At 69.1% G+C, this 112285-nt stretch carries 113 protein-coding genes, 4 tRNA genes and 1 riboswitch (2 of these 118 only partly in view); of the genes, 63 read left to right on the top strand and 54 right to left on the bottom strand.

Annotated features, from left to right (window positions below):
• Positions 1 to 603, bottom strand: partial view of a bifunctional NAD(P)/FAD-dependent oxidoreductase/class I SAM-dependent methyltransferase gene (locus HQ306_RS04845; RefSeq protein ID WP_056446684.1) — the 5' portion only. Its footprint begins 960 nt before the window's first position; the window shows 603 of its 1563 coding nt (coding positions 1-603); its start codon is at positions 601 to 603; its stop codon lies beyond the left edge, outside the window.
• A gap of 65 nt (positions 604 to 668) precedes the next feature.
• Here HQ306_RS04845 and HQ306_RS04840 point away from each other — a divergent pair, with 65 nt between their 5' ends.
• Positions 669 to 1250 (top strand): helix-turn-helix domain-containing protein, encoded by a 582-nt coding sequence (locus tag HQ306_RS04840; protein ID WP_222627893.1) that lies wholly within the window; start codon positions 669 to 671, stop codon positions 1248 to 1250.
• Positions 1251 to 1262: 12 nt separating this feature from the next.
• On the opposite strand, the gene HQ306_RS04835 is transcribed toward HQ306_RS04840, so the two are convergent.
• A complete protein-coding gene (locus HQ306_RS04835) occupies positions 1263 to 1883 on the bottom strand; it encodes a TetR/AcrR family transcriptional regulator (RefSeq protein WP_222627891.1) in 621 nt (206 codons plus the stop codon).
• Here HQ306_RS04835 and HQ306_RS04830 point away from each other — a divergent pair.
• A complete protein-coding gene (locus tag HQ306_RS04830) occupies positions 1810 to 3606 on the top strand; it encodes an FAD-binding dehydrogenase (protein WP_308116138.1) in 1797 nt (598 codons plus the stop codon). The two genes, HQ306_RS04835 and HQ306_RS04830, sit on opposite strands and share 74 nt — an antisense overlap.
• Positions 3607 to 3625: 19 nt before the next feature.
• On the opposite strand, the gene HQ306_RS04825 is transcribed toward HQ306_RS04830, so the two are convergent.
• Both HQ306_RS04825 and HQ306_RS04820 read right to left on the bottom strand, forming a co-directional pair.
• Positions 3626 to 4360, bottom strand: a complete 735-nt coding sequence (locus tag HQ306_RS04825) for an SIMPL domain-containing protein (RefSeq protein ID WP_222627889.1) — start codon at positions 4358 to 4360, stop codon at positions 3626 to 3628.
• Between the two features lie 31 nt (positions 4361 to 4391).
• Positions 4392 to 5036, bottom strand: a complete 645-nt coding sequence (locus HQ306_RS04820) for an MBL fold metallo-hydrolase (RefSeq protein WP_222627887.1) — start codon at positions 5034 to 5036, stop codon at positions 4392 to 4394.
• A gap of 89 nt (positions 5037 to 5125) precedes the next feature.
• Here HQ306_RS04820 and purS point away from each other — a divergent pair, with 89 nt between their 5' ends.
• Both purS and purQ read left to right on the top strand, forming a co-directional pair.
• Positions 5126 to 5359, top strand: coding sequence for a phosphoribosylformylglycinamidine synthase subunit PurS (gene purS, locus HQ306_RS04815; RefSeq protein WP_027504302.1), 234 nt, complete (start codon positions 5126 to 5128; stop codon positions 5357 to 5359).
• A complete protein-coding gene (gene purQ, locus HQ306_RS04810; RefSeq protein ID WP_308115569.1) occupies positions 5356 to 6066 on the top strand; it encodes a phosphoribosylformylglycinamidine synthase subunit PurQ in 711 nt (236 codons plus the stop codon). Before purS ends, purQ begins: the two co-directional genes overlap by 4 nt.
• Here the strand turns inward: purQ and HQ306_RS04805 are convergent.
• Positions 6056 to 7318, bottom strand: coding sequence for an alpha-amylase family protein (locus HQ306_RS04805; protein WP_222627882.1), 1263 nt, complete (start codon positions 7316 to 7318; stop codon positions 6056 to 6058). The genes purQ and HQ306_RS04805 overlap by 11 nt on opposite strands.
• Before the next feature lie 691 nt (positions 7319 to 8009).
• On the opposite strand from HQ306_RS04805, the gene HQ306_RS04800 reads away from it, so the two are divergent.
• From HQ306_RS04800 to HQ306_RS04775, 6 genes are all read left to right on the top strand, one after another.
• Positions 8010 to 9284 carry a M18 family aminopeptidase gene (locus tag HQ306_RS04800; protein ID WP_222627881.1) on the top strand — a complete coding sequence of 425 codons (1275 nt, stop codon included), beginning with the start codon at positions 8010 to 8012 and terminating at the stop codon, positions 9282 to 9284.
• Positions 9285 to 9500: 216 nt separating this feature from the next.
• Positions 9501 to 9722, top strand: coding sequence for a hypothetical protein (locus HQ306_RS04795; RefSeq protein ID WP_056446702.1), 222 nt, complete (start codon positions 9501 to 9503; stop codon positions 9720 to 9722).
• Between the two features lie 85 nt (positions 9723 to 9807).
• A complete protein-coding gene (locus tag HQ306_RS04790) occupies positions 9808 to 10350 on the top strand; it encodes a dihydrofolate reductase family protein (RefSeq protein ID WP_197027713.1) in 543 nt (180 codons plus the stop codon).
• An 86-nt stretch (positions 10351 to 10436) separates the two neighbouring features.
• The gene (gene purL, locus HQ306_RS04785; protein WP_222627879.1) at positions 10437 to 12746 is read left to right on the top strand and encodes a phosphoribosylformylglycinamidine synthase subunit PurL; all 2310 of its coding nucleotides are present in this window, start codon (positions 10437 to 10439) and stop codon (positions 12744 to 12746) included.
• A 28-nt stretch (positions 12747 to 12774) separates the two neighbouring features.
• Positions 12775 to 14568 carry an alpha/beta-hydrolase family protein gene (locus HQ306_RS04780; RefSeq protein ID WP_222627877.1) on the top strand — a complete coding sequence of 598 codons (1794 nt, stop codon included), beginning with the start codon at positions 12775 to 12777 and terminating at the stop codon, positions 14566 to 14568.
• Positions 14565 to 14915 carry a CPBP family intramembrane glutamic endopeptidase gene (locus tag HQ306_RS04775; protein WP_222627875.1) on the top strand — a complete coding sequence of 117 codons (351 nt, stop codon included), beginning with the start codon at positions 14565 to 14567 and terminating at the stop codon, positions 14913 to 14915. The genes HQ306_RS04780 and HQ306_RS04775 overlap by 4 nt, the downstream gene beginning before the upstream one ends.
• On the opposite strand, the gene HQ306_RS04770 is transcribed toward HQ306_RS04775, so the two are convergent.
• Entirely contained in the window at positions 14884 to 15297 is a 414-nt protein-coding gene (locus HQ306_RS04770) for a VOC family protein (protein ID WP_222627873.1), read from the bottom strand. The genes HQ306_RS04775 and HQ306_RS04770 overlap by 32 nt on opposite strands.
• Before the next feature lie 165 nt (positions 15298 to 15462).
• Here HQ306_RS04770 and HQ306_RS04765 point away from each other — a divergent pair, with 165 nt between their 5' ends.
• Positions 15463 to 15849 carry a sterol carrier family protein gene (locus HQ306_RS04765; RefSeq protein ID WP_222627871.1) on the top strand — a complete coding sequence of 129 codons (387 nt, stop codon included), beginning with the start codon at positions 15463 to 15465 and terminating at the stop codon, positions 15847 to 15849.
• Between the two features lie 3 nt (positions 15850 to 15852).
• Here the strand turns inward: HQ306_RS04765 and HQ306_RS04760 are convergent, their stop codons facing one another.
• Positions 15853 to 16173 carry a hypothetical protein gene (locus HQ306_RS04760; RefSeq protein WP_374197724.1) on the bottom strand — a complete coding sequence of 107 codons (321 nt, stop codon included), beginning with the start codon at positions 16171 to 16173 and terminating at the stop codon, positions 15853 to 15855.
• Positions 16173 to 16688, bottom strand: a complete 516-nt coding sequence (locus HQ306_RS04755; RefSeq protein WP_056446720.1) for a DUF427 domain-containing protein — start codon at positions 16686 to 16688, stop codon at positions 16173 to 16175. Before HQ306_RS04755 ends, HQ306_RS04760 begins: the two co-directional genes overlap by 1 nt.
• A 160-nt stretch (positions 16689 to 16848) precedes the next feature.
• On the opposite strand from HQ306_RS04755, the gene purF reads away from it, so the two are divergent.
• The 8 genes from purF (at position 16849) to HQ306_RS04715 (ending at position 27181) form a co-directional block, all read left to right on the top strand.
• Positions 16849 to 18420, top strand: a complete 1572-nt coding sequence (gene purF, locus HQ306_RS04750) for an amidophosphoribosyltransferase (protein ID WP_222627869.1) — start codon at positions 16849 to 16851, stop codon at positions 18418 to 18420.
• Positions 18421 to 18427: 7 nt separating this feature from the next.
• On the top strand, positions 18428 to 19042 hold the full coding sequence (locus HQ306_RS04745) for an ASCH domain-containing protein (protein ID WP_222627867.1): 615 nt from the start codon (positions 18428 to 18430) through the stop codon (positions 19040 to 19042).
• A gap of 158 nt (positions 19043 to 19200) precedes the next feature.
• Entirely contained in the window at positions 19201 to 20829 is a 1629-nt protein-coding gene (locus HQ306_RS04740) for an ABC transporter substrate-binding protein (RefSeq protein ID WP_222627865.1), read from the top strand.
• A 3-nt stretch (positions 20830 to 20832) separates the two neighbouring features.
• On the top strand, positions 20833 to 21921 hold the full coding sequence (locus HQ306_RS04735; RefSeq protein WP_222627864.1) for an ABC transporter permease: 1089 nt from the start codon (positions 20833 to 20835) through the stop codon (positions 21919 to 21921).
• Positions 21921 to 22880, top strand: coding sequence for an ABC transporter permease (locus HQ306_RS04730; protein ID WP_222627862.1), 960 nt, complete (start codon positions 21921 to 21923; stop codon positions 22878 to 22880). The genes HQ306_RS04735 and HQ306_RS04730 overlap by 1 nt, the downstream gene beginning before the upstream one ends.
• Positions 22877 to 24520, top strand: a complete 1644-nt coding sequence (locus HQ306_RS04725; RefSeq protein WP_222627860.1) for an ABC transporter ATP-binding protein — start codon at positions 22877 to 22879, stop codon at positions 24518 to 24520. Before HQ306_RS04730 ends, HQ306_RS04725 begins: the two co-directional genes overlap by 4 nt.
• 74 nt (positions 24521 to 24594) lie before the next feature.
• On the top strand, positions 24595 to 25680 hold the full coding sequence (gene purM / locus HQ306_RS04720; protein ID WP_027504286.1) for a phosphoribosylformylglycinamidine cyclo-ligase: 1086 nt from the start codon (positions 24595 to 24597) through the stop codon (positions 25678 to 25680).
• Between the two features lie 40 nt (positions 25681 to 25720).
• Complete coding sequence (locus tag HQ306_RS04715) at positions 25721 to 27181, top strand: aldehyde dehydrogenase family protein (protein WP_222627858.1); 1461 nt, start codon at positions 25721 to 25723, stop codon at positions 27179 to 27181.
• Positions 27182 to 27292: 111 nt separating this feature from the next.
• Here the strand turns inward: HQ306_RS04715 and HQ306_RS04710 are convergent, their stop codons facing one another.
• The 3 genes from HQ306_RS04710 to HQ306_RS04700 all read right to left on the bottom strand — a co-directional run bounded on the left by HQ306_RS04710 (position 27293) and on the right by HQ306_RS04700 (position 29405).
• Positions 27293 to 27481: a DUF3073 domain-containing protein gene (locus tag HQ306_RS04710; RefSeq protein WP_081821107.1), complete on the bottom strand. Its 189-nt coding sequence runs from the start codon at positions 27479 to 27481 to the stop codon at positions 27293 to 27295.
• Between the two features lie 122 nt (positions 27482 to 27603).
• Positions 27604 to 28269 (bottom strand): MOSC domain-containing protein, encoded by a 666-nt coding sequence (locus HQ306_RS04705; RefSeq protein ID WP_056446733.1) that lies wholly within the window; start codon positions 28267 to 28269, stop codon positions 27604 to 27606.
• Complete coding sequence (locus tag HQ306_RS04700; RefSeq protein ID WP_308115570.1) at positions 28266 to 29405, bottom strand: folate-binding protein; 1140 nt, start codon at positions 29403 to 29405, stop codon at positions 28266 to 28268. Before HQ306_RS04700 ends, HQ306_RS04705 begins: the two co-directional genes overlap by 4 nt.
• 52 nt (positions 29406 to 29457) lie before the next feature.
• On the opposite strand from HQ306_RS04700, the gene HQ306_RS04695 reads away from it, so the two are divergent.
• From HQ306_RS04695 to HQ306_RS04670, 6 genes are all read left to right on the top strand, one after another.
• Positions 29458 to 30315 carry an aminodeoxychorismate lyase gene (locus tag HQ306_RS04695; protein ID WP_222627854.1) on the top strand — a complete coding sequence of 286 codons (858 nt, stop codon included), beginning with the start codon at positions 29458 to 29460 and terminating at the stop codon, positions 30313 to 30315.
• Between the two features lie 112 nt (positions 30316 to 30427).
• Entirely contained in the window at positions 30428 to 31894 is a 1467-nt protein-coding gene (locus HQ306_RS04690; protein WP_222627852.1) for a cytochrome ubiquinol oxidase subunit I, read from the top strand.
• A gap of 18 nt (positions 31895 to 31912) precedes the next feature.
• The gene (cydB, locus tag HQ306_RS04685) at positions 31913 to 32947 is read left to right on the top strand and encodes a cytochrome d ubiquinol oxidase subunit II (RefSeq protein ID WP_222627850.1); all 1035 of its coding nucleotides are present in this window, start codon (positions 31913 to 31915) and stop codon (positions 32945 to 32947) included.
• Positions 32944 to 34626 (top strand): thiol reductant ABC exporter subunit CydD, encoded by a 1683-nt coding sequence (gene cydD / locus HQ306_RS04680; RefSeq protein ID WP_222627848.1) that lies wholly within the window; start codon positions 32944 to 32946, stop codon positions 34624 to 34626. Before cydB ends, cydD begins: the two co-directional genes overlap by 4 nt.
• Positions 34623 to 36413: a thiol reductant ABC exporter subunit CydC gene (cydC, locus tag HQ306_RS04675; RefSeq protein WP_222627846.1), complete on the top strand. Its 1791-nt coding sequence runs from the start codon at positions 34623 to 34625 to the stop codon at positions 36411 to 36413. Before cydD ends, cydC begins: the two co-directional genes overlap by 4 nt.
• 220 nt (positions 36414 to 36633) lie before the next feature.
• Positions 36634 to 36972, top strand: a complete 339-nt coding sequence (locus HQ306_RS04670; RefSeq protein ID WP_222627844.1) for a hypothetical protein — start codon at positions 36634 to 36636, stop codon at positions 36970 to 36972.
• On the opposite strand, the gene HQ306_RS04665 is transcribed toward HQ306_RS04670, so the two are convergent.
• On the bottom strand, positions 36960 to 37622 hold the full coding sequence (locus HQ306_RS04665) for an FABP family protein (protein ID WP_027504278.1): 663 nt from the start codon (positions 37620 to 37622) through the stop codon (positions 36960 to 36962). The two genes, HQ306_RS04670 and HQ306_RS04665, sit on opposite strands and share 13 nt — an antisense overlap.
• Positions 37623 to 37891: 269 nt before the next feature.
• Here HQ306_RS04665 and HQ306_RS04660 point away from each other — a divergent pair, with 269 nt between their 5' ends.
• On the top strand, positions 37892 to 39394 hold the full coding sequence (locus tag HQ306_RS04660; protein ID WP_222627842.1) for a cutinase family protein: 1503 nt from the start codon (positions 37892 to 37894) through the stop codon (positions 39392 to 39394).
• A gap of 90 nt (positions 39395 to 39484) precedes the next feature.
• Here HQ306_RS04660 and HQ306_RS04655 read toward each other — a convergent pair whose 3' ends face one another.
• The 5 genes from HQ306_RS04655 to HQ306_RS04635 form a co-directional block, all read right to left on the bottom strand.
• Positions 39485 to 39793 (bottom strand): DUF1416 domain-containing protein, encoded by a 309-nt coding sequence (locus HQ306_RS04655; protein ID WP_027504276.1) that lies wholly within the window; start codon positions 39791 to 39793, stop codon positions 39485 to 39487.
• Between the two features lie 2 nt (positions 39794 to 39795).
• Positions 39796 to 40629 (bottom strand): sulfurtransferase, encoded by an 834-nt coding sequence (locus HQ306_RS04650; RefSeq protein ID WP_222627840.1) that lies wholly within the window; start codon positions 40627 to 40629, stop codon positions 39796 to 39798.
• A 40-nt stretch (positions 40630 to 40669) separates the two neighbouring features.
• Positions 40670 to 41128 carry a DUF4395 domain-containing protein gene (locus tag HQ306_RS04645; RefSeq protein ID WP_222627838.1) on the bottom strand — a complete coding sequence of 153 codons (459 nt, stop codon included), beginning with the start codon at positions 41126 to 41128 and terminating at the stop codon, positions 40670 to 40672.
• A 270-nt stretch (positions 41129 to 41398) separates the two neighbouring features.
• Positions 41399 to 41848, bottom strand: a complete 450-nt coding sequence (locus HQ306_RS04640) for a thioredoxin family protein (protein ID WP_222627836.1) — start codon at positions 41846 to 41848, stop codon at positions 41399 to 41401.
• A complete protein-coding gene (locus HQ306_RS04635; RefSeq protein WP_027504272.1) occupies positions 41845 to 42624 on the bottom strand; it encodes an LmeA family phospholipid-binding protein in 780 nt (259 codons plus the stop codon). Before HQ306_RS04635 ends, HQ306_RS04640 begins: the two co-directional genes overlap by 4 nt.
• Before the next feature lie 180 nt (positions 42625 to 42804).
• Between HQ306_RS04635 and HQ306_RS04630 the strand changes: the two genes are divergently transcribed.
• From HQ306_RS04630 to pstB, 6 genes are all read left to right on the top strand, one after another.
• Complete coding sequence (locus tag HQ306_RS04630; protein WP_222627833.1) at positions 42805 to 43593, top strand: response regulator transcription factor; 789 nt, start codon at positions 42805 to 42807, stop codon at positions 43591 to 43593.
• A gap of 1 nt (position 43594) precedes the next feature.
• The gene (gene mshD, locus HQ306_RS04625; RefSeq protein WP_374197699.1) at positions 43595 to 44506 is read left to right on the top strand and encodes a mycothiol synthase; all 912 of its coding nucleotides are present in this window, start codon (positions 43595 to 43597) and stop codon (positions 44504 to 44506) included.
• 220 nt (positions 44507 to 44726) lie between these two features.
• Positions 44727 to 45824 (top strand): phosphate ABC transporter substrate-binding protein PstS, encoded by a 1098-nt coding sequence (gene pstS / locus HQ306_RS04620; RefSeq protein WP_027504269.1) that lies wholly within the window; start codon positions 44727 to 44729, stop codon positions 45822 to 45824.
• 90 nt (positions 45825 to 45914) lie between these two features.
• Complete coding sequence (pstC, locus tag HQ306_RS04615) at positions 45915 to 46952, top strand: phosphate ABC transporter permease subunit PstC (protein ID WP_027504268.1); 1038 nt, start codon at positions 45915 to 45917, stop codon at positions 46950 to 46952.
• Positions 46953 to 46955: 3 nt separating this feature from the next.
• Positions 46956 to 47885 (top strand): phosphate ABC transporter permease PstA, encoded by a 930-nt coding sequence (gene pstA / locus HQ306_RS04610; protein WP_027504267.1) that lies wholly within the window; start codon positions 46956 to 46958, stop codon positions 47883 to 47885.
• A 15-nt stretch (positions 47886 to 47900) separates the two neighbouring features.
• Entirely contained in the window at positions 47901 to 48677 is a 777-nt protein-coding gene (pstB, locus tag HQ306_RS04605) for a phosphate ABC transporter ATP-binding protein PstB (protein ID WP_027504266.1), read from the top strand.
• Positions 48678 to 48764: 87 nt separating this feature from the next.
• Here the strand turns inward: pstB and phoU are convergent, their stop codons facing one another.
• The 4 genes from phoU to HQ306_RS04585 all read right to left on the bottom strand — a co-directional run bounded on the left by phoU (position 48765) and on the right by HQ306_RS04585 (position 53799).
• Positions 48765 to 49442 carry a phosphate signaling complex protein PhoU gene (gene phoU, locus HQ306_RS04600; protein ID WP_027504265.1) on the bottom strand — a complete coding sequence of 226 codons (678 nt, stop codon included), beginning with the start codon at positions 49440 to 49442 and terminating at the stop codon, positions 48765 to 48767.
• 75 nt (positions 49443 to 49517) lie between these two features.
• Complete coding sequence (locus tag HQ306_RS04595; RefSeq protein ID WP_056446775.1) at positions 49518 to 51500, bottom strand: LCP family protein; 1983 nt, start codon at positions 51498 to 51500, stop codon at positions 49518 to 49520.
• Between the two features lie 63 nt (positions 51501 to 51563).
• Positions 51564 to 52703 carry a tRNA dihydrouridine synthase DusB gene (gene dusB / locus HQ306_RS04590; RefSeq protein WP_222627832.1) on the bottom strand — a complete coding sequence of 380 codons (1140 nt, stop codon included), beginning with the start codon at positions 52701 to 52703 and terminating at the stop codon, positions 51564 to 51566.
• A 127-nt stretch (positions 52704 to 52830) separates the two neighbouring features.
• Entirely contained in the window at positions 52831 to 53799 is a 969-nt protein-coding gene (locus HQ306_RS04585) for an acyl-ACP desaturase (protein WP_027504262.1), read from the bottom strand.
• A 353-nt stretch (positions 53800 to 54152) separates the two neighbouring features.
• Between HQ306_RS04585 and HQ306_RS04580 the strand changes: the two genes are divergently transcribed.
• The 3 genes from HQ306_RS04580 to HQ306_RS04570 are packed head-to-tail and all read left to right on the top strand — an operon-like array spanning position 54153 to position 56208.
• Positions 54153 to 54767: an AIM24 family protein gene (locus HQ306_RS04580; RefSeq protein ID WP_373428398.1), complete on the top strand. Its 615-nt coding sequence runs from the start codon at positions 54153 to 54155 to the stop codon at positions 54765 to 54767.
• A gap of 1 nt (position 54768) precedes the next feature.
• Positions 54769 to 55440 carry an AIM24 family protein gene (locus HQ306_RS04575; protein ID WP_222627828.1) on the top strand — a complete coding sequence of 224 codons (672 nt, stop codon included), beginning with the start codon at positions 54769 to 54771 and terminating at the stop codon, positions 55438 to 55440.
• Positions 55441 to 55455: 15 nt separating this feature from the next.
• Positions 55456 to 56208, top strand: coding sequence for an AIM24 family protein (locus HQ306_RS04570; RefSeq protein ID WP_027504259.1), 753 nt, complete (start codon positions 55456 to 55458; stop codon positions 56206 to 56208).
• A gap of 28 nt (positions 56209 to 56236) precedes the next feature.
• Here the strand turns inward: HQ306_RS04570 and HQ306_RS04565 are convergent.
• A tRNA-Lys gene (locus HQ306_RS04565) sits at positions 56237 to 56309 on the bottom strand.
• A gap of 320 nt (positions 56310 to 56629) precedes the next feature.
• Here HQ306_RS04565 and HQ306_RS04560 point away from each other — a divergent pair.
• The 8 genes from HQ306_RS04560 (at position 56630) to HQ306_RS04525 (ending at position 62411) form a co-directional block, all read left to right on the top strand.
• On the top strand, positions 56630 to 57280 hold the full coding sequence (locus tag HQ306_RS04560; protein WP_222627826.1) for a ScbR family autoregulator-binding transcription factor: 651 nt from the start codon (positions 56630 to 56632) through the stop codon (positions 57278 to 57280).
• A gap of 96 nt (positions 57281 to 57376) precedes the next feature.
• Positions 57377 to 57449 (top strand) — tRNA-Glu (locus HQ306_RS04555).
• A 92-nt stretch (positions 57450 to 57541) separates the two neighbouring features.
• Positions 57542 to 57615 (top strand) — tRNA-Asp (locus tag HQ306_RS04550).
• Positions 57616 to 57704: 89 nt separating this feature from the next.
• A tRNA-Phe gene (locus HQ306_RS04545) sits at positions 57705 to 57778 on the top strand.
• A 104-nt stretch (positions 57779 to 57882) separates the two neighbouring features.
• Positions 57883 to 59133: an FAD-dependent oxidoreductase gene (locus tag HQ306_RS04540; RefSeq protein ID WP_222627824.1), complete on the top strand. Its 1251-nt coding sequence runs from the start codon at positions 57883 to 57885 to the stop codon at positions 59131 to 59133.
• A 92-nt stretch (positions 59134 to 59225) separates the two neighbouring features.
• The gene (locus HQ306_RS04535) at positions 59226 to 59927 is read left to right on the top strand and encodes a response regulator transcription factor (protein WP_222627822.1); all 702 of its coding nucleotides are present in this window, start codon (positions 59226 to 59228) and stop codon (positions 59925 to 59927) included.
• Positions 59924 to 60886, top strand: coding sequence for a HAMP domain-containing sensor histidine kinase (locus HQ306_RS04530; protein WP_027504255.1), 963 nt, complete (start codon positions 59924 to 59926; stop codon positions 60884 to 60886). Before HQ306_RS04535 ends, HQ306_RS04530 begins: the two co-directional genes overlap by 4 nt.
• 76 nt (positions 60887 to 60962) lie before the next feature.
• Positions 60963 to 62411, top strand: coding sequence for a DUF4153 domain-containing protein (locus HQ306_RS04525; RefSeq protein WP_222627820.1), 1449 nt, complete (start codon positions 60963 to 60965; stop codon positions 62409 to 62411).
• On the opposite strand, the gene HQ306_RS04520 is transcribed toward HQ306_RS04525, so the two are convergent.
• The 3 genes from HQ306_RS04520 to HQ306_RS04510 all read right to left on the bottom strand — a co-directional run bounded on the left by HQ306_RS04520 (position 62350) and on the right by HQ306_RS04510 (position 64318).
• Positions 62350 to 62634 (bottom strand): protealysin inhibitor emfourin, encoded by a 285-nt coding sequence (locus HQ306_RS04520; RefSeq protein WP_027504254.1) that lies wholly within the window; start codon positions 62632 to 62634, stop codon positions 62350 to 62352. The two genes, HQ306_RS04525 and HQ306_RS04520, sit on opposite strands and share 62 nt — an antisense overlap.
• 1 nt (position 62635) lies before the next feature.
• Positions 62636 to 63775 carry a M4 family metallopeptidase gene (locus HQ306_RS04515; protein WP_307109246.1) on the bottom strand — a complete coding sequence of 380 codons (1140 nt, stop codon included), beginning with the start codon at positions 63773 to 63775 and terminating at the stop codon, positions 62636 to 62638.
• Between the two features lie 81 nt (positions 63776 to 63856).
• Entirely contained in the window at positions 63857 to 64318 is a 462-nt protein-coding gene (locus HQ306_RS04510; RefSeq protein WP_222627818.1) for a hypothetical protein, read from the bottom strand.
• Between the two features lie 79 nt (positions 64319 to 64397).
• Between HQ306_RS04510 and HQ306_RS04505 the strand changes: the two genes are divergently transcribed.
• Positions 64398 to 65483 (top strand): hypothetical protein, encoded by a 1086-nt coding sequence (locus HQ306_RS04505; RefSeq protein ID WP_222627817.1) that lies wholly within the window; start codon positions 64398 to 64400, stop codon positions 65481 to 65483.
• Here HQ306_RS04505 and HQ306_RS04500 read toward each other — a convergent pair.
• The gene (locus HQ306_RS04500) at positions 65425 to 66273 is read right to left on the bottom strand and encodes a pseudouridine synthase (RefSeq protein ID WP_222629169.1); all 849 of its coding nucleotides are present in this window, start codon (positions 66271 to 66273) and stop codon (positions 65425 to 65427) included. The two genes, HQ306_RS04505 and HQ306_RS04500, sit on opposite strands and share 59 nt — an antisense overlap.
• A gap of 132 nt (positions 66274 to 66405) precedes the next feature.
• On the opposite strand from HQ306_RS04500, the gene HQ306_RS04495 reads away from it, so the two are divergent.
• Complete coding sequence (locus HQ306_RS04495) at positions 66406 to 67293, top strand: oxidoreductase (protein WP_222627815.1); 888 nt, start codon at positions 66406 to 66408, stop codon at positions 67291 to 67293.
• Positions 67294 to 67297: 4 nt separating this feature from the next.
• On the opposite strand, the gene HQ306_RS04490 is transcribed toward HQ306_RS04495, so the two are convergent.
• The 3 genes from HQ306_RS04490 to HQ306_RS04480 all read right to left on the bottom strand — a co-directional run bounded on the left by HQ306_RS04490 (position 67298) and on the right by HQ306_RS04480 (position 69303).
• Entirely contained in the window at positions 67298 to 67720 is a 423-nt protein-coding gene (locus HQ306_RS04490; RefSeq protein ID WP_027504250.1) for an organic hydroperoxide resistance protein, read from the bottom strand.
• Between the two features lie 31 nt (positions 67721 to 67751).
• Positions 67752 to 68195 (bottom strand): MarR family winged helix-turn-helix transcriptional regulator, encoded by a 444-nt coding sequence (locus HQ306_RS04485; protein WP_222627813.1) that lies wholly within the window; start codon positions 68193 to 68195, stop codon positions 67752 to 67754.
• 313 nt (positions 68196 to 68508) lie between these two features.
• Positions 68509 to 69303, bottom strand: coding sequence for a DUF1206 domain-containing protein (locus HQ306_RS04480; protein ID WP_222627811.1), 795 nt, complete (start codon positions 69301 to 69303; stop codon positions 68509 to 68511).
• A 244-nt stretch (positions 69304 to 69547) separates the two neighbouring features.
• Between HQ306_RS04480 and HQ306_RS04475 the strand changes: the two genes are divergently transcribed.
• Complete coding sequence (locus HQ306_RS04475) at positions 69548 to 70621, top strand: 3-deoxy-7-phosphoheptulonate synthase (protein WP_308115548.1); 1074 nt, start codon at positions 69548 to 69550, stop codon at positions 70619 to 70621.
• On the opposite strand, the gene HQ306_RS04470 is transcribed toward HQ306_RS04475, so the two are convergent.
• Positions 70587 to 71216, bottom strand: a complete 630-nt coding sequence (locus tag HQ306_RS04470; protein WP_222627809.1) for an alpha-ketoglutarate-dependent dioxygenase AlkB — start codon at positions 71214 to 71216, stop codon at positions 70587 to 70589. The two genes, HQ306_RS04475 and HQ306_RS04470, sit on opposite strands and share 35 nt — an antisense overlap.
• Positions 71217 to 71266: 50 nt before the next feature.
• Positions 71267 to 72484 carry a CdaR family transcriptional regulator gene (locus HQ306_RS04465; RefSeq protein ID WP_027504245.1) on the bottom strand — a complete coding sequence of 406 codons (1218 nt, stop codon included), beginning with the start codon at positions 72482 to 72484 and terminating at the stop codon, positions 71267 to 71269.
• A gap of 126 nt (positions 72485 to 72610) precedes the next feature.
• On the opposite strand from HQ306_RS04465, the gene HQ306_RS04460 reads away from it, so the two are divergent.
• Positions 72611 to 74347 carry an aldehyde dehydrogenase family protein gene (locus tag HQ306_RS04460; RefSeq protein WP_222627806.1) on the top strand — a complete coding sequence of 579 codons (1737 nt, stop codon included), beginning with the start codon at positions 72611 to 72613 and terminating at the stop codon, positions 74345 to 74347.
• Between the two features lies 1 nt (position 74348).
• Positions 74349 to 75938 carry a GMC family oxidoreductase gene (locus HQ306_RS04455; protein ID WP_222627804.1) on the top strand — a complete coding sequence of 530 codons (1590 nt, stop codon included), beginning with the start codon at positions 74349 to 74351 and terminating at the stop codon, positions 75936 to 75938.
• Here HQ306_RS04455 and HQ306_RS04450 read toward each other — a convergent pair.
• The 5 genes from HQ306_RS04450 to HQ306_RS04430 all read right to left on the bottom strand — a co-directional run bounded on the left by HQ306_RS04450 (position 75927) and on the right by HQ306_RS04430 (position 82934).
• Complete coding sequence (locus HQ306_RS04450) at positions 75927 to 76976, bottom strand: AraC family transcriptional regulator (RefSeq protein WP_056446817.1); 1050 nt, start codon at positions 76974 to 76976, stop codon at positions 75927 to 75929. The two genes, HQ306_RS04455 and HQ306_RS04450, sit on opposite strands and share 12 nt — an antisense overlap.
• Positions 76973 to 78190 (bottom strand): pyridoxal phosphate-dependent aminotransferase, encoded by a 1218-nt coding sequence (locus HQ306_RS04445; RefSeq protein WP_222627802.1) that lies wholly within the window; start codon positions 78188 to 78190, stop codon positions 76973 to 76975. Before HQ306_RS04445 ends, HQ306_RS04450 begins: the two co-directional genes overlap by 4 nt.
• Positions 78191 to 78231: 41 nt before the next feature.
• Positions 78232 to 78915 carry a DUF3239 domain-containing protein gene (locus tag HQ306_RS04440; RefSeq protein ID WP_222627800.1) on the bottom strand — a complete coding sequence of 228 codons (684 nt, stop codon included), beginning with the start codon at positions 78913 to 78915 and terminating at the stop codon, positions 78232 to 78234.
• Between the two features lies 1 nt (position 78916).
• Positions 78917 to 80572, bottom strand: coding sequence for a DNA repair helicase XPB (locus HQ306_RS04435; RefSeq protein ID WP_222627798.1), 1656 nt, complete (start codon positions 80570 to 80572; stop codon positions 78917 to 78919).
• 76 nt (positions 80573 to 80648) lie between these two features.
• Positions 80649 to 82934, bottom strand: a complete 2286-nt coding sequence (locus HQ306_RS04430) for a helicase-associated domain-containing protein (protein ID WP_222627796.1) — start codon at positions 82932 to 82934, stop codon at positions 80649 to 80651.
• Between the two features lie 72 nt (positions 82935 to 83006).
• On the opposite strand from HQ306_RS04430, the gene HQ306_RS04425 reads away from it, so the two are divergent.
• Positions 83007 to 83198, top strand: a complete 192-nt coding sequence (locus tag HQ306_RS04425; protein ID WP_027504238.1) for a hypothetical protein — start codon at positions 83007 to 83009, stop codon at positions 83196 to 83198.
• Between the two features lie 58 nt (positions 83199 to 83256).
• On the opposite strand, the gene HQ306_RS04420 is transcribed toward HQ306_RS04425, so the two are convergent.
• From HQ306_RS04420 to HQ306_RS04405, 4 genes are all read right to left on the bottom strand, one after another.
• The gene (locus HQ306_RS04420) at positions 83257 to 83844 is read right to left on the bottom strand and encodes a transglycosylase family protein (RefSeq protein WP_222627794.1); all 588 of its coding nucleotides are present in this window, start codon (positions 83842 to 83844) and stop codon (positions 83257 to 83259) included.
• A gap of 8 nt (positions 83845 to 83852) precedes the next feature.
• Positions 83853 to 84059, bottom strand: a riboswitch (cyclic di-AMP (ydaO/yuaA leader).
• A 166-nt stretch (positions 84060 to 84225) separates the two neighbouring features.
• Positions 84226 to 85512, bottom strand: coding sequence for a glycosyltransferase 87 family protein (locus HQ306_RS04415; protein ID WP_222627792.1), 1287 nt, complete (start codon positions 85510 to 85512; stop codon positions 84226 to 84228).
• Between the two features lie 89 nt (positions 85513 to 85601).
• Positions 85602 to 86000: a YccF domain-containing protein gene (locus tag HQ306_RS04410; protein ID WP_056446832.1), complete on the bottom strand. Its 399-nt coding sequence runs from the start codon at positions 85998 to 86000 to the stop codon at positions 85602 to 85604.
• A gap of 27 nt (positions 86001 to 86027) precedes the next feature.
• Entirely contained in the window at positions 86028 to 86246 is a 219-nt protein-coding gene (locus HQ306_RS04405; protein ID WP_027504235.1) for a hypothetical protein, read from the bottom strand.
• A gap of 205 nt (positions 86247 to 86451) precedes the next feature.
• Here HQ306_RS04405 and HQ306_RS04400 point away from each other — a divergent pair, with 205 nt between their 5' ends.
• Positions 86452 to 86871 (top strand): cold-shock protein, encoded by a 420-nt coding sequence (locus HQ306_RS04400; RefSeq protein WP_027504234.1) that lies wholly within the window; start codon positions 86452 to 86454, stop codon positions 86869 to 86871.
• Positions 86872 to 86880: 9 nt separating this feature from the next.
• Here HQ306_RS04400 and HQ306_RS04395 read toward each other — a convergent pair whose 3' ends face one another.
• The 4 genes from HQ306_RS04395 to HQ306_RS04380 form a co-directional block, all read right to left on the bottom strand.
• Positions 86881 to 87363 (bottom strand): hypothetical protein, encoded by a 483-nt coding sequence (locus HQ306_RS04395; protein ID WP_222627790.1) that lies wholly within the window; start codon positions 87361 to 87363, stop codon positions 86881 to 86883.
• Between the two features lie 41 nt (positions 87364 to 87404).
• Positions 87405 to 87914 (bottom strand): DUF2771 domain-containing protein, encoded by a 510-nt coding sequence (locus HQ306_RS04390; RefSeq protein ID WP_222627788.1) that lies wholly within the window; start codon positions 87912 to 87914, stop codon positions 87405 to 87407.
• Positions 87911 to 89590, bottom strand: a complete 1680-nt coding sequence (locus HQ306_RS04385; RefSeq protein ID WP_308115547.1) for an MFS transporter — start codon at positions 89588 to 89590, stop codon at positions 87911 to 87913. The genes HQ306_RS04390 and HQ306_RS04385 overlap by 4 nt, the downstream gene beginning before the upstream one ends.
• A gap of 69 nt (positions 89591 to 89659) precedes the next feature.
• On the bottom strand, positions 89660 to 90493 hold the full coding sequence (locus tag HQ306_RS04380; protein ID WP_056446841.1) for a glutaminyl-peptide cyclotransferase: 834 nt from the start codon (positions 90491 to 90493) through the stop codon (positions 89660 to 89662).
• Between the two features lie 76 nt (positions 90494 to 90569).
• Here HQ306_RS04380 and HQ306_RS04375 point away from each other — a divergent pair, with 76 nt between their 5' ends.
• The 3 genes from HQ306_RS04375 to HQ306_RS04365 are packed head-to-tail and all read left to right on the top strand — an operon-like array spanning position 90570 to position 94638.
• A complete protein-coding gene (locus tag HQ306_RS04375) occupies positions 90570 to 91373 on the top strand; it encodes a DUF3027 domain-containing protein (protein WP_374197700.1) in 804 nt (267 codons plus the stop codon).
• A complete protein-coding gene (locus HQ306_RS04370) occupies positions 91370 to 94090 on the top strand; it encodes a sacsin N-terminal ATP-binding-like domain-containing protein (RefSeq protein ID WP_222629161.1) in 2721 nt (906 codons plus the stop codon). The genes HQ306_RS04375 and HQ306_RS04370 overlap by 4 nt, the downstream gene beginning before the upstream one ends.
• Positions 94087 to 94638 carry a phosphatase PAP2 family protein gene (locus tag HQ306_RS04365; RefSeq protein ID WP_222627785.1) on the top strand — a complete coding sequence of 184 codons (552 nt, stop codon included), beginning with the start codon at positions 94087 to 94089 and terminating at the stop codon, positions 94636 to 94638. The genes HQ306_RS04370 and HQ306_RS04365 overlap by 4 nt, the downstream gene beginning before the upstream one ends.
• Here the strand turns inward: HQ306_RS04365 and HQ306_RS22040 are convergent.
• Together HQ306_RS22040 and HQ306_RS04360 are read right to left on the bottom strand one after the other, a co-directional pair.
• A complete protein-coding gene (locus HQ306_RS22040; protein WP_261769702.1) occupies positions 94616 to 94750 on the bottom strand; it encodes a hypothetical protein in 135 nt (44 codons plus the stop codon). The two genes, HQ306_RS04365 and HQ306_RS22040, sit on opposite strands and share 23 nt — an antisense overlap.
• A 139-nt stretch (positions 94751 to 94889) precedes the next feature.
• Positions 94890 to 95153 (bottom strand): DUF2530 domain-containing protein, encoded by a 264-nt coding sequence (locus tag HQ306_RS04360; protein ID WP_051612979.1) that lies wholly within the window; start codon positions 95151 to 95153, stop codon positions 94890 to 94892.
• A 52-nt stretch (positions 95154 to 95205) separates the two neighbouring features.
• Here HQ306_RS04360 and HQ306_RS04355 point away from each other — a divergent pair, with 52 nt between their 5' ends.
• The 3 genes from HQ306_RS04355 (at position 95206) to HQ306_RS04345 (ending at position 98497) form a co-directional block, all read left to right on the top strand.
• Entirely contained in the window at positions 95206 to 96660 is a 1455-nt protein-coding gene (locus tag HQ306_RS04355; protein ID WP_027504226.1) for an NCS2 family permease, read from the top strand.
• 62 nt (positions 96661 to 96722) lie between these two features.
• Positions 96723 to 97151 (top strand): MarR family winged helix-turn-helix transcriptional regulator, encoded by a 429-nt coding sequence (locus tag HQ306_RS04350; protein WP_056447507.1) that lies wholly within the window; start codon positions 96723 to 96725, stop codon positions 97149 to 97151.
• A 104-nt stretch (positions 97152 to 97255) separates the two neighbouring features.
• On the top strand, positions 97256 to 98497 hold the full coding sequence (locus tag HQ306_RS04345) for an MFS transporter (protein ID WP_222629158.1): 1242 nt from the start codon (positions 97256 to 97258) through the stop codon (positions 98495 to 98497).
• On the opposite strand, the gene HQ306_RS04340 is transcribed toward HQ306_RS04345, so the two are convergent.
• Positions 98494 to 99708 carry a GNAT family N-acetyltransferase gene (locus HQ306_RS04340; protein ID WP_222627783.1) on the bottom strand — a complete coding sequence of 405 codons (1215 nt, stop codon included), beginning with the start codon at positions 99706 to 99708 and terminating at the stop codon, positions 98494 to 98496. The genes HQ306_RS04345 and HQ306_RS04340 overlap by 4 nt on opposite strands.
• A gap of 62 nt (positions 99709 to 99770) precedes the next feature.
• On the opposite strand from HQ306_RS04340, the gene HQ306_RS04335 reads away from it, so the two are divergent.
• Both HQ306_RS04335 and HQ306_RS04330 read left to right on the top strand, forming a co-directional pair.
• Positions 99771 to 100574, top strand: coding sequence for an RNA methyltransferase (locus HQ306_RS04335; RefSeq protein WP_222627781.1), 804 nt, complete (start codon positions 99771 to 99773; stop codon positions 100572 to 100574).
• Entirely contained in the window at positions 100571 to 100846 is a 276-nt protein-coding gene (locus HQ306_RS04330; RefSeq protein WP_222627779.1) for a DUF2537 domain-containing protein, read from the top strand. The genes HQ306_RS04335 and HQ306_RS04330 overlap by 4 nt, the downstream gene beginning before the upstream one ends.
• Here the strand turns inward: HQ306_RS04330 and HQ306_RS04325 are convergent.
• From HQ306_RS04325 to HQ306_RS04305, 5 genes are all read right to left on the bottom strand, one after another.
• On the bottom strand, positions 100843 to 101559 hold the full coding sequence (locus HQ306_RS04325) for a hypothetical protein (protein WP_222627777.1): 717 nt from the start codon (positions 101557 to 101559) through the stop codon (positions 100843 to 100845). The two genes, HQ306_RS04330 and HQ306_RS04325, sit on opposite strands and share 4 nt — an antisense overlap.
• Positions 101560 to 101641: 82 nt before the next feature.
• Positions 101642 to 102496 carry a septation protein SepH gene (gene sepH / locus HQ306_RS04320; RefSeq protein ID WP_222627775.1) on the bottom strand — a complete coding sequence of 285 codons (855 nt, stop codon included), beginning with the start codon at positions 102494 to 102496 and terminating at the stop codon, positions 101642 to 101644.
• A 127-nt stretch (positions 102497 to 102623) separates the two neighbouring features.
• On the bottom strand, positions 102624 to 103745 hold the full coding sequence (gene serC, locus HQ306_RS04315; RefSeq protein WP_222627773.1) for a phosphoserine transaminase: 1122 nt from the start codon (positions 103743 to 103745) through the stop codon (positions 102624 to 102626).
• Positions 103746 to 103943: 198 nt separating this feature from the next.
• Positions 103944 to 104894, bottom strand: a complete 951-nt coding sequence (locus HQ306_RS04310) for a hypothetical protein (protein ID WP_222627771.1) — start codon at positions 104892 to 104894, stop codon at positions 103944 to 103946.
• Between the two features lie 194 nt (positions 104895 to 105088).
• The gene (locus HQ306_RS04305; RefSeq protein ID WP_027504219.1) at positions 105089 to 106210 is read right to left on the bottom strand and encodes a citrate synthase 2; all 1122 of its coding nucleotides are present in this window, start codon (positions 106208 to 106210) and stop codon (positions 105089 to 105091) included.
• A gap of 143 nt (positions 106211 to 106353) precedes the next feature.
• On the opposite strand from HQ306_RS04305, the gene pdxH reads away from it, so the two are divergent.
• Together pdxH and HQ306_RS04295 are read left to right on the top strand one after the other, a co-directional pair.
• Entirely contained in the window at positions 106354 to 106965 is a 612-nt protein-coding gene (pdxH, locus tag HQ306_RS04300; protein ID WP_222629155.1) for a pyridoxamine 5'-phosphate oxidase, read from the top strand.
• Positions 106962 to 108224 (top strand): MFS transporter, encoded by a 1263-nt coding sequence (locus HQ306_RS04295; RefSeq protein WP_222627769.1) that lies wholly within the window; start codon positions 106962 to 106964, stop codon positions 108222 to 108224. The genes pdxH and HQ306_RS04295 overlap by 4 nt, the downstream gene beginning before the upstream one ends.
• On the opposite strand, the gene HQ306_RS04290 is transcribed toward HQ306_RS04295, so the two are convergent.
• The gene (locus HQ306_RS04290) at positions 108215 to 109132 is read right to left on the bottom strand and encodes an NAD-dependent epimerase/dehydratase family protein (protein WP_222627767.1); all 918 of its coding nucleotides are present in this window, start codon (positions 109130 to 109132) and stop codon (positions 108215 to 108217) included. The two genes, HQ306_RS04295 and HQ306_RS04290, sit on opposite strands and share 10 nt — an antisense overlap.
• Positions 109133 to 109230: 98 nt before the next feature.
• Between HQ306_RS04290 and HQ306_RS04285 the strand changes: the two genes are divergently transcribed.
• Positions 109231 to 109929 (top strand): TetR/AcrR family transcriptional regulator, encoded by a 699-nt coding sequence (locus HQ306_RS04285; protein WP_222627765.1) that lies wholly within the window; start codon positions 109231 to 109233, stop codon positions 109927 to 109929.
• Here the strand turns inward: HQ306_RS04285 and HQ306_RS04280 are convergent.
• The gene (locus HQ306_RS04280; RefSeq protein ID WP_308115544.1) at positions 109916 to 110662 is read right to left on the bottom strand and encodes a CPBP family intramembrane glutamic endopeptidase; all 747 of its coding nucleotides are present in this window, start codon (positions 110660 to 110662) and stop codon (positions 109916 to 109918) included. The two genes, HQ306_RS04285 and HQ306_RS04280, sit on opposite strands and share 14 nt — an antisense overlap.
• Positions 110663 to 110715: 53 nt before the next feature.
• Here HQ306_RS04280 and HQ306_RS04275 point away from each other — a divergent pair, with 53 nt between their 5' ends.
• Together HQ306_RS04275 and HQ306_RS04270 are read left to right on the top strand one after the other, a co-directional pair.
• Entirely contained in the window at positions 110716 to 111690 is a 975-nt protein-coding gene (locus tag HQ306_RS04275) for an aldose 1-epimerase family protein (RefSeq protein WP_222627763.1), read from the top strand.
• Positions 111687 to 112285, top strand: partial view of a carbohydrate kinase gene (locus tag HQ306_RS04270; RefSeq protein ID WP_222627761.1) — the 5' portion only. 328 nt of this gene lie beyond the right edge of the window; only the first 599 of its 927 coding nucleotides appear in the window; it begins with the start codon at positions 111687 to 111689; its stop codon lies off the right edge, out of view. Before HQ306_RS04275 ends, HQ306_RS04270 begins: the two co-directional genes overlap by 4 nt.

Genomic DNA, 112285 nt, shown 5'->3' with positions numbered 1-112285 from the left:
GACCTTCTGCTCGACGATCTCGATGCCGCGCGCGGTGAATTTCTCGCGATCCTCGTCCGCCAGAGGTCCGCCGTCGGTGAAGAAGGTCAGGTTCTCTGTCCACTGCCGCCACATCGAGGCGTGATGGATGCTGAACGGCCCGGTGCTCAGGACGCCGATGCGGTGATCCTGGATCTCCCACCCGTCGCAGTAGGGGCACTGCACGACGTCCCGACCCCAGCGTTCCGCCAGACCGTCGACGGGCGGGAGCAGATCGGTGAGTCCGGTCGTCACCACGATGCGCCGCGCCGAGAAGGCGCGTCCGTCGTCCGTGGTCGCGGAGAAGTGCCCGACGTGACCGCCGAGTGCGGTGACCGTGGCGTCGACGATCGTGACGTCGTATCGCTCGAGGTCGGCTCGGCCGTTCTTCAGGTAGTCGAGCGGCGAGGTGTGGTCCCGACCCAGCACGCCGTGCATGTGTGACGCGGGTGCGTTGCGAGGAGTTCCGTTGTCCAGAACCAGGACTCGCCTACGGGCACGGCCGAGCATGAGTGCGGCGGACAGTCCGGCGGACCCGCCGCCGAGGACGATGACGTCGGCGTCGACGTGGTGGTGTGAGGTCATGCGGACACTGTGCGCCCGAGTCTGCGGATTTGACAAACATATTTGCCGAAACTGCAATATGAGGTATGGACGACTTCGACGGTGTGATCAGTGCGATCGGTCCGCGCCTGCGCGCTCTCCGCGTCGCGGCGGACGTGACCCTGGCCGCGGTGTCCGAACGCACGGGCATCCCGGTGAGCACGCTCTCCCGGCTCGAATCGGGGCAACGCAAGCCCAGCCTCGAGCTGTTGCTGCCGTTGGCCAAGGTGTACGACGTTCCCCTGGACGACATCGTCGACGCTCCCGAGACCGGAGATCCGCGGGTGCAGTTCACGCCGGTCACGACGAACGGCGTCACCGTCGTCCCGCTGACGCGCCGGGCGGGCGGGTTGCAGGCGTTCAAGCAGATCGTCCCCGGAGATCGCTACGAGGAGAACCCGCGGTTGGGGTCTCACGAGGGTTATCACTGGATCTACGTGCTGAACGGGAAGCTACGACTCATTCTGGGCGACAAGGACCTGGTGCTGGGTCCGGGTGAGGTGGCCGAATTCGACACTCACCTTCCGCACTGGTTCGGCAGCGCCGACCGCCGGCCCGTCGAGTACCTGGGAATCTTCGGACCGCAGGGCGAACGGATGCACGTGAAGGCGACGTATTCGGGGCGCTGAGGACCTTCGTGGTCAGGGGATGTGCAGGAGGCGCCCGACGACCTCGCCCATCAGTTGCGGGGGCACGATGCCCGGCTGGGCGAGTTCCTCGACGGCCAGACCGTTGCTGAGCGCCAGGATGACGAACGTGACCCACTCCGCGGGAACGTGCAACGTCGCTCCGGCGCTCTCGGTGACGCTGACGACGGCGTCGGTGACCGCCGCCCGAAGCTGCGCCCTGTGCTCGGCGAAGCGGGCACCCACCTCGGGATCGCGAAGGGCCCTCGACCAGTAGTCCATGAACAGCAGATGCCAGTCGCGATTGTTCGAGATCGCCTCCGTCAGACGGGTACTCAGCACCCGCTGGGCTTCCCGCAGGTCGGAGGGGAGCTCGGCGAGCAGGTCGACCGACATCCGCGCCCGACCGAGCACCTGCCGGTCCATCAGCTCGTAGAACAGCCCCTCCTTGGAGCCGAAGTTCGAGTAGACCGCGCCCTTGGTGAACCCGGCCTGCTCGGCGATGGCGTCGAGCGTGGCGTCGGCGTACCCGCGTCGACCGAACTCCGTCATCGCGGACGCGATGATCCGCTCGCGAACCTCGCTGCGAGGGGGGCGCGTGGTCGGCTCGGTAATGTTCGGGTCGGGGGTGCTCACTCGGGAAGAGTACCGCTCGATACCGACGGTATCGAAAACGAGGTTCGCCGTATACGGTGAGGTCATGGGGATACGAGAGTGCGATGTCGTCGTGGTCGGTGCAGGTCTCGCGGGTCTGGTCGCGACTGCGGAACTGGTCGAGGCGGGCAAGCGCGTGATCCTGCTCGATCAGGAGAACGAGGCGAACCTCGGCGGCCAGGCGTTCTGGTCGTTCGGCGGGCTGTTCCTGGTGGACAGCCCGGAGCAGCGTCGTCTCGGCGTCAAGGACTCCTACGAACTCGCGCTGCAGGACTGGATGGGATCAGCCGGCTTCGACCGTCCCGAGGACGAGTGGCCTCGCCAGTGGGCCGAGGCCTACGTCGCGTTCGCGGCGGGGGAGAAGCGCTCCTGGTTGCGCGAGCGCGGCTGGAAGATCTTCCCGGTCGTCGGGTGGGCCGAACGCGGCGGCTACGGCCCCACCGGCCACGGCAACTCCGTGCCGCGATTCCATCTCACCTGGGGTACCGGGCCGGGACTGGTGGAGATCTTCGAACGCATCGTGCGAGACGGTATCGACCGCGGCAGCGTGATCCCCGCCTTCCGGCACCGGGTCGACGAGGTGGTGGTGACCGACGGTGTCGCGACCGGTGTACGCGGCGCCGTCCTGGAGCCGACCGACGTCGCCCGCGGCGTGACGTCGTCCCGCACCGTGGTGGGGGACTTCGAGATCCGGGCCGGCGCGGTGCTGGTGACCTCCGGCGGCATCGGCGGCAACTGGGATCTGGTGCAGAAGAACTGGCCGAAGCGCATGGGCCGCACCCCTTCTCACATGCTCTCGGGCGTACCGGCGCACGTCGACGGTCGGATGCTGGAGATCTCGCGTGCCGCGGGCGGGAACATCATCAACGAGGACCGCATGTGGCACTACACGGAGGGCATCACCAACTGGGACTCCGTGTGGCCGAACCACGGCATCCGCATCCTGCCGGGTCCGTCGTCGCTGTGGCTCGACGCGTCGGGTCAGCAGCTACCGGCGCCGCTGTTCCCCGGCTTCGACACGCTCGGCACTCTCGAACACATCGTGTCGACGGGACACGACTATACGTGGTTCCTCCTCGATCAGAAGATCATCGAGAAGGAGTTCGGACTCTCCGGTCAGGAGCAGAATCCGGATCTGACCGGCCGCGATCTGCGCAAGCTTCTCGAGCGAGTCCGTCCCGGCGCACCCGGCCCCGTCGAGGCTTTCAAGCAGAAGGGCGTCGACTTCGTCGTCGCCGACACGGTGGCAGAACTGGTCGCCGGAATGAACAAGATCGGTGACGTCACGCTCGACGCCGCCGACGTGGAGAGATTGGTCGTCGCGCGAGATCGCGAGATGGACAACGACTTCAGCAAGGACCTCTCGGTCTCGGCGATCCACGCGGCGCGCAACTATCGAGGCGATCGCCTGGCGCGCATCGCCACACCGCACAAGCTGCTCGACGAGACCGGGCGTGCCGCAGCGGGTCCGCTGATCGCCGTCAAGTTGCACCTTCTGACGCGAAAGTCGCTGGGCGGGTTGCAGACCGACCTGAACTCCCGGGTGCTCCGAGCCGACGGCACGCCGTTCCCCGGGCTGTACGCAGCGGGTGAGGTCGCCGGTTTCGGAGGCGGCGGTGTCCACGGGTACCGCTCGCTCGAAGGCACGTTCCTCGGGGGGTGCATCTTCTCCGGACGTGCCGCGGGACGCGCCCTGCGGCGCTAGGTGTACTGCAGCCGGGGAGTCATCCCAGCGCCCACTGCACGTTCACCGAGACGCTGACGGTCTGCTGCCCCGGCTCGATCGGCACCGCGGACGAGGCGGAGCTTCTGTCGAAGCTGGGCGCCGACTCCTGGCCGGTGATGTTCTCGGTGATCGACAGGACTTTGCCTAGATCGCTTCCCGCCAGGGACGCGTACTGCTCGGCTCGGTCGCGAGCGTCCGCGAATGCCCGTGACCGAGCGTCGGCGATGAGGTCGGAATCGTCGTCGATGCGGAAGGACACGCCGGACACTCGGGTCGCGTTCCCACCTGCGCGGGTGGCGTCGCCCAGCACCGCCGACGCTCGCGACAGGTCGCGCACGGTCACACCGAGGATGTTCGACGCCCGGTAGCCGGAGATCGTGGAGGTTCCGCCCCCGAACCCGTCGGCATACTGCGGGTCGATGGACACCTGGCGGGTCTGGATGTCCGCGCGGTCCACTCCGGCAGCGGCGATCGCCTCGGTCACCGCAGTCACCGCGGTGTTCGCCTCGTCGATCGCCGTCGTCACGTCGTCCGCCGTCGTCTCGACACCGATCTGAGCGGTGAGAGTGTCCGGGGTGCCCTGGATCTCGCCGACCCCGGACACGGAGATCCCCGGCGGTGTGTCGGTGGCCGACGCACCGGACTCCCCGGTCCCGCATGCCGCGGTCGCCGCCACGACGGCCAGCAGGGCGGCAGATCCGATGACCTTCGAGGTACTCCTGGTCCACGTCATCGGGTCAGTGTCCACGACGGTCCGGGAATGTCTAGAGCGACGTGCCCGTCTCCTCCTCCAGGGCGCGGAACTCCGTCCCTTCGCCCGCGAGGCCCGACAGCATGCCGTAGTAGATGCCGCGCGCGTCCGGCGCGACGATGGCCTGGTGGATGGGAACGGCCAGTCGCGGAGAGACGGCGCGGAGGAAGTCGATGCCCTCGCCGATCTTCATCCACGGGGCCGCTGCGGGAAGTGCCAGCACGTCGATCTCCACGTCGGGAACGAACAGCGAGTCGCCGGGATGCATCAGTTGCCCGGGCTGTTCCGGCGTGCCGAGGAGATACGCGATGTTGTCGATCAGCGGGATGTCCGGGTGGATCGTCGCGTGCGTGCCGCCCGCACCCGTCACCTGCACGCCCCCGATGGAAAAGACGTCTCCCGCGTTCACGGCGGTCCACTGATTCCCGAGCTGGTCGGCCGTCTGCGGGTCCGCGTACAGCGCCGCGTCGGGGTTGGCTTCGAGGAGCGCCGGCAACCGATCGGTGTCGACGTGGTCCGCATGCTGGTGCGTGATCAGGATGGCGTCGAGGCCGGTGATGCCCTCGAACCCGTGAGAGAAGGCGCCGGGGTCGAACAGCACCGTCGATCCCGCCATCGACACCTGAATGCACGAATGTCCGAAGTGAGTCAGCTCCATGGTTCCCCAGTATGCGCCGGATTCGTGGAGCGGTTCGGGACTGGGTAAAGTGCCTGCTGGATCTGCCCTCTTAGCTCAGGAGCTCTCACGTGGCCCGTGTGGTTGTCGACGTCATGCCCAAAGCGGAAATTCTCGACCCTCAGGGGCAGGCCATCGTCGGGGCGCTGCCGCGACTCGGTTTCGCCGGTGTCTCCGACGTCCGTCAGGGCAAGCGGTTCGAGCTCGAGGTCGGCGACGACGTCGACGATGCGACTCTCGACCAGATCGCCGAGACCTTTCTGGCCAACACCGTCATCGAGGAATGGAAAGTGACCCGGCTGTGACTCGCCTCGAAGATCGACCGGCCTCCGGCCTTCCCGCCCGGATCGGTGTGATCACCTTCCCCGGCACGCTGGACGACATCGACGCCTCGCGCGCGGTCACGCTCGCAGGTGGTGAGGCCGTCAGCCTCTGGCACGGCGACGCAGATCTGAAGAACGTCGACGCCATCGTCGTCCCCGGCGGTTTCTCCTACGGCGACTACCTGCGCGCCGGCGCCATCGCGCGCTTTGCCCCCGTCATGGATGCGGTCATCGACGCAGCGAAGGGCGGCATGCCCGTCCTCGGTATCTGCAACGGCTTCCAGGTGCTGTGCGAGGCCGGACTCCTGCCCGGTGCCCTCACCCGGAACACCAACCTGCACTTCACATGTCGCGATCAGTGGCTCACAGTCGAGAGCACGTCCTCGGCATGGTCCTCGCGGTACGAGGCGGGCGCCGAGATCCTCGTTCCGCTCAAGTCCGGTGAGGGTCGCTTCCAGGCGTCCGAGGCGGTCCTGGACGAGCTCGAGGGCGAGGGGCGCGTCGTGTTCCGCTACTCGGGTGACAACCCCAACGGTTCGCAGCGGTCCATCGCGGGCATCTCGTCCGCCGACGGGCGCATCGTGGGACTCATGCCGCACCCCGAGCACGCCACCGAGGCCCTCACGGGCCCCAGCGACGACGGCCTCGGCATCTTCTACTCTGCGCTGGACGCGATCGTCACGGCCTGACGGTCACCGCCCAGGAGTGCGGCCGCAGGTCGTTCTCCACTCCGTCGGCTGCTGCCACGATGTCGCCGGCCGGTCGAGGCACGGGTGCGTCGCCGATGTTCGCCGACAGCACCAGCGTCGTCGTGCCGTCCGTCGCGGTGAGGGTGACCGCGGTGTTCTCCAGTCCGGACACCTCGGCGTGCGCACGGTGCAGCCACGGGAACCGTCGCCGCATCGCGATCAGGGCCTGGTGGCGCCGGTAGTGCGGCCATCCGTACGGCGCCAGATCGTCGGGTGTCGCCGGGAACTCGGGTCGGATGGCATCGTCGCCACCCACCCGCTCCTCCTTGATCCCGCGGAATCCCTGCTCGTCGCCGTAGTACACCGTCGGCGTTCCCGCCACGAAGAACAGCAGCGCGGCGGCGATGTCGGCATCGTCGTCGTCGAGGGTGGACGCGATCCGGGTGACGTCGTGGTTGCCGACGAACGTCGCCGGAACGAACGTGGGCAGCAACTCGTCGTGGCGCCCCAGCGCGTGGGCGAACTCGAAGAAGTTCGCGTCCTTCAGGGCGCTCCACGTCGCCTTCCACAGCTCGTACTGCGTGATCGAGTCGAGTCCGGACTCCCGCACGTACGACGCGTAGTCCCCGTGGATCATCTCGCCGACGATCCAGGCGTCGGGATGTGCCTCTCGCACACGGGGGAGCACCGCCGCCCAGAAGGCCGGTGAGACCGCGTACGCCGCGTCGAGCCGCCATCCGTCGACACCGCGGTCGAGCCAGTGCGTCATGACCTGTGCGACGTGCTCCTGCACCGCCTGCTCGTCGTGGTTCAACTCGACCAGCAGATCGTGGCCCTCGAACGTGCGCGGCCGACCGTCCTTCCAGCGGAACCACCGCCCCGCGTCCGAGTCGGGCCCGTCCTGCTCCGCACGAACGAACTGCGGGTGGCTCCTGCCGACGTGGTTGAAGACGCCGTCGAGCAGAACTCGGATGCCCTTGGCGCGTGCCGCACCGATGAGCGCGTCCATGTCGCTGTCGGTTCCCAGACGGGAATCGATGCGGAGATGGTCGACGGTGTCGTAGCCGTGGGTCTCCGACGCGAACACCGGGCCGAGTGCGAGGCCGTTGCACCCGAGCTCGAGGAGGTAGTCGAACCAGCCCTCGATCCGGTCGAGTCGGTGTTCGGTGCGGTCCACTGCCTCGGCCTCGGCGCCGACGAACCCGAGGGGGTACACCTGCCACCAGATGACGTGATCGACCCAGTCCTGCATCGCATTTCCCCCTTTTTCCCGGTCTCGGCGAGGGTTCGCCGAGCGACGGTCTGCTTGTCGGATCGCACAATTCGATTCCGGTTGTGTAGTGACTGTCACTATGAGTAACTGACGTCGGCGGACGACCGTTCGTCACCATCGTGCCAAAGGAGCCCCCGTGTCCTCTGATCTGACCGACCTGTTCCAGAACCTCGCCGGCATCGTCGGCGCACTCGGATCCATTGTCGACGGCTTGTCCTTCTTCAGCTGATCCGAGGTACCTGTGGGGCGGACTCCCGACGAGTGTGCCCCACGGGTATGTCCGGATCGGGACGGGTGGCGCCGTTCCGTCGATCCTGGTGACAATGGTCGTTCCGGACGTCAATGTTGCAGATGATGCAACGATCGGCTCGTGAGTCGGTTCCTGTCACCGAATCGCGATAATTTCTGGGTTGCGAGCCATTCTTTTGTGTGGATTACTTAACACCGCGGGCACACAGCCCACCAACCTCACAAAGGGAGAACACCATGGACCTCACTCAGATCATCGAGACCCTCGGCGCGATCGCCAAGATTTTCGGCGGCTCGGGCGACTTCCTCGACGGCTTGAGCTTCTTCAGCTGAGCTCCACTCGACTCGTGATGCCGGGTCCACCCTCGTGGTGGGCCCGGCATCGCTGTCTCCGCACCTCCTCTCTCTACGATCGGTGACCATGGCGTCTCTCACTTCCGCGACCGCGGCCGGACTCTGCTCCTTCGTCGACGCGTCACCGTCGCCGTTCCACGTCGTCGAGACGGTGGCCTCCGAACTGGCGGCACACGGGTTCACCACCGTTGCGGAGACGGACGCGTGGCCCTCCGAGCCCGGCCGGTACCTCGTCGTCCGCGGTGGTTCGATCATCGCTTGGTCCACCGAACGCGCGCCCGACGCGGCGTTCCGCATCGTGGGCGGGCACACCGACAGTCCGAACCTCCGCGTCAAGCAGAACCCCGATCTCGACGTCGCCGGGTGGCAGATGGTCGCCCTGGAGCCGTACGGCGGCGCGTGGCTCAACTCCTGGCTCGACCGCGATCTCGGCATCTCCGGCCGTCTCGGTGTGCGTGACGGCGGCTCGGTGCGAGACGTCCTCGTGCGCGTCGACCGTCCCATCCTGCGGGTGCCCCAGCTGGCGATCCACCTGTCGGAGGATCGCAAGGGAGTGCACCTCGATCCGCAGAACAACGTGAACGCGATCTGGGGCGTCGGGCGATCACCCCACTCGTTCATCGGGTTCCTCGCCGACGAGGTCGGGGTGGATCCCGGCGATGTGCTCGGGTGGGAACTGATGACCCACGACCTCAATCCTGCTGCAGTGGTGGGACTCTCGGACGACCTCGTCAGTTCGCCGCGACTGGACAACCAGGGCACCTGCTACGCCGGAACCGAGGCGCTGGTCGTCGCGGCCGCGCAAGCCGACGACTGCATCCCCGTCCTCGCACTCTTCGATCACGAGGAAGTGGGCAGCATGTCGGACCGTGGCGCGTTCTCGGATCTGATGAACACCGTCCTCGAGCGCATCGTGCTCTCGCGTGGCGGCGGCCGCGAGGAATTCCTGCGCGCGATGGCCGGGTCGATCCACGCCTCGGGCGACATGGCGCACGCGACCCATCCCAATTACGTCTCGCGGCACGAGCCCGCGCACCGCATCGAGGTCAACGGTGGCCCGGTGCTCAAGGTCAACCAGAATCTGCGCTACGCCACCGACGCCGCCGGTGCCGCGGCCTTCGCCTTGGCGTGCGAGCGAGCCGACGTCCCACTGCAGCGGTACGTCCACCGGGCCGACCTTCCGTGCGGATCCACCATCGGCCCCATCACCGCCTCGCGCACCGGCCTGTCCACCGTCGACGTGGGTGCCGCGCAGCTCGCCATGCACTCCGCGCGCGAGGTGATGGGCGCACACGACGTCGACATGTACGCCGACGCCTTGGCTGCGTTCCTGGGGGCGTAGCGCTGGGTCGGGCTGCGCTGTGTGCCGGTTGCTTCCTGCTGTTGGGCCGCCTGGCGATCCGATGCCGCCGGGCGGTGCGCGCCGTGGTCAGCGCACGCTACGGGATGCTTGCTGCGCCGGGCGGTGCGCACGGGCCGCGCGGTGGGTACGGGAACCCTGACGACGCGGCCGACGAATCCTGCCGCCGTACAGGGCCCGGCGGGAGAGACTGGCGGGATGGAGATCGCGCAGTGGTGGCCGGCCGTCACGGCGGAGACTCGGGACTGGCTGGTCGAGCACAACGGTGAGCCGCTCCCGTCCGCCGTGAGGGACGACGTGCTGCGCGTGAACGGCGATCTCACCGACCCGTCGTGGTGGGCCGGTGAGTCCGTCGACGGGTCGTCCGAGCTGACGGACGCAGCGACGGACTGGATCGAGTCCGCGGCGAACGAGGGGTGATGAGTTCCGGCGTCTGGCATGGTCTGTCCCGCAGTGATCGGCGATCGGCGCCGGTTCTTCACGAGGGCGGTACACGATGCGTGCGGTGACGGCAGGGCTCTTCCACTCGGTGGACGGTGTGGTCGAGGCTCCCGACCAGTGGCAGTTCGACAGTTTCGACGACGAACTCGGCCAGTCCATGGGCGGGTTCATGAGCAGGACGACCACCGCCGTCATGGGTCGGGTCGCCTACGAGTCGTGGTCGGATCACTTCGGCAACGCGGGGGCGGACGACCCCTTCGCCGGCTTCATCAATCCGGTGGAGAAGTTCGTCGCCTCACGCACGCTCACCGGAGATCTCGCGTGGCAGAACTCGACGCTCATCGACGGCGATCCGGTGGAGTTCGTGCGTCGACTCAAGCAGACCGACGGTGGCGACATCGCGCTGGTGGGCGGCGTCTCTCTGGTCCGCCAGCTCTTCCTGGCCGGTGTGCTCGACACCCTGACCCTGATGACGCACCCCGTCGTCGTGGGCAAGGGCCAGCACCTGTTCGAGCCGGGGGATCCGCTCACTCGTCTCGTCCTGACGAACTCCCTCGTCACGAGCAAGGGCAACGTGGTCGTCGACTACGCCGTCAAGGGGGACTAGCGGCAGGCCGGAGGCCGGTCGGACGGTGTCGTGTCCTGCACATAGAATGACCTCGACATTCTGCCGAGGGAAGGACCCCATCCACCGTGTCTGTCGAGTCCACTCCTCAGGTCGACGCGCTCCCCACCCCTCCGGTCGACACCGTCTCCGCTGCGGCCGGGTCGCCCGACGTCGCTCAGCCGTGGGCGGAGTTGGGTCTGAAGGAGGACGAGTACGCCCGCATCCGGGAGATCCTCGGCCGCCGTCCGACGGACGCCGAGTTGGCGATGTACTCGGTGATGTGGAGCGAGCACTGCTCGTACAAGTCGTCGAAGGTGCACCTCAAGTACTTCGGCGAGACGACGACGGACGAGATGCGGTCGGGAATGCTCGCCGGAATCGGTGAGAACGCGGGCGTGGTCGACGTCGGCGACGGGTGGGCTGTCACCTTCAAGGTGGAGAGCCACAATCATCCGTCGTACATCGAGCCGTACCAGGGTGCGGCCACCGGCGTCGGCGGCATCGTGCGCGACATCATGGCCATGGGTGCTCGTCCGATCGCGGTGATGGATCAGTTGCGTTTCGGTGCGGCTGATGCTCCGGACACGCGCCGGGTGCTCGAGGGCATCGTGCGGGGCGTCGGCGGTTACGGAAACTCACTCGGCCTCCCGAACGTGGGCGGCGAGACGGTGTTCGACGCGTCCTACGCCGGCAACCCGTTGCTCAACGCGCTGTGCGCCGGAGTGATGCGTACCGAGGATCTGCACCTGGCGTTCGCGTCGGGCTCGGGCAACAAGATCATCCTGTTCGGTGCCCGTACGGGCCTCGACGGGATCGGCGGCGTGTCGGTGCTGGCGTCCGAGACGTTCGACGAGAAGCAGGGCCGACGCAAGCTACCCGCGGTGCAGGTGGGCGACCCGTTCACCGAGAAGGTGCTCATCGAGTGCTGCCTCGAGCTCTACCAGCAGAAGCTCGTGGTCGGTATCCAGGACCTCGGCGGTGCCGGATTGTCCTGTGCCACCTCCGAGCTCGCTTCGGCGGGTGACGGCGGTATGCACATCGCCCTGGATCGGGTTCCGCTGCGTGCGACCGGGATGACGCCGGCGGAGGTGCTGTCCAGCGAGTCGCAGGAACGCATGTGCGCCGTGGTGGCACCGGAGAACGTCGACGCTTTCATGGCGGTGTGCGCCAAGTGGGACGTGCTGGCGACCGACATCGGCGAGGTCACGGACGGTGAGCATCTCGAGATCACCTGGCACGGCGACGTCGTCGTCGACGTGCCGCCCAAGACGGTGGCCCACGACGGTCCCGTCTACGAGCGTCCCGTGCAGCGGCCCGCGAGCCAGGATGCCCTGGTGGCGAACACCACCGAGGGTCTGCCCCGTCCGGCCACAGGTGTGGAACTGCGCGAGACCCTGCTGCAGATGATCTCCTCCCCCCAGCTCTGCAGTCGGCGGCTCATCACCGAGCAGTACGACCGGTACGTCCGCGGCAACACCGTGCTCGCCGAGCACGCCGATGCCGGTGTGGTGCGCATCGACGAGAAGACCGGCCGCGGAATCGCTCTCGCGACCGATGCGTCCGGCCGGTACACCGCGCTGGATCCGTACCGCGGTGCGCAGCTGGCGCTGGCCGAGGCGTTCCGCAACGTCGCGACGACGGGCGCCACGCCGAAGGCCGTCACCAACTGCCTGAACTTCGGGTCGCCCGAGGATCCGGGTGTCATGTGGCAGTTCCAGCAGGCGGTACGCGGCCTGGCGGACGGCTGTGTGCAACTGGGCATTCCGGTCACCGGCGGTAACGTCAGTTTCTACAACCAGACCGGGTCGACGCCGATCCTGCCGACCCCGGTGGTGGGTGTGCTGGGCGTCCTCGACGACGTCCACCGCCGCATCCCCACGGGCATCGGCCTGGAGCCGGGCGAGACCCTGATCCTGTTGGGTGACACGCACGACGAACTGGACGGCTCGATCTGGGCCCAGGTCGTCCACGACCATCTCGGTGGTGTTCCGCCGCAGGTGGATCTGGCTCGCGAGCAGTTGCTGGCCGACATCCTCACGGCGTCGAGCCGCGACGGTCTGGTCACCGCGGCGCACGACCTCTCCGAGGGCGGGCTCGCGCAGACCGTCGTCGAGGTCGCGCTCGCCGGCGAGACCGGGTGCCGCATTCTGCCGCCCGAAGGAACAGATCCTTTCGTCACCTTGTTCTCGGAATCGTCCGGGCGGGTACTCGTTGCTGTCCCTCGGACCGAGGAGACCAGGTTCACGGGGATGTGCAGCGCGAGGGGGATGCCATGGACGCGTATCGGGGTGGCCGACGAAGGGTCGGACGAGGTGGAGTTCCAGGGACTGTTCAGTGTCCCGTTGACCGAACTCCGCGAGGCGTACGAGGGGACGCTCCCGGCGCTCTTCGGCTGACCGACCTTCCCGGCACCGGCACCGTCCGATGACCGACACCGATACTCGGTCGTCGGACGAACTGCAGCGCCCCCACAGTTTCGAGGAACTGCCGGCGTACGTCCTGAGCTCGGCGACCCGCACGGTGCGCAAGCACCCCGCGTGGATCTGGGCGTGGGGTCTGCTGCGGCTCGACGTCACCGGCATCGCGTTCGGCGCCCTGTTCTTCTGCTGGTCGCTGACGCCGTCACTGCTGCCACGCGGCTGGCTGTTCCAGGGCATCGTCAGCGGCATCACCGCGGCCATCGGGTACGGGGTGGGCGTCGCTGTCGGCTGGATTCTCCTGCGCACGGTGCTTCGTCAGCAGCCGTGGTGGCCGCTGCCGATCCGCGTGGAGCGCGCACTCCTGGTCGCTGTCCCGGTGATCGCGACCGTCGCCGGAGCGGTCATGCTCTACGCCTCTGCGGACTGGCAGCGTCAGCTCGCCGCGCTCATGGGCGCCGAGGGGCTCACGTCCACGGGGTTCATCCGCACCGGCATCATCAGTTTCGCGGTGTGCGCCGCGCTCATCGGCCTGTGGCGGGTCATCCGGGACATCCGCCGCTTCGTCGTGCGCTCGATCCTGCGTCTGATCCGACTCCCGCAGTGGGTTGCCAACCTCGTGGGGTTCCTCCTCGTCGTGACGGTGCTCGTCACACTGGTGCAGGGTGTGCTGTTGCGCGGCACCATGACCGTCGCCAACTCGGTCTTCAGCACTCAGAACAGCAACACGCGTGAGGGTGCCGAACAGCCGACGGTGCCCGAGCGTTCCGGTGGTACCGGTTCGCTCGTCGACTGGGACACACTGGGATTCGAGGGCCGAAACTTCGTCTCGGGTGGGTTGTCGGCCGACGAAATGACCCGAGCGACCGGCCGCACGGGCATGGAGGCGATCCGCGCGTACGTGGGACTCGAGAGCGCGGAGACGGACGAGGAGCGCATGGATCTCCTGGTACGCGAACTCGATCGAACCGATGCGTTCTCCCGCAAGGCCATCGTCGTCATCCCGACCACGGGAACCGGGTGGGTCAATCCCACCGCAGCTCGGGCCGTGGAACTGATGTACGACGGGGACGTCGCGCTCGTGGCGTCCCAGTACTCGTACCTTCCGAGTTGGATCTCCTTCCTCGCCGATCGCGAGAAGGCGGCGGCCGCGGGGAAGTTGCTCATCGACACCGTGCACCAGCGATGGGAGCAGGAGCCCGAGGCGACCAGGCCCAAGTTCTACGTCTACGGAGAGAGTCTCGGAACCCAGGCCGGCGAAGGCGCGTTCGCGGACATCGCCGACATCCGGGACACCGTCGACGGAGTGCTGTGGGTGGGCCCGCCGAACTCCAATCGCATCTGGGACACCTACGTCAGCCGACGCGATCCGGGAACCACCGAGGTGGAACCCGTCTACGCCGGCGGACTGCTGATGCGGTTCGCCGACAGCACCCGTGACGTCGAGGCACTGAGCGGGGACTGGCCCTACCCGCGCGTGCTGTACATCCAGCACCCGTCCGACCCCATCGTGTGGTGGACGCCGGATCTGATCTTCCAGCGTCCGGATTGGCTCGCCGAGCCGCCCGGGTACGACCGACTGCCCAGCATGCGGTGGTTCCCGTTCGTCACCTTCTGGCAGGTGAGTGCCGACCTCACGAACGCGGCCGGCGTGCCCGACGGACACGGCCACAACTACGGCACCACGGTGCTCGACGGCTTCGCAGCGGTGGCGGCACCCGAGGGCTGGACTCAGGCGGACACCGAGCGCATCCGCGTCGTCATGAACGAGTATGCCGACGCCGACGGTCCCGAGAAGTGACCGGACTGGCCCGATGGGTGCTGTTCGACATCCCCATCGGGACAGTCCTACCCGAGGAGTTCCTGTTCCGCGGCGTCGTCGACACCGTGGCCACCGCCGTGGTGGGTCCGCGCGCCGCACTCGTGGTCGGCTCCACGGCATTCGGGGTCTGGCACTGGTACGACTCGGGCAGGTCGGCGCCCGTCGTCCTGTTCACCGGGGCGGCCGGTGCGCTGTTCGTCGAGTCGAAGCGGCGAACCGGCACCATTCTCACGCCCATGGCACTGCACTGGGCCGCCAACTCGGTCGGTGCGATCGCATCGACGTGGTGGCGCTCTACTCGAGGTGACAGACCGCCTCGAGGTTGAGGCCGTCGGGGTCGTACACGAAGCCGCCGAAGTAGTTCTCGTGGTACTCGGGGCAGACGCGCGGAGACAGCTTGTCCCGTGCGCCCGCCGCGAGGGCCGCGGCGTGGAACTCCCGGACGACGTCACGGGTGGGTGCCGAGAACGCCACGTGCAGTGCGGGATCGACGGTGCTTCCCTGGACCAGCCAGAGGAACGGCTTGCGGCCACTGCCGAATCCGACCATGCGGACGTAGTCGTCGTCCGGCCCGCCGGTGAAGTCGAGCAGCTTCTCGATCCCGAGCACGCCGAGAGCCGGCACGTAGATCGCGAGTGAGCGGTCGACATCCGTGACCGTCACGTTGAGGTGGTCGATGGTCGATCCTTGATAGGGGTTCGGTGTCATGGAGACAGTGAAGCGCCCATCGCGGACAGTGGCGGTCCTCGTTGATCAGACCGTGCCTCAGCATCCGCAACTCTCACGAATCGACGGGATCCCGTCGATCCGGGCGACTTCTGGACCGTGAGGCACGGCTCGGGGCCCGCCGCGCTCGGTGGGACACTGAACGGCGTGGCACCCTCGAAACCCGTCGACCCGGCCGAGCTCCGGAGCGCACTGCAGACCGTGTCTCCGTGGCTCGACGACCCCGACCTCCCGAAGCCGCCGCGCGCCGATCTCGCCGCCGCGGTGCGGCTCAGTGCGCGCACCATCGAGCAGACGGCGCCGGGCTCGAGTGTCGAGGTGCGCGTGCCGCCGTTCGTCGCGGTGCAGTGCATCGTCGGGCCGCGTCACACCCGAGGGACGCCGCCGAACGTCGTCGAATGTGACCCGCGGACATGGCTGTTGTTGGTGACGGGGCGCGTGGCGTTCGACGACGCCGTGCGCGGAGCGGGCGTCACGGCATCGGGTGGCCGCGCCGGCGAGGTGGCGCACTGGCTTCCGCTCGTGCGTATCTGACTGTCACCGCCAGGGCTGCACCGGCGGCTTCACCCACAGAATCTTCTCGTCGGAATGCGCCCGGCGGGCCGCGTCGTGATCGGGGTGATCGCGCGCCCACTCGGCCTTCTCGCGCAACAGCGTCGAGACCACCGTCCACGTCTCGTCGGAGCTGGGCGGGTTGATGTCCGCGGCCCGGGCCACCTTGCGTCGGACGTCCGCGGCCATCGCCGCGAGATCGTCCGCGGAGATGTCGCGGTCCCACAGATACCGAGCGAGAGCGACGGCCTTGTCGCGTCGGGACTTCTCGGCCGCGTCGGAGTGGCTGTAGTTCTTCTCGGCCACTACCAGCCCCAACTCCCGGCGATGCCCTTGAACGGTCCGACGACGTCCCGGGTGATCCACCCCGCGTAGAAGCCGCCCTCCTGCGGGCGTGCCACCTCGCCGTCGAGCTCGCACGTCAGGGACACGGGAGAGAAGGAGAGCGCGCCGGCGATCGGTGCGAAGGACGGGGTGGGGTTCTCGTAGCTCCAGCCGCCGGCCTCGAGCACGGCGCCGTCGTCGCCCACGATGTCCCAGTAGGTGGCGGATCCCTTCCATTCGCACATCGTCGATCGCGCACTCGAGCGCCGCAGTCGGCTCTCGTCGACGTCGGCCCGCGGGATGTACCAGGTGGGCGGATGGCTGGTCTCCAGGACGCGGTGGGCCGCGTGACTGTCGGCGACGATCACGTCGCCGAAGCGCACCACGAGATGCTTCGTGGACGCCTCGAGGGCCGGCGGACGCGGGTAGTCCCACACCGATTCCTGCCCCTCGCCGGGCTGTTCGGGGGTGACGCCGTACGGAAGTCTGCTGACCATGTCTCCATCATGGCACCGCGCCGCGAGTCGTGGATCACAGCTCACCGCGGTATCGGTGCCTGCCGACGGCTTGTTGATCGCGGGGTTGCCCGTAGACTCCCCGAGTGTGCGTGCAGCGTGGCCTGCACCCCACCCCTCCCGGCTTCTAGGAGAGCGCGTCGTGACTCGTGACCCCTCGGTCCACAGCCCGAATCTGCTCGATGACACATCCGGTCCGGAACTGGACATCAACGAGAACGAGCCGCGGGAGGAATGCGGCGTCTTCGGTGTGTGGGCCCCCGGCGAGGACGTCGCGAAGATGACGTACTACGGCCTCTACGCGCTGCAGCACCGCGGTCAGGAGGCCGCCGGCATCGCCGTGGCCGACGGGTCCCAGGTGCTGGTGTTCAAGGATCTCGGCCTGGTCAGCCAGGTGTTCGACGAGCAGACGTTGGGCGCGATGAGCGGCCACATCGCCATCGGGCACTGCCGGTACTCCACCACCGGATCGACGACGTGGGAGAACGCGCAGCCCATCTTCCGCACCACCGCGGCCGGCAGCGGCATCGCTCTGGGCCACAACGGCAACCTCGTGAACACCGCCGAGTTGTCGGAGCGCGCCCGCGATGCGGGAATCATGGGCCGTCCCCGTGGGACCGGTGCCACGTCGGACTCCGACATCGTCGGCGCCCTTCTCGCGCACGGCGCAGCGGACAGCACCATCGAGCAGGCCGCGATGGAACTGCTGCCGACGCTGAAGGGCGCGTTCTGCCTGACCTTCATGGACGAGCACACCCTCTACGCGGCACGTGATCCTCACGGCGTGCGCCCGTTGTCGCTCGGTCGCCTCGACCGAGGCTGGGTCGTCGCCTCCGAGACCGCCGCCCTGGACATCGTCGGCGCCTCGTTCGTCCGCGACATCGAGCCCGGTGAACTGCTCGCCATCGACGCGGACGGCGTGCGGTCGTCGCGGTTCGCGGCTCCCGAGCCCAAGGGCTGCATCTTCGAGTACGTCTACCTCGCTCGTCCCGACAGTGTCATCGGTGGCCGCTCGGTCCACTCGACACGCGTCGAGATCGGCCGTCGCCTCGCGGAGGAACACCCCGCGGTGGGCGACTTGGTCATCCCCGTTCCGGAATCCGGTACCCCCGCCGCCGTGGGGTACGCGCAGGGTTCGGGCATCCCGTACGGCCAGGGCCTGATGAAGAACGCGTACGTCGGACGCACGTTCATCCAGCCGTCGCAGACCATCCGTCAGCTCGGTATCCGGCTGAAGCTCAACCCTCTCCGCGAGGTCATCCGGGGCAAGCGCCTCATCGTGGTGGACGACTCGATCGTCCGCGGCAACACCCAGCGGGCCCTGGTACGCATGCTGCGCGAGGCGGGCGCGCTCGAGATCCACGTGCGCATCGCGTCGCCGCCGGTCCGCTGGCCCTGCTTCTACGGCATCGACTTCGCCTCGCCCGCGGAACTGATCGCCAACGGCATGGACTCCGAGGACGGCATGCTCGAGGGTGTGCGGCAGGCCATCGGCGCCGATTCGCTGGGCTACATCTCGATCGAGGGCATGATCGCCGCCTCCGAGCAGCCCGCGACGCGGCTGTGCTCCGCGTGCTTCGACGGCAAGTACCCCATCGAGCTCCCCAAGGAGACCGCCATGGGCAAGAACGTCCTCGAGGGCATGTTGGCGACCGCAGCGGGCATCGCGATGCCCGCTGCCGTCGACAACGTGAGCGCTCTCTCGCGCCCCTGACACCCAGATGCTGATCCGGCTCGCGATCGCCGAGGCGATCGCGACGGGAACGATCCGGGTGCAGTACCGGCGCTGGGCGAAGCGGCGCGTCAAGGCGGGTACGTGGATCCACACGCCGGCCGGTGTCGTCGTCGTGGACTCGATCACCGAGTGCGACCCCGAGTCGCTCACGGACGACGATGCCCGCGCGGCGGGGGAGCCCTCGATCTCGGCCATGCGCAAGGGGTTTCGGGGCGCCGACGGTGATCCCGTCTGGCGGGTCGAGGTGTCGTTCGGTGGCGGGGAGGCCGGAGGCCGGCCGGATCGGGGCGAGGACCCGCGAGTGGGGCTGCGTGCGGACGACGATCTGTCCGACGACGACGTCGCCATGGTGACCACGAAGCTCGATCGCATGGACGAGCGTGCCGACGCGCCGTGGGCCTGGCGCACCCTCGAGCTGATCCGGGAGCGCCCGGCGGTGCTGGCGGCGGACCTCGGCGCCGTGCTGGGACTCGAACGCGACGTGTTCAAGCCGAGGGTGCGCCGGCTGAAGGCGCTGGGTCTGACCGAGAGTCTGAAGGTGGGATATCGGCTGTCTCCGCGAGGCGAAAAGCTGTTGGACATCAGGCGGTCGGACAGGTAAGTACCGGTCATGTTAAAAATTTCGTGTGGTTCGACACATGAACGACATGCGCACTCGGTAACGTGCCGTTCACCGAACCACCGGAACGACCCGGCCGGACGGGACGCGACGCGCGCTTCCGACACCGCGGGCCCAGACTCACGAAGGACATCCACACCATGAGCGTGCCCTCCCGAGGACGCACGGCGCGGCGCACCGCAGCCGTGTCCATCCTGTCCGTCGCGGCTCTCACCGCGGCAGCGTGCGGCTCCGGCCGCACCGACGACGGCGGCGGCGCAGGCGGTGAGGGCGGCGGCGTGGCGCTCGTCGTCGGCACCACCGACCAGGTCTACTCGCTCGATCCTGCCGCCTCGTACGACAACGGCTCGTTCACGATCATGAACCAGGTCTATCCGTTCCTGATGAACTACGCCCCCGGCAGCGACGAACTGCAGCCCGACGCCGCCGAGAGCTGCGAGTTCAGTCAGCCGACGGTCTACACCTGCACGCTGAAGGACGACCTGACCTTCGCCAACGGCCACGCGCTGACCAGCGAGGACGTCAAGTTCTCGTTCGATCGCATCGTGTCCATCAACGATCCCAACGGCCCGTCCTCGCTGCTGGCCAACCTGGACTCGGTGGCCGCGCCGGACGACAAGACCGTCGAGTTCACGCTGAAGGCCGCGAACGACCAGACCTTCCCCCAGGTTCTCGCCACCAACACCGGGCCCATCATCGACTCCGAGGTCTTCCCGGCCGACTCGATCATGGACGACAACGCGGTCGTGGCGGCCAAGCCCTTCGCCGGCCCCTACTCGATCGACAGCTACGAGAAGAACTCCCTCGTCAGCTTCTCCGCCGCGGCGGACTACAAGGGCGTGCTGGGCGAGCCCAAGACCGGATCGGTCACCCTGCGCACCTACACCAGCGCGGACAACCTCAAGCTCGACATGCAGAACAAGTCCATCGATGTCGCGTGGCGTTCGCTGACCCCGACCGACATCGAGTCGCTCGACCAGGTGGACGGCCTCACCGTCCACGAGGGCCCCGGCGGCGAGCTCCGCTACATCGTCTTCAACCAGAACACGATGCCCGGCGGCACACCCGAGCAGAAGCTCGCGATCCGCAAGGCCATGGCCGCCTCGGTGGACCGTGACGCACTGTCGGAGAACGTCTACAAGGGCACGTTCACGCCGGCGTGGTCCGTGGTGCCCAGTGGCCTCGAGGGCGCGAACACCGCGTTCAAGGACGTCTACGGCGAGGCCCCGAACAAGGACGAGGCAGCGAAGTTCCTGTCCGACGCCGGTGTGCAGACCCCGGTCGCGGTCAATCTGCAGTACAACCCCGATCACTACGGTTCCTCGTCGTCGGAGGAGTACGCGGCGGTCAAGGCGCAGCTCGAGAGCTCGGGCCTGTTCACGGTGAACCTGCAGTCCACCGAGTGGAACACCTACAACAAGGAACGCGTCGCGGACACGTACCCCGTCTACCAGCTCGGCTGGTTCCCGGACTTCCCGGATGCGGACAACTACCTGACGCCGTTCTTCGCACCGGACAACTTCCTGCAGAACCACTTCGAGAACCCCGAGATCACGGCGCTGATCGACTCCGAGCGGACCGAGACCGACCCGGCTCGCCGCTCCGAGATCATCGGTGAGATCCAGACGCGGATGGCGCAGGACTTCGTGTCCACGCTGCCGCTCCTCGAGGGCAAGCAGATCGCGATCTCGACGGACGAGGTCCAGGGTGTCGACGAGACTCTCGACGCCTCGTTCAAGTTCCGCTTCACCCCGCTCACGAAGGGCTGATCCATGGTCACCACCACGCCCGACGAGGCGTCGGTGGGGAAGCAGTCACGGGCGAGCGCGTCGTCACGCTACGGCGCGCTCGCCCGTTATCTCGTGATCCGGTTCCTGCTGATCATTCCCACGGCATGGATCCTGGTCACGGTCGTCTTCTTCCTCATGCGCGTTCTCGGCGATCCCATCAGTGCTGCCCTCGGTGGACGACTGCCCGCCGACCAGATCGCCGAACGACGCGCCGCAGCCGGCTACGACCGGCCGATCCTGGTGCAGTACTGGGAGTACCTGTCCGGTCTGCTGCGGGGAGACTTCGGTCGCTCCGCGACCAGCAACCAGGAGATCAGCGATGTGCTGATCACCAACGGCGCGGCGACGCTGGAACTCGCGTTCTGGGCGTTGCTCGTCGCGTTCGCCGTCGGCATCCCCCTCGGCTTCTACGCCGCGACCCGCCGCGACTCGATCTCCGACGGCACCCTGCGCATCCTGGCGATCCTGTTCTACGCGGCGCCGGTGTTCTTCGTCGGCATGCTGCTCAAGCTGGTCTTCGCCGTGAAGCTCGGGTGGCTGCCGGTGGCGGGCCGGGCGAGCACCAACGTCGAACTGGCACTGCAGAACGTGTCACCGAAGACCAACATCCTGCTGATCGACTCGATTCTCTACGGGGAGCCGAGCTACACCGTCGACGTGCTGAAGCACGCCGTGCTCCCCGCGGTCGCGCTCGGACTTCTCACCGCCGGCGTGTTCCTGCGCCTGGTGCGGGTGAACCTTCTGCAGACCCTGCAGTCCGGCTACGTGGAAGCTGCGCGCGCACGGGGACTCTCGGCGCGCGTCGTCGCCCGGCGGCACGCCTTCCGCAACGCGCTCATCCCGGTCGTCACCGTGATGGGGCTGCAGATCGCCATGCTGCTGGGCGGCGCGGTGCTCACCGAGACGACGTTCGAGTGGCAAGGACTGGGCTATCAGCTCGCTCGCTACCTGCAGGCGCGCGACTTCATCGCCGTCCAGGGCATCGTCACGTTCCTGGCCATCGTCGTCGCGGTCGTCAGCTTCCTCACCGACGCCATCGTGGCGATCGTCGATCCACGAGTGAGGTTCTGATGAGTATCGAGGTGAGCGTCGGCTCGATCGAGGCGCCGAAGCGACGTCGGGGTGTACCCGGCCTGTCGATCATCCGCTCGAGTGCCGGACTGCAGAAGGCCACCATCGTCATCGGGCTCGTGCTGGTGGTGCTGTTCGTGATCATGGCGGTCTTCGCTCCGCTCATCGCGCCGTACACCTTCTCCCAGACGTCCGCCGACGGCGTGGAGTTCGCGCGCCAGGCGGCGCCGAGTGCGGACCACATCTTCGGGACGTCGGTGCGCGGAGAGGACGTGTTCTCCCGCGTCGTCTACGGCGCACGGACCGCCCTGCTCGTCATCGTCACGTCGCTGGTGCTGTCGATCGTGGTGGGCGTTCCCCTCGGACTGCTCTCCGGCTACGTCGGCCGGTGGGTGGACCGGGTGTTGGTCCTCTTCATGGACGCGATGTACGCGTTCCCGAGTCTGCTTCTCGCCGTGGTGGTCTCGATCGTCGTGGCCGGAGGCCAGTCCAGCAGTTTCGGTGGTGTCCTCTCGGCCGCGATCGCCATCACCGCCGTCTTCGTGCCGCAGTACTTCCGCGTGGTGCGCAACGCGACGGTCTCGGTGAAGACCGAGCCCTACGTGGACGCGGCGCGGGTCACCGGCGCCGGCCCGGTGCGGATCATGTTCCGCCACATCCTCGCCAACGTCACGCAGACACTGCCGGTGATCCTCACGCTCAACGGCGCCGAGGCCATCCTGACTCTGGCGGGTCTCGGCTTCCTCGGGTTCGGCATCGAGCCGACGTCCGCGTCCGAGTGGGGATACGACCTCAACAAGGCGCTGCCGGACATCTCCAACGGCATCTGGTGGACGTCGATCTTCCCCGGCACGGCCATCGTCCTGGTCGTGCTCGGTATGACCATGGTGGGCGAATCCGTCAGCGAGACACTCAATCCCGTTCTGAGAACCAGACGCAAGCAGAAAGATCCCTCATGACGGCCTCAGCGTCCACCCCGCAGGCGGCTCTGACCCTCGAGGCACTGTCGGTCAGCTTCGCCACCGACGCGGGGCCCGTCGACGCCGTCAAGGGAGTGAGTTTCGAGGTCTTCCCGGGCGAGGTCCTGGCCGTCGTCGGCGAATCGGGCTCCGGGAAGTCGGTCAGCGTCCGCTCCGCCATCGGGCTGCTCCCGGACACCGCCCGCGTACGCGGAACCGTCACCGTGGGGTCCCGCGAGGTGACGTCGCTGTCGGACAAGCAGTGGGCCGATCTCCGCGGCAACGCCGTGGCGATGGTGTTCCAAGAACCCGGCAGCGCCCTCGACCCGCTGTTCACCGTCGGCTTCCAGATCGTCGAGGCCCTGCGAGCTCACGCCGGACCGGACGGGAAGGTGCTGGACAAGAAGGCCGCCCGCGTCCGGGCGATCGAGTTGCTCACCATGGTGGGTCTGCCCGACCCGGAGCGGCGATTCGGCTACTTCCCGCACGAGTTGTCCGGTGGCCAGAAGCAGCGTGTGATGATCGCGATCGCCATCTCCTGCGAGGCGAAGGTGATCATCGCGGACGAGCCGACGACGGCACTCGACGTGACCGTGCAGGCCGAGATCCTCGACCTGCTGCGCGACCTCAAGGACCGTCTGGGCTGCGCGATCGTGCTGATCACGCACAGCATGGGCGTGGTGGCGGACATCGCCGACCGGGTCGTCGTCATGAAGGACGGCGAGGTGGTCGAGGAGGCACTCGTGCACGATCTCTTCGCTGCGCCGAAGGCCGACTACACGAAGACGTTGCTGGCGGCGGTCCCGACGCTCGATCCCGTGGTCACCGATCGCACCGTCTCGGACGAGGTGGTGCTGTCGGTGCGCGATCTCGTCGTGCAGTTCCCCGGCGGCATCGGTCAGCCCGTCTTCCGGGCCGTCGACTCGGTGACCTTCGATCTGCACCGCGGCGAGACCCTCGGTCTGGTGGGGGAGTCCGGTTCGGGCAAGTCCACCATCGGCCGTTGCGTGGCCGCACTGCAGAAGCCGACGTCCGGCTCGGTGGACGTCCTCGGTCAGGACGTGGGCAGGCTGCGGGGGTCCGCGCTGAAGAGTCTGCGCAAGCGTTTCGGATTCGTGTTCCAGGATCCGTCCACGTCGCTCAACCCCCGACTGACCGTCGGCCAGTGCATCGCCGAGCCGATGATCGTGCACAAGGCCGGGTCGAAGGCGGACATCGCACGCACGGTCGTCGAGTGGCTCGATGCGGTCCAGCTCCCGAAGGGCACGGAGAAGCGGTACCCGCACGAGCTGTCGGGTGGTCAGCGTCAGCGGGCATCGCTGGCGCGGGCGCTCGTCCTGAAGCCGGATCTGCTGGTCGCCGACGAACCGACCAGCGCGCTGGACGTCTCGGTGCAGGCCGCGGTTCTCGACCTCTTCGAGGAACTGCAGACCGAACTGCACTTCGCGTGCCTGTTCATCAGTCACGACCTCGCCGTGGTCGACCGCCTCGCGCATCGGGTGGCGGTGCTGCGGGGCGGCGCCGTCGTCGAGCTCGGGACGCCCGGACGGATCCTCCGGGATCCGGCGGAGGAGTACACCAAGCGCCTGATCGCGGCCATTCCCAGGCCCGAGGTGACACGAGACCGGAAGGACCGATAGGCCTCCGGTACCGTTAGGGCCGCATCCGACCCTCCCGGGTACTCACACACAGATCAGGCTGGAGCAGTACACCCATGACCGATGACACCCACCAGCCCGGCGCAGGAGCCTCGTACGCAGCGGCAGGAGTGGACATCGAAGCCGGTGATCGTGCCGTCGAGCTGTTCGCGCCCCTCGCCAAGCGGGCGTCGCGACCGGAGGTCATGGGCGGTCTCGGTGGGTTCGCCGGCCTGTTCGCGCTGAAGGGCGGATACCGCGAGCCGCTGCTCGCCGCGTCCACCGACGGTGTGGGCACCAAGATCGCGGTCGCGCAGGCTCTGGACAAGCACGACACGGTGGGACTCGACCTGGTCGCGATGGTCGTGGACGACCTCGTCGTCTGCGGCGCCGAGCCGTTGTTCCTGCAGGACTACATCGCGGTGGGGCGCGTGGTGCCCGAGCACGTCGCGCAGTTGGTCAAGGGCATCGCCGACGGTTGCATCCTGGCCGGATGCGCACTGCTGGGCGGCGAGACCGCCGAGCACCCCGGCATGATGGCGGACGGCGAGTACGACCTGTCCGCGACGGGTGTCGGCGTCGTCGAGGCCGACCAGGTGCTGGGTCCGGACCGGGTGCGTCCCGGCGACGTGGTCCTCGCGATGGGGTCCTCGGGACTGCACTCCAACGGCTACTCCCTCGCTCGCAAGGTTCTGCTCGACATCAGCCGCATGTCGCTCACCGGTCATGTCGAGGAATTCGGCCGCACGCTCGGCGAGGAGATGCTCGAACCCACCCGCATCTACGCCAAGGACTGCCTCGCCCTCGCGGCGGAGACGGACGTGCGGACGTTCTGCCACGTCACCGGTGGTGGCCTGGCTGCCAACCTCGCTCGCGTCATGCCGAAGGGCCTCGTCGCCGAGCTCGATCGCGGAACGTGGAGCCCGGCTCCGATCTTCGCGATGATCGCGCAGCGCGGACGCGTGGAGCGCGAGGAGATGGACCGCACGTTCAACATGGGCGTCGGCATGGTCGCGATCGTGGCACCCGAGGACGTCGACCGCGCCCTCGCCGTGCTCACTGCTCGCCACATCGACTGCTGGACGCTGGGGACGGTCAAGAAGTCCGCCGACAGCGGAACCGACGAGCGCGCCGTGCTGACGGGTAATCACCCGCGTTTCTAGGTTCTCGTTTGTCGCAGGACTGGTCGGGCACCCGACCGGCATGACGACGTACGACGGATTCGACACCCTCCCGATCGCCGGTCAGTGGCGAGTGGGCCGAGACGGCAACACCGCCGACGACGTGAACCCGTACTCGGGCGACGTCCTGACCACCCTCCCGCTGGCCGATGCGGCCGACGTCGACGCAGCGTTCACGGCGGCGAGCATCGCGCAGCGGGACTGGGAGTCCACGCTCCCGACCGAGCGTGCGGACGTGTTCCACCGCGCAGCGCGCATCATGGAGGAGCGCAAGGACGAGATCGTGGACTGGCTCGTCGCGGAGGTCGGCGCCATCCGCCCCCGCGCCGAGTGGGAATGGCTGGCCGTCCGCGCGGTGATGCTCGAATCGGCGAGCTACCCCACTCGATCGGCCGGGCGCATCCTCCCTGCCGCCCTGATCGACGGCAAGGAGAACCGCGTGTACCGGCGGCCCCTCGGCGTGGTCACGGTGATCAGTCCGTGGAACTTCCCGATGCAACTGTCCGCCCGCTCGGTGGCGCCCGCGCTGGCGCTCGGCAACGCAGTGGTGCTGAAGCCCGCGAGCGACACCCCCGTCACCGGCGGACTCCTGCTGACCAGAATCCTCGAGGATGCCGGGTTGCCCGCCGGCCTGCTGTCCGTCGTCGTCGGCAAGAGCAGCGAGATCGGTGACGCCGTGACCTCGCATCCCCTCACACGGCTCGTGTCGTTCACGGGTTCGACGCCCGTGGGGTCGGGCATCGCGGCGTCGGCGCCGCTCACCAGGATGTCCCTCGAACTCGGGGGCAACGGGCCTCTGGTCGTGCTGGAGGACGCGGACGTCGAGGCAGCCGTGAACGCGGCGGTCTTCGGGTCGTTCTTCCACCAGGGTCAGGTGTGTATGGCGACCAACCGGGTGATCGCGGCCGATGCGGTGCACGACGAGGTGGTGGACCGGCTCACCGAGCGGGTCCGGTCACTGCGCACCGGCGACCCCGCCGATCCCGACACACAGATCGGCCCGATCATCAACGACGCACAGGTGGAGTCGATTCTCGACCGGATCTCTCGCGCGGAGTCGGACGGCGCGGAGATCCGCGTGCGTGGAGAGCGTTCGGGACCGGCCGGGCGGGTGCTGGGCCCACATCTCGTGCTGGGAACGAACGGCGTCGCGACCGCCGCCGAGGAGGTGTTCGGACCCGTCGCCACGGTGATCCGGGCAGACAAGGAGGACGACGCCGTCCGGATCGCGAACGACACCGAGTACGGGCTCTCCAGCGCGGTGTTCTCGCGAGACGTCGAGCGTGCGGTCCGGGTGGCGACGAGACTCGACGCCGGAATGACACACGTGAACGACACCACGATCAACGACGAGCCCAACACCGCGTTCGGCGGCGAGAAGAACTCGGGCATCGGTCGTTTCGGCGGCGAGTGGGCCATCGACGAGTTCACCACCGACCACTGGATCAGCGTCCAGCACACGCCGCGACAGTATGCGATCTGACCTGCGCGTGAAGAACCTCGCACACACGACCGTGCGGGGCGTCCCTGAGTCGGAACGCCCCGCACGGTCGTGTGTGCGATGTGAGGATTCCCCCCGTGTCAGGGGATGCGGTCAGCGCCGCCAGTCGTCGTAGTCGTCATCGTCGTGTCGGGACGGCTCCCGATCGGCGATGCCGTTGCGGTGCGAGTCGGGGGAACCTGTGAGCTCTCGTTGGAGACTCTCGAAGTCCGTGGACGGTGAGCTGTACTTGAGCTCACGTGCAACTTTGGTCTGCTTTGCCTTAGCCCGGCCGCGGCCCATGGCTAACCCCCTCGCGAGTAGCGGGGCGGCCTGGGATTTTTTGGCGGCCCCGTCTGATTGTGTGTTCTTCCTGCCCACACTCTAGCGTGCGAATCGGGTCTGCGCTTCCACCGGCGCCGGTGTCACACCGACGGTGCGCGCCGCGCCGCCCGGGCCGCCATGTCGCGGGCCTCGCGGTAGACCTTGGGCGCCAGATCGGGGGTGTTCAGAAGGATCTGCATCGCCTCCGCCGACACCCCGGTGAAGAGGTCCCGCACGGTGACTCCGTGGTCGGGAACGGACACGATCTCGATGTCGTCGCCCGCCGAGAGCGCGCCGACTCGCACGACGCGCAGGTATGCCCCGACATCGCCCCGCGCGGTGAAACGCTTGACCCAGGTCTTCTCGCCCGTCCACCGCGCGAAGGCGGCACACGGGCGCCGCGGAATGGTCACCTCGAGCTCGGCGGTGCCCACCGACCAGCGCGTTCCGACGACCGCATCGGTGACGGGCAGTCCGCTCACGCGCAGGTTCTCACCGAACCACCCCGCGGGAACCTCCCGGCCGAGTTCCTCGGCCCACCTGTCGGCCTCGGCCTCGTCGTACGCGTAGACCGCCTGGTCCGCGCCGCCGTGGAAGGTGACGTCGCAGGAGCGATCACCGTGCAGACCGAGCTCGGTGACGTCGACCGGTCCGGACACCGCTCGCTTGTCGATGGCGGAGTCGACCACCGCCGGCCGAGAGATGGGGTGGATGGTGTGCACGACGCACACCGACAGCACGCGTCCCGACGGGGCCGGCTGCGTCACCGGCCGCGCAGCCGATCCACCGCGGCGCGGCCCGCCTGGACCGCGGTGTCCAGGACGTAGGAGTCGGGATCGATCGAGGCGGCACACGGCCCGGCGTCGAGCGTGGTCTCCACCGGCACCGCGCGCTTGATCTGTGCGAGCGCGATCGGTCCGAGCTCGAAGTGATCGACGACGGTGCCGATGCGGCCCACGGATCGGCCGCCGACGGTGACGTCGTCGCCCGTCTCCGGTCGACCGTCCGCGGAGCCGTCGAGGTGCAGCAGGACCAGTCGGCGCGGAGGCTTGCCCAGATTGTGGACGCGCGCCACCGTCTCCTGTCCGCGGTAGCACCCCTTCTCGAGGTGGACGGCCCCGAACTCGGTGACCCCGCCGATCCAGCCGACCTCGTGGGGAATCGTGCGGTCGTCGGTGTCGAGACCGAGGCGTGGTCGACCGGACTCGACGCGCAGCGCCTCGAACGCCCAGCTGCCCGCCTCACGCGCACCCGCGACGACGAACTTCGCCCACCACTCGTCGAGACGGTCGGCGGGGACCAGGACGTCGAAGGAATCGGTGCGGGTCGGCCACGGCATCCGGCGGACGAGACCGGCGTCGGGGTTCGCGGCGTCGAGCGGAAGGGCGTCGTACGGCATCGCGGGCACCTCGGCGCCCACCGCTCGCAGGATGGAGCCTGCCTTCGGGCCGAGCAACGACACGACGACCCGTTCGCTGCCGCGACGCGGCGCGGCCTTCGACCAGAACACCATCTTCGACAGGAAGGCGAGAAGGTCCGGTCCGCGGTCCGCCTCGGTGTCGATCCAGGTGGTGCCGTCGAGGTCTGTCATGACCATGTGGTGTTCGACGCGCCCGTTGACGTCCAGGCTCAGGTTCTCCGCGGAGGCTCCGTCGGCAAGCGTCGCGACGTGCTGGCTGGAGATGGTGTGCAACCAGGTCAGTCGCTCCTCGCCGGTGATCGCGATGACGAACCGGTTCGACCGATCGACGACCGCGGCGGTCGTGACGGCGGCGCGCTGCTCACCCAACGGATCCCCGTAGTGCCAGGCGGTTCCACGATCGGGACCGTCCTGGGGTGCGGCCACCGCGCCGGGGCGGGCCAGAACGGGGGAGGAGTACAGGCCAGGGGTCTCGGACACCACACCAGTCTAGGAGCGGACTGCCCGGTCCGGCCACGGCACTACCCTCGGGGCCATGACTTCACGCGTGGTGGTGACCCTGGACGGTGCCGTGCTCGATCCGACCGAGCCTGTTCTGCATGCCGACGACCTGGCGGCGGTGCGCGGGGACGGCATCTTCGAGACCGTGCTGATCCGCGAGGGTCGGGCGTGCCGACTCGACGCCCACCTCGCCCGCCTCACCCGGTCGGCGGCCATGCTCGACCTCGCGGAACCGGATGTCGACGCATGGCGGCGCGCGGTGGACGTGGCACTCGCGCAGTGGGAGAGGACCGGTGGCGGCGAGGGTGCGATGCGGCTGCTGCTGAGCCGGGGGCGCGAGGGCGCGGACGGTGCCGAGACGGCGCTCGTCATGGTCTCCGCCGTCGCCGATCGCGTCACACAATCGCGCGCGGAGGGCGTGTCGGCCCTGACCCTGAACCGGGGTTTCTCCATCGACGCGACACAGCAGTCGCCCTGGGCCCTGCTCGGTGCGAAGACTCTGTCCTACGCCACCAACATGGCGGCCCTGCGCCACGCGGCACGAGAGGGCTTCGACGAGGTCGTGTTCCGCAGTATCGAGGGGCAGGTGCTCGAGGGTCCACGGTCGAGCGTGCTGGCCGTGGTGGACCGCCGCATGGTCACGCCTCCGGTGGAGCACGGGGTGCTGCGCGGCACCACGGTGGACGCTCTCTTCGAGGTCGCGGGCGACGCCGGCTTCGACTGTGCGCACGAGCCGTTGCGGGTGGCCGATCTGATCCTGGCCGACAGTGTCTGGCTGATCTCCTCCGTCACGCTGGCCGCGCGCGTGCACACGCTCGACACCACGCACCTCAAGGAGATGCCGTCGGACCGCGTCGTGCGCGAACTGGTGGACACCGCCGTCGCGCGTTGACGCGCGCCACAGGTAACGGTGGACACAGTCCATCGCCTACTACTACGCGTAGTAGTAGCGTCGGCCCCGTAGGCAGGATCCCCGCCTCGCAGCCGACGACAAGAAGCTGGTCATGGACGCACTCGATGTCTCACGATGGCAGTTCGGAGTCACCACCGTCTATCACTTCCTGCTCGTCCCGCTGACCGTCGGACTCGCTCCGATCGTCGCCGCGATGCAGACCATGTGGGTGATCACCGGCAAGGACTCCTGGTACCGGCTCACCAAGTTCTTCGGCAAGCTCTTCCTCGTCAATTTCGCACTCGGCGTCGCCACCGGCATCGTCCAGGAGTTCCAGTTCGGCATGAACTGGTCCGAGTACTCACGGTTCGTGGGCGACGTCTTCGGTGCGCCGCTCGCGCTCGAGGGCCTCGTCGCGTTCTTCCTCGAGTCCACGTTCCTCGGGCTGTGGATCTTCGGGTGGCAACGGCTGCCGAAAGTCGTTCACCTGGCGACGATCTGGCTGGTGGCCATCGGGGTCAACGCCTCCGCCTACTTCATCATCGCCGCGAACTCGTGGATGCAGCACCCGGTGGGGGCCGTCTACGACCCGGACACGGGGCGTGCCGAGCTCGTCGACTTCTGGGCCATGCTCACCAACAACACGGCGCTCGCGGCGTTCCCGCACGCGGTGGCCGGATCCTTCCTCACCGCAGCGACATTCGTCGCCGGCATCGCCGGGTGGTGGATGGTGCGCAGCGCACGTCGCGGCGACGTCGGCCCCTCGTCGGAGGCCCGCTCCATGTTCCGCCCCGCGGCCCGGCTGGCATTCGTCGTCATGATCGCCTCCGGCGCTGCACTCGCGATCACCGGAGACGTGCAGGGCAAGCTGATGTTCGAGCAGCAGCCCATGAAGATGGCATCGGCAGAGTCGCTGTGTCACACCGAGACCGGCGCCCCGTTCTCGATCCTCACCATCGGCACCCACAACAACTGCGACAGCGTCCAGCACATCGTCGCGATCCCCGGCCTGACGTCGTTCCTCGCGAAGAGCGACCTCGACGCGACCGTCCAGGGGGTCACCGAGCTGCAGCAGCAGTACGAGGAGCAGTACGGACCGGGTAACTATCGGCCCAACCTCTTCGTGACCTACTGGGCCTTCCGGATGATGATCGGCCTCGCCGCCGGGTCAGCCGTGCTCGCGCTCGCCGGCCTGTGGGTCACTCGAGGTGGCCGAGTTCCGGACCAGCGCTGGTTCTCCCGGCTCTCACTGCTCGCGATCCCGACACCCTTCCTGGCGAACAGTGCGGGCTGGATCTTCACCGAGATGGGCCGCCAACCCTGGATCGTCGCGCCCAACCCCAGCGGAGTCGACATGATCCGCCTGACGGTCGACCAGGGCGTGTCCGACCACCCCGTCGCTCTGGTGGCGGCGTCCCTCGCGACGTTCACCGTCCTCTACGCCGGGCTCGGTGCCGTCTGGTTCCTGCTCATGCGTCGCTACGTGCAGGCAGGTCCGCTCGAGCACGACAGGCACCCCCACGACGACGACGGTGACGACACCGACGCCGACGCCCGCCCGCTCTCGTTCGCCTACTGACCCGCCGGAGACATGATCATGGGAACGCCCGAATTCTGGTTCGCCGTCGTCACCGCATTGTTCGTCGGATACTTCGTTCTCGAGGGATTCGACTTCGGGGTCGGCATGCTCATGCCCGTTCTCGGTCGATCCGGCCGGGACGACGCCGAGACCCGACGTCGCGTCGTGCTCAACACGATCGGTCCGGTGTGGGACGGCAACGAGGTGTGGCTCATCACGGCGGGAGGAGTGCTCTTCGCGGCCTTCCCCGAGTGGTACGCGACGCTCTTCTCCGGCTTCTATCTGCCGCTGCTGCTGATCCTCGTGGCGCTCATCCTGCGTATCTGTGCCATCGAGTACCGCGGCAAGATCGACGACCCCGTGTGGCGGCGTCGGTGCGACCTCGGTATCGGGATCGGTTCCTGGGTGCCCGCGGTGCTGTGGGGTGTCGCCTTCGCGAACATCGTGCGCGGTGTCGCCATCGACGCGGACAAGAAGGTCACCTCGGGACTGCTCGACCTTCTCACTCCCTATGCGCTGCTGGGTGGTGCGACCACGGCGATGCTCTTCGCGTTCCACGGTGCCGTGTTCATCGCCCTCAAGACGGCCGGCGAGGTTCGAGCGGACGCATCGAGACTCGCTGCGGCACTGATCGTTCCGACCGTGGTGGGCGCCGGGGTGTTCGCGCTGTGGACTCAGCTCGCGCACGGGAAGGGCTGGACCTGGTGGATCGTCGCCGCTGCCGTGGCAGGGCTGGTGACGGCAGCGGTGGCCGTGCTGCGCGGGCGAGACGGATGGGCCTTCGTCGGCACCACCGTGACCATCGGCGGAGCCGTGCTGTTGCTCTTCTGCTCACTGTTCCCGAACGTGATGCCTTCGACCATCGACGCCGCGTTCTCGCTGACCGTCGACAACGCGTCGTCCTCCGCGTACACGTTGCGCATCATGGCGTGGCTGTCGGCGATCGTGGCACCGGTGGTCCTGGCCTACCAGGGCTGGACCTACTGGGTCTTCCGTCGGCGCATCTCGACGACGCAGATCCCGGCGTCCATCGGCCTGGCGAGCACCCGATGACCGCGACGAGGCGGCCCCGGGGACCGATCGACCCCCGGTTGTGGCACCGGTCGGTGCCCGTCCGTCGTCACCTCGTGGGGTCGGTGGCGCTCTCCCTGGTGACGACCGCGTGTGTCGTCGTCATCGCCGTCGTCGTCGGGACCGTGCTGGGCGGCGCGGTCACCGACCCGACCCGTCGGACGGTCGGAGCCTGGACCACCGAGCTGACGGTCCTGGCTGCCGCCGTACTGGTCCGCGTCCTCGCGTCGTGGGCGCGGTCGAGGTACGCGCACCGCTCGGCGGTCCGAGTCGTGCGCGGGTTGCGCGCGGACATGCTGGACGCGGCCACGACGACGCGCTCGCGCGGCGGGGAGGATCGGGGCGAGTGGTCGACGGTGGTCACGCGTGGTCTCGACGGACTGGCGCCCTACCTCACCGACTACGTCCCGGCCCTCGTCCTGGCGGCGACCGTCACGCCGATCGCGACCCTGGTGATCGCGTTCGTCGATCCGCTCTCCGCGGTGATCGTGGCGGTCACACTCCCGACGATCCCGGTGTTCATGGTGCTGATCGGTCTGATGACCCGCGGGCGGTCCCGACGAACCCTCGACGCGATGACGCGACTGTCCTCTCAGCTGATGGACCTGCTCGCCGGAATCCCGACACTGCGCGCACTCGGCCGGCAGGACGGGCCGGCCGCGCGGGTCGGCGAACTCGGGGACGAGCACCGCCGCCGGACGATGGCCGCACTGCGCGTCGCATTCCTCTCGTCCATGGTGCTCGAACTGCTGGCCACGCTCGGCGTCGCACTCGTCGCGGTGTCGATCGGTCTACGCCTCGTGTACGGCGACATGGAGCTGGCACCCGGCATCGTCGCGCTCATTCTGGCGCCCGAGGTCTACCTGCCGCTGCGCGCACTCGGTGCCGCCTTCCATGCGTCCGAGGACGGTGCGGAGGCCGCGGGACGTGCCTTCGCTCTGCTCGAGAGCGCCGAGTCGCAGGCGCCGCGTGACCAGCGGACGGCCGCGCCGCCCACCGGTCCGGTCACCGTCGTCCTGACGAACCTGTCGGTCAGCGGGCGGGACGGGTGGGCACCCCGCCACCTCGACGCGACATTCCGGCCGGGACGGGTGACGGTGCTGACCGGCGCCAACGGGACCGGGAAGTCCACGGTCCTGGCGTCCGTTCTCGGGCTCGTCGATCCCGACGAGGGGTCCGTCTCCCTCGTGGGCTCCGACGGGGTGCGGGTCGACCTGTCGACCGTCGACCTCGACCGGTGGTGGCGCCGTGTGACCTGGCAGCCGCAGCGTCCGGCCGTCGTCGCCGGATCCGTCGCCGACAACCTCGACCTCGGGGCGCGTGGTGACGTGGCCGAAGCTGCTCGCGCCACGGGGTTCTCGTCCGTCCTGGCGTCCCTGCCCCGCGGAGCCGCGACGATGCTCGGCGCCGGGGGAGTGGGACTGTCCGTCGGAGAAGCCCAGCGGTTGGCCCTGACGCGCACTCTCGCCGCGACGGAATTCGTCGTGCTCCTGGACGAACCGACCGCCCACCTCGACCCGGAATCGGCGCGTCGGGTGCTCGGGTCCCTGCGGGCCGCGGCCGACGGCGGCCGCACCGTCGTCATCGTGGGGCACACGCCCGAGGTGCTCGCCGCCGCGGACACTGTCGTGCACGTGGACCGAGCGGCGGTGTCGGCATGAGCGATCTGACGCGGGCGCTGCGGCTGCTCGACCTGCCGCCGGGGCGCGTCGCGCGGGCCGTGGCGGCGGGAGTCGCGACGCTGGGCAGTGCACTCGCGCTGTCCGCGCTCTCGGCCTGGCTCATCACGCGGGCATGGCAGATGCCGCCGGTGTTGCACCTCTCGGTGGCCGTGGTCGCGGTGCGCGCGCTCGGCATCACGCGCGGCGTGTGTCGGTACCTGGAACGACTGGCCACTCACGACGTCGCACTGCGCGGGACCGTCCGTGCGCGGTCCACCCTGTACCGCGAACTGTCGCAGGGTGATTCGGCCACGGCGGTGACGACGCGGCGAGGGGATCTCCTCGTGCGGACCGGCGTCGACGTGGACGCCGTCGGCGACGTGGTGGTGCGCGCCCTCGTTCCCGTCGCCGTCGCGGCGGTGGTCTCGGCCCTCGCGGTCGGACTCGTCGCCGTGTGGTCCCCTGCCGCGGCAATCGTCCTGGCGGTCGCGCTGCTCGTCTCCGGGGTCGTGGCGCCCTGGTCGAGCGCCAGGGCCGAGCGGGCCGTCGCCGAGGATCTCGTCGCTGCGCGAGCCGACTTCGCCGCCCACGCCGTCACCGCGATCGACCACGCCGCCGAACTCCGGGTGTCCGGGCGACTGGCAGACGTGCGACGCCGCGCCGACGAGGCCGACCGCGCCGTCGGTGCCGCGCAGGACCGCGCCGCTGGGTGGTCCGCCCTGTCCGCCGCGGCGACCCCGCTGTCGATGGGAGTCGCGGTGCTGGGCGCCCTCGCCGTCGGCATCTCGGCGTACGGCACCGCATCGGGGTTCGCGGGCGGCACCGACCCCACCGGGCTCGCCGTCGTGGTGCTGGTTCCGCTCGCCGCGTTCGAGGCGACGGGTGCGATACCCGCCGCCGCGGTGGCGTGGGTGCGCGGATCCGCGGCGGCTCGGCGGATCATGGCTCTCGTGGACGAGGCCCGCTCCGGGCCGGCGGTGACGCCGAAGGACGACCCGTCGCCGTCGCCGTCGGTGCGCCTCGAGGTGTGCGACGTCGTCGCAGGCCGCGGCGGATCGCGGACCGCGCCGGTATCTCTGGTGGTGGAACCCGGTGCGCGCCTGGCGATCAGCGGACCCAGCGGCGTCGGCAAGTCCACGCTCGCCATGACGATCGCGGGGCTCGTCGCCCCCGCCGCGGGCGCCGTGCTCGTCGACGGCAGGTCCGTCGGCGAACTGTCCGAGGACGCGGTGCGCCGGACGGTGTCCTACGTCGCCGAGGACGCCCATGTCTTCCGGACCACCGTTCTGGAGAACCTCCGTGTGGTGCGCGGTGACGTGACCGAGACGGAGGCGACGGCGGCACTCGACCGGGTCGGGCTCGGCGACTGGGTGCGCGCACTGCCCGACGGTGTGCACACGGACCTCGACGGCGGCGCGGAGGTGCTGTCCGGCGGACAGCGTCGCCGACTGCTGCTGGCCCGCGCGACGCTCTCGCGGGCGGCGGTGATCATCGTCGACGAGCCCACCGAACACGTGGACGACGTGTCCTCCGCCGCGTTGCTCGCCGCGATGCTCGATCCCGACGGTGGACTGTTCGATCGGGCGACGACCGTTCTGGTCGTGACGCATCGACCGGTGCCGACGGGCGTTCGAGTGGTGACCGTGAGCGGTGAACGTCAGGTGTGTTCGCTCACGGAAAAAGACGTTGCCGACCGGGCTGATCCACGCGTAGCGTCGTCTGTACACGAGAGAGGAGGTGGTCTGGAATTGTATGACTCTTGGACGCGTGAGGTGGCTGCCCGCTAGCCGCAACCGCTGACGGTTCTTCTCTCACCGCGCGAGCGGCGGGCGAATACCAGGCAGCTACCCGACCCCCGAGCCCTCGGTCCGTCCAGACCGAGACCCGTACTCCTGCAACGGTGTACCGGTAGGGCTCGGGGGTCGTCCCATGTCCGGACCAGGCCCGTGCGCCTGGTCTTTCCCGTTCTGCCGAGCAGACCCCCTCGCCTGTGTCACTGTGGGGGACATGACAAGTGACGAGCAGACCGACACGACGAACACCGACGACACGTCCTCCGACACCGGTTCGGCGAACGAGGAGACCGTGGGCCCCGAGCTGACGCAGGAGGACCTCGATCGCGCCGGCGAGAAGATGGACGGCCTCAATGCGCGGTACGAGACCGGTGCGCGCGAGACGGTGACGCTGCCCGGCACCGGCGGCACCGTGTCCGGTACCGCGTTCGCGGACTTCGACGAGGACGGTGCCTCCGAAAAATCCGACACCGAGAAATCCGACACCGAGAAGGCCGACACCGGTTCCGGGAAGGATGCGGAGAGCGAGAAGGGCGAGCGTCAGCCCACGTAGCGTTCGAGGCGGGCGGACAGCCGGGGCTCGAGATCGCCGTCCGGTCCGACCCGCTCCTCGACGTACGCGAGATCGCCACCCTCGACGATGCCGTAGAGACGCTTCGCGCCCCCGACCAGCGCCGCCGACGTGCTTCTGATGACCACGTCGGTGGCCAGCTCCCAGGACGACTGCGTCAGTGCGCGGCCGTAGTACAGCTCGATGAGCCCGCTCGCGTGGGTCAGTAGGAGCTCGAGAGTCTCCTCGCCGTCGTCACCGGGCTCACCGGTTCCGCTCACCCGCCAGAAGCCGGACTCGCGCAGGTCGCGACCGGCGTAGGCGCCGTTCTCGTCGACGCGCCAGGTGCGGGACTCCCACGACAGGTAGGGACCGCCGTCGTGGCTCACGACGATCTGCTGTCCCAGTGTGTAGTCGCCCTCGGCGTCGTGTCCCTCACCGGTGCCGCGCCACACGCCGACCAGCGGCAGCAGTGCCAGCATGGAGTGCGAGATGTCGGGACCCTGCCGCAGATTGGCGGTGTCACCGTCACCGGGCAGATCGGGGAGCAGCGGGATGTTGCGCCCGGCCGTCTCCTTGGCCCGTTCCTCCGCACGCGCGACCGCGGCGTCACCGCTCAGGCGGGGCGCCGGGGTGCCGAACTCGTCGGTCACGACTCGTCGGTGACCAGGCGATAGACGACGTACAGCGAGAACCAGGCGATGAGGATCGACGCCAGGATGAGGAGTGCTTCGAAGAATAGGACCACGCACCGATTGTAGACCGGCGGTGTCGTGGATCTGCCACGGGCCGCCGTCGCGATCGGTCGACGCAGGCGGTCCGCAGACTGTGTGACGGATGACAACCTGTGCCGGGTCCGGTGACGCGATTCATTGTTTAAGGTCGTGAGGTTCTGGAACCGAGAGACGAGGGTGATCCATCCATGCTTCGTGTGACCGGGCTCGACCCGACCGACCGTCGGCGGACCGGGCCGACGAGGATCGTGCTGCGCGCGGCGACCGCCGCCCTCTCGACACTGCTGTTGTGCGCGATCCCCGGAGGACTGGCGGGGGCGGCACCGATCACCCCCTCCGATCCGCTCGGTCTGGGCGACGACCCCGTCGAGTCGGTGCTCGACACGTTCGGGCTGGGCACGAAGGTCGATCAGGATCCGAACAACTACGCGTACGACTGCCCCGACGTGCTCATCGTCGCCATCACGGGCGCGACGGACTCGGAGTCGGACCGGAACCCCGTCGACGAGGTGGACCGGCTGCCGTGGTCCAACTGGGTCGGCAACGTGACCGTGCCCGCGGGGGAGGCCTCGGCGTCCACGCCCGGACGAGTCGGTTGGGTGTACGTGCCGTACGCGTCGGAGTACGGCGTGGCCGTGGCCGAGCCGGTGCCCACCTATCAGGAATCCGTCGCCGAGGGCCTCGCGACCATGGGCCGGATGATCGACGCCAACAAGACCGCGTGCGGCACGTCGACGAAGTACGTGCTGCTCGGCTACAGCGTGGGTGCCGAGGTGGTCGAGCGCCTCGCCGTCGACATCGGGTCCCGACCGTCCACGGCGCACGTGACGTCCGACGACATCGCCGGGGTCGCCCTCGTCGGAGATCCGTACCGCCCTGCCGGCACTGCGTCTCTGGACAAGCCCGGTCCGCCGGGTGGTGGCTTCATGTCGTCCGAGCCGAAGGACTACGGAACCCTCACGAACAAGATCCGGTGGGCGTGCCGTCCGATGGACATCGCCTGTGACGCACCGGAGAACCTCGGAGTCCTCCCGTTGGCGCTCAACGTCTTCGGGCGGATGCACTTCACCCTGCTCGATCCGGGCCGCACCGTCACCGAGTTCGTCGCGGTCTCGTCCGACGTCGCGGCTCGCACCATCGCGCACGTCTTCAGCGACCCGGACTTCGCCACGTCGGACGAGTCGCTGCTCGACGTGATGCTCCGGGTGTCGGACCGCACCCAGCCACTGCCGGACGAGAGATCGCCGACGCCGCGCGAGATGTTCGACGCCGTGACGTGGGCGCTCGGTCCCGGCCGCCCCGTCGTCGAGGCCAAGCTGCAGGCGGAGGCCGTGGGGTTCGGCGAGGACAACGCCGACATCCCGCAGCTGCTCGAGAAGCCCTACGTCGAACTGGGGTTTCTGCAGCACCTCTACTACTGGGACAACTTCCCGGACAACGGCCGCGACTGGGAGAGCGAGAAGATGATCCGCTGGATCACCGACCTCGCTCGCGAGCAGAGCGAGGCCCCTCCGGTCGACGAGCCGGCCGCTCCTCCTGCGGGAGACACGACGGCGCCCGCCGAGCCCCGCGTTATTCCCCCGGTGAATCCCGGCTATCTCGCGCCGCCGGCGCAGCCCATGGAGACGGTGCCGTCGACGTGGGAGGAAGTGCTGAAGTCCCTCGGCCTCCCGCCGGAGCCCGGCAAGTAGTTCCCGCGGTCGGATCGCACACCCTCCACGACGCGAACACCCTCCCCAGCACGCTGGGGAGGGTGTTCGGCTGAAACGAGAGGTGTTCGGTCAGGCGCCGATCGAGATCTCGGCCTCGTGGAGGCCGGCGGACTCGGGCGAGATGGTCACGTCGCCGTTGCCGGACGCGGACAGCGCGCGCAGCGTCCAGGTGCCGGGGGCCGCGAAGAAGCGGAAGTCGCCGGTTCCGGACGCGACGACCTCGGCGGTGAACTCACCCGTGCTGTCGAGCAGGCGCACGTACGCACCGCCGACGGGCTGACCGTCCGACGCGGCCAGGACACGGCCCGTGATGACCGTCTCCTTCTCCACGTCGACGCCGGCGGGAAGGGTCTGTCCCTGAGCAGGTGCTCCACACATGATTACGCTCCCAACTCGATAGGTGCTCCCACGAGGGAGCCGTACTCGGTCCAGCTGCCGTCGTAGTTCTTGACGTTCTCGTAGCCGAGCAGCTGTGTCAGTGCGAACCAGCTGTGCGACGAGCGCTCGCCGATGCGGCAGTACGCGATCGTGCCCTTGCTCGGATCGATGCCGACACCGTCGTAGAGCTCCTTCAGTTCCTCGTCGGACTTGAAGGTGCCGTCCTCGTTCGCTGCCTTGCTCCACGGCACGTTGACGGCGCCGGGGATGTGGCCGGGACGCTGGCTCTGCTCCTGCGGGAGGTGTGCCGGCGCCAGGATCTTGCCCGAGTACTCGTCGGGGGAGCGGATGTCGAGGAGGTTCTTGGTGCCGATGGCGGCGATGACCTCGTCGCGGAACGCGCGGATCGACAGGTCGGGAGCCTCGGCCCTGTATGACGTGGTCTCCCGCGAGACGGCGTCGGTGCTCAGCGGACGACCGTCCAGTTCCCACTTCTTGCGGCCGCCGTCGAGCAGACGGACGTCCTTGTGGCCGTACAGCTTGAAATACCAGTAGGCGTAGGCCGCGAACCAGTTGTTGTTGCCGCCGTAGAGGATCACGGTGTCGTCGTTGGCGATGCCGCGCGTCGACAGCAGGTCCGAGAACTGCTCCTGGTTCAGGAAGTCACGAAGGACCGGATCCTGGAGGTCGGACTTCCAGTCGAGCTTGACGGCACCCTCGATGTGGCCGGTGTCGTAGGCGCTGGTGTCCTCGTCGACCTCGACGAACACGGTCTTGGGAGCATGCAGGTTCTGCTCGGCCCAGTCGGCAGTGACCAGGACGTCGGAGCGAGCCATGTGGTTCCTTTCGATTCTTCTCTGACAGGTGGTGGGTGGTTCAGGTGGTGGCATGTCGAGCCGGCAGGAGCCGACTCGCGAGTGGGTAGATCTTGCAGCCCAGGCAGATTCCGAACGCCGCGTTCAGCACGGCGGCGAACAGGGCCAGACCCGTGGCGACGGTGCCGACGGTCGTCGAGGACAGCGCGAACCCGAGGGTTCCCACGATCGAGAAGGCGAATCCCAGTCCCTGCGCGAACCGCAGGGGGGTCGTCGGTTCGGTCTCCGACACCGGGCCCAGGCGCGGTGCGACGACGGCGCGGAACACGCGTCCGTAGGGATGCGCTGCCGGCCCGGCAGCAGCGCCGTACGCGAAGACCAGCGTCTGCAGGCCCAGGAGCACCGCTGCAGCGGTGAGCGACACCGTCGACACGAGCAGCGTCACGACGAGGACGCCGGTGGTCACCCAGGCGACGAAGCGGGGACCACGAACGTCGACCTGCGGGGGAATGGATGACATCGAGATGCTCCTGGAGTGGAGGAAAGGGGACCGAGCGGATGCGCATGGTCTCCGGCGATCGTCGAGCGGTCCGAGGTCGGTACAGCACGGCTGTACCCGAGCGGACGGGTCGACGAGGGGAGGACCGTCGTCAGCGGCAACGGCAGCAACAGCCACCGAGGCGGCACAGGTCCACTGTGCGGCGTCGGGTGAGCAGAAGCTCGTGGCTGGCGGTCACGTCGGCCATGGTACCCACGCCGGTCCAGATCCAGAAGTTCCGGGTGTCGCTCGTCACTCCGACGAAGGTGAATCGGACGCCGAGAGCACGGCGGCCCGCAGGTCCTTCGACGACGGCACACCCGACGCGCGCGATCGTTCCCGCATCGCCCGATCGAGCACGAAGGTGGTCGGGAGAGACATCACGCCGAAGTCGCGGGCGAGCTGCGGATTCTCGTCCATGTCCACCTCGACGTCGGACACGCGGTGCCCCGCCGACTCGAAGTCGCTCACCACGGCGGACACGACGCGTCGCACCGCCGCACACGGGCCGCACCAGGTGGCGGAGAAGTGGAGCACGGTCACCGCGCCGTCGGTGGCGCCGGCGGCGCGCAGAGCGCGAGCTCGCGATCCCGACGCGCCGCCGCGATCCGACGTGCGGACGGCGCCCTCTCGGCGGCGGACCCACAGGCCCACCACGGCGGCGAGCGCCAGGGCGACGAGAAGGACGACGACGGCGCTCACGGCGTGCGGATCTCGTCGAGTTCGATGGTGACGTCCTCGGCGCTGCCCTCGATGACGATCTGGCCGCCCTCCGCGTAGACCGACGTGGGGAGGATGCCGAACGGCAGCTGCTGCTCGTCGATCGTGCGGGTGAACAGGCCCAGGACCGCGGGCTTCAGGAAGTCGGGGATGGTGAAGTCGGCCTGGCCCTCGGGCCCGAAGTAGAGGTCCGACGCGACGATGGACACGGTTCCACCGTCGAGCCGGAGCTCGGCGGTGACGCTGACCGCGGTGTCCAGGGGGCCGACGGGCACGGTGCCCGTGAGGACCACGGCCCCGGCGGTGGTCTCGCCGGAACCGCCCGAACCGCCGGTGCCGTCGGAGCGGTCGGCTGGGGGAGTGGAGACCTGGAGGTCGGGGATCTCGAGGAACCGGCCGAGGTCGGTGGCGTCGATACGGACGCGCGCGTCGAGTTGATCCATGGGCACCGTGCGCACCGATCCGTCGAGCAGGTCGGAGGCCGGAATACGCACGCCGCGCAACGTCGCCTCGATGGTCGTCTTCTCGACGTAGTCGGTGGGGACGTCCTGCGCTCGGATCTCCACGCGGCCGTACCTGCCGTCGGCCGCCTGGGTCAGGAACGGGAAGCCGTGGATGGTCACCTGCGGATCGGACACCAGATCTCCGCCGTCCCGCAGTGCCCGCGAGACGCGGTACTCGGAGTAGGCGGCAGTGCCGAAATCGGCGGCCAGAGCGAGCGCCAGGACGAAGACGAGCCCGACGATCAGTTTTCGCACGGAGTTCCTCTCGGGCGGTTCGGTGTCCTGCGGGCGGGTCCCGAGGCGGGCGGTGGCGGCTCGCAGCCGACTGTCCTGCCTTCCGACAGGTTAGTCTGTGACCGAAGAACAACCGGAAGTGCCGGTCGCGGACCCGCTGGTGGGCTCGTCCGGCCGAAGAAGAGCGGACGAGGAGGCCCTGTGGAGTTGCTGCTGCTGACCTCCGATCCGGATCCGGAGTCCGTGCTCCCGTCCCTCGCGCTCCTGGCGCACACGGTGCGTCCCGCGCCGACCGAGGTCTCGTCGTTGCTCGAGGCCGGGAGCGCGGACATCGCGCTCGTCGACGCGCGCACCGATCTGGCCGCCGCCCGCGGACTGTGCCGACTGCTCGGCAGCGCCGGCTCGTCGGTACCCGTGGTGGCCGTGCTCACCGAGGGCGGCCTGGTCGCCGTCAACGCGGAGTGGGGCCTCGACGACATCCTGTTGCCCACCACCGGACCCGCCGAGCTCGATGCCCGGTTGCGTCTGCTCGTGGGCCGCCACGGAGGCGTCAGCAGTCCCGAGGCCTCGGGAAAGATCACGCTCGGCGAGCTCGTCATCGACGAGGGCACCTACACCGCCCGTCTGCGCGGGCGACCGCTCGACCTCACCTACAAGGAGTTCGAACTCCTCAAGTACCTCGCCCAGCACGCGGGCCGCGTCTTCACCCGGGCGCAGCTGCTGCAGGAGGTGTGGGGGTACGACTTCTTCGGCGGTACCCGCACTGTGGACGTGCACGTCCGGCGTCTGCGCGCGAAGCTCGGAACGGAGTACGAGTCGCTCATCGGCACCGTGCGCAACGTGGGATACAAGGCCGTGAGACCGAGCCGGGCAGGTAAGGGCGTGGCGGGCAGCGACGACGCGGTCGACCTGCCGTCGGACGGCGACCTGGACATCGAGAACGACACGGCGACACCCTCGTTCGCCCCAGCTGATCGGACGGCCTTCTGACGTGAGCGACGCGATTCGACTCGAGGCACGGCGACCGGTCGGCGACGAGGCCCGACGCGTCCGCGACGCGATCGAGGCCGCCACGACCGCCGACGGGACACTGCCGCTGTCGGAGCAGGCCGAGCGCGCCGTGGACTCTCCGCGGGACGACGAGCATCTGCTGGCACTGGACGGCGAACACCTCGTGGGGTACGCGACGCTCTCGTCCGCGCGCGGTGACGCGCCGGTCATGGTGGAGGCCGTCGTGCACCCCGATCACCGGGGCCGCGGCGTCGGCACCGCGCTGGTCGACCGCGCTCTCGCAGCACCGGGGGCGCGCGTGTGGGCCCACGGGCGGCTGCCCGCCGCCGATCGCGTCGCCGAGAAAGTCGGTCTCGAGGTGGTCCGCGAACTGCTGCAGATGCGCCGCCCGCTCGGTGGCCCCGACGCGGCGCCCCTGCCCGAACTCACCGTCCCGGACGGCATCACCGTGCGGACCTACCGCGAGTCCGACGACGCCGAGATCCTGCGGGTGAACAACGCCGCGTTCTCCTGGCACCCCGAGCAGGGTGGCTGGACGCAGGCGGAGATCGACGAGCGCCGCGCGGAGTCCTGGTTCGACCCCGCGGGGCTGTTCGTGGCGACGTCGACGGACGACCCGGACACCGTGCTGGGGTTCCACTGGACCAAGGTGCACCCGCCGACCGGAGACGATCCCGAACTGGGTGAGGTCTACGTCGTCGGTATCGATCCGGCGGCCCAGGGCAGGGGGCTCGGCCGGACCCTCACGCTCGCCGGCCTGCGGTATCTGGCCGATCGCGGCCTCGCCGGCGTGCTGCTGTACGTCGAGTCGGACAACACGGCCGCCGTGCACACGTACGACCGGCTCGGCTTCGCCACCTTCCACGTCGACGCGGCGTTCGCGCGCGTCTGACGCGGGACCGGTGCGGTCCCTGAGACGCGCATCGCATCCCGATCCGGGTTTTCGGTCTGTCTGTTCACCCTCCGTTCACAAAGGCGCGGTGAACCGTCCACCACCGGCGCTTACGTTCTCCCACGGGTAGCGCACGCTGCCCGTTGCGGTACGACGTCACCGCATCTTTTCTCGCCCGCCGACCGATCGGTCGCCGACGGGCTGTTTCTGGAGGAGACAGGTGAAGCTCGAGCGCAGCATTGCCCTCATGGGTGTACTGGCTGTCGGCGGATTGACGCTGGCTGCATGTGGTTCCGACGCGAACGTCGAGGCCACCGGCAGTGGTGACTCCGCCGCGACGTGCGAGGGCAAGAGCCCCATCACCGGCGAAGGATCGTCGGCGCAGCAGAACGCGATGTCCAACTTCACGTCCGTCTACTCGGGTGTGTGCTCCGGCAAGGCCGTGGAGTACACCGTGAGCGGTTCCGGCAACGGCCGGACCCAGTTCGTCGCCGGTCTCGTGGACTTCGCGGGCTCGGACTCGTCCATCAAGGAAGAGCAGGCCGACGCGGCCGCCACGCGCTGCGCCGGCAACCCGGCGTGGAACCTTCCCCTCGTGTTCGGTCCGGTCGCCGTGGCCTACACGCTCGACGGTGTCGACGACCTGGTCCTGACGCCCGACGTCATCGCCCAGATCTTCACCGGCAAGATCACCACCTGGAACGATCCGGCCATCGCCGCGCTGAACGAGGGCGCGTCGCTCCCGACCACCGCCATCACGCCGATCTACCGCTCGGATTCCTCGGGCACCAGCGACAACTTCCAGCGCTTCCTGTCCGACGCCGCACCGCAGTCCTGGACGCTGGACCACAGCTCCGACTGGGCCGGTGGAGTGGGCGAGGGCGCCAACGGTTCGTCGGGCGTCGCTCAGGCCGCTGCCGCCACCCCGGGCGCCATCACGTACGTCGAGAAGGGCTTCGCCGATCAGGAGAACCTGACCGCGGCGCAGATCGACTTCGGCGCCGGTGCCGTCGAGCTCACCACCGAGACCGCCGCCAAGGCGATCGACACGGTCACCTTCTCCGGTGACGGAAACGACCTCGCGCTCGATACCGACGCACTGTTCGCCAGCAAGGAAGCCGATTCCTACCCGCTGGTGCTGTCGACCTACGAGATCGTCTGCTCCAAGGGCTACGACGCGGAGACCGCCGCGGGCGTCAAGTCGTTCCTGCTCAGCGCTGCCAACGAGGGCCAGGAAGGCCTCGAGGCTGCCGGTTACGTGCCGCTCCCGGACAGCTTCAAGGAGCGTCTGGTGACGGCGATCAACGCCATTTCCTGACACACTGGTTCTCGCCTGCATCACCCCCGAAGACCATTCACCGGGTGATGCAGGCGATGCCGTACCACCCCACACGAGACAGTGAGCGGTATGAGCGACACCCATTCGATCAGCGACGTCACGCCGGCCACCACATCGGCCGTGAGCGCCGCTCGCAAGACGGAAGCGCCGACACCAGTGCCCGACAAGAAAGCCTCAGGTACGGTCACCCGCCCGGGTGACCGCATCTTCTCGACGCTCGCCACCGGTTCCGGTGTCTTCGTCATCGTCCTGATCGCGGCGATCGGTGGGTTCCTCCTGTGGCGGGCGATCCCCGCGCTGCAGAACAACACCGTGAACTTCTTCACGTACAACGGGCAGTGGAGCACGTCGGACACGTCCGCCATGCTCTTCGGTGTCCGTGACCTGTTCCTGGTCACGGCCACGGTGTCGGTGGTGGCTCTGCTGATCGCCATGCCGGTGGCACTGGGCATCGCGATCTACCTGACGAACTACGCCCCGAAGCGTCTGGCGGGCCCGCTGGGCTACGTCATCGACCTGCTGGCCGCCGTGCCGTCCATCGTCTTCGGACTCTGGGGCCTGTACGTTCTCGCGCCGGTCATCTCGCCCGTCGCCGAGTGGCTCAACACGAACCTCGCGTGGTTCCCGCTCTTCGCCACCGGTTCCGTCTCCATCGCCGGCGGCGGCACCATCTTCACCGGTGCGATCGTGCTCGCCGTCATGATCCTGCCGATCATCGCCGCGGTCACCCGCGAGGTGTTCGTCCAGACGCCCCGTGGCCAGATCGAGGCTGCTCTCGCCCTCGGCGCCACTCGGTGGGAGGTCGTGCGCACCACGGTCATCCCGTTCGGCAAGTCCGGCTTCGTCAGCGGCTCGATGCTGGGCCTTGGCCGCGCGCTCGGCGAGACCATCGCGCTCTACATCATCATCCGCAGCACCCAGGAGACGTTCGGCTGGACGCTGTTCGACGGCGGCAACACCTTCGCGACGAAGATCGCACTGGCCGCGGGTGAGTTCAACAACCAGCTGCAGGCCGGTGCCTACATCGCCGCGGGCCTGGTGCTGTTCGTCCTCACCTTCGTCGTCAACGCCGGCGCCCGCGCCGCCATCGCTGGAAAGAAGGACTGACCCATGGCCGACACCACGTCCGGTGGAACCGCCACCATGGATCGCCCCGTCAAGGAGCCGACCTTCCAGGGTGTCAGTGCCCGTCGCAAGGCCTCCGACTCGATCGCGACGGTCCTCGTGTCCCTCGCGGTGCTCATTGCGCTCGTCCCACTGATCTGGGTTCTCTACACCGTCGTCTCCCGCGGTATCGGCGCCGTCGCGTCGGCCGACTGGTGGCAGTACTCGCAGGCGGGTGTCACCCCCTTCAAGGAAGGCGGCGGCGCGTACCACGCGATCGTCGGAACGCTGCTCCAGGGACTCTTCTGCGCGGTCATCTCCATCCCGATCGGCATCTTCGTCGCCATCTACCTCGTCGAGTACGGCGTGGGCACGCGGCTCGCGAAGGCCACGACGTTCATGGTCGACATCCTCACCGGTGTCCCGTCCATCGTCGCGGCGCTGTTCATCTACTCGCTGTGGATCGCGACGTTCGGCTTCGACCGGTCGGGTCTGGCTGTCTCGCTCGCCCTGGTCCTGCTCATGATCCCCGTGATCGTGCGCTCGGCGGAGGAGATGCTGCGCATCGTTCCCCAGGACCTGCGCGAGGCGTCGTACGCGCTGGGTGTGCCGAAGTGGAAGACCATCGCCAAGATCGTCGTCCCGACGGCGCTCTCGGGCATCGTCACGGGCATCATGCTCGCTCTCGCCCGCGTCATGGGTGAGACGGCGCCGGTGCTGATCCTGGTCGGGTCCGCGACGGCCATCAACTTCAACCTGTTCGCCGGTCCGCAGACGTCGCTGCCGCTCATGATGGTCGACCTCCAGAAGGCCGGAACCGCTGCCCTCACCAGCGAGCGGATGTGGGGTGCAGCCCTCACCCTCATCCTCATCGTCGCGGTGCTGAACATCGGCGCGAAGCTGGTCTCCCGCTTCTTCGCTCCCAAGAACTTCTGACAGAAGGATCTCGACATGGCAAAACGACTCGATCTCAAGGACGTCAACATCTTCTACGGCAAGTTCCACGCCGTGTCGAACGTGACGCTCTCCGTTCCTCCTCGTAGCGTCACGGCCTTCATCGGACCGTCCGGCTGCGGCAAGTCCACGGTGCTCCGCTCGCTGAACCGCATGCACGAGGTCACCCCGGGTGCCCGCGTCGAGGGCTCGGTGCTGCTCGACGGCGAGGACATCTACGGTTCCGGCGTCGACCCGGTCGGCGTTCGCCGCACCATCGGCATGGTCTTCCAGCGTCCGAACCCGTTCCCCACCATGTCCATCCGTGACAACGTCGTGGCCGGCCTGAAGCTGCAGGGTGGCCGCAGCAAGAAGCAGCTGGACGAGGTCGCGGAGGAGTCGCTCAAGGGCGCGAACCTCTGGAACGAGGTCAAGGACCGCCTCGACAAGCCGGGCGGCGGTCTGTCCGGTGGTCAGCAGCAGCGTCTGTGCATCGCCCGTGCGATCGCGGTGCAGCCCGACGTCCTGCTCATGGACGAGCCCTGCTCGGCTCTCGACCCGATCTCGACGCTGGCGATCGAGGACCTGATCGGTGAGCTGAAGAAGGACTTCACCATCGTCATCGTCACGCACAACATGCAGCAGGCTGCACGTGTGAGCGACCAGACCGGCTTCTTCAACCTCGAGGCCACCGGCAAGCCCGGCAACCTGATCGAGATCGACGACACCGAGAAGATCTTCTCCAACCCGTCGCAGAAGGCCACCGAGGACTACATCTCCGGTCGCTTCGGCTAGACCGCAGCTCGCGCGTCCACACACGGAAAGGGCGCCCTCCCCGCGGGGAGGGCGCCCTTTCGTGCGTCCGGGTACCGAGTGGAAGAACTAGGACACGTGCTGCGCGGGAGGCGTCGGCAGGTCGCTGGGCAGGCTGCCGGTGACCAGGAAGATGACTCGGCGGCCCACCTCGACGGCGTGGTCGGCGAAGCGCTCGTAGAAGCGACCCAGCAGGGTCACGTCGACGGCTGCGGCGACGCCGTGCTTCCACTCCTTGTCCATGAGGACGCTGAACAGGTGGCGGTGCAGGTCGTCCATCGCCTCGTCCTCCTCACGGAGCTTCGCGGCGCGCTCGGGGTCGCGGGTCTCGAGCACCTCACGTGCGGAGGAGCCGAGAGCGACGGCGATGCGTCCCATCTCGGCGAAGTAACCGTTGACCTCCTCCGGCAGTGCGTGCTGGGGGTGGCGACGACGCGCGATCTTGGCGACGTGCAGGGCGAGAGCGCCCATCCGGTCGATGTCGGCGACGATCTGGATGCCGGAGACCACCGAGCGGAGGTCGCCGGCGACGGGTGCCTGGAGAGCCAGCAACGCGAAGGCGCGCTCCTCTGCCTGGGCACTGAGGTCGGTGATCTTGTCGTGCTCGCCGATCACCTGCTCGGCGATCCGGAGATCCGCCTGCAGCAGGGACTGCGTGGCGCGCTCCATCGCACTACCGGCCAGGGCGGCCATCTCGCCGAGCAGGTCGGCGAGTTCTGTCATCTGTTCGTTGTAAGCCACGCGCATGGCCCGATTTTACTCGGCCGTACGTGGGTACAGGGCATGCAGGCGGTGAACGGGCGGTGAATGCGGAGCAGCGATTCACACACAGGACTCGTCCGCCCCGTTCGTGACCGTCAGATCGCTGGGGAGCGCGACCTCCGTGGACGCTCCGGAGACCCCCGTCGCGAAGGTCGGAAGCAGGTCTCCGACGACGGTCGGCGGCATCAGGAAGCCCTGGAAATCCGTCCCCAGGACGACTTCGACGATGCCGCCCAGAGTCGGCGTCTCCTCGAGAACCGCTCCCGGAATGGTGCTGGCCACCGTCGACGCGTCCGCGATCGACCCGGCGCCGTACCGCACGACGGTCGCCGCGGCACCGGTGGTCTCGGCGTTGCCGGTCCCGACGACCTGGAAGCCGTAGGCCGCCAGTTCGTCCGCGGTGGTGGCGGCCAGTCCGCTGGTCTCCGAGGCGTTGGAGATCTGGACCGACACCAGCGAGGGGTCGACCGCGACCTGCGGTTCGGTGGTGACCGGCGGCGCGACCTCGGGGGTGGTCTCGGGTGCGCGTTCCTCACCGGGGAGCGGCTGGTCGTCGATGATCGCCTGGAAGATCGCCTTGATGTCGTCGGTGCGCGGGATCTCGTTGCCGTAGTCGGTGGTACCCGCGGTGGGGACGGTGAGGAACGTGACCGCGCCCGCCTCGACGCCGCGCAGCGACTTGCCGAGCGTCAGCAGATCCGACGTCTTCACGTTCTCGACGAACGTGTCGCGGGTGAACGCCGTGACGAAACCGTTGAGGGCGCCCGGGTCGAACAGCACGCGGTTGCTCAGCACGGAGCGCAGGAGCGAGGACAGGAAGAGTTGCTGACGTTTGATGCGTCCGTAGTCACCGGTGCCCTCGGCGTCCACCTTGCGGGCGCGCACGTAGTTGAGCGCGGTGCGTCCGTCGATGCGCTGTTCGCCCGCGGTGGCCAGGACCGTTCCCAGCTCCTCGTCGACCAGCGGAACCGGGGAACACACGTCCACCCCGCCGACCTCGTCGACCATCGACTCGAAGCCGGCGAAGTCGATACCCACGAAGTGGCCGATCCGCAGTCCGGAGATCTTCTGAATGATCTTGACCAGGCACTTGGGCCCACCGAGCGCGTAGGTCGCGTTGAGCTTGTCGCCGTCCGCGGCGGGATACATCTCGCCCGTGTAGTCACCGGTGGTGCTGTCCCAGCCCTCGCACTCGGGGCGTTCGACGTCGAGGTCGCGGGGGAACGACACGGCGACCACGCGACTGCGGTCGGCCGGGATGTTGATGAGCATGACGGTGTCGGACCGTGCACCCTCGGCATCGGCCACCGTGCCGGCGCCGATCTCACCACTGGCTCCGGCTCGGGTGTCCGTCCCGACGATGAGGTAGGTCTCGTCGCCGTACTGGCCGGGCGCGTCGACCACGTCGGTGGACTCGGTGTCCAGGGCCGCGACCTGCTCGAACCCGCGGTCGGTCGCCCGGAGATATCCCCACACGACACCGGTGATGACCAGGGCCAGGATCGAGACCATCGAGACGCCGACACGGCCTGCGACCCGCATCCGCTTGCGCTTGCGTGCCCTGCTGAGGGCGAGCCGCGTGAGCGTCGGGGGTGCGACGGGGCCGACCGCCTCGGGCGCCGGACGCTCTGCGGTGCGTCGCTCGTCCACGACGGGGGCGATCACCTCGGTGGGCGGCTCGGGATCCTCGCGAGGTGGAACCGGCGGGGACGGTGGAGGGCTCGACGCGACCGCTCGATCGTCCGCGCCGGAGGTCGGCGAGTCGTCGCGACCCGCTGCGCGTCCCCGGTTCGAACCGATGCGGGAGATCCGATCCACGACCTCGGCCACCGAGAGCCGTCGATCCTGGTCGTCGGACGAGGACGGCGGTGTCTGGTCGGGCTCGGGTCGATCCGCTGGCGGGCGCTGTTCCGGCGCGGGCTGCTCGGACGGGGGAGACGGTGTCTCGGGGTCGCGATCGGAGCGCGGCACTCGCGAGATGGGACGCTCCCAGGGGGCGCGTCGTCCGGGTGTGGGCGACCCCGGTTCGTTCTCGTCACCCACTGGTCGTTCCGTCTTTCTCTCGGGCGTCGAACAGTGGTCGACGGATCGACGCCATAGTACTGATCATCCGCCCGAGTGCATCAGATCGGCGCCCGCCGGCACCGCACAGTCCTCGGGATCGTCGAGCCAGCCGTCGGGCAGCGACACGGCGCCGGGGGAACCCTGGCGACCGCGGGGGCCCTCGGCGTCGGCCGGGAAGGGAACGGTCGGATCCAGGCGAGCCAGCAGCTCGTCGAGCTCCGCGAGTGTCGAGACGGTGGCCATGCGTACCCGCAGGTCCGAGCCGGCCGGGAAGCCGCGCATGTACCAGGCGACGTGCTTGCGCATCTCCCGGAGCCCGCGGCCCTCGCCGTGGTGGTCGGACAGCAGTTCCGCGTGCCGACGCATGATGACGGCGACCTCGCCCAGCGTGGGCGGCGTCGGCGCAGTGGTGCCGCGCAGAGCGGCGGACAGTTCGGCGAACAGCCAGGGGCGTCCCAGGCAGCCGCGGCCGACGACCACGCCGTCGCAGCCGGTCTCGGCCATCATGCGGGCGGCGTCGGACGCGTCGAAGATGTCGCCGTTGCCAAGGACGGGGACGTCGCGAACGTGATCCTTGAGGCGCGCGATCTCGGACCAGTCGGCCGTACCGGAGTAACGCTGCGCCGCGGTGCGCGCATGGAGCGCGACGGCCGCAGCACCCTCGCCGGCGGCGATCCGTCCTGCGTCGAGGTGCGTGTGATGCTCGTCGTCGATGCCGATCCGAAACTTGACGGTCACCGGGATGTCCGTCCCCTCGGTGGCCTTCACCGCCGCGGCGACGATGCGTCCGAAGAGCGATCGCTTGTACGGCAGGGCGGCGCCGCCGCCCTTGCGCGTCACCTTGGGCACGGGGCAGCCGAAGTTCATGTCGATGTGGTCGGCCATGTTCTCGTCGACGATCATCTTCGCGGCGTCGTACGTCGTGTCCGGGTCCACGGTGTAGAGCTGCAACGAGCGAGGCGTCTCGGTCGGGCCGAACGTGGTCATGTGCAACGTGGCGGGCTGCCGCTCGACGAGGGCACGCGCGGTGACCATCTCGCAGACGTAGAGCCCGGAGGTGCTGCCCGTCAGCGTCTCCTCGAGCTCCCGACACAGCGTGCGGAACGCCACGTTGGTGACACCGGCCATCGGCGCGAGGACGACGGGACTACGCAGGGCGAGGGAACCGATCTGCAGAGTCATGGTTGATCACACACCAGACATGGTCGACGGGAAACAGCGATGTGCCCGGCATCCGCGGAACGGGTGCCGGGCACATCGAGGGTATCCGTCGGAACTGGCACTCGGCCACACCGTGGTGCGGTGCGGGTCAGGATGCCTGCGCGGCCTGCCGCTTGGCAGCCTCGCGGGACAGCATGCGGTCGCGCTGCTCCTCGAACTTGAGAACGTCCTTCTCCAGCTTCTCGAGGAAGGCGGCGAGCTCCTCACGCGTCTGCTCGCCCTCGGCGGTGAAGTCGGTGCGATCGAAGATGTTCCACTTGCGCAGCACCGGCATGACGACGTCCTCGAGGTGCTGACGCAGATCGTAGATCCCGTGCTTGGCCATCAGCACGCCGTTGCGGCGGAAGTTGGGCATGCCGGCGCCGGGCATCTGGAAGTTCTGCACGATGTCGGCGATGGCACGCAGCGCCTGGTCGGGCGAGATGTCGAGCGCCGCACCGCACAGGTTGCGGTAGAAGATCATGTGCAGGTTCTCGTCGGCCGCGATGCGCTGGAGCATGCGGTCGGCGATGGGGTCGTTGCAGACCTTGCCCGTGTTGCGGTGGCTGACTCGCGTGGCCAGCTCCTGGAACGTCACGTACGAGACGGAGTGCAGGAAGCCCATCTGATCGTGGCCACCGGCAGCGGCCGAGGAGAAGCCGTTGGTCATGTGCTCGATGCGGGCCTGCTCGAGGGCGACGGGATCCACTCCGCGCGTGACCACCAGGTAGTCGCGCATGACGATGCCGTGGCGGTTCTCCTCGGCGGTCCACCGGCCCACCCAGGTGCCCCAGGCGCCGTCCTGCGAGAAGTTCTCCGCGATCTCGCGGTGGTACGACGGCAGGTTGTCCTCGGTGAGGAGGTTGGTGATCATGGCGGCCTTGGCCACCTCGTCGAGCCGAGACTGCTCGGGCGACCAGTCCTCGCCACCGAGCGCGGCGAAGTTACGCCCCTCGTCCCAGGGGACGTAGTCGTGGGGGTGCCACTCCTTCGCCATGGAGAGATGCCGGTTCAGATTCTCTTCCGCAACCGGCTGCAGCTCTCCGAGCAGCTCCAGTTGGGTCAGATCCCGTGCCATGCGTGTCCTCCAGAATGGTGTTCGGCTCACTGCTTCCGCGCGATGACCGCGCTGCCTCGTACTGTGAGGGCAGCCTACGGCACCGTAACTTCGATGTGAATTGCTTCGACGAGCCGCCGCGAGGGGTGCGTACCGTCCGGTAGACATTCATCGAGCGGGGCGACAGTTCGTTACGCCCGCCCGCCGTCGACCTCGTCCAGTATATGCCGCGGGGTACGGGGTACAGGTGTTGTGACTTCTGCGAGAAACGAACTCGATGTACTGTGCGTCACTCGGAGTCGCTGGCAGGGGACAGATCACCGGAGCCACTGTGGCGACGACCGTTGTCTGCCATTCTGTCTGCCGTGGCGCAACTGAGAACCGAGGGACACCGCGTTCTGGTCGTCGACCTGCACGGGGACAGCGTGCGGGCGGTCACCGGATCGATGATCGCGTACGAGGGCCAGGTGACCTTCCGGAACGCCGGGATGGGCGGTGGCGGTGGACTGCGCGCCGCTCTCAAGCAGAAGGTCACCGGCGAGTCGCTGTCCCTGATGGAGATGGCGGGGCAGGGAACGGTGCGGCTCGCGGTCGACGCGCAGCACGTCGTCGTCGTGCCGTTGGCGGGTGACGCACTCCACGTCGAATCGTCGCAGTTGCTCGCTCTGTCCGGCGGGCTGCGGTCCGATGTGGCCTTCGCCGGGCTCCGCGGCGCCTCGTCCGGGCAGGGCCTGTTCACGACGGTCGTCAGTGGACAGGGCGAGGTGGGACTGCTGTCCGCGGGCGGACCGCTCATCGCGCTCGAGGTGTCGCCGCAATACCCGTTGGTGGTCGATCCGGACGCCTTCGTCGCGCACCGAGGTCAGGTGACACAGAGCTTCGTCACCGACGTCACGTGGCGGTCGGCCGTCGGTGGCGGGAGCGGCGAGGCCTTCTCCCTCCGCTTCGACGGCACCGGTGTCGTCTACATCCAGCCGCAGGAGCGCTGACATGTTGGAACTCGTCAACAGCAAGGTCGTGAAATCGACCGTCGCCCTGGGCTCGCCCACGCTCGCGCGCCGTGGATCCATGTTGTTCCACCAGGGCGACGTCCGCTTCGTCCCGCACACGATCGGCGGCGCGGGCGGCATGCCGGGGATGGGTGCCGTCGCGGGTATGGCCGGCCGGATGATGTCGGGCGAGCACGTCGCCATGATGGCCGCCGAGGGGTCCGGCACCGTGCACTACGGCCACGCCGGGTTGCACGTGTCCGTCATCGATCTCGACGGGACCGGTGTCCTCTCGGTCGAGGCGTCACGGTTGCTCGCACACAGTGGCGCACTCTCGACATCGGTCGTACCCCTGACGCAGCAGGGAGGGGTCCGCGGCGCGGTGCGCGGGGCGATGACCGGGCAGGGCATGTTCACGACACAGGTCGCCGGACGTGGGCAGGTGGCCGTGCTGGCCCACGGTGGGACGGTCGAGATCGAGGTGGGTCCGCACCGGCCGCAGGTGGTGGTCGATCCGCAGGCGTACGTGTGTCACCGCGGCACTCTCACCGTCGACATCTCGGCGAACGTCGGGTGGCGTGACGCCGTCGGCCGCGGTTCGGGTGAAGCCGTGCAACTCGCGATCGGCGGCGCAGGGACCGTGTGGGTCCAGGCGTCCGAGCAGAAGTTCTGACGAGAGGGATCGGACATGACCGACGTCGTGCACAACCCCCACACCCTGCCGGTGAACGACAACGTGCCGGGAAACGACTACGCCTTCTGCATCGAACTCGCGGGACAGCCGTGGTTCACGGCGAAGGGCGCGATGATCGCCTACTACGGGTCGGTGCAGTTCGAGCCTCTCGGGCGGACGTCGATGGCGGCCGTCGTGGCCTCACGCTTCTCGTCGCCGCTGTACGCGAACGACTGGGTGCTCGCGAGCGGACACGGCAAGGTGCTGCTCGGCGATCGCGGCTTCGACATCAACTCGTTCGATCTCGACGACGGCAACCTGACCATCCGGGCGTCGAACCTGCTGGCCTTCGAACCCGGCCTCGAGCTGAAGCAGTCCATCGTGCCCGGTTTTCTCACGCTGCTCGGCACCGGGAAGTTCCTCGCCTCGTCCAACGGTGCGGTCGTGTTCGCCGAACCGCCCGTTCGAGTGGATCCGCAGGCACTCGTCGGCTGGGCCGACTGCCCCGCTCCGTCCCACCACTTCGACGCGCAGTGGATGCAGAGCTTCCTGGGGGCGGCGCAGGGGATGCTCCTCGGAGCACAGACGGGGGAGGAGCGGCAGTTCGACTTCACCGGTGCGGGAACGGTCCTGATCCAGTCGTCCGAGAAAGTGGTGAGCGACGCTCATCTGCTCCGCCACATCGAGTCGGAGACCGTGGCGCTGGGTCAGAACGCGTTGCGCTCACTCCATCAGAGCATCGGGGCCCGGCTGAGCCAGAATTCCTGAGCGTCGACGGGTGTGGGGAAAGACGTTGTGCCCCCAGTAGGGCTCGAACCTACGACCTGCGGATTAAAAGTCCGTAGCTCTACCAACTGAGCTATAGGGGCAGTGCTCGACGAGTGTAATGGACCCCGGGCGGACGCTCACGACCTGGCCTCGCGTCGGGAGTGACGCATTCACCATTCACCTATTCGCTATGAATCATCACCATTCTCGCCGGTCGACATTCGGACGCGGGCCGGGCATATATCCGACAAACCGGTCATCGGAACGCACGACACGCTGGTGGGGCCGTCCGAACACGCCGGACGAACCCGCTCGAGCTCGATGTTTGCGGCCACGTCCGAGGGGATTCTCAGGTTTGTCGGCTACCCTTCACTCAGTATCAGGGCCCTTCAGGGTGTTCAATTTCGGAGGCAGCAGCGCAATGGCACAGCAGGAACGTGCTCGACGCACCCGGGCCGCGATCGTCGAGGCAGCCGCGTACGAGTTCAGCAAGCGTGGGTACACCGCGGCGTCGGTCAACACGATTCTCGAGGGATCACGCGCCACCAAGGGTGCGATGTACTTCCACTTCAGCTCGAAGGAAGAACTGGCTCGCGCCGTTCTGCAGACCGCGATGGAGAAGTACGTCACGATCATGGACGTGGAGCGCCCGGACGGCGTCGACGCCCTCGAGTGGCTGCACAACCTCATCTTCCAGCTCGCCCGGTCCTTCGACGAGAACGTCGTCGTGCGTGCGGAGTTCCGTCTCGTCGTCGAGCCCGAGTTCCACGCGAGCATCCGCGAGGGAGCGGGCGCCGTGTGGGGTCGCACCGCACACAAGCTCGCGGCCGAGGCGCACGAGACCGGTCTGCTGCGCCCCGACATCGATCCGCGCATGTTCACCCGCGTGCTGGTGACCTCGCTCGCCGGCCAGCGGTACATGGCCGATCTGACTGCCGAGGACACCGACCTGGTGGTGCTGTTCGAGGAGTCCCTCGAGGTTCTCCTGATGGCGATGGCGTCGCGGGAATGGCTCGACAAGTGGCGCGTCAACGGGTGGCCCCGAGTCGACGCCGTGAGCATCGAAACATAGCCTCACCTGCGGATTTGTGAAATTCCGAAGCGGTGTCCTAAGCTATCCAAGCTCCCAACGGAACGCCGTTGGGGTACGGTCGGAGCGATTCGACGGGCCCCCTTCGTTTAGCGGCCTAGGACGCCGCCCTTTCAAGGCGGTAGCGCGGGTTCGAATCCCGTAGGGGGTACGTTTCAGCGAGTGACAACGCTGGAGCGGGAGTGGTGAGAAGTAGGACGAAGATGCAGTAGGGTCTTCCACGCAGTACATGCTTCACAGCATGGCCCTGTGGCGCAGTTGGTTAGCGCGCCGCCCTGTCACGGCGGAGGTCGCGGGTTCGAGTCCCGTCAGGGTCGCAACACCTCAGAGGTCGCAATACCTCAGTGATGCGATGATCGTCAGCACCGAGTAGGACAGCATCACCGGTACCCGCGAGGGTGCCCACGGCCAGGTAGCTCAGTCGGTACGAGCGTCCGCCTGAAAAGCGGAAGGTCGCCGGTTCGATCCCGGCTCTGGCCACCGAGAATGAACACAGACTGGAACCACCTGCCCGCGCAGGTGGTTCTTCTCGTTTCCGGACCCGTCGTCCGAGGTCGCCGAGGCCCGGGTGGTATCGATAGGGCATGACTGACATCGATGCTGACGTGATCGTGGTGGGGGCGGGTATCGCCGGTCTCCGGTGCGCCGGAGCGCTGCGCCGACGTGGATTCACGGTGCGGGTCGTGGAGGCGAGCGACGCCCCGGGGGGACGGATCCGCACCGACGTCGTGGACGGCTTCCGCTGTGACCGAGGCTTCCAGCTCCTCAACCCCTCCTACCCGGCCGTGAAGCGTCATGTCGACGTGTCCGCGCTCGATCTGCGGGTCGCCGGTCGCGGTGTGCGGATCGTCGACGACTCGGGGCGAGCGCACACGGTCGCCGACCCGACACGGCACCCGGGCCTGCTGCTCGGGACGGTGCGGTCCGCGGCTCGCCTGGGCCTGCTGCACCCGGGCGCCGTCGTCGGCGCCGCGCGGTGGGCGTTGCCCGCTGTCGGACCGGTGCGCCGCCTGGCCGCGTCCCCCGACGCTGCACTCGCCGACGACTGGGACCGCGTCGGCCTCCGCGGTCCGCTGCGCTCCGCACTGCTGGCTCCGTTTCTCAGCGGGGTCCTCGCCGACGGCGTGGGAGACACGTCGGACCGCTACGTTCGGCTCGTGCTCCGCAGCTTTCTTCTCGCGACACCCGGTGTGCCGAACCGCGGAATGCAGGCGTTCCCCGAGCAGCTCGCCCGCGATGCCGGGGTCGACATCGCGTACTCCTCGCGCGTCGAGCAGGTCACCGACGGCGCGGCACCCGCCGTGCGGATCGCCGACGGGTCGGTGCTGCAGGCCCGCGCGGTGGTGGTGGCGACGGACGCCCGAGGCGCGAACGAGCTGACGGACACCCGGACCTCTCCCATGCGCGGGTTGTCGACGTGGTGGTTCGAGGCCGACGCCGCGGAATCCGACGAGTTCCTCCGCATCTCGGGGACGGGCGGCGTGGTGGTCAACACCGCCGAGATGAGCTCCATCGCACCGGGATACGCGCCGACCGGGAAGACCCTGGTGCAGGCGACCACGCTGCTGGACGACGCCGGTCCCGCCGAGGAGTCCGTCGTGCGCACCGTTCTCGATCGGCTGTGGGGTCGGTCCACCGCGTCGTGGCGGGTGATCGTGCGTCACGACGTGCGGCGTGCGCTCCCGGTCCAGGCACCCGGGACGTCGCTCCGGCGATCGCTGCAGGTCGGTGACCGCGTGCTGCTCGCCGGCGACCATCGCGACACCCCGTCGATCCAGGGTGCTCTGGTGTCGGGTGGTCGCGCGGCCGCCGAGGTGGCGCGGCTGCTCGGCTGACGCGGCGTCCGGTTCGTGGGCCGGAGCGATCTCCACGGAATCTTCACAACGTGTCCCCGAGACCCGCACATGATGCCGTTACGGTCTGTTTCATGGATCGACGACGAATTCTGGTGGTCGAGGACGAACGGGCTCTGGCCGACGCGATCGCGGCACGGCTGCGGTCCGAGGGCTTCGACGTCGACCTCGCGTCTACCGGACCGGCCGCCGTGGAGACGGTGGCCCGCACGAACCCCGACCTGGTGGTCCTCGACGTGATGCTGCCCGGGTTCGACGGTCTCGAGGTGTGCCGACGCATCCAGTCCCGCCCCGAGGGCGCCGTCGCCGTCCTCATGCTCACGGCGCGGTCGGACGAGACGGACCAGCTGGTGGGCCTCGGGGTGGGTGCGGACGACTACATGTCCAAGCCGTTCTCGATGCGCACCCTGGTGGCCCGCGTGCACGCACTGCTGCGCCGGGTGGAACGCCATCCCGCGCCGTCGCCGACCGTCGTGCACGAGTTCGACGACGTCCGGGTCGACGAGCGCGCGCGGCGGGTCTTCCGTGACGGCGACGAGGTCCACCTGACACGCACGGAGTTCGATCTCCTGCTGTTCCTCGCTCGGCGGCCGGGCGCGGCCTACGCGCGAGATCGACTGCTGTCGGACGTGTGGGGGTGGTCGCGCGACGACTCCATGACGTCCGTGCCGTCCCGCACGGTCGACAGCCACGTCAAGGCGTTGCGGCGCAAGCTGGGGTCCGACGTCGTGCGCACCGTCCACGGCGTCGGGTACGCGTTCCGGGCACGCGGATGATCCGCCCTCTCGACTCGCTGCGCTCGTTCAAGGTCAAGACCGGCCTGGTGGTGGTGATCGCGCTGTTCGCGGCGTCGGGCACCTTCTGGCTCGCGGCGCAGCAGCCGTTCCGGTACGCGCTGCTGCTCGCACTCGTCGTGGCTCTGGTGGTCACGCAGATCGTCGCGCACGGGATGACCTCGCCGCTGCGCGAGATGACCGCAGCCTCGCGAGCGATGGCGAACGGGGACTACACGCACCGGGTTCGTGCCACGTCGCGGGACGAGATCGGCCAGTTGGCCGTCGCGTTCAACACGATGTCGGCAGACCTCGCAGAGGCCGACCGCTACCGTCGGGAGCTGATCGGCAACGTCTCGCACGAACTCCGGACACCGATCGCGTCGCTGCAGGCCGTGCTCGAGAACATCGCCGACGGGGTGCAGGAGGCGACCCCGGCGACGGTGGGAGTCGCCCTCGAGCAGACCGAACGTCTGGCTCGGCTCGTCGACGACCTCCTGGATCTCTCGAAGCTCGAGGGTGGCGCACTCGGTCTGTCGCGCAGCACGTTCGACCTCCGTCAGTTCCTGACCAGCGTGGTCACCCAGAGCACGGCGACCCGGTTCTCGGTGTCGGTCGAGCCTCCCGGTGCGACGGTGACCGCCGACGAGGAACGGGTACGGCAGGTGATGGCCAATCTGGTCGAGAACGCCGTGCGCCATGGTCCGCCCGACGGTGCAGTGGCCGTGTCGGCCGTGGTGGGTGACGACACGGTGCGCATCGACGTGGTCGACGAGGGCGACGGGATCGCGCCGGCCGATCGCGCTCGGGTGTTCGACCGGTTCGTCCGCGGCGGGTCGACCGACGGCGGCACCGGCATCGGGCTCGCCATCGCTCGATGGGCCGCCGAGTTGCACGGCGGCACACTCGATGTGGTCGACGTCGGCGCCGGGTGTTGCTTCCGGCTCACTCTTCCCGTCTGACCCCCACCGTCCGCACTCGGCACGTGACACCGCATCCGGTGCTCGCGCGATCACCCCTGCCCGAAAGAGGTTCACGATGACCACCGACCTTCTTCCCGATCCGGCGGCGCAGTCGCCGGTCCGCACCGTCACCGAGTCTCCGCGTCGCTGGGCCGTGGGTTCCGCCGCAGCGGTCGGGGTGGTCGCCGGCGCGATACTGACCGACCGGCCGTCGGTGGCCTACCTCGCCGTCGGCGTCGCTGCCGTCCTCGCCGCTCGACTGCCGGACCGGTCGCGCTGGTCCGTGGCATGGATCGGCGCCGCGTTCACGCTGCTGGTGGTCCCGTTCGTCCGCGATTCGGGATGGCTCGCAGCGTCGTCCGTCGGACTGGCCGTGTGGTGTGTGGCTCTGTCGACCACGAGATCGACGACGTTCACCGCCACGGTGCTCGCGCCGATCGTGCCCGTCGTGGTGCAGGGAGCCGTGCTCCGCTCGCTCGGAACCGGTGCCGCACAGGTGACGCTCCCGTCTCGGGGGTCCGCGGTACGCACGCTGCGCGTCGTGGTGAGCACGGCCCTGCTGGTCACCGTGTTCACGCTGCTGTTCGCGGGTGCCGACGATCGCTTCGCCTCGCTCGTCGACGCGGTGATCCCGACCGTGTCCGTCGACGTCGACCCGCTGGGGCCGGTCGTGGCTCTGTGCGTCGCGCTGTGGATTCTGGGTGTCGCCCACGCGAAGCGTCACGCGATGGCACTCGATGCGCTCGCTCCCGGCGCTGGTCGACGACGACCGGTGTGGGAGTGGGCGGTGCCGGTCTGCGCGCTCGTCGTCGTGTTCGCTGCGTTCGTCGTGGTGCAGGCAGCCACGTTGTTCGGCGGACACGACCACGTGATGACGACGGACGACCTGACGTTCGCGGACCACGCCCGATCGGGATTCTGGCAGCTGATCACGGTGACAGTCGGCGTGCTCGTCGTGGTCGCCGTGCAGGTACGCAAGGTCGACGCCGAGGTGCGGCGCGACCGGGTGCTCGCGCGCATCGCCTTCGGGTCGCTGTGTGTGCTGACGCTGGTGGTCGTCTGGTCGGCGGTGTACCGAATGTCGTTGTACGAGCAGCAGTTCGGTCTCACTCGGCTGCGAGTCGGGGTCATGGCCGTCGAGGTGTGGTTGGGCGTCGTCGTGCTCGCCGTCATCGTCGCCGGTGCGCGCTGGTCCGCGCGCCTACTGCCCGCGGTGATCGTCGGCACGGCGGCGCTGGGCGTGCTGGTGATGGCGGTGGTGAACGTCGATGCGCTGGTCGCGGAGCGGGCAGTCGAGCGCTACGAGCGGACCGGACTGATCGACGTCGACTATCTCGGCACGCTGTCGGCGGACGCGGTGCCCGCCGTGTCGACCCTGCCGCCCACGCTGCGCGACTGCATCGTCGACGAGCCCGGGAGCGACCCGTGGTGGAACGCGAACCTCGCACGCCGTGAGGCCGCCGTCATCGCGGCGAGCGACCCTCTCGCAGAGTGCGCTCTGCCAGCTCGCGAAGCGGGCCGGTGAGTGCCGAATCGCCGGTCTCGCACGAGTGCTCGCCGATCTCGAGTCGCCACCGGAAGGTGTCGCGAGCGAGGGACGACGACTCGGGCAGGCCGTTCAACAGGGGGAGCGCGCGAGTGACCAGCTGCTCCCACTCGGGTGCCGTGTCGCCGAGGGCCGTGGTGTCGACGCTGCCGCGGCGGGTCATCCCGGCCACGCCGCCGCTGCGTACCACCACGATGACCATGTCACGTCCTCTTGCTCGCCTCGTCCGCCGCATCGGACGCGGATCCCGTCCCGGCCGGCTCGAGGCCCACGGTAGTCCACCCGCCGACCACGGCGCGGTGAACGTCGGACCCGGTTCCGTACCGCGCCGATGCGGCCGCGACCGTCGCCGCGGAGAAGGCGGCGAAATCGGCGGTCGGCGTCAGGCTGCCGGACGTGAGAGCGTCGAACCAGACCTGTCCGAGACGATCCCAGGCCGGCCCGCCGAGCGCGACGGCGGCCTCGGCGAACGCGCGGTTGGGGATGCCGGAGTTGATGTGCACCCCGCCGTTGTCCTCGGTGGTCTCGACGTATCCCGCCATGTCCGCGGGCTGGGGGTCCTTGCCGAGGACGTCGTCGTCGTACGCGGTACCGGGTGCCAGCATCGAGCGGAGGGCGCTGCCCTGCACGTCGGGGAGGAAGAGCCCCTCGCCGACGAGCCAGGACGCGTCCTCGGCGTTCTGCCCACGCGAGCGCTGTTCTGCGAGGACGCCGAACACGTCGGACACCGACTCGTTGAGGGCGCCGGACTGTCCGGCGTACTCGAGCTGTGAGGTGTACTGCGTGAAACCGTGAGCCAACTCGTGCGCGATGACGGACAGCGACACGGTGAAGCGGGTGAACACCTCGCCGTCACCGTCGCCGAACACCATGCGGGTGCCGTCCCAGAACGCGTTGTCGTACTGCTCGCCGTAGTGCACCGTGGCGTCGAGCGGCAGCCCCTGCCCATCGAGGCTGGACCATCCGTAGACCTCGGCGAACAGGGCGTGGGTGACGCCGAGGCCGTCGTAGCTCTCGTCCGCCGCCGGATCGCCGACAGGTTCGCCGCCCTCGGTACGCACGACGTCGCCGGGCAGAGTCTGCGTGTTCCTCGCGTCGGCGATGGTGCGCTGCAGCCGATCCGCGACGGCGCCGCGGGGAGCGGTGGGCGACACGGTGGACCGCGTCGAGTCGCGTCGGCGCCGCATCTCGTCGTCGAGTTCCAGCGTGCGGCTCGCGACGGACGGGGCGGTGTCCAGGCGGGCACTGCGTTCCGCGGGGGCCGACGCGAGGCGCTGCAGAAGGTAGGGAGGAACGACGCCCTGGCAGCAGGGCGTGGTGCGCGAGAGGTCGGGGGTGGCCACGATGAGATCCTTCCGAAGGGGAACGATCGCCACGCTAACCCCGATCACCGACAGCCCGCGCACCTCGCGGAGCTCGTGCGGTCAGGGGCAGGCGACCTTCGCCTGGTCGTAGATGCGACCGGCCTCGTCGACACCGGGCTCGTTGCCGTTGTTGGTGGCCTGCGACCGGATGTCGGTGACCACGGCGTCCTTTTCCTTGCCGTCGGTGATCTGCTGGCAGATGCTGCCGAGCAGCGATTCGATGTCCTCGTCGGACTTTCCCTCGGAGAGCGCGGAGAACTGCGCCTTGTAGGCGGCGACGAAGGTCGCGCGCTTGGCGTCGTCGAACACGTTGCCGGCATCGTCGGCCAGGCTGCCGGCGCTCGACTGGATGCCGGGTGCGGCCGACTGTGCAGAGCTGAGTGCGCCCTGAGCTGCGTCGCCCACCGATTCCGCGGCGTTGTTCGCGGTGTCCTGTGCGGACTGCTGATCCTCGGAGCTGCATCCACCCAGGATCAGGGCGAGGGTGGCGGCAGCGGCGAGCGTGGCGGGAAGGAGTCTCATCGGACGAACTTTACCGGGCGTACCGTCGCATTCCACCGCGAAAGTGGCCTGTGAATGACCATGATCGACGATGGCCATCATGCAGCGGGATGAGGGTGCGCGGCGGGTGCGGACGCCGATCGTGCGCAGTGCCGACGGGACATCGTCCGTGGAGTCGTTCGTCATCGCCGCGGTCGCGACCATCCTGCTCACCCGCGCCTACCTCGAACTCACCGACTATCCGCAGGTGGGCGGCGGAAGCCTGCACATCGCCCACGCACTGTGGGGCGGTGCGCTGATGATGACGGCGCTCGTCGTCGGATGGCTGTTCCTCGGCTTCGGAGCGCGCTCGTCGGCCGTGCTGCTGGGCGGCGTCGGCTTCGGTCTGTTCCTGGACGAGGTCGGGAAGTTCGTGACGAAGGACAACGACTACTTCTACGGCCCGTCCGCCGAGATCATGTACGTGACGGTGGTTCTGGTCCTGGTGCTCGGACGAACCGTCCGCGACGTCCGCGAACCGACGCCACGGGAATGCCTCGCGAACGCTGCCGCCATCGCGTCGGAAGGACTCGTCGGTGGGGTACCGGGATCGCGCCGGGAGCTGGCCCGCGAACTGCTCGACCGAGCGCGGACGACGGGAGCCGACCCCGAGCTCGTCGCGAGCATCGACACCCTGCTGAGTCGGTGCGTTCCGGCACCGTCCCGGCCGACGCGTCGGCTGGTGTGGTTCTCGCGCACCGTCGCGTCGTTCGTGACCAGTACGCGCTGGGCGATCGCGTTGTCCTGGCTCATGGTGGTCACCGCGTCCGCGACGGTCGTGGCGGGCATCGCACAACTGGCCACGGGCGGTCTGGTCATCGAACGCGACGACCTCGATGTCACCCTCGACCGGATGACCATCTCGGGCGGCATCCTGTGGGTGACGGCGTGCGTCACGGTCGCCCTCGGGCTCCCGTCGCTGATCGCGCGGCGGCGCACCGCGTCCCTCTGGCCTCTGCACCGACTCCGGTCGGCGGCCCTGATCTACGCGTTGCTCGGTGCGCTCGTCGACTTCGCCGAGACGGGCTTCGCCGCCCTGACCAACCTCGCGATCGGACTGCTGACGCTCGCCGCGATCTCGCACCGGATCACGGTGGAGACAGCGCGAGGGTCCGCTGCGACGCGAAGTGCCGCGGTGCGCCTGTGAGCGGGTCGGTGAACTCGATGCTCCGCGCCAGCAGTCGCAGTGGATCCCGGTAGTCGTCGACGGCGACCTCGCGCGGCACGGGATACAGCGAGTCGCCGACTATGGGCAGGCCGAGAGAGGCCATGTGCACGCGTAGTTGATGGGTCTTGCCCGTGCGTGGATGCAGGCGGTAGAGCGCCAGGTCGCCCACCGTGCGCACCTTCTCGATCACGGTCTCGCTGTTCGGCTCACCCGTCACCTCGGTCGCCTGCAGTGATCCACGGTCCTTGACGATGCGGCTGCTCACGGTGTGCGGGAACGAGATCGGCGAGTCGGGGGCCACCGCTTCGTAGACCTTGACCATGCTGCGCTCCCGGAACATCTCCTGATATGCGCGGCGGACGTCCTGTCGTGCGGTGAAGACGAGCACGCCCGCGGTGAGGCGATCGAGGCGGTGCGCCGGGGACAGTGCGTCGTTTCCCAGTTCGCGTCGCAGCCGGGTCAGGGCGGTCTGCACGACGAAGCGCCCCCGTGGTGTCGTCGCCAGGAAGTGCGGCTTGTCCACCACCACGATCGCATCGTCTCGATACAGGATCGGGGCGGTGAACGGCACCTCGGGTTCCACGGGCGGATCCCGGTACAGGTAGACGTCGGCGCGGGGGACCAGGGGAGTGTCGACCAGCACGGGCCGTCCTGCGGCATCGACGACCTCGCCGTCCGTCACCTTCGCGCGCAGGGCCTCCGCATCGCGCGGAAAGCGTGCGACGAGGTACTCGACTATGGTCCTGTGCTCTGCCGGCGCGTCCGGCATGCGGATCCGCGTCGGATTGAGACCGTCTCGGATCGGCAGCGGTGCGGGCACCGGATCGAGCGTAGTGCGCCGGTACCCTCGAACGCGGTCGGCCGCGGCGAGCGGCCGAGAGAAGTCTCAGGGGGGAAGCGCATGGCACAGAAGTCTGCACACAAGTGGGTCGAGACCGACGTACCGGATCAGACCGGCCGGACCTTCGTGGTCACGGGAGCCAACAGCGGGCTCGGCGCCGAGGCCGCGAAGGCACTCGGTCGCGCGGGCGCGACGGTGGTGCTGGCCTGCCGGACCGTGGAGAAGGCGAAGCCGATCGCGGACGAGATCGGTGAGCGCGCCGAGGTGCGTCGACTCGACCTCGCGGATCTGAGCTCGGTGCGGGAGTTCGCCGACGACACGCCCACCGTGGACGTACTGATCAACAACGCCGGCGTCATGGCACTGCCGCTGAAGCGGACCGCCGACGGTTTCGAGATGCAGTTCGGCACGAACCATCTCGGGCATTTCGCGCTGACCGGCCTCCTGCTGGACAGGATCACCGACCGCGTGGTCACCATGTCGAGTTTCATGCACCAGGTACCGGGACTGAAGCTGTCGGATCTCAACTACGAGAAGCGTCGCTACAGCCGGTGGGGTGCCTACGGGCAGTCGAAGCTGTCGAACCTGCTGTTCGCGTACGAGCTGGATCGCCGACTGCGTGCGGCGGGGTCACCCGTGCTCTCGCTGGCGGCGCATCCCGGTTACTCGAGTACCGAGTTGATGGGGCGGACGGAGACTGTGCAGGACGCGTTCATGTCACTCGGCCGGGTCTTCGCCCAGTCGGCCTACATGGGAAGCCTGCCGGAGCTCTACGCCGCGACGGCACCGGGGCTGCAGTCCGGCGGCTACTTCGGACCGGACGGGTTCCAGGAGCTGAGCGGGCACCCGAAGAAGGTCGGATCGAACAAGGCCTCGCGTGACGAGGCGAAAGCCCGTGAGCTCTGGACCAGGTCGGTCGAGCTCACGGGCGTCACCTACGCGATCTGAACGGTCAGTCGTCGCTGACGGTGATCTGCACGTCGATGTTGCCGCGGGTCGCATTGCTGTAGGGGCAGACCTCGTGGGCCTTGTCCGCGAGGGCCTGCGCCGTGTCGTGATCGAGGTTGGGGAGGGTCACCTCGAGGACCACGGCGAGCTCGAAGCCGCCGGCGTCGTTCGGGCCGATGCTGACCTTCGCGCCGACGGAGGAGTCGGTGACGTCGGCCTTCTGCTGGCCGGCGACGAGGCGCAGAGCGGAGTGGTAGCACGCGGCGTAGCCGACGGCGAAGAGCTGCTCCGGGTTGGTTCCGTTGCCGCTGCCGCCCATCTCGGTGGGGGCGGCGAGGTCGACGTCGACCTTGCCGTCGGTGGTGCGGCCGTGGCCGTTGCGTCCGTCGCCGGTGGCCAGTGCCTCTGCGGTGTACAGCGTCTTCATGGGTGAACCTCTCGTGGTGGGGATGGACGGGTCAGGCGGAACGAAGCGACGCGGTGGTCTTGCGGACGAGCGCGATCAGCGTGGTCGCCTCGTCTTCGGTGAGGCCGGTCGCGGTGAAGATGCACTCGGGAACGTGCGCGGCCGCGGAACGCAGGGCGCGGCCCGTGTCCGTCAGCCGGATCTCGACGCGTCGTTCGTCCTCCGCTGACCGTTCGCGGGTGACGAGCGACAGTGTCTCGATGCGCTTGAGCAGGGGGGACAGTGTTCCGGAATCCAGGCCGAGTCGATCGCCCAGTTCCGAGACGCTGAGTCCGTCCCGCTCCCACAGCACGAGCATCACCAGGTACTGCGGGTAGGTGATGCCCAGGTCGTCCAGCAGGGGCCGGTAGACCGCGGTGGTGGCCCGCGACGCCGAGTACAGGGCGAAGCAGAGTTGCTTGTCCAGTGTCAGCGCGTCGTTCACGAGGACTAACATAGCGCACAATGTAATTGTGCACAACCTTTCGCGCAGGACGAAAGTGCGTCGCAGCGATCGAGGCGGACGTCAGCGTGCGAACAGGAACATCGCGAGGGTGCGGAGAACGCCGGGGTAGGCGTCGTCACGCGGCTGCGAGGCGGCGGGCGCGGGTCGGAGCGGCGTCATGGGCACCGATGGGTACTGACCGTCGGTAACGGGTGTTGTGGTGGTTTCGGCGGAATGGTCCAGACTCATACCCCGCATTGTGCACCACCCGTCTGCGAAAAGGCTGTGAACAGCCCGTGCGGTTCGTGGCGTGTCCCACGGGACGTCACATCCGGGCGTGCCGGGCCATCACGACGGCGTAGACGCCGTAGAGGGCGATGCCGACTCCGGCGAGGACGAGCAGGATCTGTCCGAACGGCTGCGCCCCCAGGGTCTTGACGGCTCCGTCGAGACCCGTCGCCTTGCCGGGATCCGCGGTCAGCACGGCGGCGGCCACCAGGACACCGACACCGACGAGGGCGAGGCCCTTGGCGGTGTATCCGACCACGCCGATGACCCGGACCGGACGCCCGACGTGACCCTCGAGGTCCTTCTCGAACTTCGTGGAGATGCCCTTGTACACGTGATAAGCGCCGACGCCGATGATGACGGCCGCGGCCACGACGAGAACGACCTTGCCGATCGTCGACTCCATGAGGCGGGCGGTGAGCCCGGCGTTCTGCTGACCCGTCGACTGCCCGGCACCGCGAGCGAAGTTCAGCGCGGACCAGGCGAATGCGAGGTACACGACGGCGAGTGCACCGGCCTTGAGTCGATCGGTCGCACTGCCGGAATCGGCCTCGGTCTTCTTACCCACCACCGCCTCGAGAATGCGCCACGCGGCGAGGGCCAGGAAGGCGACGACGGCGATCCACAGCATGACGGCACCGCCGGGCTTGGAGGCCAGCTCGCCCAGCGCGCCGGACTGGTCGGCGTTGCCGCCCTGTCCGAAGGCGAGCCGCACCGCGATGTATCCGATCAGGAGGTGCAGCACTCCGCTCACGAGATGCCCTGCGCGGGCGGCTCTCTCGAACCCCGTGCTGTTCTGGATGCGGTCCCCGCGAGAGGTGTCGATCGCCATCGGACCATGGTCCCACGTCGAGGGAGAAGAATGTCCGCTTCCGCCGCCCGGGCTCGTCGGCACGGCCGTGCGCTACAGTGCCTGTGTGCAGCGAGCATATTTTTGGTTCAGCAGGCCGGCCCTCGGTGGTCCGGTCAGCGGAACCATGCGCTGACCCACTCCACCCGACGAGCCGGCAGGACCGGCTCGCGTGGAATGCGTGTCCCGGTCGTGACGTCTCACCCGACCGCCCCGAGGACTCATCGTGACTCTCGCACTTGACACTCTTCCCGACCTGTCGCGGACAGGTCCGCTCGTCTCGCCGCGTGCGCTGCGGGACGCGGAGCCCGCATCCGCCGACGCGGCTCTCCGCGTCGCCGACAGCCGTGACGCCCTGCGCGCCATCCTGACCGGAGCCGACGACCGCGTGGCCGTCGTGGTGGGCCCGTGCTCCGTGCACGACCCGATCGCGGCACTGGACTACGCCCGCCGGCTGGCCGTCCTGGCCGACGAGGTGGGGGATCGACTCCAGGTGATCATGCGGGTCTACTTCGAGAAGCCGCGGACGTCGGTGGGCTGGAAGGGTCTGCTCAGCGACCCCGGCCTCGACGGCTCGGACGATCTCGACGCCGGGCTCCGGGCGGCGCGGCGCATTCTGGCCGCCATCGTCGACGGCGGCCTGCCCACGGCGACGGAGTTCCTCGATCCTGCTCTGTCCGGCCATCTCTCGGACCTGGTGACGTACGGGGCGATCGGTGCCCGCACCGCGTCGTCGCAGGTTCACCGCCAGATGGTCAGCGGTCTGCCGATGCCGGTGGGCATCAAGAACGGAACGGACGGCGACGTGCAGGTGGCCGTCGACGGGGTGCGCTCGGCGAGGTCGCCGCACGTGTACGCCGGGGTCGACGACGGCCGACTGGCCGCCGTGCGCACGACGGGCAACGAGGACGCCCACGTCATCCTCCGGGGTGGGTCCTCCGGCCCGAACTACGACGCGGCTTCGGTGACCGACGCGGGGGAGCGGCTCCGGCGCTCGGGCGCGGACCCGCGGGTGGTGGTGGACGTCAGCCACGGCAACAGTGCCAAGAACCACCGACGCCAGCTCGACGTGCTGGGCGACCTCGCCGACCGGATCGCCGGCGGCGACCGCGGCGTCGTGGGGGTGATGGTGGAGAGCTTCCTCGTCGAGGGCCGTCAGGACCTCGGCACGCCGGGGGAGCCGCTCACCTACGGCCAGTCGATCACCGATGCCTGCCTCGGGTGGGCGGACACCGAATGCGCCGTTCGGGCGCTGGCCGACGCCGTCAGCGCACGCCGTGCGGTCGGAACTGGACGCTGATCCGGGGCCCCGTGGCGCGCGTGCTCTTGGGCACGCAGTGCTCCCAGGTCCGCTGGCAGGACCCGCCCATGACGATCAGATCACCGTGTCCCAGAGTGTGTCTCACCGAGGGACCGCCGCCGCGCGGTCGCAGCAACAGCGGCCGTGCGGCGCCGAGGGACACGATGGCGACCATGGTGTCCTCGCGCGCTCCGCGTCCGAGGTCGTCGCCGTGCCAGGCGACGCTGTCCTTGCCGTCGCGGTAGAAGCAGAGTCCGGCCGTGGCGAAGTCCTCGCCCAGTTCGGCCCGGTAGTGCTCGCTCAGCTGTCGACCGGCATCGACCAGGACGGGGGCGGGCAGCCGCTCGGGATCGGGGAAGAAGGAGACCAGGCGCGGGACGTCGACGACGCGGTCGTACATCGGTCGGCGTTCCGACCGCCACGGAACCTCCTCCACCAGCCGGTCGAAGACGGAGTCCGAGCCGCTCACCCAGTTCGGCAGCACGTCGATCCACGCGCCGTCGGTCAACACCGTCCGGCGGACGGACGTGAGGGAGCCGAGCGACGGTCCGTCCGCGCCGTCGTCGAACAGGGACGCCTGGAGTGCGTAGGTCACGGGGCCATCGTAGCGCGGTCGTTCGAACGTATGTTCCTACGCGACCGTCGTCAGCGAACGCGGGCCAGCTCCGCTGCGCGCAGACCGACGTACAGTTCGGCGGCGTCCACCGGGTTCGTGTGATCACGGCCCGTGAGGTCGTGGATACGGCGGAGCCGGTAGAGCACAGTGTTGCGGTGGTAGTGCAAGCGGTCGGCCGCCGCGGTGGTGGAACCGGCGGCCGCGAACCACGCGTCGAGCGTCTCGAGCAGGCTGTCCCGGTCCGCGAGGCGGTGCGGGCCCTCGGCCACGGCGAGCGGACCCAGGATCTGTCGGGCGGCCCGCGCGGCGGCGTCGGGAGTCGAGACCAGCAGCAGCGGAACCGGACACGCGTCGTAGCGACTGATGCGCGCGCTCCCCGGCGGTGCGCAGCGACGAGCCGTCCGGGCCTGCGCCACCGCCGTCGGGGTGGACAGCGACCGCTCGTAGTACGTGCCGACACCCAGTCGGGTGCCGTAGAGCCGGCCCAGGGTGTCCACCGCGTCGTCGAGCACCGCCGGCGCCGAGGCGACCAGCAGTCCCAGGTGACCGTCCGCATCGGTGTCCCACACCGACTCGACACCGAGCGGCAGGATGCTCTCGCGCGCGCTGCCCGGAGTGGCACCCCGGTCGACGGTGGTCTCGGCGGACACGACGGCGAAGTGGCCCGCGTCCGGGATGCGGAAGGCCCGCAGGGCGTCCTGCACGGCAGCGGGGTCCGAGGCGGTCTCGTCGAAGAGAGCGCGCAGCACCATGCGGCGCGCATCGGCGTCGTCGAGGGCGAGCCGGTCCGCGGCGTCGCGATACGCCTCCGCGGCCGCGTCGGAATAGGTGTCCACCAGTGCCCACACCTCGGTGGCCATCGCGAGCAGCACCTCCGGAGCCCGGCCCGCGGCCGCCGCGGTGAGCTCGGCCCAGATCAGACGACCACCGAGGCGGAACGCGTGCAGCAACGCCGCCAGCGGCACCGCGTTCTCGGCCTTGATTCGGCCGGCCGCGCGTGCGGGTTCCAGGTCGCCGCTCGCGCCCGTGGTCAGAGCGTCGAGCATGGACCGAAGATTGCCGGTGCACACCGTGGCGAGCTCGTCCCGCGTGAGCGACGTGGCCTCGAGGTACGACTGTTCGGCGACCAGGATGTCGAGGACGAGTCGCTCGCTGAGCTCGCCGACGTGCTCTCCCAGCAGCGCGGCGAGACCCTGCGAGGTGAGCGGTTCCGGTGCGGAGCGGCGGACGGCCACGGGCGTCGACATCACTCCACCGTACGGCTGTCCGGTGACGGACGCCACAGGGCGGCTGTGCCTCGGCACAAACCGGGCGCGTGAGCTGCCGACGTCCGCCTATGGCCACCCGATGTAGTACAGGTCACAATCAACGGTATGACCACAGGCGAACTCACCCCGAGTACCACCGGCGCATCCGCCTTTCCCGAGGTCGACGCGGCTCTCCGCGACCTCGCACAGGGCGAGGCCGCATGGGCACGTGCCTCGCTCGGCGACCGCGCGGACCTTCTCGACCGGGTCGCGGCCCTCACGGCGTCGAAGGCGCAGGAGTGGGTCGATGCGGCCGCTCGATTCAAGAAGCTGCCCGCGGCCTCCGCACTCCTCGGCGAGGAATGGCTCTCCGGGCCGTACTCCGTCGTCACCGCGTGCCACGTGCTCGCGCAGAGTCTGCGGCAGCTCGCCGTCGGGAAGAGCCCGCTCGCGGACGCCCGGATCGGCTCGGGTCCGGGCGGGCGCACCACCGTGCAGGTGCTGCCGTCGAACATCTTCGACACGCTGCTGCTCAACGGGTTCTCCGCCGAGGTGTGGCTCGAACCGGGTGTCGACGCGGACACCGCGCGCCGTGACGCCGGACTCGCGCAACGGAACCCGACCAAGACCGGGGGCATCGGTGCGGTGCTCGGCGCCGGCAACATCACGTCCATCGCCCCGCTCGACACGCTCTACGAACTGGTCGCGCACAACCGCGTCGTCGCGCTGAAGCTCAACCCGGTGACGGATCCGATGGAGCCGGTGCTCCGCGCCGTCTTCGCTCCCTTGGTCGAGCTGGGCGCGGTGCGCATCCTCACCGGTGGCCCGGACGTCGGCTCGTACCTCGTGCACCACGACGCCGTGGCGCACGTGCACATGACGGGCAGCTCGATCACGCACGACGCCATCGTCTTCGGCACCGGCGAGGAGGGGGCCGAGCGGAGGAAGGCCAACACCCCGTTGCTCGACGTGCCCATCTCGAGCGAACTCGGCGGCGTCTCGCCGGTCATCGTGATCCCGGGCCAGTGGTCCGACGCGGACATCCGGTTCCAGGCCGAGCACGTGGTGACCCAGCGGCTGCACAACGGCGGCTACAACTGCGTCGCCGCGCAGGTCGTGGTGATCTCCTCCGAGTGGCCGCAGCGCGACGCGTTCCTGGCGGCACTGCGCACGGCACTCCACGAGGCACCGGACCGCGAGCCGTACTACCCCGGCAGCGCCACCCGCGTCGCCGGTGCCCGAGCGGACTACCCGGGCGCGGAGTCGCTCGGCCCGTCCGGCGGCCGCACCCTCGTGAGCGACCTCGATCCGGACAGCTATCGCGCTCTGCTCACCACCGAGTACTTCGCACCGGTACTCGGTGTCATCGAGATCCCGTACACCGGGCAACGTTTCGTGGACGAGGCCGTCCGCATGTCGAACGAGGAGTTCGTCGGCACGCTCGGCGTCAACGTGATCGCGCATCCCGACACGCTGTCGTCGCTCGACACCGCCGTCGACGAGATGCTCGAGGACCTGCGCTACGGCACCATCGCGCTCAACGCGTGGACCGGCGTCGGCTTCCTCACGGCGGCGGCGACCTGGGGTGCGTTCCCGGGCCACACGCTCGACGACGTCCAGAGCGGAATCGGCGTCGTGCACAACGCACTGCTGATCGACCGACCCGAGCGCACCATCGTCCGCGGGCCCTTCCGACCCGCGCCGCGCTCGATCCTGAAGGGCGAGTTCACCCTGTCGCCGAAGCCGCCGTGGTTCGTCACCAACCGCACCGCGGCCACCACCGCGAAGCGGTTCACCGCGTTCGCCGCGGCTCCGTCCTGGAAAGCCCTGCCCGCCATCTTCGCGTCCGCTCTGAGAGGTTGACATGACCGAGACTTCCACCGACTACGTCGTCGTCGGCGCAGGATCCGCAGGATGCGTCGTCGCGAATCGGCTCAGTGCCGCGTCGAACACCGACGTCGTCGTCCTCGAGGCGGGCCCGGAGGACAAGGACAAGTTCGTCCACATTCCCGCCGGGTTCTCGAAGCTCTTCCGTTCGGAACTGGACTGGGACTACGACACCGAGCCGCAGGCCGAACTCGCCGGCCGACGGATCTTCTGGCCCCGTGGGCGCATGCTCGGCGGCTCCTCGTCGATGAACGCCATGATGTGGGTGCGCGGATTCGCAGCCGACTACGACGACTGGGCGGAGGCAGCGGGACCCGGGTGGTCGTTCGACAGCGTGGTGGACACCTTCCGCCGTATCGAGAACATCGAGGGTGCCACCGAGTCCGACGAGGGCAGCGGCGGACCGCTGCACGTGTCGAAGCAGCGCAGTCCCCGGTCGATCACCGGCGCGTACCTCGATTCGGCCGCGGCACTGGGCTTGTCGACGGAGCGCGCCAATCTCCCCACGCCCAAGGGCATGACCGAGACGATGGTCAACCAGAAGCGCGGCGCCCGGTGGAGCTGCGCCGACGCGTACCTGCGGCCGGCCATGTCACGGCCCAACCTCACCGTGGTGACGGAGGCGCAGGCCACGCGCGTGCTCTTCGAGGGAACCCGCGCAGTGGGTGTCGAGTACTCGAAGGACGGTGCGCTGCACACGGTTCGGGCCTCGAAGGAGGTCATCCTGTCCGGCGGTGCCATCAACACCCCGCAGTTGTTGATGCTGTCGGGGATCGGTGCGCCGGAGCATCTCGCCGAGCACGGCATCGAGGTGGTGCACGCCGCCCCCGAGGTGGGCGAGAACCTCATGGACCACCTGGTGTCCGCCCTCGGATACGGGGTGCAGTCCGACACGCTGTTCACCGCGGAGAAGATTCCGGAGCTGATCAACTACCTCGCGCGTCGACGCGGCATGCTGACCTCCAACGTCGCGGAGGCGTACGGCTTCGTCCGCAGCCGCGACTCGCTCGACCTCCCGGACATCGAACTGCTCTTCGCGCCGGCGCCCTTCTTCGACGAGGGTCTCATCCCGGCGGACTCGCATGCGGCCATCCTGGCCTCGATCCTGCTCAAGCCGGAGAGCCGCGGACGCATCTCGTTGCGGTCGTCCGCACCGTTGGACAAGGCGATCGTGGATCCGCGCTACCTGTCCGACCCGGGCGGTGTGGACCGCGCGGCGATGCTCAGCGGGCTGCGCTACTGCGCCGACATCGCGCAGACGGAGCCGCTGAAATCGCGACTGGGGGAGATGGTGCGCCCGGTACTGCGCAACAGCGAGGCACTCGACGAAGCGCTGAGCGAGTCGCTGGAGACCATGTCTCACACCCTCTACCACCCGGTGGGCACCGCCCGGATGGGCTCGGACGCGGCATCGGTGGTGGATCCGGAGCTGCGGGTGCGCGGGGTGGAGGGGCTGCGCGTGGCCGACGCGTCCGTGATGCCGACGATCATCCGCGGCCACACTCACGCCCCGTCGGTGCTCATCGGGGAGAAGCTGTCGGAGTTCGTGCTCGCCTCACGCGTGTGAGCGGTAGGACCCCGGCGTCATCCCGGTCCACCGTTTGAAGGCGCGGCGGAAGGCGCTGGGTTCGGAGAAGCCGAGACGCGAGGAGATCTCTTCGGCCGTCTCGCCTCGTTCGAGCCCGGCGACCGCCGCGTCGCGCAGCACCTCGTCGCGCAGCTGACCCAGTGACGTGCCCTCCTGGCGCAGCAACCGGCGCAGGTGCGGCACGCTGATGGACAACATCGTTGCGATATCGGTGGTGGTCGAGGCGCGGCCCATCGCGCCCAGTGCGAGGGCGCGCCGCACCACACTCGCCGCGCTGGAGCCGTAGTCCCGCTCCGAGAACAGGCGATTGGGCGACTCGCGGAGGTACTCCTCGAGGCTCTCCTCCGTCTGCACGAGCGGTGACGCCATGATCGCGTCGTCGAATTCCAGTGCCGCGACGTCGGATCCGAACGTCACGTGCACCCCGAATATGTCGTCGTACACCCGCGGCGACGGATGCTGCGGTTCGGGGAAGGGCACCTGGACGGACAGCAGTTTCACGCGCCGCCCGATGAGCCATGCCGAGAAGCGGTGCCAGAGGATGAGCAGGAACTCGATGCGGATGCGCTGCGCCGCCTCGGCCGCCTCCGGGGAGAGCTGATCGGCGATCATCGTCGGGGAGTCGACGAGTTCGAGCCGGGCGCGTCCCCCGCCGCGCATCAGCACACCGCGCGGGACGCCGGGAAAGGCGCGACCGACGTCCACCATCCGCTCGAGCGCGCTCCCCAGATCGGGGCGGTGGATCATCGTCAGACTGAGTGCCCGAAAGGTGCCGCGGCGCACCGGAGCCGATCCGAGACCCATCAGCTCGTCGCCCGTCATCTGCCACAGCGCGCGAGTGAGGCGCGTGACCTGGTCGGTGGTGAGGCGGGCGCCGGGTCGAGTGAGGACGTGCGGGTCGATGTCGGCCTCGCGCAGGCAGGCGGACAGGTCCACACCCGTCTCCCGCGCGAGGGTCACCGCCGTGCGGACGAACTCCACCGAGATGGTCGGCGGCGCCGCAGTGTCGATCGTCATGGGGTGGCGGACAATCGGGCCAATCGCGACGCCGCGTCGGCGAGCACGTGATCCTGTTTGCAGAAGGCGAAGCGCACCAGGGTGTCCCAGCCCTCGCGGTGATCGACGAACGCGTCCACCGGTACGCCGACGACGCCGATGCGTTCGGGCAACGCACGGCAGAAACTGTCGGCGTCGGACTCGCCCAGTGGAGCGATGTCGGCGCAGACGAAGTACGTGCCCTCACTGCGCTTGACGTCCAGCCCGGCATGCGACAGCGCGGCGGACAGCGTGTCCCGCTTGGCCTGCAGTCCCGATCGCAGGGCGTCCACCCAGGCGCTCTCGTGGTCGAGGGCGTGGGCCACCGCCGGCTGGAAGGGGGCGCCGCCGACGAAGGTCATGAACTGCTTGGCCGCCTTCACCGCGGCGATGAGGTCTGCTGGTCCGCAGGCCCACCCCGTCTTCCACCCGGTGGCGTTGAACGTCTTCGCCGCGCTCGACACCGTGATGGTGCGCTCGGCCATGCCGGGGAGCGTGGCGATGGGGGTGTGGACGGCGTCGTCGAACACCAGTCGCTCGTAGACCTCGTCGGTGAGGACCAGGAGGTCGTGCTCGCACGCGACCTCGGCGATCGCGGCCAGCTCCGATGCGGTGAACACGGTTCCGGTGGGATTGTGCGGGGAGTTGACCACGATCATGCGGGTGCGCGGGCCGACGGCGGAGCGCAGGGCATCGACGTCGAGGGCGAATCGATCGCCGTCGACGACGAGGGGGACGGTGCGCCGCTGCGCACCCGCGAGCGCGACGGCGGCCGCGTAGGAGTCGTAGTACGGCTCGACGAGCAGCACCTCGTCACCGCTCTCGACGAGGCCGAGCATCGCGGCGCTGATCGCCTCGGTGGCCCCGACGGTGACCAGGATCTCCGAGTCCGGGTCGTACTCGGTGCCGTAGCGGCCGGCCCGGTCCCGAGCGACGGCGTCGCGCAACACCGCCATGCCCGGCCCGGGCGGGTACTGGTTGAGGCCGGACGCGATGGCCTCGCGCGCCACCTCGAGCATGCGCGCGGGGCCGTCGGTGTCCGGGAAACCCTGACCGAGGTTGACGGCGTCGTGCGTGGCCGCCAGCGCGGTCATCTCCGCGAAGATGGTGGACGCGAAGGGGCGCAGCCGGGCGACGGTGCGGGAAGGCCGGAGGCCGGCCGGACTCGATGCGCGGTCGTTCGACGTCACAGCCATGAGGGGGAGCCTAGCGTTCGAGTCACGAGTCCCTCGACGCGTCAGTCCGCGCGCTTCTGCAGCAGTTCCTCGGGCAGGTCGTGGGGGTCGATGAGGAGCTGATCGTTCTCGGCCTGCCGCACGGTCTCCGACACGGACAGGTTCTTGCGCAGCAGCTTCCACTCGACCGGATCGATGGCCTCGATGGCCGTCCGCAGCACTGTCCTGTCCCTCGTACCCCAGGCGATGGGCATGGGGCTGACCATCTGCCACGTCTCCGAGATGGATTTGGCGCTCCGGTCGGACAGCACGGCCACGGCGGGGACGCGCTCGCCCTCGGTCATCGTGTGTCCCGGCAGCGCCCGCACGTTCCGGACGACGAGTGCGTAGTGCGGGACGGTGGTCTCCGGCTTGGCGATGTCGATCAGCGCGAGGATCGTGGCTCCACGCGGTCGCGTCTCCGACACCATGGCCGGCACCAACGCGCTCGAGGCGTACAGCTCGTCGATGGACCCGACCTTGCGGGGCGCCCACACGGACACCCACAGCGACATCAGGGCGGCCACGGCCAGCACCGCACACAGGATGTAGGACCACGCGTGGTCGAGGACGTACAGCCAGGCCGCGCCGCCCGCGAGGAGCACGGCGAAGACGACGGACGAGATGCGCAACCGCCGCACGTCGCCGAGGGTCTCGTTCACCGACCGGGCGTGCGCGCGGTCCACGGGGAAGTCGAAGGTGCGCACGTCAGATCGCCGGTCCCAGGAGGTCGTCGGCGTCGGTGATGCGATACGCGTAGCCCTGCTCGGCGAGGAAGCGCTGGCGGTGAGCCGCGTACTCCGCGTCGAGGGTGTCGCGCGAGACGACCGAGTAGAAGTGCGCCTGCCCACCGTCGTGCTTGGGGCGCAGCAGTCGGCCCAGTCGCTGGGCCTCCTCCTGCCGGGATCCGAAGGTGCCCGAGACCTGCACGGCCACCGAGGCTTCGGGGAGGTCGATGGAGAAGTTGGCGACCTTGCTCACCACGAGGGTCTTGATCTCGCCGCGGCGGAACGCGTCGAAGAGCAGTTCGCGCTCCTTGTTCTTGGTCGAGCCCTGGATCACGGGAGCATCCAGGGCCGCACCCAGCTCGTCGAGCTGGTCGAGGTACGCGCCGATGACGAGCGTCGGTGAGTCCTCGTGCCGCGCCAGGATCGACTTCACCACGGCGATCTTCGTGTGCGCCGTGGAGCACAGCTTGTAACGCTCCTCCGGCTCCGCCACGGCGTACGACATGCGTTCCGCGTCGGTCAGAGTGACGCGCACCTCGATGCACTCGGCCGGCGCGATCCAGCCCTGTGCCTCGATGTCCTTCCACGGTGCGTCGTAACGCTTGGGGCCGATGAGCGAGAACACGTCGCCCTCGCGGCCGTCCTCGCGCACCAGCGTCGCGGTGAGTCCGAGTCGGCGTCGCGACTGCAGGTCGGCTGTCATGCGGAACACGGGAGCGGGGAGGAGGTGCACCTCGTCGTAGATCACCAGGCCCCAGTCGCGGGAGTCGAAGAGCTCGAGGTGCTTGTACTCACCCTTGGTGCGGCGCGTGATCACCTGGTAGGTCGCGATGGTGACCGGGCGGATCTCCTTGCGCTCGCCGGAGTACTCGCCGATCTCCTCCTCGGTCAGGGAGGTGCGGGCGATGAGCTCGCGCTTCCACTGCCGACCGGCGACGGTGTTGGTGACGAGGATCAGTGTGGTCGCGCGGGCCTTGGCCATGGCCGCGGCGCCCACCATCGTCTTGCCGGCACCACAGGGGAGGACGACCACACCGGATCCACCGGCCCAGAACGAGTCGGTCGCCATCTGCTGGTAGTCGCGTAGCTCCCAGTGGCCACCGGAGAAGTCCAGATCGATGGGGTGCGCCTCGCCGTCGACATATCCGGCCAGATCCTCGGCCGGCCAGCCGACCTTGAGGAGCATCTGCTTGAGGCGCCCGCGCTCACTGGGGTGGACGAGCACGGTGTCGTCGTCGACCTGCGCGCCGAGCATCGGGGCGATCTTCTTGTGCCGCATGATCTCGGTGAGCACGGCGCGGTCGAGGCTCACCAGGGACAGCCCGTGCACGGGCGACTTGACCAGCTGGAGCCGGCCGTAGCGGGCCATGGTGTCGACGATGTCGACGAGCAGGGGCTGCGGAACCGCGTAGCGGGAGAAGGTCACGAGGGCGTCGACCACCTGCTCGGCATCGTGGCCCGCGGCGCGCGCGTTCCACAGCGCGAGCGGGGTGATGCGGTAGGTGTGGACGTGCTCGGGTGCGCGTTCCAGCTCGGCGAACGGAGCGATGGCCGAGCGGGCCTGCCCGGCGAGCTCGTGGTCGACCTCGAGCAACAGGGTCTTGTCGGACTGGACGATCAACGGTCCGTCGGTCACGGTCTCTCCTTCACGCGCCCCGCATGGACGAACCGGGGCGCAACCAGTCCATTGTGCCTTGCACCGGCCCGGCGGTTCAGGCGAGCAGGGCCACCGACGTGATGCGGTGCAACGTGAAGTGACGCATGACACCGGCGTCGGGGTCCCACGCGTCGAGTTGGCCGCCGCCGACGGTCACCGGTTCGACGACACGGTTGCTCGAGACACCGGCAGCGTCCACGTAACCGATGCTGATCGGTGAGCGGGACAACGCGGCGCGCTGGAGAAGCGCGATCGTCGCGGCGCCGGACGCACGGGTGCCGTCGGACCGCACCCGTTCACGCTCGGTCCGGCGCACCTCTCCGGCTCGGGTGCCGGCCCGCATCTCCGAGACGAGGCGCCCCAGTTGCTCGTCCGTGGGGACGGCGGGCGTGCGGTAGGGCGAGCGACCGCGACGGGGGACGACGCGCGCACCGCGATCGCGGACGTCGACGATGGTGCCGGAGGAGTCCTCGCCCGCGGGTGCGAACCCGGCGGCGCGCAGCCCGGCCAGCACATCGGCCAGCGGCGCCTGCGAGATCGCGACGGTCGGGGCCAGTGCCCGCAACGCGAGGGCCTCGGCGGCGGGGGAGGAGAGCACCTCCGCGAGCAGTGCGGGGTCCTCGCAGCGGACGAAGGACGACGCCATCCCGGCACGCAGGCGTCCGTGGCGCCGGGCGACGTCGTCGATGAGGTAGGTCAGCGACTGCGGGACGGGCGTCCGAGAGTGGGTGGCGAAGAGGGCATGGAGCTCCGCGGCGGTGGTGCCGCCGTCCAGAGCACGTCGCAGCGTCCGCTCGTCGATGCGGTACATCGTCGCGGCGCCCGCCGACTCGATGTCCGCGACCGTCGCCATCCGCTGCGCGAGCTCGGGAGTCAACGGCCCGGGGGCGACGACGGTCAGGTCGGCCTGGACCAGAACGTGGTCGATGGGGTCGGGCAGGACGCGGTGCATCGCCGCCGCGGCCGAGGAGGGATCACCAATCAGTGCGCGTCCGGGGGTGGACAGTGCTCCGCGGCCGACGACCCCGAGAGCGCCGGCCTCGGCCAGGTAGCGGGAGACCGGGCCGACGCCCAGGCGAGCGGCGAGGCGAGGCCTGCGCCAGGTGGCGATGCGGACGACGTCCTCGGTGGCGAGGGCCTTTCCCGAGGCGAGATCGGCGATCACGCCCAGCACGATCCGCCGGTCTCGGGGCGCGGCGGCCGAGCGGGCCTCGTCGGACAGTGCGGCGATCGGCTTGTCGTTGGCGTCGCGCATGCCGATCAACCACGGCACCCTGGGCAGATCCAGCCAGGCACCTGCCAGGGTGGCCCAGCGCTGTGCCGGCGATGCGGTGACCCATGCGTCGACCGCGGGGGTGGGCGTCCACATGTCGTCGATGTCGGTGAGCGGTCCCGGATCGGGCAGCCCCACCGCGATGAGTCCAGCGCCCGCCAGGACCTCGACCAGCAGGCCGACTCGCGCCTCGTCGAGATCGGCTGCCTTCGCGATGCGTCGGATCTCCCGGACGCCGAGTCCTCCCGCCTTGAGTGCGGGCGCGGGCGTGCGGGAGAGCGAGTCGACGATGTCCTCGCAGTGCCGCAGCAGCTCGAGGGCCTCCCCGGCGGCGGCCGCGTCGACGTCCGCCACCCCGACAGCGGTGGTCGACGCCGCCGGTGGGGCCAGCGACACCGGATCGGTGACGGGCTCGCCGCGGAGTACCTGCGAGACCTGCGGCGGCAGTTCGACCGTGTCGTCGTCGAGCCAGGTGAGCAGCCCGGCGGCGAGCAGGCGCTGGACGGGCCGATCCGCGGGCGTACCGGGTGCAGCGTCGCGCGTCCGGCCGATCGACGACGAGCGGGTCAGCGTGGTGAGCAGCTCACGGCTGCGGTCGTCGATCTCCGCGAGCTTCGCACCGACCACCTCGGCGGTGAGCGAGGCGTCGACGTCGAAGAACCGTCCGACCCGCCACGGCACGGCGTCGCGTGCGGCCGCGACCAGGGTGAGCGACGTCGTGCCGCGCACCAGCGCACGCGCACGCAGCACCGACAGTGCCGCGTCGACCGCCTTCTTCGTCGCTCGGCGGCCGACGATCTCGTCGAGTCGGGCGCGGGCGACCGGGGCGGTGTCGGCGCCCTCGTGCGCGAGCAGTTCCACGACGGTCAGGCACGTGGTGTCCAGGTCCTCGGCCGCGCGCAGTACCGAGGCACGTTGCTCGGACCGGCCCGCCAGAACCTCGAGTGTGGGCGGCGGCGGGATGGTCAGGTCGGGGCGGAGCCGCAGCAGTTCGGCCAGTTCGTCGTCGCTGCGCGCGGACAACCACTCGGTGAGTGTGTCCGCCGGCGTGCCCTCGTTGTCGGTCATCGAGGTCAAGCGTAGAGACCGGTCCGGGGACCTGGACTGGCAGAGGCGCTACTCCGAATGGTGAAATGAACCATGGCGAACTCAGAGAAGAAGCGATATGTCGACCCGGGCTGGCCGCACAGTGCGGACGACGACGATCATCCCGTCACCGAACTGATGTCGGCGCGCGCCGGAAACCTGTCCCCGTTCGGTGAGGAGACGGAGTTCCCGCTGCCGGTGGACTCGCTGCCCTACGCGCATCCCCACACAGTCATCAACCGCTGACGCGCGAGACACGAGAAAGGCCCCCACCAGTCGGTGGGGGCCTTTCTCGTGGAGTGGGTCAGCGGGGCAGGAGATCCTGGTTCGCTGCGATGAAGCTCGCCACCTGCGGATCCGCGGTGGCGGCCTGGACGAAGCCCAGGATCGCCGGATCGTTGGTGAAGTTCTGGACGACCTGGGTGAGTCCCTGCACGGCCTGCTCGGTCGACGGGATGCTCGTCAGATCGGGGAGTGCCGGTGCGGTGGGCGCCGTGGTCGCCGGTGCGTCGCGCTGCGTCGGGCCGCTGCTCAGTCCGAGCTGCGAGGAGCAGGACGGCCAGGCGCCCCAGCCCTGCGACTCGAGCACGCGCTCGGCGACGACGATCTGCTCTTCACGGCTGGCCTGGTTCGCGGTGGCCGCGAACTCTCCGCCGCCGTGTCCGGTCCAGGTGCTGGGCGAGAACTGCAGGCCGCCCTGGAAACCGTTGCCGGTGTTGATGCTCCAGTTGCCGCCGGCCTCGCACTGCGAGAGACGGTCCCAGTCGGAATCGGGGGCTGCGTTGGCCGTGCCGCTGAATGCGAGACCTGCGGTGCCGACCAGTGCGCCGGTGACGGCGACCTTGGCGACGGTCTTGCCCGTGGTGCTCGGCTTGCGATGACGTCCGCTCATAAGGGTAGAAATCCTCTCCACACGCGCCTGCGAGGTCAGCTGTCGGATTCGGGCTGAGAGGTAGCCCGGCCTCGGTGCGCTCCTGGCTGGAGCGGAGAGGCTTCACCCCTAGGTCGACTGCTCGGTGCCCGGTGGGGCGCCGCGAGAGCCGGCCGGATATCTACGAAGGACGTGTGGGTCCCCCGCCCTCGTCCCTGATCATGTCTGTGAGGGATGTCCGGTACCCGCGGGACGAGGTTTGGCGCGGCGGGCCGGACGTCGGCCGAACTTCCGGCCGTGATGGACAGTATTACGAAACGGGCACACATGTCACTGTTCGATAACTTCCCCTGGTGCGCGCGTCGCGCCACCGTTGTGAGGTGTTCGAACGGGTCGTCGCAGCTAGGACGGCGAAGACGAGCTGACCACCGTCTCGTCACCCGTTCGTGACCGCTTCGTTATGTGTCCGACGTCACATGTGCGCAGGATCACAGCCACGACGACGAGCACCAGGACACCCGTGGTCGGGTAGACGGTCTGCAGCGCCACACCCTCGAGTCGGTTCGACGGCGGGAGCATGAAGGTGCCGATCGCGTAGACGTCACCGGGCGCCACCCAGAACCAGGCGATCTGCGGCAGGCTCGCGACGAGCGGCAGGAGCCAGGCGAGCGGGTTCGAGGCACGCAGTGCGACGTCCATGCAGACGATGACCAGCGGCAGGAGCCACACCCAGTGGTGACCCCAGGAGAACGGAGACACCAGAGGCGCCGTCAGGCCGATGACGATCAGGCCGAGGAGCGGCAACCCCCGGCGGTGCGCCGCGGCGCCCACGAGAAGGCCGGCCACGCAGACCGCTCCGGCGATGACGATCCAGAGCAGCGTCGGCGCCTCGGTCATGCCGAACCACCTCGGTATCGACGCGCGCAGCGACTGGTTCGCGCCGGACGAGATGTCGCCGATGCGGGACGAGTCGGAGATGGCGCCGAACCAGTAGGTGACCGCGTCGGAGAAGAGCACGACGAAGCCGAGCACCACGGTCGCCGCGGCGGTGACGACGCCGACGACCAGTGCCCGCCACTGCCGTGTCAGCGCTAGGTGGACGAGGAACAGTCCGGGAGTCATCTTGATGCCGGTGGCGATGCCGACCCCGATGCCGCGGAGCCGGCTGCCCTCGGGCCGCGACAGGTCCCACAGCACCAGCGCCAGGAGAACGAGATTGATCTGACCGAGCCAGATGGTCATGCGCACCGGTTCGAGCCACGTGAAGACGATGGACAGTGCGGCGCTGACGATGCGGAGACTGCGGTCGTCGCGGAAGCCGAGGACCATCCAGCAGGACCGGACGATCAGATAGAGCAGCGCGATGTTCCCGAGCCAGAAGACGATGTTGGTCGTCGCGGTGGACATCGCCCCGAGAGGTGCGAACACCAGCGCGGCGAACGGGGGGTACGTGAAGGGGAGTTCGCCGACCAGATCGTGGGCGTACAGCGGGGACGAGTCGAGCACTGTCGCTCCGCCGGCGCGGTACACGAGAGCGTCGATGCCGAACCGGAACAACCCGAACTTGGGGACGTCGAACGGGATGAGCCGATCGTGCGCGACGAGCGCCACGGCGGCACCGATCACGGTGAGGGCGACGAAGATCCTGTGTGATCCGAAGGTGCGGTCATCGGATTTCTTCAGTATCACGCACAGGATGGTAGACCGATCCGACGTGTATCACCCCTCGGGCCACGCCGAGAAGGAACCGTTCGTTCTGTTGAGTGCGCGCCCCGACGTCAGTAGCGCGTGGCCACGAACGGTGCGTCCGAGTCGACGATGTCCTTGCCCAGCGGCATGAGCGACACCGGGATCAGCTTGAGGTTCGCCAACGCCAGCGGGATCCCGATGATGGTGATCGCCATGGCGATCGCGGTGAGGATGTGCCCGATGGCCAGCCAGATTCCTGCCACGACGATCCAGATCACGTTGCCGATCACCGAGGCGACGCCCGCCGTGGGCTTGTCCACCACGGTCCGGCCGAAGGGCCACAGGGCGTACACCCCGATGCGGAACGCCGCGATACCGAACGGGATGGTGACGATGAGAATGCAGCAGACGATGCCGGCCACGAAGTAGCCGAGAGCGAGCCACAGGCCGCCGAAGATCAACCAGATGACGTTCAGCAGCAGGCGCATGCGACCAGTATGCCCGGTTCCGCCGTGTCAGCGACGGGCTCGGCGGCCCGACCGCAGCGCGTGGATCAGACCGAGCAGGAACCCCAGCGGGCACAGCATCGCCGAGAGATAGATCCACAGTCCGGGCGGATCGTCCCAGACGAGCAGCGTCACGAACATGACGACGATCGCCAGCAGGCCCAACCCGAAACAGACGAGGGCGGCGACCAGGAGCGCCGGGGTTCCGGTACGGGGGGAGTCGGTCACGAGACAGCACACTATCCCGCCGTCCTGACGACCCGACCGGCCTCCGGCCTACCCGGCGCCTGCCCCGCGATATCGAGGTGCTCGTCGTTCGCGCAGCGGAGTACCATCGACTCATCGCGTCCCGAGCGCCAGGGCCCGTCATGGGCGGCGGCAACGGGCGCGATTATTCATGTGACGCGATCAACGAGACGAATGGGTGAGATCGGTGCCGACCGGCAAGGTGAAGTGGTACGACGTCGACAAGGGTTTCGGCTTCCTCTCGCAGGACGAGGGTGAGGACGTGTACGTCCGGTCGTCCGCGCTCCCGCAGGGAGTCGAGGGCCTGAAGGCCGGCCAGCGCGTCGAGTTCGGCATGGCCGCCGGACGCCGCGGACCCCAGGCGTTGTCGCTGAAGGTTCTCGACCCGGCGCCCTCACTGCGTCAGGCGGGTGCCGCCGCCCGCCGCGATCAGCCGACCGCTCGCAAGCACACGCCCGACGAGTTGCACGGCATGGTCGAGGACATGATCACGCTTCTGGAGGCCACCGTGCAGCCCGAGTTGCGCAAGGGCAAGTATCCCGACCGCAAGACCGCCCAAAAGATCTCCGAGGTGGTCCGGGCCGTCGCCCGCGAACTGGACAGCTGACCCGGGCGGTCACTCCCAGCGGCCGTGCGTGCGCCAGTGCTCGAACTGGGTGACGAGGGCGTCCGTGTGCCGATGGCCCGGCCGAAAGTTGTCGATCCATCGTGCGCGGCCGATGTTGTCGGATCCCAGGAGCGTCGTCGTGCGGCCGTCGACGTCGACCACCAGGACGAGCGGGTCTCCCTCACCGCCCCGACGGAGTCGAAAGGTGTCGATCGCGTCGCGGGCGATCACGGACACCACCCCGCTTCGGCGGCGCGTCTCGAGCCGATCCCGGTAGACCACCGTGCGTTCGAAAGGGCTCCGCCATCCTTGCCAGAGCACGACACCGATCACCGACCGGGAGAACGGGGTCACCCACAGTGGCGTCCAGGTCCATGCGCGGGTCACGACGAAGAAGACCACCATCGTCATACTCACCGTCGTGGCGATGATCGGTCTCAGTCGAGCGTCCCTGGCCTTCATGCCGATCTCGGTCAAGGAGTTCTCGTCCATGACTTCCTTTCGCGCGCCGGGACGGTGACGTCGACAGGGTGTCAGTCCGCTTCCGTGGTGGCGATCGACCAGATGGCGTGGCTGACGATCTCCTCCTGGTCGGTGTCGACGTCGATGACACCGGACGGCAGGCGCACCTCGACGCCGATGAGCACGAGTCCGTCCTCGTTCACCGGCGGCACGGTGAGCGTGTTCCGAGTCCCGGGGGCGAAGTACTCGTCTGCTTCCACGACGTCGCCGGAGTCCGGGTCTCCGTAGACGCTGGCGAAGCCCCACGGGTTCTCCGAGATGGCGCCCGGCAGGGACAACTGCAGCGGATGGCCCTCGCGCACGGGCATCGTCGCGGTCGTGCCCTCGTAGTCGCAGAGCGGCTCCTGCACCGGGCAGTACCGGAACGGTTCCACTTCCTCGTACCGGCCGTCGGCGTACGCGGACACCCGCGGGGACTCCTCGGGGGCGTCGAGGATCGCCTTGCCGACCACCAGCACGAAGGCGACGCCGACGACGGCGACCAGTGCGGACAGTCCGTACAGGATCTTGCGTGTCGTCATCGGGGAGCGTCCTCGCCCGCGGGTGCGCGGCCCGCGTCCTGATCCACTCGGGGAATTCGGCCGGTGGCGTGGCGCAGTTCGCTGCCCGCCACCTCCTGGTCCGCTCGTACCGGTCTCTTGCCGCCGAAGCCGGGAAGCAGCGAGCCGCCCCGGTGGGTCACGAATGTCTGCACCAGGCCGATCGTAAGGACCACCGACACCACGGTGAAACCCAGCCAGTACTCGGTGGGGAGCAGCACGCCGAACGTGCCGCCGATGACCCAGCTCAGCTGCAGCACCGTCTCGCTGCGCCCGAAGCCGGACGCGATCGACTCGGGAGGCAGGTCGTTCTGCAACGACGCGTCGAGCGACACCTTCGCCAGCGCGTTCGCGCCCGACGCGACGAGAGCCGCGAGCGCGGCAGTCAGCAGGCTGTTCGTCAGAGCCGCGACGATCGCGACCGCAGTGACGGCCGCGGTGCAGCGCACCACCAGCACCGACGGGCGACCGAGCTTCACCCGGGCGCCGGCGGCGTTGCCGCCGAAGTTGCCGAGACCGGCCGCCGCGCCCACCAACGCCAACATGAGTGCCTGCTGGAGTGGCTCGTGCTCGGTGCGGGACTTCGCCACGAACGCGACGTACAGCGTGAGGAAGCCGGTGAGCACGCGGATGGTGCCGTTGCCCCACAGTCCGGTGAGGACGTCGCGGCCGAGGGGCTGCCGGCGTTTGCTGGGCGCCGGGACGATGCCGATCGCGCCGGTGGTCGCCTCGGCGTGGTACCCGAGCGTCGCGGGCACCTCACCCTCGGTGACCTCCACCCAGGACGGGATGCGCATGGAGAGATACGCGCCGAACACCGTCACGGCGAACGTGAACCACAGTGCCCCGGCGGAACCCAGTGCGAACGCGATGGCACCCGCGACCGCTCCCGCCGAGATGGTGCCGCCCAGCAACCCGAACACGGTCAGGCGGGAGTTCACCCGGACGAGGTCGATGTCCGGTGGCAGCACCCGAGGGGTGACGGCTGACTTGAGCACCGAGAACGACTTGCTCAGCACCATCATCCCGAGCGCGGCGGGATAGAGGAGCCAGGTGTCGAAATTGAAGACCAGCACCACGGCGAGGACGGCACGCAGGACGAACGAGGTGGCCAGCGCGATGCGGCGACCCTGCTGCAGGCGGTCGAGCATGGGGCCGATCAGGGGCGCGATGATCGCGAACGGGGCGATGGTGATGAGCAGATACAGGGCGACCTTGGTCTTGTCCTCGCCCGTCGCGGCGGAGAAGAACAGCGTGTTGGCCAGCGCCACCGCCATCGCCGCGTCCGAGGCGAAGTTGGCCATCGTCGCGTAGGTGAGCGCCGTGAGACCGGACTTGTCGGCTCCGTCGGCGGTGGCGGCGCGTCGGAACGTCGCGATGCCCTTGCCCGTGATCTCACGACCACGCATCGCCGCGACGCGGGTGACCGTCAGTTTGCGCGGTACGCGGGGACGGCGGGGACCGGTGTCCTGGTTCGGCATGCGTGTCGTCGGGTCGGGCGCCGTGGTCGGGTCGCCCGGGATCGTCTCGCCCGGTCCGGCCGTCGGTGGATGCAGCGGAGGCAGCGGCGATCGACGGGGTGGGAGTCGCTCGGACGGCGAGTAGTTGTCCCATCCCGGATGTCGCGAACCGGGGCGCGGATCGTCGGGACCTGTCACCCCGTCATTGTCCCCCACCTCGGGTCGGGGAGTGTGGGCGACTCGCTCGGCGGGGGCGGCGTCCCTCGGTCACCGTGGTCGGAACTCGACCTCGAACAGAGTGGGCCACAATTTGCCGGTCACGAGGAAGCGGGACGTGCCGGGGACGGCCGCGATGCCGTTGAGGACGTCGATTCCGGACGTGTCCTCGAGTGCGGCACGCAACGGCGAGGCGTCGACGATCGCCGTCACGGCGCCGGTCGACGGATCGATCCGCACGATGTCGTCGGTCTTCCAGATGTTGGCGTAGATCCCGTCCGCGGTGCACTCCAGCTCGTTGATCGACGTCACCGGCCGCTCGCCCCGAGTCACGCGCACGCTGCCGGTGGGCTCGAAGGTGACCGGATCTCGGAAGGTGAGGGTGTCGGTGCCGTCGCTCATCACGAGGCGGCCGCTCGATCCCGCACTCGACTCGTCGAGGCACAGACCCCAGCCCTCGCCGTCGTAGTCGACGCGTCGCCGCTCCAGCAGAGTCTCGCGATCTCGGGCCACCGCGATCCCGTCCTGCCAGGTCAGCTGCCACACCGTGTCGCCGGCGACGGTGAGGCCCTCGCCGAACAGCGGTGCGGGAAGGTCCACCTCCGCGAGCACGTCGCCCGTCTCCCGATCGGACGCCGTGACGCGGGAGCGGCCCTCGCGGCCCGTCCCCTCGAGCAATCGGTCACCGTCGATCTCGAGACCCTGGGTGAAGGCGTCGGTGTCGTGCGGCGACGTGCCGACGATCTCGACGCCGAAGCGGGGCACGTCCGCGGCCGGCGGTGCGGGGTCCGGCGCGCATCCACCGAGCACCACCGCGGCGGCGACGGTTCCGGACCCGATCGCGCGGCCGACTCCCGAACCTGAACGCAAGAGACCCGAACGCATACGGCCATCCTGTCAGGCCCGGTGGGCGCACGACGCGAGCCGATGCTGCAAAATAGGGGGTGTGAGTGCCCCTGTCGTGACTGAGATCCCCCCGCTCCTCGCCGACGCCGTGTCCGTGGCGCAGGCCGCCGTCGTGGAGTCGGGCGAAGGCCCGGTCGGAGCCCACCTCGGGGTCGAGGCCGTCGACGAGGCCTCTGCGATCCACCGCTTCGCGGCCGACCTGCCCGGATACGGCGGCTGGCAGTGGGCGGTCGTCGTCGCAGCGCCCCCAGGCTCCGAGACCGTCACCGTCAGCGAACTGGCCCTGCTCCCCGGCCCGGACGCTCTGGTGGCGCCGACGTGGGTTCCGTGGGACGAGCGCATCCGTCCCGGCGATCTGGCTCCGGGTGACCTGCTGCCGCCGCGCCACGAGGACGTCCGACTGGTGCCGGGGTACCTGGCCACCGGCGATCCCGCCGTCGACGACGTCGCTCTCGAACTCGGTCTCGGTCGCAAGCAGGTCATGAGCCGCGAGGGTCGGCTCGAGGCCGCCGAGCGGTGGGCCGAGAGCGACTTCGGTCCCGATTCCCCGATGGCCAAGGCGGCGCCGGGCACGTGCGTCACCTGCGGTTTCTATCTCGCTCTGCAGGGTTCGCTGAGCGCTGCGTTCGGCGTGTGCGGAAACGAGTTGGCCGCGGACGGACACGTGGTGCACGCGGCGTACGGCTGCGGTGCGCACTCGGACACCGAGGGACCGACCGGCGCCGGATCGCCCGCGTACGCGGCCTACGACGACGGTGCCCTGGAGACCACGCCGACCGAGAACACCGAGCCCCAGAACACCGAGCCCCGGGACACCGAGGCTGTCACCGACATCACGGAGTCGTCGTCGACCCTCTGACCGACCCCTTCGGGACGGAGGCGCTGCGCGAGTCCGTTCTCGCGGCCTGGTCGTCGTCGCCCACCCGACTGCGGGAGGATGCGGCCACGGAGGCCGATCTGGTGCTGGGGGGCTACCGCGATCGCGTGATCACGGAGCTGGCGCAGAACGCCGCCGACGCCGCCTCCCGCGCCGACGTTCCCGGTCGCCTGGCGGTGTGGTCCGTCGGCGACGCGCTGCACGTCGCGAATGTCGGTGTGCCGCTGTCGGTCACCGGGGTGCAGGCGCTGTCCGCGCTGCGAGCGTCCGACAAGACTTCCGAGCACGCCACGTCCGTCGGGCGATACGGAGTCGGGTTCACCGCCGTCCGTGCGGTGTCCGAGCGTATCGAGATCCGATCCACGTCGGGCTCGATCGTGTTCGACGGATCGAGGACGCGCCGAGCGATCGCCGCGCGTGGGCTCAGTGAGCCGGAGCAGGGCGTTCCCGTCCTCCGATTGCCGTGGGCGTCGGACGACGTGCCGACCCCGGGTTGGGACACCGAGGTCGTGCTGCACGGCGTCGTGGACGTCGCCGAAGTGCTGACCGCGGCCGCCCGTGAGTCGATCGATCTGATGCTCGAACTCGATGCGCTGCAGTCGATCTCCGTCGACGGGACCGAACTCGTGCGTGAGGTGTCGTCGGGCCCGGGAGCGTGGACGGACGTGCGGGTCGGCGGCCGACGATGGTGGCGCGGCGACGCGGCGACCGCACGCTGGTTTCTGCCGCTCGAGGACGACGGTCTCACGCCGGACTCGCCCGCGCCACTGACGCGGGACGTGCTGCGTGCGCCCACCAGATCCGATGAGGTGCTGACGATTCCGCTGCTCCTGATCGCGGACGTCCCCCTCCAGCCCGACCGTCGACGGGTCCTTCCGGGCGCTGACCTCTCGGTCGTGGCGACCGGATACGCGGCACTGGTCGCCGACCTGCCGGCGTCTCATCGGGCCGCCGCGGTACCGCGTCCGGGACTGCCGGCGTCCGAGGTCGACGAGGCGGTCCGCGCGGCGCTGGTCCGCGACCTGGAGTCGACCGCGTGGGTGCCGACGATTGCGGGCCGGGCGGTACGTCCCGCGAATGCCGCGGTGGTGGAAGCGATCTCGGTCGAATTGGCCGAACTCCTCGTGGACGTCGTGCCGGGTCTGGTGGCACCCGAGGCATCGGATCGCGCGTCGGCGACGGCTCTGGCGGCGGTCGGTGTGCGTCGGCTCGGGCTCGCGGGCATCGTCGAGAGCCTGTCGGGGGTGTCGCGGCCGCCGATCTGGTGGCACCGCCTGTACGACGCACTGACCGACATCGTGCACGACTCGGCGGACGTCGACGAGTGTGCGGCGCTGCCGGTTCCGCTGACGGACGGCCGCACCGTCACGGGTCCCCGCACGGTGGTGCTGGTGGACGGCGACCGTCTCGGCTCGGTCGGGTGGGCTCGTGTGGTGCACCCGGACGCCGCCCATCCGTTGCTCCGCCGCGCGGGAGCGCGGACCGCTCGCCCGGCCGACCTGCTCGCCGACCCCGCGTTGGCAGCGATGCTCGAGGATCCGGACGACGTGCCGGAGGAACTGGTGCACGACGTGCTGACCCTCGCGGCAGCCGTCGGCGGCGAGACGAGGATCGGCTCCGTCGGGTCGTTGCCGTTGCTCTCGTCGGACGGCGAGATGCGGGCGGCGGACGAACTGCTGTTGCCGGACTCGCTGTTACGGCGAGTGTTGCAGCGGGACAGCCCGTTCGGCGTGGTGGATCGGTCCGTCGTCGACCGGTACGGCGCGGACGCCCTGCGGGTGGTGGGCGTGGGTCACGGCTTCGGCGTCGTGGTGGACGAGACCCCCGCGGGTCCCGATCACGATCTCGACGACGAGGAGGCGTGGTGGGACAGTCTCTCCGGTGAGCCCGGCACCCTGGTCGCCGTGCGTGATCTCGATCTGGTGGACGAGGCGCGCTGGGCGGACGCGCTCACCCAGATCGTCGACGATCCGGTGACGGCCGCGGCGGTGCGGGACCGGACCGGCTACACCGCCTGGTGGCTGCGTCGTCACGCGCGGGTGAACGAGACACCGCTGGGGTTGCTCCGTCTGCCCGGCGACGACTCCCTGCGTGGACTGCTGGACCCCGTCGACCATCCCCGCGCCGCCGAGTTCGCCGCGGCGCTGGCGGGTTCCGCGATCGACGACGCCGACACGGCGGCCGATCTGCTCGCCGCGGCGGCCGATCCCGATCGTGTGGTGTCTCCCGCGGTGGCGATCCGGGTCCACACGCTCCTCGCCGAGGCGGTGGACGCCGGGCGGGTGGATCTACGCGACATCGATCCGCCGGAGGCGGTACGCACTCTCGCCGGCAGCGTGGCCGATCCCGCCGCGGTGGTCGTCCTCGATCACCCGCGGTGGATCGCCCTGCTACCCGCCGATCGAGTCGTGCTCGGGTCGACGGCGTCCGCCGACACCCTCGCGGATCTCCTCGACGTGGAGACGGCGTCGACGGCGCTGAGCGTCGAGATCGTGTCGGTGGGGGAGCGGGCGACGGTGGACACCCGTCCCGCCCTCGCGGCTGCACGCGCGATCTCGTCGTGGCCGGTCCCGGACGTCGTCGTCCTGCACGACGACCTGGTGGTGCGGTGTCGCGGCACCGTGCGAGTGGAGCGAGCGGTGCCCTTCTGGGTCACCGACGACGGCGAGACGCACGTGTCACGGACGGTGCTGCCGTGAGCGCGGACCGTAGTGTCCTCGACTGGATGGTGGATCACCGGAGCGCGGCCCTGACGGACGCCATGACCGTGATCACGACGGTGGGCAACACCGCGGGCGTCGCACTCGTGACGGTGGTGGTCGCGCTGATCCTGGTGCGCCGGGGGCACCGCCATCTCGGGCCGGGCCTCGTGGCCACGGTGGTCTCCGGATGGCTCCTCATGAACGCTCTCAAGTACGCGATCCGCCGGACTCGGCCGCCGGTGCCCGAGCGCCTCGTCGACATCTCGACCTACTCGTTCCCGTCCGGTCACGCCATGGTGTCGGCGACCTTCGCGGCGGCGGTCATCACGCTGCTGGTCGCGCTCGGCGCGTTCGACAGTGCCCGGAAACGAACGAGAGCAGCGGCCGCCGTGGTCACGGCGGCAACGCTGCTCATCGGGTTCTCCCGCGTCTACCTCGGGGCGCACTGGCTCAGCGACGTCGTCGTCGGCTGGCTCCTGGGGGCCCTGGTCGGTGTCGCGGGTATCGCGGTGGTGTCGCGACTCAGCGGTCGCGCTGGGCGATGACGAGAAGCTCGTCACGCATCGCGGGGCTGCCCACGTTGTTCGCGCGTGCGTAGAGATCACGCAGTGCCCGAACGTGGCGGCGGCGGTTGAGGAAACTTTCGACGTACTTCACTTCTATCTCTCCGGACGTTGCTCGAGTAGCTGAACTGACATAACCGATTCTCCACGTTACGTCCGTGTTACTCAACCTCGACGAGGGTGAGTTCCAGCACGTCAGAGGGGGTTTTCGCGCCCAGAACCTGTCGCCCGGGTCATACCTCGGGCGGGTGCACGAGCCCCTTCTGGGCCGTGCGTCGGCCGCGGCGAGCAGCGCGGCGTTGCAGTGCGAACAGTCCGAACCCCAACGCGCCCAGAGCGGTTCCCGTCCAGCAGACCGCGACTGCGCCCGAGAAGGAGTCGACCACCGAGCACAGGACGGCGGCGACGAGGAACAGCAGCGTACCGGCAGCGAGCACCGGAGCGGGATCGGTCACGCGCGGTGGCAGTCCGGGCGGGGTGGCGGGGGTGGGGCGCACGGCGCCGACGCTACCCGCGCCCCTCACCGGGTCATGGCCTAGTCTCCACTTCATGTCTCGCGCGACGTCTCTCCTCGACTCGTACTTCAAGATCACCGATCGCGGATCGACCATGTCCGCCGAGGTGCGGGGAGGCGTCGTCACGTTCGTCGCCATGGCCTACATCGTGGTGCTGAATCCGCTGATCCTCGGCAGCTTCTCGCCCGACGACGCGGCGGCCAAGACCGACGTGCTGGGCGACATCCTCCCGGTGCCCCAGGTCGCCGCCGTCACGGCGCTCGTGGCCGGCGTCATGAGCATTCTCTTCGGTGTCATCGCCAATTACCCGTTCGCCATCGCGGCGGGACTCGGCATCAACACGCTGCTCGCCGTCACCATCGCCCCGCAGGTCACCTGGGCCGAGGCCATGGGGCTGGTAGTCATCGACGGCATCATCATCGTGGTGTTGGCGCTCACCGGATTCCGCACCGCCGTGTTCGAGGCCATCCCCAGCGAACTCAAGGCCGCCATCGCGGCGGGCATCGGCGCCTTCATCGCGCTCATCGGTCTCGTCGACGCAGGCTTCGTGCGTCGTGTGCCGGACATCGCCGGCACCACCGTTCCGGTCGGCCTGGGCATCGACGGGTCCATCGCGTCGTGGCCGACGGTGACCTTCGTCTTCGGTCTGCTTCTCATGGGCATCCTCGTGGCGCGAAAGGTGCGGGGCGGGTTGCTGATCGGCATCGTCGTCACCACCGTGGTGGCCGCGATCATCGAGGCGATCACCGACACCGGTGCCTCCGCGGGAGTGAACCCGAAGGGCTGGAACCTCAGCGTGCCGGCGCTGCCCGACGTCGTCGTCGACCTCCCCGACCTGTCACTCGTGGGCAACGTCGATCTGTTCGGCGCCTTCACCCGCATCGGCGTCCTGGCGGCCAGCCTGCTGGTGTTCACGCTGGTGCTGGCCAACTTCTTCGACGCCATGGGCACCATGACCGGGCTCGGCAAGGAGGCCGGGCTCGCGAGCAAGGACGGCACGCTGCCGGGCGTCGGCAAGGCGCTCGTCGTCGAGGGTGTCGGCGCGGTCGCGGGCGGCGCGGGTTCGGCGTCGTCGAACACGGTCTTCGTCGAGTCGGCGTCGGGAATCGCCGAGGGTGCGCGCACCGGCCTCGCCAACGTGGTGACGGGCGTGCTGTTCCTCGCCGCGATGTTCCTGACACCGCTGTACTCGGTGGTCCCCATCGAGGCGGCCGCACCGGCCCTCGTCGTGGTGGGGGCGTTGATGATCGGGCAGGTCGCCGACATCGATTTCACCAAGTTCCATGTGGCGCTGCCCGCGTTCCTCACCATCGTGGTCATGCCGTTCACCTACTCCATCGCGAACGGCATCGGCGTCGGATTCATCACCTGGGTCGTCCTCGCCGTCGGTCGCGGCAAGATCCGCAGCGTCCACCCACTTCTCGGCATCGTGGCCCTGCTCTTCGTCGCGTACTTCGCCCTCGGGCCCATCACGGACGCGCTCACGTAGTCGGCGCAGATCCGCTGCTCGCGCGGGTCGTTCAGCACCCGCACGTGCCGTATCCTGTGGCGATGCCTCAGGAACTGCGTGCGTTGGCCGGCGACCTCTCCCTCGCTGTCGTCCGTATGACGCGGCACCTGCGAGGCCGCCGCACCAGCCAGGTGACGCTCACGCAGCTCTCCGCTCTCGCGACCCTCGCACGCGAAGGCGCGATGACTCCGGGCACCCTGGCAGCGCGCGAGCGCGTACAGCCGCCGTCCATGACGCGCGTCGTCGCGTCCCTGGGCGATCTCGGGTACGTGGACCGGATGCCCCACCCCACCGACGGCCGTCAGATCATCGTGTCGCTGTCCGACGCGGGCCGTCAGGTCATCGAGGACGAGGTCAACGCCCGCGAGGCGTGGTTGACCGAACAGTTGCGCGGGCTCGACGCGGACCAGCTCGTGGCGATGCGTACCGCGGTCGACATCATGTCGGCCATCGTCAACGAGTCGGAGTGACGCTCCCCGCCTGACGTCGGGCCGAGGTCTCCGCCACCGGAGTAGATTGGTACTTCGTGCAACTACTTCATCGGCGGACGGACGGGTCCGCGGCCCGGCCCTCTCTGTTCGACGCGTTGCACTCGCGCAACTACAGACTGTGGGCGTCAGGTCAGATCGTCTCGCTCATCGGCACCTGGATGCAGCGCATCGCCCAGGACTGGCTGGTTCTCGAACTGTCCGGGGGCAACGGGCTCGCCGTCGGCATCGTCATGGCACTGCAGTTCGGTCCCACGCTGGTGCTGTCCGTGTGGGGCGGGGTGCTCGCGGATCGGTACGACAAGAGACGTCTCCTCATGGCCACTCAGGCCGCTGCCGCCGTGTTCGGGCTCGTTCTCGGGCTGCTCGACGTCGGCGGTGTCGTGGCGCTGTGGCACGTCTACGTCCTGGCGCTGCTCCTCGGCTGTTCGTCGGCGATCGACGCGCCCGTCCGGCAGTCGTTCACCATCGAGATGGTCGGTCCCGCACGGCTTCCCAACGCCATCGGCCTCAACTCGATGACGTTCAACCTCGCCCGCATCGTCGGCCCCGCGATCGCCGGCGTGGGCATCACGCTGGTCGGCACCGGCTGGGTCTTTCTCGTCAACGCAGCCTCGTTCGCCGCGGTGTTCGGCGCCCTCGCCGCCATGCGGCCCGCCGAACTGTTCACCGTCGAGCGTGCACCGCGTCGGAAAGGGCAGGTGCGGGAGGGATTCCGCTACGTCGCGGGGCGGCCGGATCTCTGCGTGCTCCTGGCGACCGTGTTCGTCGTGTCGACGTTCGGCATCAACTTCCCGCTGAGCCTGTCGGTGATCGCGCGCAACACCTTCGACAAGGGTGCGGACGCGTACGGATTCCTGTCCACGGTGCTCGCGGTGGGCACCTTGATCGGCGCGACTCTCGCCGCCCGGAGACGCGGCACCCCCGGGATCCGTCTCTTCGTGCTGTCCGCGGTGGTGTTCGGCATCTTCGAGACTCTGGCCGGAGTGATGCCCGCGTTCTGGGCCGTCGCAGTCATGTTGATCCCGGCCGGCGCAGTCCAGCTCACGTTCAGCACCATCGCGATGAACATCCTGCAGGCATCGGTCCCGTCGGACATGCGCGGCCGGGTCATGGGCATCTACATGCTGTTCTTCCTCGGCGGAACCCCGCTGGGCAGCCCGTTGCTCGGCTGGGTGGCCGACGTCGTCGATCCTCGCGCACCGCTGGTGCTCGGCGGGATCGTCTCCCTGATCGCGGGCCTGGGCGCGGCGCTGGTCGTGCGCCGCACCCATGTCGCCGACATCGCGATGCCCGACGTCGGGGTCGACGAACCCCGACCCGCCTAGAAGAACCAGCCGATCTGGGGCTGGCTCGGGGTGCCGAAAGCCAGATCGAACTCGTGCAACGCCTTCTGCGACGTCGACGCCACTCGGCCGGCGGCCGCGAACTGGCGAGCGCGGTGCGCGCCGAGGTAGAGGCTGCCGAGGACGGACGAGGACACCGTCACGTCGGGGTCGTCGTCACTGCGGGTGACCTCGGCGTGCCCGTCGCGGGTGACGAAGCGATAGGCGCCGCCGGCATGCAGGAACGGATCCTCCACGCCGATCACGAGATCGGTGTCGATGGCGTACGTCCGCGCCGACAGCGCGGCCGGGACGTCCATCAACCGCACCCACAGGCCGTCCTTGACGCCGGTGACCTGCGGAACACGACGATCGGTCAGCAGTGTCAGCAGCGGATCCCCGACGGGAAGCGTCACCTCGATCGTCTCCACGAGATCGATGCCGCACATCACCTGCCAGAGATCGGAGCGTGCCTCGTCCGTCGCGGCGATGATGTCGACGATGCGCGCCTCCTGCGCCCCCGCTGTCCCGACGCGGTAGCCGCGGCGGAACGCGATGTATCCGTCGGGGTGGACGATGAAGAAGAGCTTGGAGAAACCACCGCGGGAGTTCTTGCGATCGGCGAAGAAGCGATGCCACCGGGTCTGGGGCATCGGCTGGGCGCCGGCGGTCTGTCGCTGCCACCGTCCGTAGATCTCCGGCAGCAGTTCACGAGCCTCCGCGGACGTCACCAGACGGGCGCCCCGGGGCGGCGGCAGATCCTTGCGGAACGCGGTGAAGCGCCGGTCGATGGTGTAGTTGACACCCTGCGTGGCGGCGCCGTACCCGAACCGCTCGTAGATGGTCGCCTCGCTCGCCGTGAGCACCGACAGGGGCTTGCCCGCCTCCTCGAAGCGCTCGTGCTGCGCGGTGAACATCCGGCGCAGGATGCCGCGTCGGCGATGCGTGGGAGCGACCGACACCCACGACACCCCCGTCGCGGGCAGGGTGCGGCCACCGGGGACGGTGACGTCCATTGGGAAGTGCATCGTGACACCGACCGGCAGGTCACCGTCGCACGCCAGGAAAATCTCGGACGAGGCCGTGAGGATCTTGGTCTCCTCCATGTCCTCGCTGTTCTGGTGCTCACCGAAAGCGTGGGCGTCGAGGAGCGCGATGGCGTCCCAGTCGTCCTCGGTGGCGGTACGGATGGTGATCGTGTCGTCGGTAGTCATCGCAGACGACCTTATCGGCCGCGCCGATGCACCGCCGGAACACGTCCTGAGAAGATGGGTCCGTGGTACACGTCGTCGACATCACCGACCCAGCCGATCCTCGCCTCGACGACTTCCGGGACCTCAACTCCTCGGACCGTCGCCCCGACCTGCCCGAGGGCAAGGGGCTGGTGATCGCGGAGGGTGTCCTGGTGGTCCAGCGCCTCGTCGCGTCACGTTTCCAGCCCCTCTCGCTGCTGGGCGTCGAGCGGCGGCTCGGTGAGCTCGCGGACGATCTCGTGGACGTCGACGTGCCGTTCTACCGCACCACGGCGGACGTCATGGCGGAGGCCGTCGGGTTCCACCTCAACCGCGGGGTGCTCGCGGCCGCCCGGCGCCCCGCACCGCTGGACCTCGCGGACGTCGTCGCCGACGCGCGGACCGTGGCGATTCTCGAAGGCGTCAACGACCACGAGAACCTCGGCTCTATGTTCCGCAATGCCGCCGGCCTCGGTGCCGACGCCGTCCTCTTCGGCGGCGCCTGCGCCGACCCGCTGTACCGACGGTCGGTGCGTGTCTCGATGGGCCACGTGCTGCGCGTGCCGTTCGCCACGGTCCCCGACTGGCCGCGCGGGCTGTCCGTGCTGCGCGACAACGGGTTCCAGCTCGTCTCGCTGACTCCGAATCCCACCGCCGTTCCGCTGGCCGAGGCGATGACGGGGGAGAAGGTCGCGCTCCTGCTCGGCGCCGAGGGGCCCGGACTCACCGAACACGCGATGCGCGCCACCGACGTCCGGGCGCGGATCCCGATGGCACCGGGCACCGACTCGCTCAACGTCGCCACCGCGGCCGCCATGGCGTTCTACGAGCGGGTGCGCACGGGATGAGGGATCCGGACGAACCGACACCGTGGGGCCCGGGAATTGCGTGTGCCGTCGCCGCGGCACTCGTCACCGCCGCCGCGGTGATCTCGCTGGGCCTCACCCTGCTCCGGGTCAGCAGTCTCTTCGCTGTCCTGGTGATGGCCGTGATGGTGGGCGGCGCTGCGCCGTCGGTCGCCCGCCGGCGTGCAGATCCGGTGTGGCGCTTCGTCGTTCCGGGCATCGCCGCCGGCGCGGCCGTGGGTGTGCTGGCGTTCGCCGTCGACGCGTCGGTCTAGCGGCGCCGGAACAGGCCGCGCTTGCGCTGCGGCTCCGGAGTCTCCGGTCGCGGCGGTTCGGGCGGAGGGGTCGCCGCCGGATCGCGCATCGCGAAGTCGCACAACAGCACCGACCCGGGGTCGGTGTCCCCGTCGCGGGCACCGCCGATCATGCGGACGCCTAGCCACTGGGCGCTCGCCGCGTCGGCGAACTCCTGGGGGTGGAACGGCAGCGCCTGGGGATCGGGAAACTTCTCGCCGTCGAACTGCAGCGGATGGTCGCCCGACCAGAAGGGCCGTTCCCACGGGAAGGGAAGACCCTCGTCCTCGTGGATGTAGGTGGGGCCGGCGCTGAACGAGCGCTTCAGGGTGCCGGAGTCCCATTGCGCGAAGGCGCCCCACGCGTGCTCGCGTTCGGAAGCGACGAGAAAGGTGTGCGTGGACGGCAGCAACGACGTCCACGACTCCTCGAGAGTCGACGGGCGCACCGCGGCGGGCTCGGACGCGCAGACGACGGTGATGCCCGGGTAGCAGCCGACCAGCACGCGGTTCGGCTCCGACGCCACGGCGAACGCCGTCAGGGGAGCCATGCCGACGAGGGTGGGCTCGAGACCGGGGTGGAGCTTCCGTGCGACGGCCGCGGCCGCATCGGTGTCGGACTGCACTCCGGACCGCAGTACCGCGATCGGATCAGGTGCGTCGACGAACCACAACGCTGCTGTTCCCAGCCCCACCGGGCGCCCCCTTGTCGTCGTCCGGTCTCAGACGGTCACTTTCTCGGCCGTGAAGATCGCTCTGCCGTGAACACTGCTCGGCTCAGCGGCCGTTGCTGCGCACTCCCAGCAAGACATCCTCCCACGACGGCATGGCGGGCTTTCCCCGTTTGTCCTTCGCGTTCGCATGGCCCGGCGCCGGCTTGGGTTGCGTCGGTTCGGGCTCGGGCTCGGCTGCGGGTGTCTCCGCGGGTTCGGGCTGCTCCGCCGTGGTCTCCGTGTCCGAGTCCGCGTCGACCCCGTAGTAGTCGTCGAGGGTCTGCTGCGACGGCGAATCCTCCTCGGCGGCGACGACGGGGGCCAGCCCTCGGAGCTGGCGGCCGAAGTCGGGGTCGATCAGCTCGGACGCCGCGTCGTCGAGGGGCGTGACACTGCCGCCGTGGGCATCCGGCTGGAAACGCCAGTGCGCGGTGTTGGTGGTGCGTCCCGCGGGCCACGTCAGCTGAGCGATCCAGTGATTGTCCTCGTCGCGCCACGCGTCCCACTCGGCCTGGTCCATCGAATGCCCGCGGCCGCGGAACGCGAGTCCCACGATCTCCACGAGGGTGAGCACGGCGGGCCCGTCGGCACGCAGGGGGTGGCCCAGCTGGGCGAGTTCGGCAGCGCGGGAGCGTTCCAGTAGAACGGGGTGCGCGTAGCGCTCCACCTTGCTCGCCGGCATACCCGACTCCTTGGCCACCTGCTCGATGGAGGCGCCGGACCGGATGCGCGCCTGGATCTCGCGCGGTCGCATCAGAGAATCCATCTCGATCTCGATCTGTCCGAGTCGCGCGGCGTCACCACGGGCGGCGGCACGCAACTTCTCGTCGGCCGGCAGACGGAACTTCTCACCGGAGGAATCGGCACAGACGATGTGCTTGCCGTCCGACGCCAGGCCGATCACGTGGATCTCTCGCACGATCACTCCTTTGCGTCGCGACGGCCCCTGCCCCTCGGCTGCTCGCTGTCCGAGCACGGGGCCGGGTTCGGTGCCTCCCCCGACTGTAATGCACCACAGTGCAGCAGTCGGGGGGACACGCACGCTCTCACGCCAGGTGTTCGACCACGTGATCGATGCAGGCGGTCAGGGCGGTGACGTCGTCGGGCTCGACGGCCGGGAACATGCCGACGCGCAGCTGGTTGCGGCCGAGCTTGCGGTACGGCTCCGTGTCGACGATGCCGTTGGCGCGCAACGTCTTCGCGACGGCTGCAGCGTCGACCTTCTCGTCGAAGTCGATGGTGCCGACCACCTGCGAGCGATGCTTCGGGTCGACGACGAACGGCGTCGCGTACTCGGAGCGCTCCGCCCAGTCGTACAGCCGCGACGAGGAGTCGGCGGTCCGTGACGTCGCCCAGTCCAGGCCGCCCTTCCCGTTCAACCACTCGATCTGGTCGGCGAACAGGAGCAGCGTCGCCACCGCGGGGGTGTTGTACGTCTGGTTCTTCGTGCTGTTGTCGATGGCGATGGGCAGCGACAGGAAGTCGGGGACCCAGCGCTTGCTCGCCGCGATCTCGTCGACGCGGGCCAGTGCCGCGGGGCTCATCAGCGCGACCCAGAGGCCACCGTCCGCAGCGAAGTTCTTCTGGGGAGCGAAGTAGTAGACATCCGAATCGGCCACGTTCACGGGCAGGCCGCCGGCGCCGGAGGTCGCATCGATCGCGATGAGGGCGTCTTCCGAGCCCGCCGGGCGCGACACGGGAATGGCCACACCGGTCGAGGTCTCGTTGTGAGCCCACCCGATCAGGTCGACCGACGGATCCGACGTGGGCTCCGGAGCACTGCCCGGCTCCGCGGAGACGACGATCGGGTCACCGATGAACGGGTTGGCCTTGGCCACCGAGGCGAACTTCGAGCTGAACTCACCGTTGGTGAGGTGCAGCGACTTCTCCTTGATCAGGCCGAACGCCGCGGCGTCCCAGAACGCGGTGGTGCCGCCGTTGCCCAGCACGACCTCGTAGCCCTCGGGGATCGAGAACAGCTCGCGCAGACCGTCGCGCACCCGACCCACCACGTCCTTCACCGGCTTCTGGCGGTGGCTGGTGCCGAACACCGACGCGCCCACGTCCACCAGGGACTGGAGCTGCTCGGGCCGGACCTTCGACGGACCGCACCCGAAGCGTCCGTCGCCGGGCTTGAGGTCGGAAGGAATGGTCAGGTTCTCGGCCATACGGGGTTCGCGTCCTTAGTTTCGGTGTGGGCGGTACCGGCGAGATCAGGGTAGTGCAGCCGTGACAGGGGTCGTGCACCCCGCTGGGCGTCTCGGTGCTGGTTGCCCGGTGCTGGTGGGCCGGCGGGCGCACCGCGCGGTGCCCTGCGCAGGATGCGGCGTGCGCTCGTCGACGGGCGCTGCGCGTGGAGGGCGCGGTCACCCCACCCGAGTGGTGCGCGGCCGTGCGCCCCCGCACCCTGCGGCCAACACCCGACACAGTTCGCGGCCGAGTTGCGGCGACGTCAGATCAGCCCACGTCCAGCGCACCACCGTCCATCCGTGTGCGCGGAGCAGGTCCTCGCGACGCTTCTCCCGCACCAGGACGTCGGCGGGTGACTCGCCGGGGCGTGCGAGAGCCGAGTACTTCGAGACACCGTCGAACTCGCCGATCACACCCTCGTCCTCCCACAAGAAATCGGGGCGGAAGGTGGTGCGGCGGTCCGAGAGCATCAGCGTGACCTGCAGTTCCGGGCACGGAACGCCGAGATGGTGCAGATACACGCGGCTCCGCGACTCCCCGACGCTCTCGCTTCGCCCGTCCAGAAAGTCGAGTACACACTCGGCGGCGGTGCGTCTGCGATGAGACGGCGTACGGCTCAGCGACTCGCGCACCGACTCCGGCGTCACGAGATGTCGGTTCAGTGCGGAGTCACCGGCGCAGACCGCATCCTCGAACGGGAGGGTCCGCGCGAGATCGGCGACGGTGCGCGCAGCGGACGTGCAGCGCAGGCCGTCGATGACGTCGACGTCCCGCTCCGTCAGACCGTCGGCATGCACGTGGCGATGCCGACCGACGTGGCCACCCGACGATCGCGGGATGCCGAGATGCACCCGTTCCGGGACTCGCCACAACGACATCCCGTGCACCAAGGCTGCGGAACCGTGTGCGGCGGCCGCCGCGGGGGCGCTCGCCAGCAGCGTCGCGCGCACCTCGAGCAGGTGCCGGCCGGTGGCGTCGAGCGATTCGAGGACCGCAGCCGGAACGTAGATGCCGCGCCGGACGACGGCGATCTCGCGACGCGCCAGTGCAGCCTTGATCTCGGCGTCGGTGGCGCCGCGTGCGAGTGCGTCACGACGGCTGAGCAGGTGTTCCCCGTAGAAGTTCACGGCCGCAGTGTGCGCACGAGTCGGTCGCCCGCGCTGCGGCCGTCCACAGTCGGGCGTCATCCCCGGGTTCGAGCGCCCGCCCCTTGCCCCGCGCGCACCGCTCGGCTACGCGCGCAGGACGAGAAATGCGCGAAAGACCGTGCGGTGCGCGCGGCGGAAACCCGGGCACCCAGCAACTGGGCACCCTACCTACCTCACGCGATGGTGCCCCACCCCTCGACGCTCTCGGGGGAGCGCGGTGCGGGGCCGGTGTAGATGGCGGCGGGGCGCACGAGCTTGCCGAGGCGTTTCTGTTCGAGGATGTGGGCGCACCAGCCGGCGGTGCGGCCGCAGGTGAACATGGCGGGCATCATGTGCGCGGGTACTTCGGCGAAGTCGAGGATGACGGCGGCCCAGAATTCGACGTTGGTCTCGATGGCGCGGTCGGGGCGGCGTTCGCGCAGTTCGGCGAGTGCGGCCTGTTCGAGGGCGGCGGCGACCTCGAAGCGGGGTGCGTTCAGGCGCTGCGCGGTGGCGCGGAGGACGCGGGCGCGGGGGTCCTCGGCGCGGTAGACGCGGTGCCCGAAGCCCATGAGCTTCTCTTTCCGGTCGAGGATGCCCTTGACCAGTGCCCGTGCGTCGTCGGACTTCTCGACCTCCTCGATCATGGGGAGCACGCGGGCGGGGGCGCCGCCGTGGAGCGGTCCGGACATGGCGCCGATGGCTCCGGAGAGGGCGGCGGCGACGTCGGCTCCGGTGGAGGCGATGACGCGGGCGGTGAAGGTGGAGGCGTTCATGCCGTGCTCGGCGGCGGAGACCCAGTAGGCGTCGATGGCCTCGGTGTGGGCGGGATCGGGGTCGCCCTTCCACCGAGTCATGAATCGTTCTGTGACGGTGGAGCACTGGTCGATTCGCGTCTGCGGCACGGCCGGCTGGTAGATGCCCCGCGCGGACTGGGCGACGTAGGACAGCGCCATGACGGAGGCGCGGGCGAGGTGTTCGCGGGCGGTGTCGTCGTCGATGTCGAGGAGCGGCTCGTACCCCCAGATCGGTGCGAGCATCGCGAGTCCGGCTTGGACGTCGACGCGGACGTCGCCGGTGTGGATGGGGAGGGGGAAGGGTTCGGCGGGCGGTAGTCCGGGGCCGAAGCGTCCGTCGACGAGCAGTGCCCACACGTTGCCGAAGGTGACGCCCTTGCCGACGAGGTCCTCGATGTCGACGCCGCGGTAGCGCAGTGCGCCGCCGTCCTTGTCGGGTTCGGCGATGTCGGTGGTGAAGGCGACGACGCCCTCCAGTCCGGCGACGAAGCCCTCCGGTACCACTGTTTCCTGGGCCATGAAGATCCCTCGTTCTCCTGTGTCCGCGGACCCCGCTTTCGTGCGTGGACCTGCACCTCACCGCACCCTAGTGGGTAGCGCGGGCCGCACCGTACTCCGGGAGTAGCGTCTGCGCGGTGACCGAGAACATCGACCTGGCGGATATGCGGGTGGCGTATGGCGGGGACGACGATCTCGAGGAGAGCGACCTCGCCGACGGCTGGCTCGCGCTCGCCCGTGTGTGGTTGCAGCAGGCGATCGACGCGCGTCTGCCGGAACCGAATGCCATCACACTCGCGACGGTGGACGCGGACGGCCGACCGGCGACCCGCACGGTGCTGTGCAAGGAGTTGTCGGAGTCGGGTGTCGTCTTCTACACGAACTACGGATCCGCGAAGGCCCGCCATCTCGAGTCGACGCCCTTCGCATCGGCGACGTTCCCGTGGATCGGCATCCAGCGCCAGCTCACGGTGCGCGGACCGGTCACGCGGGTGAGTGCCGACGAGACGGCCGCGTACTGGGCCACCCGGCCGCGGGGGTCGCAGCTCGGTGCGTGGGCGTCGCAGCAGTCGAGCCCCATCGGATCGCGCCAGGATCTGGAACAGCAACTCGCCGACGTGACGGACAGGTTCGAGAACGAGGACGTGCCGGTGCCTCCGAACTGGGGCGGCCTCCGCATCGCGCCCGAGTCCGTGGAGTTCTGGCAGGGCCGGAACAACCGTCTGCACAACAGGCTGGTGGTCACGGCGTCCGGCGTCGAGCGTCTGCAACCGTGAAACTTCTCGCCGACACCACTCCTCTCCAGAATCCCGATTATCGACGACTGTGGGCGTCGGGCGTCGTCACGGTCATCGGTGCCCAGCTCTCGGTCGTCGCTGTGCCGCAACAGATCTTCCAGATCACGTCGAGCTCGGCGTACGTGGGGCTCGCGGGTGCGTTCGCGTTGGTTCCGCTGGTCGTGTTCGGGCTGTGGGGCGGGGCGTTGGCCGACGTGATGGACCGGCGCACCCTGCTGATGATCACCACGGTGGGGATCGGCGCGACGTCGTTCATGCTGTGGCTGCAGGCGCACCTGGGGCTGAACAACGTGTGGATCGTGTTGGTGTTGCTCGCCGTGCAGCAGGGCTTCTTCGCGGTGAACCAACCCACGCGCAGCGCCATCATCCCGCGCCTGATTCCGTTGCGGCAGTTGCCCGCTGCCAACTCACTCAACATGACGGTGTTCAACTTCGGTGCCATCGCGGGCCCGATGCTGGCCGGTGCGTTGATTCCGGCGTTCGGGCTGCCGACGCTCTACCTGCTCGACACCATTGCGCTGTCGGTGACCCTGTGGGCAGTCGCGCGACTGCCGAAGATTCCGCCGACGGGGGAGTCCCGACGCGCGGGTCTGCGCGAGGTGTTCCAGGGGTTCGCCTACCTGGCGACGCAGAAGGTGCTGCTCGCCTCGTTCGTCGTGGACATCATCGCGATGGTGTTCGGGATGCCGCGCGCACTGTTCCCCGAGGTGGCCACCGAGACGTTCGGTGACCCGGCCGAGGGTGGACTCGTCCTCGGACTGCTGTTCGCGTCGCTGTCGGCGGGCGCGGTGCTGGGCGGAATCTTCTCGGGGTGGTTGCCGCGCGTGCAGCGTCAGGGTGTCGCGGTGATCGCGTGCATCGTGGTGTGGGGCGGCGCGATGATCGGGTTCGGCGTCTCCGTGGCGCTCGCGACCGTCGGTCAGCGAGGGTGGGCGCTGTACCTGGCGCTGGGCTTCCTGGCGATCGGCGGCGGCGCCGACATGATCTCCGCCGCGTTCCGGAGTTCGATGCTGCAGTCCGTGGCCACCGACGACATGCGTGGCAGGTTGCAGGGAGTCTTCATCGTGGTGGTCGCGGGCGGCCCGCGGGTGGGCGACGTCCTGCACGGCGCGGCCGCCTTCATGGTGGGTACCGCGGCCGCGGCGGCGGGCGGCGGGGTGCTGGTCATCGTCGGCGTGATGATCGCGGCCCTCGCCATCCCGGCCTTCGTCAAGTACCGCGTCACGGCTCACACCTGAGCGGTGCGGCGGCACACCTCCGCCCAGGGAGTGGGCTCGATGCCCAGCATCTGCTGTGACCGCGTCGAGTCGAGGACGTAGGGCGCGGTGCGCTGGTAGGACAGCTGGTTCAGCTCCCGCAGCATCGGTACGGCGAGACCCGCAGCCCGCGTGATCACGCGGGGTACGACGCGTACGGGCACCGGGGGTCTGCCCACGGCCGCGAGTGTGTCGGTGATCGCCTGCCGCAGTGTCACAGCAGGATTGGTCGGCGCATGCCACACCTGACCCCATGATTCGGGAGTGTCGACGGCGGCGATCAGTGCCCGCGCCTCGTCGAGGACGTCGGTGAACGAGTGCGGCACGTCGGCCGCATCGATCGCCCACACTGCCTTGCCGTCGAGCGCAGCGGGGAGGAGGCGCGTGACGTGGCCGTTCGCGCCCACTCCCGTTCCCACGTAGTCGGATCCGCGTACCTCGACGGCGCGCAGAGAACCGGCGCGGTGAGCGTCGGCGAGATCCGCCCACATCTGGGCCCGCAGCACACCCTTGTGGTCGGTGGCCGCGTCGGGCATTCCCTCGCGCATGACACCGTCGGCGACGGGCCCGTACGGGTAGAGGGTGCCCGTGACAGCCAGGACGGCGCCTGTCCGTTCGGCAGCGGTGCGCAGCGACCGCGCCAGAGGGGGCCACACCTGATGCCACTGCGTGTAGTCGCTCGGGTTGGCGCAGTTGTACAGCGCGACGGCACCGTCCGTGAGGGCGCTGAGAGCGTCGGCGTCGGAGGCGTCGAGCGTGGCGGAGGTGACGCCGGGGGCCGTGGTGCCGCGACGGGAGACGAGAACGACCTCGGAGCCGCGGTCGGCGAGCAGGCGGGCGACGTGGGTACCGACGGGGCCGGCCCCGACGACGACGTGACGATCGGACATGGGAAACACCTTCCGTAGTGGAGAGCACTGCTCTCGCCATAACTATGAGAGCACCGCTCTCGAAAGTCAAGAGCGGTGCTCTCGGTTACTGTGAAGGCATGTCCACGCCCCGCGAAACCGCACGCACGGAGACGATGGCCGCGATCCTGAGCGCAGCTCGGACCCAGCTCGCCGACATCGGACCCGCGGCACTGTCCCTGCGCGCCGTGGCGCGGGAGATCGGCATGGTGTCCTCGGCCGTCTATCGCTACGTGGCGAGCCGGGACGAGCTGCTCACGGCACTGATCGTGCAGTGCTACGACGAGCTGGGTGCGGCCCTCGAGGATGCGGATCCGCAGGGTGGGAAGCCTGTCGACCGCTGGGTCGCGGTGTGTGACGCACTGCGATCGTGGGCCGCGGCGCACCCGCACGAGTACGCGCTGCTGTACGGCTCGCCCGTGCCCGGCTATCGAGCGCCGCAGACGACCGTCGGTCCGGCCACGCGCCCGACTCTCGTGGTGGTGAGTATCGTCGTCGATGCGCATCGGTCCTCACCGCCGGTCCGTATCGAGCCCGACATCTATTCACCGGCGCGCGACTTCGTCGTGGAGCGCTATCTCCAGGCCACCGGTGAGGACGTCGGCGGCGTGATGACGACCGACCTGGTGGCCCGCACGTTGTCGGCGTGGATCACGGTCTTCGGCGCGGTGTCGTTCGAGCGCTTCGGTCATCTGGTCGGCGTCACCGAGGACACCGGCGCGTTCTACGCCGACATCGTGCGGGATCTGGCGGCGTCGCTCGGTCTCAGTGAAAGGTGAGGTGCCACACCGCGAGTGCGGCCAGCGCGCCGGCGCCGTTGAGTGCCCAGTGCAGACCGATGGGGGCGATGATGCTGCCGCCGCGATGGCGCAGCCAGGTGAAGACGAAGCCGGCGACGGTGGTCCCGGCCACTGCGCCGCACACGCCGATGATCTGACCGAAGAGGCCGGTTCCCAGCACGGCGGAGAAGCCGTCGTTGCCGACCGTCAAGCCGAGTGACGACGCCACGTGCCACAGGCCGAAGAGTAGCGAACCGATGACGGCGACCGCACGAATGCCGAAGCGTCGCGACAACTTCGCGTGCAAGACGCCGCGGAACGCGAGCTCCTCCGGAACGACCGTCTGGAGCGGAATGATGACCAGGGCGGCGAACAGTGTGGCGCCGACGTTGACGCCGTATCGCTCGTTGAGGAAGGCGCTCTGGGTGAGGGGGATCGAGGCGGCGATGGCCACCACCACCAGCGTGAGTCCGGCCGCAGCGGCGCCGTGACGGGCTCCGCGCCCGATGTTGCTCAGCCCGAGGTCGCTCCACTGGACGCCGCGCGCACGAGCGAAGGCGAGCAGGATCAGGGCGCCGACCGGCACCGCGGCGACTGCGATGGGAGTGGGCGCGAAGTGTGCGGTCAGGTTGAAGACCACAAGGGCGGCGACGACCACGACGATGTCGACGAGGGTCCTGTCGAACCAACGGCGGGATGTCACCGGTTCGGTGGCGACGACGACTGTGGACACCCGATCCACCGTACAGAGAACGGCGCGTCACATCAGGGCGGTAGCGTGCTGCCATGGTCGACGACGCGCCATCCGCCCTGTCCCATTCGCTGCGCCACGGTGCGTACAGAGCCGACGTCGCCGCCACCGGTGCGGGACTACGTGCCCTCGAGCACTCCGGCCGCCGGTTGACCGAGACGTGGGACGCGGGCAGGCCGGAGGCCGGTCGGGATCGGGTCGCCGTCAAGCCGCCGTTGTCGGCGGGGCTGGTGTTGGCACCGTGGCCCAACCGCACGCGCGACGGCCGGTTCACGTTCGACGGTGAGACACATCAGCTCGAGATCACCGAACCGGCCCGGAACAACGCGAGTCACGGACTCGTCCGTCGACGGGAATGGGACGTCGCGGAGCGGTCCGACTCGTCGATCACCCACACCATCGACATCGGCGGCGAACCGGGATGGCCGTTCGCGCTGCGGCTGACAGCTCGGCACAGCCTCGGCGACGACGGATTGACCGTCACCCACACGGCCACGAACGTCGGCGACCGCACCGCGCCCTTCGGCATGGGCGTCCACTCGTTCGTCCGCGCAGGTGATGCGCCCCTGGACGAGTGCACGCTCCGACTCTCGGCGGGTGTGCGTCTCCCGCTCGACGTCGAGCGCAACCTGCCCAGCGGCGGCCCCGTGCCCGTGCAGGACACGGACCTCGACTTCGCTGCGGCGCGGAGCCTCGCCGGAGTCTGGCTCGACACCCCGTTCAGTGCCCTCGTCCCGGACGCGGACGGCATCGCACGGCAGTACCTGACGCCGCCGGACAGCGCAGCCACCGTGCTGTGGACCGACGCGAACTTCCCGTGGGTGCAGGTGTTCACGGCGGATCCGGCGCACGATCAGGCCTACCCGGACCGCGGCCGCGCCCTGGCGATCGAACCGATGACGTGCCCACCGGACGCGCTGAACTCAGGGGTGGGGCTGATCGTGCTGGAGCCGGGGGAGACCTGGACCGGGAGCTGGGGCATCCGGGCGGACGACGGGAGCGCCTCGTGACGATCCTCGTGTGCGGCGAGGCGCTGGTCGATCTGGTGCCGGATCGCCGGGGCGGCGGTCCCGCGTTGACGCCGAAGCTGGGCGGCGGCCCGTTCAACGTCGCCGTCGCGCTCGGCCGCCTCGGTGCGGACGTGCAGTTCCTCTCCCGCATCTCCCGCGACCCGTTCGGCCGCGACCTGGTGGCGTGGCTGGAGGCGTCGAAGGTGGGACTCGACCTGCTCCAGCGTGGGCCGGAGCTGACCACGCTCGCCCTGACCGTGCTCGACGCGCACGGCGCCGCCGAGTACTCGTTCTATGCCGACGGCACCGCGGACCGACTCGTCGAGGCGCCCGCGACCATCCCCGAGTCGGTGACCGCGGCGTCGTTCGGCACGCTGTCGCTGCTCTACGAGCCGGGCGCGAGCGTGTACGCGGCGCTGCTCGCGAGGGTGCACGACGCCGGGGTCCTGACGATGCTCGATCCGAACATCCGCCCGGCCGCGATGACGGACGGCGACGGTTACCGCGCCCGGTTCCGTACCTGGCTTCCGTCGATCGACATCCTCAAGGTGTCGGTCGAGGACGCGGGATGGCTGGGGGAGGGGCCGCAGGGCAC

The sequence above is a fragment of the Rhodococcus sp. BP-160 genome, from assembly GCF_019836205.1.
GTDB lineage: Bacteria > Actinomycetota > Actinomycetes > Mycobacteriales > Mycobacteriaceae > Rhodococcoides.
The sequence above is the reverse complement of the archived record's forward strand: the minus strand, read 5'-3'. Positions and strand labels throughout refer to the sequence as shown.

Excerpts from the sequence above, each read along its gene's own strand:
- cydB (WP_222627850.1), top strand. The coding sequence starts at position 31,913 with ATGGGAACGCCCGAATTCTGGTTCGCCGTCGTCACCGCATTGTTCGTC.
- HQ306_RS04520 (WP_027504254.1), bottom strand. The coding sequence starts at position 62,634 with ATGGTCATCGTGGTGGTACGCAGCGGCGGCGTGGCCGGGATGACCCGC.
- HQ306_RS04285 (WP_222627765.1), top strand. The coding sequence starts at position 109,231 with ATGTCCACGCCCCGCGAAACCGCACGCACGGAGACGATGGCCGCGATC.
- HQ306_RS04525 (WP_222627820.1), top strand. The coding sequence starts at position 60,963 with ATGACCACCGACCTTCTTCCCGATCCGGCGGCGCAGTCGCCGGTCCGC.
- pstA (WP_027504267.1), top strand. The coding sequence starts at position 46,956 with ATGGCCGACACCACGTCCGGTGGAACCGCCACCATGGATCGCCCCGTC.
- HQ306_RS04420 (WP_222627794.1), bottom strand. The coding sequence starts at position 83,844 with ATGAGCGGACGTCATCGCAAGCCGAGCACCACGGGCAAGACCGTCGCC.
- HQ306_RS04485 (WP_222627813.1), bottom strand. The coding sequence starts at position 68,195 with ATGTTAGTCCTCGTGAACGACGCGCTGACACTGGACAAGCAACTCTGC.
- HQ306_RS04330 (WP_222627779.1), top strand. The coding sequence starts at position 100,571 with ATGAGGGATCCGGACGAACCGACACCGTGGGGCCCGGGAATTGCGTGT.
- HQ306_RS04390 (WP_222627788.1), bottom strand. The coding sequence starts at position 87,914 with ATGACGACACGCAAGATCCTGTACGGACTGTCCGCACTGGTCGCCGTC.
- HQ306_RS04645 (WP_222627838.1), bottom strand. The coding sequence starts at position 41,128 with ATGTCATCCATTCCCCCGCAGGTCGACGTTCGTGGTCCCCGCTTCGTC.
- HQ306_RS04450 (WP_056446817.1), bottom strand. The coding sequence starts at position 76,976 with ATGACGATCGACACTGCGGCGCCGCCGACCATCTCGGTGGAGTTCGTC.
- HQ306_RS04770 (WP_222627873.1), bottom strand. The coding sequence starts at position 15,297 with ATGACACCGAACCCCTATCAAGGATCGACCATCGACCACCTCAACGTG.
- HQ306_RS04805 (WP_222627882.1), bottom strand. The coding sequence starts at position 7,318 with ATGCAGGACTGGGTCGATCACGTCATCTGGTGGCAGGTGTACCCCCTC.
- HQ306_RS04510 (WP_222627818.1), bottom strand. The coding sequence starts at position 64,318 with ATGAGACTCCTTCCCGCCACGCTCGCCGCTGCCGCCACCCTCGCCCTG.
- HQ306_RS04780 (WP_222627877.1), top strand. The coding sequence starts at position 12,775 with ATGACCGACACCGATACTCGGTCGTCGGACGAACTGCAGCGCCCCCAC.
- HQ306_RS04560 (WP_222627826.1), top strand. The coding sequence starts at position 56,630 with ATGGCACAGCAGGAACGTGCTCGACGCACCCGGGCCGCGATCGTCGAG.
- HQ306_RS04425 (WP_027504238.1), top strand. The coding sequence starts at position 83,007 with ATGGCGAACTCAGAGAAGAAGCGATATGTCGACCCGGGCTGGCCGCAC.
- pstC (WP_027504268.1), top strand. The coding sequence starts at position 45,915 with ATGAGCGACACCCATTCGATCAGCGACGTCACGCCGGCCACCACATCG.
- HQ306_RS04755 (WP_056446720.1), bottom strand. The coding sequence starts at position 16,688 with ATGGTCAGCAGACTTCCGTACGGCGTCACCCCCGAACAGCCCGGCGAG.
- HQ306_RS04410 (WP_056446832.1), bottom strand. The coding sequence starts at position 86,000 with ATGCGCCTGCTGCTGAACGTCATCTGGTTGATCTTCGGCGGCCTGTGG.
- HQ306_RS04445 (WP_222627802.1), bottom strand. The coding sequence starts at position 78,190 with ATGGCTGTGACGTCGAACGACCGCGCATCGAGTCCGGCCGGCCTCCGG.
- HQ306_RS04350 (WP_056447507.1), top strand. The coding sequence starts at position 96,723 with ATGCCTCAGGAACTGCGTGCGTTGGCCGGCGACCTCTCCCTCGCTGTC.
- HQ306_RS04490 (WP_027504250.1), bottom strand. The coding sequence starts at position 67,720 with ATGAAGACGCTGTACACCGCAGAGGCACTGGCCACCGGCGACGGACGC.
- HQ306_RS04740 (WP_222627865.1), top strand. The coding sequence starts at position 19,201 with ATGAGCGTGCCCTCCCGAGGACGCACGGCGCGGCGCACCGCAGCCGTG.
- HQ306_RS04670 (WP_222627844.1), top strand. The coding sequence starts at position 36,634 with ATGACAAGTGACGAGCAGACCGACACGACGAACACCGACGACACGTCC.
- HQ306_RS04585 (WP_027504262.1), bottom strand. The coding sequence starts at position 53,799 with ATGGCACGGGATCTGACCCAACTGGAGCTGCTCGGAGAGCTGCAGCCG.
- HQ306_RS04830 (WP_308116138.1), top strand. The coding sequence starts at position 1,810 with ATGATCCGCTCGCGAACCTCGCTGCGAGGGGGGCGCGTGGTCGGCTCG.
- HQ306_RS04500 (WP_222629169.1), bottom strand. The coding sequence starts at position 66,273 with ATGCCGGACGCGCCGGCAGAGCACAGGACCATAGTCGAGTACCTCGTC.
- HQ306_RS04355 (WP_027504226.1), top strand. The coding sequence starts at position 95,206 with ATGTCTCGCGCGACGTCTCTCCTCGACTCGTACTTCAAGATCACCGAT.
- cydC (WP_222627846.1), top strand. The coding sequence starts at position 34,623 with ATGAGCGATCTGACGCGGGCGCTGCGGCTGCTCGACCTGCCGCCGGGG.
- HQ306_RS04540 (WP_222627824.1), top strand. The coding sequence starts at position 57,883 with ATGACTGACATCGATGCTGACGTGATCGTGGTGGGGGCGGGTATCGCC.
- HQ306_RS04725 (WP_222627860.1), top strand. The coding sequence starts at position 22,877 with ATGACGGCCTCAGCGTCCACCCCGCAGGCGGCTCTGACCCTCGAGGCA.
- HQ306_RS04650 (WP_222627840.1), bottom strand. The coding sequence starts at position 40,629 with ATGGCTCGCTCCGACGTCCTGGTCACTGCCGACTGGGCCGAGCAGAAC.
- pdxH (WP_222629155.1), top strand. The coding sequence starts at position 106,354 with ATGCGGGTGGCGTATGGCGGGGACGACGATCTCGAGGAGAGCGACCTC.
- HQ306_RS04480 (WP_222627811.1), bottom strand. The coding sequence starts at position 69,303 with ATGGCGATCGACACCTCTCGCGGGGACCGCATCCAGAACAGCACGGGG.
- HQ306_RS04745 (WP_222627867.1), top strand. The coding sequence starts at position 18,428 with ATGCTGATCCGGCTCGCGATCGCCGAGGCGATCGCGACGGGAACGATC.
- HQ306_RS04655 (WP_027504276.1), bottom strand. The coding sequence starts at position 39,793 with ATGTGTGGAGCACCTGCTCAGGGACAGACCCTTCCCGCCGGCGTCGAC.
- dusB (WP_222627832.1), bottom strand. The coding sequence starts at position 52,703 with ATGACTCTGCAGATCGGTTCCCTCGCCCTGCGTAGTCCCGTCGTCCTC.
- HQ306_RS04340 (WP_222627783.1), bottom strand. The coding sequence starts at position 99,708 with ATGACTACCGACGACACGATCACCATCCGTACCGCCACCGAGGACGAC.
- HQ306_RS04730 (WP_222627862.1), top strand. The coding sequence starts at position 21,921 with ATGAGTATCGAGGTGAGCGTCGGCTCGATCGAGGCGCCGAAGCGACGT.
- purM (WP_027504286.1), top strand. The coding sequence starts at position 24,595 with ATGACCGATGACACCCACCAGCCCGGCGCAGGAGCCTCGTACGCAGCG.
- HQ306_RS04735 (WP_222627864.1), top strand. The coding sequence starts at position 20,833 with ATGGTCACCACCACGCCCGACGAGGCGTCGGTGGGGAAGCAGTCACGG.
- HQ306_RS04570 (WP_027504259.1), top strand. The coding sequence starts at position 55,456 with ATGACCGACGTCGTGCACAACCCCCACACCCTGCCGGTGAACGACAAC.
- HQ306_RS04455 (WP_222627804.1), top strand. The coding sequence starts at position 74,349 with ATGACCGAGACTTCCACCGACTACGTCGTCGTCGGCGCAGGATCCGCA.
- HQ306_RS04795 (WP_056446702.1), top strand. The coding sequence starts at position 9,501 with ATGGAGATCGCGCAGTGGTGGCCGGCCGTCACGGCGGAGACTCGGGAC.
- HQ306_RS04800 (WP_222627881.1), top strand. The coding sequence starts at position 8,010 with ATGGCGTCTCTCACTTCCGCGACCGCGGCCGGACTCTGCTCCTTCGTC.
- cydD (WP_222627848.1), top strand. The coding sequence starts at position 32,944 with ATGACCGCGACGAGGCGGCCCCGGGGACCGATCGACCCCCGGTTGTGG.
- serC (WP_222627773.1), bottom strand. The coding sequence starts at position 103,745 with ATGGCCGAGAACCTGACCATTCCTTCCGACCTCAAGCCCGGCGACGGA.
- HQ306_RS04465 (WP_027504245.1), bottom strand. The coding sequence starts at position 72,484 with ATGTCGACGCCCGTGGCCGTCCGCCGCTCCGCACCGGAACCGCTCACC.
- HQ306_RS04290 (WP_222627767.1), bottom strand. The coding sequence starts at position 109,132 with ATGTCCGATCGTCACGTCGTCGTCGGGGCCGGCCCCGTCGGTACCCAC.
- HQ306_RS04495 (WP_222627815.1), top strand. The coding sequence starts at position 66,406 with ATGGCACAGAAGTCTGCACACAAGTGGGTCGAGACCGACGTACCGGAT.
- HQ306_RS04460 (WP_222627806.1), top strand. The coding sequence starts at position 72,611 with ATGACCACAGGCGAACTCACCCCGAGTACCACCGGCGCATCCGCCTTT.
- HQ306_RS04430 (WP_222627796.1), bottom strand. The coding sequence starts at position 82,934 with ATGACCGACAACGAGGGCACGCCGGCGGACACACTCACCGAGTGGTTG.
- HQ306_RS04380 (WP_056446841.1), bottom strand. The coding sequence starts at position 90,493 with ATGCGTTCGGGTCTCTTGCGTTCAGGTTCGGGAGTCGGCCGCGCGATC.
- HQ306_RS04275 (WP_222627763.1), top strand. The coding sequence starts at position 110,716 with ATGGTCGACGACGCGCCATCCGCCCTGTCCCATTCGCTGCGCCACGGT.
- HQ306_RS04690 (WP_222627852.1), top strand. The coding sequence starts at position 30,428 with ATGGACGCACTCGATGTCTCACGATGGCAGTTCGGAGTCACCACCGTC.
- HQ306_RS04825 (WP_222627889.1), bottom strand. The coding sequence starts at position 4,360 with ATGACGTGGACCAGGAGTACCTCGAAGGTCATCGGATCTGCCGCCCTG.
- HQ306_RS04395 (WP_222627790.1), bottom strand. The coding sequence starts at position 87,363 with ATGGACGAGAACTCCTTGACCGAGATCGGCATGAAGGCCAGGGACGCT.
- HQ306_RS04695 (WP_222627854.1), top strand. The coding sequence starts at position 29,458 with ATGACTTCACGCGTGGTGGTGACCCTGGACGGTGCCGTGCTCGATCCG.
- HQ306_RS04715 (WP_222627858.1), top strand. The coding sequence starts at position 25,721 with ATGACGACGTACGACGGATTCGACACCCTCCCGATCGCCGGTCAGTGG.
- HQ306_RS04840 (WP_222627893.1), top strand. The coding sequence starts at position 669 with ATGGACGACTTCGACGGTGTGATCAGTGCGATCGGTCCGCGCCTGCGC.
- HQ306_RS04660 (WP_222627842.1), top strand. The coding sequence starts at position 37,892 with ATGCTTCGTGTGACCGGGCTCGACCCGACCGACCGTCGGCGGACCGGG.
- HQ306_RS04305 (WP_027504219.1), bottom strand. The coding sequence starts at position 106,210 with ATGGCCCAGGAAACAGTGGTACCGGAGGGCTTCGTCGCCGGACTGGAG.
- HQ306_RS04535 (WP_222627822.1), top strand. The coding sequence starts at position 59,226 with ATGGATCGACGACGAATTCTGGTGGTCGAGGACGAACGGGCTCTGGCC.
- pstB (WP_027504266.1), top strand. The coding sequence starts at position 47,901 with ATGGCAAAACGACTCGATCTCAAGGACGTCAACATCTTCTACGGCAAG.
- HQ306_RS04820 (WP_222627887.1), bottom strand. The coding sequence starts at position 5,036 with ATGGAGCTGACTCACTTCGGACATTCGTGCATTCAGGTGTCGATGGCG.
- HQ306_RS04575 (WP_222627828.1), top strand. The coding sequence starts at position 54,769 with ATGTTGGAACTCGTCAACAGCAAGGTCGTGAAATCGACCGTCGCCCTG.
- HQ306_RS04530 (WP_027504255.1), top strand. The coding sequence starts at position 59,924 with ATGATCCGCCCTCTCGACTCGCTGCGCTCGTTCAAGGTCAAGACCGGC.
- phoU (WP_027504265.1), bottom strand. The coding sequence starts at position 49,442 with ATGCGCGTGGCTTACAACGAACAGATGACAGAACTCGCCGACCTGCTC.
- HQ306_RS04710 (WP_081821107.1), bottom strand. The coding sequence starts at position 27,481 with ATGGGCCGCGGCCGGGCTAAGGCAAAGCAGACCAAAGTTGCACGTGAG.
- HQ306_RS04505 (WP_222627817.1), top strand. The coding sequence starts at position 64,398 with ATGCAGCGGGATGAGGGTGCGCGGCGGGTGCGGACGCCGATCGTGCGC.